The sequence below is a fragment of the Barnesiella sp. B2-R-119 genome (assembly GCF_023656675.1).
Classification (GTDB): Bacteria; Bacteroidota; Bacteroidia; order Bacteroidales; family Barnesiellaceae; genus Barnesiella; species Barnesiella intestinihominis.
In genome coordinates this window covers 288358-403700 of record NZ_JAMOKL010000004.1, presented here as the reverse complement: position 1 = coordinate 403700, position 115343 = coordinate 288358, and the positions used below count along the sequence as shown (strand labels likewise).

The following is a 115343-nucleotide window of genomic DNA, read 5'->3' as shown; positions in this document are numbered from 1 at the left end:
GCTTGCCAATACCCCAAAGCATACACCTCCTGTTCGAAATCGGGAGTGATTTTCAAACGGTAATGAAACGTAGAACTATGTTCGTTCCGGTCAAGTTCCTCTTGACTTTCGTGCAAAGGAAGTGTCCTCAAATAATTAGCTTGCAAAGCAGGGACACGCAGCACCACCTCCTGCGCCGACATATCGTCGTGCGTAATCCCGAAACAATCCCGGAAATAATCGATGGGAGAAAAACTGTCGGGATAGACGAATGTACGGCTGCTCAATTCGAGAGAAGCAACCCGATCCAAAGCATAGGTCTTGATTTTCCGATCCGTAAAATCCTTAGCGATGACATACCAACGCTGACGAAATAACTTCACGAAATAGGGAGCCGCCAATGTATGCGAACTTGTTACACGTCGGAATGAACGATACGACAAAATAAGCACCCGGTTCTCCTTCATCGCCTCGAAGACGATTCTCAAAAATTTCTGCCCCGAAGGTATATTCTCCAAAACGATTCGATTCCGCAACTCCTGACTCTCGTTCAGCATGTTACTCACCGCAAGCGTGTTCAATGCCCACACACGTGCACCGTTTCCCTGCAAAGCATCCGGGTCCTCTATGTAATATTCATACGTAGAAGCATCACACTCGATATTCACGTCAAACATCTCCTGTATGGCCTGACGATAATTCATAAACGTCCGTCGAGCCATCGGCTTGCCGTCCGAATATTCGCTCCGTTGCCACAACCCGTCTATCTCTCTGCGGGTAAGCCTTCCGTAACGCTGCAACGTATCGATCAGCCATACATACCGATTGAAAAGTTCTTTCGCCATAACACAAAACCACTGTTTTACATCTCCAAAAATAATATCTATCCCGCAATTTCACCAATCACCTAATCACTATTCCAAAATTTTCTCCCGATTCCGAGATCTATTTTCACTTACAACAGTACAACAAACAAGCCACGCACATCAAGGTCCCCTCTATTCACCCTTCAAAACGCCATAAAAGAATCATCGGAAAATATCGAATACATAGAAGCTGTTTTAAATTTATTCCGAGACAGATTGAGACCTATGTTGAAGCAGATTGGAGTCCGAGATATACAGTCAATAGCGGGCTATTGACAAAAATCAAGGGATTCAAGATGCGAGACGGGGACTCAATATGGCCGGAACATACCTGCTTGCAATGATAATATTATTTCTCAATAAATTTAAAACAGCTTCTAAAAAAAGTATGCCCAAAAGTATTTAACTTTCGAGCATACCCCGCAATATTCCATTGGATCTCTTTTATTTCGTCGTCTTTTTCCGGGCCGGTTTCTTTTTGGCAGGAGCCTTGTCGGCATCCTCGACAATCTTCATGCAATCGGCGAACGTGAGCGATGCCGGTTCGGAACCTTTGGGTAATTTATAATTCTTCTTTTTATAAGCGATATACGGACCGAAACGACCGTTAAGCAGTTCGAGTTCATCATCTTCATCGAACTTCTTGATAAGGCGTTGACTTTCCTGCTCGCGCTTTTGCTGAATCAATATTATCGCATCCTCTAACGAAACACCCTGTGGGGTGAACTCTTTGGGCAACGATACATATTTGCCGTCGTGACGAATATACGGACCGAAACGGCCGATACCCACGACAACGGTTTTGCCTTCGAAATCGCCTAAGGTTCGGGGCAAATCGAACAGTTTCAAAGCCTCTTCCAGTGTAATCGTGCTCATCGATTGTCCTTTGAGCAACGAGGCAAACAACGGCTTCTCCGTATCTTCGGGAGTACCGATTTGTACCAACGGACCGAAACGGCCTATCTTCACCGATACGGGACGACCGCTTTTCGGGTCCGTACCCAATACCCGTTCGCCCACTTTATGCTCCAACCGCAAAGCGAGAGCGCTCTCTACCACCGGGTGAAAGAGTTTGTAAAAATGATCTATCTCATCGTTCCACACGGTTTTTCCCTCGGCAATATCGTCGAATTGCTGCTCGACATTCGCCGTAAAGTTATAATTGAGAATATCGGGGAAATACTCCGTCAAGAAATCGTTGACGACAACTCCTATATCGGTGGGGAGCAGTTTGCCTTTATCGGCTCCTGTGAGCTCGGTTTTCTCTCCCGATTCGATTTTCCCATCGTGCAGCGTCAACATACGATATTTCCGCTCCGTTCCTTTCCGATCGCCCTTCTCGACATATTCGCGTTGCTGTATGGTCGAAATGGTTGGTGCATAGGTAGAAGGCCGACCGATACCCAGCTCTTCCAATTTACGAACCAGACTGGCCTCGGTATAGCGGGCGGGAGCTTGCGAGAAACGTTCCGTTGCCGTGACCGACGACAATGTCAGCACATCGCCTTTCGCCAATGCAGGTAACATCTTGTCGTTTCCTTCTGCATCGCCTTCGTCATCGGTAGACTCCATATACACTTTCAGGAAACCGTCGAATTTCAAGACCTCGCCCACGGCGACGAAGTGTTCTTTCCTTCCCGAAACAGCGATGGTCGCAGTCGTCTTTTCCAACTCGGCATCGCTCATTTGCGAAGCGATCGTACGTTTCCAAATCAATTCATATAATCGTTTTTCCTGAGAGGAAGCATTGATTTCGTGATGGCTGATGTACGTGGGACGTATTGCCTCGTGCGCTTCCTGTGCTCCTTTGGTATGCGTATGGTAATTTCGAATATGCAGATATCTCTCGCCCAAAGTTTTTACAATCTCGTCTTTGGTCGTATTTATAGCCAGCGATGACAAATTCACCGAGTCGGTACGCATATAGGTGATATGTCCCGCCTCATAAAGCCGTTGAGCCACCATCATGGTTTGAGCCACGGAGAAGCCCAATTTCCGGGCGGCTTCCTGTTGCAATGTGGAAGTGGTGAACGGAGCCGCAGGCGATTTCTTTGCAGGTTTCACCGTCACGTCCCCGATAGAGAACCGTGCGGTCTTGCAGGCTTCGAGCAAAGCCTTCGCCTCGTCTTCGGTTTTCAATCGTTGGCTCAATTCGGCCTTCAACAATTCCCCTCCGGGTAACAAAAATTCCCCGATCACCCGATAGGCTGCTTCGGGCTTGAACGCCGAGATTTCTCGCTCCCGTTCTACAATCAAGCGCACTGCGACCGATTGTACACGACCGGCCGACAAAGCGGGCTTCACCTTTTTCCACAGAACAGGCGAAAGTTCGAATCCCACGATACGGTCGAGTACCCTGCGAGCCTGCTGGGCATCTACCCGATTCAAATCTATATCCCGGGGATTCTCAATGGCATGGAGTATGGCATCTTTGGTAATCTCATGGAATACAATCCGTTTCGTTTTCTCCGGTTTCAATTTCAACACTTCGAACAAGTGCCATGCGATAGCCTCTCCCTCGCGGTCCTCATCGGAAGCCAGCCAAACCATATCCGCTTTGTCTGCCTCCTGTTTCAGCGTTTCCACCAACTTTTTTTTGTCGGCGGGGATTTCATAAATAGGTTTATAGTTATGCTCGATATCCACACTGAAATCCTTTTTTTTGAGATCACGGATATGTCCGTAGCTCGAAAGGACTTCGAAATCCTTTCCTAAAAACTTCTCAATGGTTTTAGCCTTTGCCGGAGACTCTACGATTACCAAATTTTTTGCCATATGCGCAATGTTCGTTCAAATTTTGCGCAAAATTAGAAAAACAGATTGTAATACAGAGCTTTTTTCTACTTTTTTATTAAATAATGTATATCGCACACATTTTGAATCGTTCCTACCATGTAGAGTTTTTGTCGCATATCCTCCCCAACGCCTTTCTCCTATACTATTCCCTCCGAAAAAGCTGACGAGATAAATCCTGTTTTTAAACTACCCACTCGTCCCATGAGTACTCCCGACACGGTGGGAGAGGTTAAATCCTTCTTCTCCCCTGCCGCGTCCCGTAGTATTGCGGGGTGTGGCGTTAGTCATATAGGGGAGGTGGCACACATAGTGATGGAAGGGTTAAAAATGTCGAGAACAGACCTCTTACCCTCAAAATTTCAAATCGACCCCGAACATGAAATTGATGCCTTGTGCCGGCATACCGTAAAGAATATCGTATTTCCGGTTCAGCACATTGTCGGTAAGTCCGTAAAGCGAAAACCAAGAAGTGAAAGCATACGAGGCTTTCAAGTGAACGAGATGTATATCGGAGAGCTTTCCGAGATTTGAATACTCCCGACCCGCAGCAAACTCATATCCGGCTTCGAGCGTGAACGGGCGAACAGGCATATAACGGATATTCACTCCTCCTTCCCACTGCGGACGGTTATACGAAATCGTCTCCCCCCCATCGGCGGTCTTCCATCGGTGATACCCGACCTTCGCCGAAGCCTCCAATTTCGTACCGTAACGATAAGATACATCGAGCTCTGCTTTCAAAGCATTGGCATCGATACCCCAAAAACGCGACACACCTGTAAACTTTCCGTCCAAATCTTCGGGTAAAAGGAACAACGCCTTTTTACAAATTTCATAACCGCCCGAAAGCCCTATGGAAAATCCGGGTAATGCGTTAATGCGTATTCCCAATGAGGCATCCAACGGCACATACGTATTATCTACCTGTGCCGACGGATTGAAGTAGAGCGTATAGGCCGAAACACTTCGCCACGTATTCAGTTTCTTCCCGCCCGTAAAAGCCGTATAAAACTGTACATCGGGAACTATCGTCCAATCGAATCGCACATCGGGAGAGAATCGCAAAATAGTTCCGTTGTTGAAAGAAACATCGGCCTTGACACCGACCGCAAAAGCCACGTGTTCATTCCGCCAGTCATACCGGGGATTCAATGAAATCATACCGTAATTCGCTGCCGACTGTAACCGGCTGTAACCCACATAATCGAAAGAACCGTCCAAAGAAATAGAGCTGCGTCTGTCGATCGGCGCAGACAATGTAAAGTCTGCATTCACTAAATTCTCGGCAGCCCCTTTTTCACTTTGTAAATATCCCCGGTGATACCCGTATCGGTAATATGCCAATGAAACTTTATAAAGTAGGTCCGACTCTCCGGCAGTCGAGGCTATATGGCTTTTCAAGAAGAACCGGTTTATCTCTTGGTTAGGCGAAGATATTCCCGTCAAACCGGGGTATCGCAATCCGTAATAGTTGAAGGAGTCGTAACGATAACCGCCGCTTATTCCCAAATCCAGCTTCCCGAAGGAGTGAAGATAATCGGCGACCACTCGCTCTTCGAGCCGGTGCATCTTCTTCGAGTTGGGATAGTCCTCCGTTAACGATTGATTGTAATCCACCGTTCCGCAAGTAGAGCGATGCTGCAACCACACACCCAACTTGTCTTTGTCATTCTGCAAAATACGATAACCGGCATTCCCGACCATATTCAGGTAATTGCCTATCCCGAAATCCACGTATCCCCTCGATTGATTTTCTTCGGGTTTTTCTCCGAAACCGCCGGGAGCCAACAAGACAGCGCGAGGTTCGAGGGGAGCCGGAACCGTCCAGTCGCTATACCGTATAGATTGTTTGGTTACCGTCGGTGCTTCCACTTCGGGCAATGTATTGATTTTAGACGCATCGCGCACGATAGGTGTAAAATCTTTTTCTATGGTTACTTCCCGCCGCAACGAATCGGAACGTACCTGTGCCGACAGGAAGAATGGGAAAACCGATATGATTAAAAAAGAAAACCGTTTCATAAGCCATACATATTGTATCGTTCAACTACTCTGTTTGTCCCAGTTCGCTCAATTTCTTGTCTATCCGGGAAATAATATCGTCGTCGCTAGCCGGATAGTTATTCCGCAAACTTTGCAAATATTGACGGGCTTGGAAAGTCTCGCCCCGTTTTTCATAAATGTTGGCCATGAGCAAGAATGCCCGAGCCAACCAATAATTGTGGGGAGTACCTTTGTCGATAAAAGTATTCAGCGTCTTTTCAGCCGTATCGATCGCTTTATTGTCGAATTGATATTGGGCCAATAAATAGGCACTTTGCGCCCCGTAAATCGAACGGGTATCTTTCGAAAGCTCCCGCCAGTCATCGGCCGCATTTTCTCCCTTTCCCGTATGGAAATAGGCATCGGCACGAGCAAACAAAATCTCTTGCCGCAAATCGGGAGAAAGTTTGCTTTCGCTCAACAACTTGTCGGCAACTGTTACCACCTCGCCATATTGCCGCTTATTTCGGGCAATACGAAGCATACCCAACCGGGCGGCCTGTTTGTTCTCTCCGACAGTCGCTTTCTTTTCCAACTCCTTGAATCCGGCAAAAGCCTCGTCATAACGAGCTTTCAAATAAAGTATCTCGCACTTGCGGGCCAATGCTTCTTCGGCAAACTCGCCGTCGGGACTGTTCGTCACCACATAGTCGAACGCCGGAAGAGCTTTGTCGTAGTCTTTCGCTGCAAACGATGCTTTCCCGATATAGTAATTAGCCGGAATCAAAAACGCGCCCGACGGATAATTTCGTACATACTTCTTCAACGAAGCGATACCTTTCCCCGTCATATAAGTGCGCTCGGCTGCCATATACGACAAAGAATCCAATTCGCTCACAGGGGCCTGTTCCGACCGTCCCACGCTGTTCAGATAGTTAGCGTAGGCATCGACTGCATCTTTCTCTACATATACCGATTTGAGGTCGGCGACCGCTATGCGAGCCTCCTCGCTGGTCGGATAACGCTCTATCACTTGCTGGTAAGCAGCCACCGATTCGTCTGTCTGCCCGTTATTGAAATAGACCATACCCAACTGCAAACCTCCCTTGCGGGCAATCGCGCTCTGGGGATAATCGGCGATTAACTGTTTGTAACATACGATAGCATCGTTATTCCTATTCAATATCGTATAAGCCTGTCCCTTTTCGAACCATGCGTTCGCCAGATACCCCGAACGGGGATAATCTACAATCAATTTGTCCAACAACTCTATTTTGCGTTCGTGATTCCTCTGCAATCCCGCCATGAAAGCTTTTTGAAAAAGGGCATAATCTCCGTTCGCGACATCGGTCTCTTGGGCCCGGGCATAATACTGCTCGGCATCGGCGAACCGACGGGCGTAATAATAGCAATCGCCTATCCGGGAATAGGCATCGGCAAGCATGCTTCGATTTCCTCCGGTCTGTACAGAGACATACCGGGAAAAACCGTCGAGGGCTTGCGAGAAGTTATGCTGTTTGAACTGACAGTAGGCCCAATCGTACCAAGCCAGCGAATACATTTCGCTCCGCTTGTCCTTGCTGGAAGAAAGATATGCCGAATAATTCCGGGCAGCGATATCGTATTGTTCCCGACGATATTGGCACTCGGCGAGCCAAAACGCAGCCTTACCCCGTATATCGGTATCATAGTTTCCCACAGCGATCGCCCGGCTAAACAAACTTTCGGCATCGGCGATACGGGCATTGGTGAAAGCCTCTGTCCCCAACTGGAAAAGAATGCGCTGCTTGGCGGCGAGTATTTTCCCGTCGGGCTTCCGTATTTTATCGATAGACGCCAGTGCCGACCGATAATTACGAGTCGTCATGTAAACCTCTACCAAATAGTCGTTAATCTTGTCGGCATAGCGAGAACCGGGAAACTCGTTCAAGAAACGTTCGAACACACCCACCGAGTTATCGAAAGGTGAAGCCGTGCGATCATACAGGCAAAGCGCATAGTTGTAAAGCGCCGTTTCCCGAACCTGACGGTCGTAATTTCCTTGTGAAGCCATCTCGAACGCCATGCGGGCATTATTTTTATCTCCGGCTCGCAAATAGGCTTGCCCGATATAAAGATAAGCATTTTGAGAAAGAGCATCGTCCACGCCGGTCACACGCCCCAAATAATCGATCACCTCGCCATCTTCTCCCCGGCGATAGGCCATGACACCCATGACATAAAGAGAAGAGCGTTCGGGTTTGCGACATCGTTGCAAATACCTTTCCAAATATTCCGTCGCCGCTTCATCGTCACCTTCTTGATAAGCGCTTTCGCCGAGCAACCGAAGAAGCTCGGTGTATAAGTCGGCATCGGAAGACGGACGGGACAACAACGCTTTACCCTCGGACAATACCTGTGCGAAACGTTTTTGCCCGAAATAAATCTGCAACATGTGCAGCCGTGCAGCATAGCCGAAACTCCTGTCGTCCGCCACTTTCGAGAATCCACTTAAAGCGGCTCTATCATCGCCCTCGTTCATCTGTATATACGAAAGGTAGAAAGTGGCTCCTGTCCGAAATCTCTCTTTCCCGATTAGAAGCTGAAACAGCGGTTTCGCCGCATCGGGATTACCGGTCTTCAACAAAGAACATGCCGTGCGATATCCCCACCGGTCCTCCTCGTCGCCGGTCAACAGACTCACATTTACCGTCTGATAGGCTTTCAAGGCTTTTGCATAATCTTGACTGTCGTAATAATAATCGGCCAATGCCAACCGAGCCTGCAAAGTATGTTTAGAATCCGGGTAATTTCGCAAAAAATCCGTTAACCGCCGTACAGCCTGCGGCGAATAATTGCGGGCTTCCGAAAGAGCGATATACCAGTCGGCCGTTTCCCGCTGCTCCGGCGACAAATCGCCTTCACAAGCCTCTTTCATCACATCGGCACAACCCGCGTAGTTCTTCTCTTGAAAGAGAAAGATTCCCCTATCTATCAAAGCCCTGTCATCGTTATAAGCCGGGATTCCCGGCTTGGCGGCCAAAAGCTGTCCAGTGCATACGATTCCACAAAGTATAACTATCGCCCGTTTCATGAACATCTTTATTTTGTATTAAGTTCCGAACTATCCACCCATTTAAATAATTTATCCGACGGTCGTATCTTCTCATCGATACGCATCGAGAACCGCTCGCCTTTTACCGTCTTTTGTACCGATTTCAAATCGACTCGTATCTCCTCCACCTTACGGATAAGCGCACCGGTCGTCGGGCCGGTGACGAGTATCTCGTCTCCCACGCTCAACGAACCGCTCTCCATGAGAAATTCGGCCACACCGAGGTTGGAAAAATACTTCACGCCCTTGCCTATATATATCTTTCGTTTCGTGGCTCCCGAGCCATAATTGTGAGTCCATTCGCCCAAGCGCTGACCCAAATAATATCCGTTCCAAAACCCTCGATTAAAGACGGTAGCGAGCCGTTCGTCCCACTGTGCGATCTTCTCGTCGGTAAAGTCGTCGTTCAAATAAGACTCGATGGCCTCGTTATAACACGAAACGACCGTACGCACATATTCCGGGCCCCTCGCGCGACCCTCGATTTTAAATACCCGCACCCCCGAATCGATCAGTTTGTTCAGGAAATGTATCGTTTTCAAGTCCTTCGGCGACATGATGTAAGCGTTGTCCACTTCCAACACGTTACCGGTCTCCTTGTCTTTCACTTCGTATGAACGACGGCAAATCTGCATACAAGCCCCCCGATTCGCCGAAGCATTCATTTCGTGAAGGCTCAAATAGCATTTGCCGGACACAGCCATGCACAATGCCCCGTGACAGAACATCTCGATACGTACCGGTTCTCCGCCCGGCCCCACGATACGATCCCGCAAAATAGCTTCGTGAATACGGGCTACCTGCTCCATATTCAACTCCCGAGCCAGTACCACCACATCGGCAAAACGGGCATAGAATCGCAACGCCTCGGTATTGGAAATATTCAGCTGGGTCGACAAATGCACCTCTACCCCTATCTCGCGGGCATAGGTCATAGCCGCCACATCGCTGGCGATAATGGCCGAGAGCCCGGCCTCCTTCGCCGCATCGATAATACGATGTAACAGAGGTATATCTTCGTCGTAGATAACGGTATTGACCGTCAGATAACTCTTTATGTGATGCTCGTTACAAATACGCACGATCTCGTGTAAATCGTCTATCGTAAAATTATTCGACGAACGGGCTCGCATATTCAGCCCCTCGATACCGAAGTACACCGAATCGGCCCCTCCCTGTATAGCCGCCGTCAAAGAATCGTACGAACCCACCGGCGCCATAATTTCAAAATCGCTTCTCTTCATCATAAACAAACCGTTCTATTTCCCGGTGATTATTTTTCGTATTTCGTTCAGTTTATTCAATGCTTCTACCGGTGTAAGGTTATTGATATCGACCTGTAAAATTTCGTCCCGAACCTGTGAAAGCACAGGGTCGTCCAGCTGGAAAAAACTCAACTGCATACCGCCTCTCGACGAAGCGATTTCGGCGGTAGGCTTGGCGATACCGTTCTGGCGGTTCTCCGACTCCAACTGTTTCAAAATCTGGTTGGCCCGCTTGACGATGCTCTGGGGCATACCGGCCAGCTTCGCCACATGGATACCGAAACTGTGTTCACTCCCGCCGCGTACCAATTTCCGCAAGAATATCACCTTGTTGTCGACCTCTTTTACCGAAACGTTATAATTGACAATGCGTTTATAAGTACGTTCCATTTCGTTCAGCTCGTGATAATGGGTAGCGAACAACGTCTTGGCACGAGCTTTGGGGTGTTCGTGTATGTGCTCGACAATAGCCCACGCGATAGATATACCGTCGTAAGTACTCGTTCCCCGTCCCAACTCGTCGAACAGAACCAAACTCCGCTCCGACAGATTGTTGAGAATATCGGCTGCCTCGGTCATCTCGACCATAAAGGTAGATTCGCCGAGCGAGATATTGTCCGATGCCCCTACACGAGTGAAAATCTTGTCCACAATCCCTATCTTAGCGGCCTCGGCCGGAACGAAACTTCCTATCTGAGCCATCAGAACAATCAAAGCGGTCTGGCGCAACAACGCCGATTTACCGGCCATGTTGGGTCCCGTTATCATCATGATTTGCTGCTTGTCGTTGTCGAGCTCGACACTGTTGCTGATGTAGGGTTCGCCCGGTGGCAACTGTTTCTCGATAACCGGGTGACGTCCTTCCTTGATGTCGATAACCAGCGAATCGTTTACTTCGGGACGAATATACCGGTTTTCCACGGCCGACTTCACGAACGACAACAGGCAGTCGAGCCGCGCAATGAGATTGGAATCGAGTTGTATGGCAGGAATATACTCCGTCAATGCAAGAATCAAATCATTGAACAACTGCGTTTCCAATGAAAGAATCTTCTCTTCCGCCCCCAAAATCTTCTCCTCGTATTCTTTCAACTCTTGGGTAATATAACGCTCTGCGCTCACCAACGTCTGCTTTCTGATCCAATCGGAAGGAACCTTGTCCTTGTGAGTATTGCGCACTTCGATGTAATACCCGAATACGTTGTTATACCCGATTTTCAAGCTGGGAATACCCGTTTTCTCGCTCTCGCGCTGCTGCACGTGCAACAAATAGTCTTTCCCCGAATAGGAAATTTCTCGCAACTCGTCGAGTTCGTCGTTCACCCCCTTGCGGATAATTCCTCCCCGATTCACCAAATTGGGCGCATCGGGATTAATTTCATGCTCGATTCGGTCCCTGATGATCGTACAGCAATTCAGTTGTTCCCCGATACGTTGCAATACAGGTTCATCGCTCTGCTCGCAAACAGCCTTGATAGGCTCTATCGCCGACAATGCCACTTTCAACTGAACCACCTCGCGAGGCGAAATACGCCCCACCGCTACTTTCGAAATGAGGCGTTCCATATCGCCTATCGTATCGAGTTGCGGATCGATAACCTCCCTAACTTCGGGGTGGCGGAAAAAGAACTCCACTCCGTTCAACCGATCCTCGATAGGCTTCACATCTTTCAACGGAAAGACAACCCACCGTTTGAGCATACGCGCCCCCATCGGGGTGACAGTCCGGTCTATCACGTCGAGCAGGCTCTTTCCCCCTTCGTTCATCGGAGAAAGCAATTCGAGACTCCGCACCGTGAATTTATCCAATCGCACATATCGCTCCTCCTCGATACGAGACAGCGATGTAATGTGCGAAATCTGCGTATGCTGCGTAATATCCAAATAATGAAGCAGAGACCCCGCGGCGATAATGGCGTTGGGCATATTGTGAATTCCGAAACCTTTGAGGTTTTTCGTCTCGAAATGACGCAATAAGCGATCCGAAGCGGCATCCTCGGTATAAACCCAATCGTCCAACTCGAAAGTAAAAAAACGGGAACCGAAATGCTCCTCGAACAATTTCCGTTTCGTGCGTTCGAACAGCACCTCTTTCGGAGAGAAATTGCCCAACAGCTTGTCCACATAGTCGAAATCTCCCTCGGCGGTCAAGAATTCACCCGTCGATATATCGAGAAAAGCCACACCCACTTTGTTACCTTTCCCGAAATGAACACCCGCCAAGAAATTATTCTCTCGGTGATCGAGAATATTGTCGTTAATCGACACGCCCGGTGTCACCAATTCCGTAATGCCGCGCTTGACCAATTTTTTTGTCAGCTTCGGGTCTTCCAGCTGTTCGCAAATAGCCACCCGTTTTCCGGCACGCACCAATTTGGGAAGGTAAGTATCGAGAGCATGATGGGGAAAACCGGCCAACTCCACATACTGGGCGGCTCCATTTGCCCGGCGAGTCAATGTAATCCCCAATATTTCCGATGCCACCAAAGCATCGTCCGAAAACGTTTCATAAAAGTCTCCCACCCTGAAAAGCAATATCGCATCGGGATGCTTGGCTTTCATCTCGATATACTGTTTCATCAGCGGAGTTTCGACAATTTCCTTGGCCACGATATATTTCTTTTATATTCGTATGAATAATCCCGTTTAAGAGAAACAAAGATAACATTTTCGACCGGAATTGTGAAATTAAAAAAATGTAAGAAACTGTTTTTATTTTTTTCTACTCCTCACTTCATCGCTGCCACTCCCCCATTCCCCACTCTCCCCTGTGTTTCGAAAAACAAAAAGTCAGCTCTTAAAAACGACGAGTAAGATTTATGCTTCTCTATTGAAACAGCTCTCTCCCTCCTCCCGCCAGACCTTGTAACATTCGAAACATTTCGCTCCTCCCCTTGCCGTGTCCCGTAGCACTACGGGTTGTTTTACAACGCAAAATATAGGAGAGGTGGCACGTAGGGACGGAGGGGTTAAAGAAATACCAGCAGTAAAAGCAACAGAGACAAGACTTCTCCCCCCCGCTCATCGTAGATGAGATGGGACGAGTTCACCACCGACAAACTATACTTTCAGGAAAATATTTTTCCGATACAGAAAATAGAGGAAGAACCAGCAACAAGCGACATATCCTGCACGAAGGACGACCGCACCGGCAGGCTCACCGGCACATTCTCCCACCCATTGGGATATACCTCCGAACAAAAACTTATTCATGTGAGAAAATCCTACCACCTGCTGCGCCAGATAAATCGTTATCGAATTTAGTCCTATCACTCGGAAAAAGAGAGTCCACGATTTCCACCCTTTCACATCGACGATATAATAGAACAAAGCGAACAACAAGAACGAAAGTCCTCCCACGAAACAGGTAAACGAACTGCTCCAAAGCATTTTGTTAATCGGGAATACGGTATTCCAAACCAGCCCTATGGCGACCAACACAACCCCGATTCCCGACAAAAGCAAACTCTTTCTCTCTCCGCTTCCCAAGCGGGTGGAACGGACGATTTCCCCCGCATAAATTCCCAATAATGCCGTGACTATCGCCGGAAGCGTGCTCAGTAAACCCTCCGGGTCGAAATTACCGCATATCAATTTCCCCGGCAAACAATGCCGATCGATATATCCGACCAGATTCCCTTCGATAGAAAGAGGGGAAGCCCCCGCAGCATCGGGAGCCGGCACAAAGGCCAACAGCAACCAATAACCCACCAAGATAAAGACAATCAAACCATATTGTACCGACTTTTTCAAACTCATGTAAATGAAAGCCCCGAGCATCCACGCCAGCCCGATACGCCCCAAAACGCTTGCCAAACGCACATCGGGGAAATTCAACTGTAAGAATCCGTTATACAAGAATCCCAGCAAAACGAGGGTGACACCCCGGCGGAAAACCCTCAGGTAAATATGTTTGTCGCTCGATCCGCTCCCCCTTTGCTTGGCCAATGAAAACGGGAAAGATATACCTGCGACAAACAAGAACAAGGGGAATATCATATCGTGTTGGGTAAACCCGTCCCACGGGACGTGCCGCATGTGCCCCGCTATGACATCGCCCACCGCCGTCGGGTGCAAGGCATTCAAGGCGATTACCAACGGGGCGAAACCCATAATAAAAAGCATATCGAATCCCCGAAGGGTATCCAATGACAACAGACGTGTGTTTTTCTTTGTTTCTTTCTTTGTTTCCATATCCGAATTTTGTTTTTCTGTATAGTATACAAGCAACTCGGCTCGTTTATCCAATGATGCGTTATACTCCCTAATCCGCACCCGCAGCGATCCCGATCGAATGTATGTCTCTGCCTATTTCGACAACAGCTTTTTTATCCGTTCCACATCGTCTTCCCGTTCCGGGGGAATAATTCCCCGTTGATAGAAATCTTCGAAATCCGAGAGAAAGTCCTCTTTTAGCTCTTCCTTGTATCGCAGGTATATCTCTTCCGCCTCGGCATATCGACCTTGAAGAAGAAGGGATGCCGCAAGATTTGTATAAATAGTATGATGAGTAAAATCATATTTTGATCCCTCACGGGCATACCGTTCAGCTTCTTCAAAATTGCCCTGAGCGAGAAATAAGAATGAAAGGTTATTGCACGCTCGTACTAAATACGGCTCGTACACTTGTGGATTCACTGCCGTAAGCCGTTGATAAACCTCCAAGGCAGAGAGATACATCTCCTCGCTATCCTCATAACGTTGGATATTGTAATACAAACAACCTAAGTTATACTGAGTATCTGCCAAATCCGGCTCGTACACCTGTGGATTCGCCACGGCAAGTCGTCGTCGAATTTCCATGGCGGAAAGATACATCTTCTCGCTATCCTCATAACGTTGGGTGTCGCTGTACAAACAGCCTAAGTTATATTGTGTCATTGCCAAATCCGGCTCGTAAACCTGTGGATTTGCCGCTGCAAGCCGTCGTCGAATTTCCATGGCGGAAAGACACAGCTTCTCGCTATCTTCATAACGTCGGGTATCTTTGTACAAAGTACCTAAATTACTTTGAGCCATTGCCAAATCCGGCTCGTACACCTGTGGATTCACTATCGTGAGCCGTTGATAAATTTTCAAGGCAGAGAAATACATCTTCTCGCTTTCCTTGTAACGTTGGGTATTGTTATACAAAACGCCTAAGTTATTTTGAGTACCGGCCAAGCCCGGCTCGTAGGCATATGGACTAATAGCTGCAAGTCGCTGGCAAATGTCTAAATTTTCTCGATAACGAACTTCCGCCAAATCGTATCGTTTGTTTGTCTGTAAAAAATGACCATACTCAAACAAACTTTTTGCCAACTCTTCCTCCGAAAGGTTGGCACGGATCAGCTCGATACCCTGCTCATAGGCATGGCAAGCCAATTCGAAGCGACGAGGCTCTGCATAGTCTGTCATCAAAGCCTTTGCCCGCAAAACATACTCCTCGGCCAACGATCGTGTCTTTTGAAGTCCCGCCTCGATAAGCGACCGACCGGAATCGACCAGTAGTTTCCCTTGCTCTATCTCCTTGCGGGCCTGAGCGGCATCGGCGGCAATATCTTTTTCATTCAAAATCTCCACGACCCCTTTGCTGTTCCCTCGCTCGAACATCTCTATCGCCAACCGTTTGCGCTCGCTCACCGGCGTTCCGCTCCCGATCAGCTTGTTGATGGATAGAGCAAGATCGAACAGCCGGCTCTCCAATCGGTTGAGACTTTCCCGTTTCTTGTATAGTTCCGCCTGTTTCTCGTCAATCATCGGTTGGAGCTCGGCGACACCGGTCGCTCTCAGTCGGGCGATCTCTGTATTCAATCGGGCGATGGACTCTTTCAACGAAAGGTATTCCGGATTCTCGGCGGCAAAAGAGAGATTGTCCAGCTCGGCTATCTTGTGGCCGTAAAGCGAAACGACTCCGTTCTCTATCTTAAAGTGGTTACCCTCGGTTACGGAAGCGTTGCCCGATACCGATGGAATGATCCGCTCCAACTGCATGACAAAATGCAACTTCATGGCATCGTCGGTAGCATAGTTGCACCAATAATGCCCCACCCGATCGAACAAATCTTCCTTGAATCGTTTCAATGCCTCGTCTTCCATTTCACCTTCTATCAAGGCACGAATATAGACAAATGTCTTGGGGTGACTCTGACTCTTCACATATTCGTCTAAGGCTTGATTGAACTCCTCTATGGTGTATTCTCCCGCTTTGCGATGAAACATACAGATACAAATATCGCTGGCACGTACTATGCGGTTGTAGTCGTCCTGAGTACGGCTTCCGGTGCAAAATGCCGAAAAATCTTCCCAACGTCTGCACCTTATGCGATACCCCCGAGGCTCGAAAATTTCGTCCAAAGAAGCCACCAATGAATGGAAGCTGTTACGGTCGTTTTTCAACTCGTCGCTGGATGCCAAAAATACGGTTATGTTCTTCATATCGTTATATCTGAGTTTCACTATACTTTAATATAGGTCTGCAAGACAAACAATTTCTACCTATCTCCCCAATTCTCCCGGTCGAGATTTCGGTAATTCACCGCTTCGTTGATGTGTTGCACCTGTACCCCTTCGCTACCTTCCAAGTCGGCAATGGTACGTGCTACTTTCAAAATACGGTCGTAGGCCCGTGCCGACAGGTGGAAACGGTTCATCGCATCTTTCAGCCGTTTCAATCCCGCCTCATCGGGGACAGCGAATTGGTTCAGCAGCCGGGGAGTCATTTGGGCATTGCAATAGATGCCGGGATAGTCGGCAAAGCGTGCGGCTTGAATTTCTCTTGCGGCAATGACTCGTCGACGAATCGACTCGCTCGACTCCGCCGGACGGGTGTCGGAGATTTTCTCGAACGGGACGGGAACGATCTCCACTTGTATGTCTATGCGGTCGAGCAGAGGGCCCGAAATTTTTCCCAAATAACGTTGTATCGTTCCCGGGCTGCATATACACTCTTTCTCCGGGTGGTTATAATATCCGCAAGGACAAGGATTCATCGAAGCGACCAACATCACCCCGGCGGGATATTCTATCGAGTATTTCGCACGTGCTATCGTTATCTTGCGGTCTTCGAGCGGTTGACGCATCACTTCGAGGACTTGACGTGAAAACTCGGGCAACTCGTCGAGAAAAAGCACCCCGTTGTGTGCCAATGAAATTTCACCCGGCTGGGGAAAAGTCCCGCCGCCCACCAACGCTACCGGCGATATGGTATGATGTGGCGCCCGGAACGGCCGTTGCGACAACAGCGAACTACCCCTCTCCATGCGTCCGGCAACCGAATGTATCTTGGTCGTTTCGAGTGCTTCCTGCAATGTGAGAGGCGGTAGTATAGAAGGCAACCGCTTCGCCATCATCGATTTTCCGGCGCCCGGAGGCCCTATGAGTATGATGTTATGTCCGCCGGCCGCTGCTACTTCAAAAGCCCTCTTGACACTCTCCTGACCTTTGACATCGCTGAAATCCAAATCGAAATGGGTATATTCCCTGAAAAATTCCGCACGAGTATCGATTACCGTCGGTTCCAGCTCGATCTCCCCGTTCAGGAAACGAATCACCTCGGTGATATTCTCTACGCCATACACATCGAGATGATTGACTACCGCAGCCTCGCGAACATTGGCTTTGGGAATAATCAACCCCTTAAAGCCCTCCTCCCTTGCCTTGATAGCTATGGGCAACGCCCCCTTGATAGGAAGAATGGAGCCGTCGAGAGACAACTCCCCCATCAACATATACTCGCTCAATTTACCTGTTTCTATCTTCTCGTCGCTCGCCAAAATCCCCACGGCCAAAGGCAAATCATACGCCGCCCCTTCCTTGCGTATATCAGCAGGCGACATGTTCACGATTACCTGTTTCCTCGGAAATCTGTAACCGTTATGTTCCACGGCCGAGACAATCCGCTCGTGGCTCTCTTTCACGGCTGCATCGGGCAATCCCACCATAAAGAAACGGATACCCTGCGAACAGTTCACCTCGATAGTCACTACAAGAGCATCGATACCCTGCACGGCTGCGCCAAAAACTTTCACCAACATAGTAATAGATTTTGCAGTAATAGGTTATGGTGTTACTAAACGTTCGATATAAACTCTCGAAGAGTCGGGCGAAAGCCCTCTGGCGACAATCCGCCCCAAAGAATCGGCGACCAACAGATAAGGTATGCTTTGGATATGAAGCTCTTTCACCCCCGGATAAAGATAACCGCCTTTCGCCCACCGCCGGGCCCATACGGCCGAATCGGCCTCGATTCGCTCCTTCCACACGGCGCTGTCCCTATCCAGCGAAATTTCCACGACCTGCACCAACGAATCGTATCGTTCTGTTATCTCCCTTAAAAAGCCGCTGTACCTCTGTGTTCCGGGTGTCTCGGCAGCCCAAAAACAAAGCAGGGTCGCTTGGGCTTCTCGGGGATTCAGTAGTTCGGTCGTATCGGCCACCGTAGTCAATGATAAATAAGGTAATACGGTGTCACTCTTCTGTATGGTTTCAAATTGTCGATACATTTCCAATGCTGCGGCCGGCGGAGCCGACAGTACACGGTCGTCCAACAAACCGATCAACGAATCGCAAAACGCATCGCTCGCCCTTCCCAACACATAATCATCTAACAAAATAGCGCTCACGGGCGAATCTTTATGTTCGCCTACATACTTTGCCACAACGCCTTGCAGCTCCTTGCTCAACTGCTCGTATCGCCGGGTTCTCATTCCCGATGCCGAAATGTTCCTTTCTGCCGACCAAGACTGCAACAACTCTTTATTCTCTTGATTGAACTTAAACAAATCCTTATTTAGAGAACTTCCTTTCACTCTCAACCCGAAAGGATCCTGCCCGTCGCCCGACAATTCTATCCGGTCGCCGTTCTGCACATATATCTTGGTCAAGGGCGTTTTATCGAAATAATAAAACTGTATGGGAATAACTGCCGAAGCCGAGTTTTTGAATGTGATAAAACCATTCTGCGGACGAAGCGTATCCACGACAATGCCGTTTTCAAGACCATAAACGGCATAAATAGGGCGTCCTCCTAAATTATTGATAGTTCCCTCCACGACAAACTCGTTATCCTTGCCGCCGCAACCCGACAGCAAAAGGACACAAATACACAGTACCGCACCTATTTTATTCATGCAAAAAACATTTTCATTTCTTGCAAATGTACTGGATTTTACGGGAGGAGCAAAACAATATCCGGGCAAAACAAAGTATAAAACCCGACAACAATGGAAAAACCGGCGAAAAAGAACGACCTTTTTACCTATAAAATAAAGCCGATATAGCATATATTTGCACAATTATCTATATCGGAATGTATCGGATATAGATGCGGTTCGAAATAAAAAAATGAACAAGTTCATTTTTCATTTCTCCCACCATTTGTTATATTTGTATATGAAACGATTGTTTATCTTACTGCTGATAGTTCTGCTCTGCATTCCGGGTTTTACCCAAATCCGAAACGATGTCCCCCGATACAATCCCGACAGCGTGCGTGAAGAGCTGGACAAAAGACCTTATTTTTCACTATACAAAGACAACTACTTCATCGGGGGTACGACCATCGGGAGCAAACCGACCAATAAAAATTCCGATGTAAAATTCCAACTAAGCATCAGCCAGAGACTTACAAAAAGTAAACTTCCATTCGACACCTACCTCTTTATAACCTATACGCAAAAAGCATTTTGGAATGTCTTTCAAGAATCTCTCCCGATGTACGATCTCAACTTCAATCCCGGCATAGGGCTATCGCATCTGGTCATACATCGAAATAGACTTATCGGACAAGTCTCGCTCCTGATCGAACATGAATCGAACGGGAAAGACAGCATTTGGTCTCGCAGTTGGAATAAAATCTCGTTTATGGGTGCGCTCGCCGTCGATCGCAATGTAGAGCTTCAATTCAAAACATGGATACCTATCATCGACAGCGGGAACAACCGGGATATCCTCAAATACTGCGGTATTTTTCAATTAGCAGGTAGTTACATAAGCGACAATCGTCGGTTCGGGGCTACCGTTATTCTCACCAAGCGGAGCGGCTGGAATTTCAATTTCAACACCGTTATCGAACTGAATGCCCGCTTATTCCCCAACGAAAACCAATATTTCTTTATACAATATTACAACGGTTACGGCGAAGGACTGCTCGACTATAACAAATTCCATTCTCGCCTGAGAGTAGGGTTCGTCATCAAACCCCAGAATTTCAGCAATTACTGATTCCTCCTTCACACATAGCTTTTTCAATCCGTGGGGCAGGCATAAATTTTATCGATGAATCACTTGTCGACAAACACACTCCGGACTTTTCGGTAAAAGGTCGGTTCTTGCTTAAATTTCTGTACAAAGCGCACTACTCCTCTGTGTTTTGCACAGCAAAATATAGGGGAGGTATCCGAAGGACGGAGGGGTTGAAAAAACGCAGCAGGGGGAACGGATTGGACTGCAATCTCCCCTCCCCTGCCGTGTCCCGTAGTATTACGGGGTATTTCCGTTAGGGAATATAGGGGGAGTGCCCACAGGGCGAGGGGGTTAAAAAGATTATATAGGGGTAGAAATATAAAAAGACAATCCCCTCTGATTTCCGATTGAACCGATATCCCCACTAATCGACAGATCCTCCTTATAGCCTCCGTGCAATAGGGCAACACATCATTCCTAATCGAAACACAATATATTCAAAGAGCGGGGCTTGTAAATCGTACAAGCCCCGCTCTTTGAATACACCTTTTTTATACTCCTCCGAACAAAAGGACTCGAAATTTTATCCTTGTTGCATCACGACCTCGGTCAAGTCCGTGCTAAAAATCCGGTACTCATTTTCTGTTATAGACCGGGGAGATGTAAGCACGACCAACGAATGAGGCGGATAACCCTCCCGATAGGGAGGATGCGTATGGGCAAAAGGGTTCTCATGGAAGCCGCACTTTCGGTAAAATCTCAAACGAGCTCTCGAAACAGAATCAACGACAGGATCGATTTCCAGCAAAACAATTTTAGAGGTCGAGCGGAGAAACGCATTCAAAATTTCGCTTCCATACCCCCGTCCTCGTAATCCTTGATGCACTGCGAAATGCTCTATATACCTATAACTGCCAAACTCCCAATAGGAGATAAATCCGACAAACATATCCCCTTCGCTATACCCTACCAAATGATAATCGGCACACGAGAACGCTTTTTCCTGCTGCTCTTGCGTCCGCTGCTCGAAGATAGGGAAACTGACAGTATACAATTTCCGCCACGAGTCGTAAAGCTCATGCTGCGAACTATCTATATCTATATAATTCATAGTCATATAATATTTCCCATGAATATCCCATTATCAAGGAATCATATCACCGTGGCAAAACTGGCATACACGATCGCTCGAATTCTCATCATGCCATTCCGAAAGCCTTTTTCACGACTTCGACATAATCGAGTTTCTCCCAAGTGAACAGCTCTACCTCACGAACGATCGGTTCGGGGTTATAATGCGATTTGAATGTCTTCACGACAGTTTGCGGTTTTCTTCCCATGTGACCGTAAGCCGCCGTCTCCTCATAAATAGGATTACGCAACTTCAAACGCTCCTCGATAGCTTTCGGACGCATATCGAAAATCTCGCACACCCGTCGGGCTATCTCGGCATCACTCATCGCCACGTGCGATTTACCGTAAGTATTCACATAAACGCTCACCGGTTCGGCGATTCCTATGGCATACGACACCTGCACCAGAATCTCGTCCGACACCCCTGCCGCTACCAAATTCTTGGCAATATGACGAGCGGCGTATGCGGCCGAACGGTCTACCTTCGAGGGATCCTTTCCCGAAAATGCGCCACCTCCGTGACCTCCTTTGCCTCCATACGTGTCAACGATAATCTTGCGACCCGTCAATCCCGTATCCCCGTGAGGCCCGCCGATAACGAATTTGCCGGTAGGATTCACCAATAAAATCAACTGGTCGTCGAACAAGGTTCGTACCCGTTCGGGCAGTTGTGCGACCACACGAGGCAACAACACCTGTTTCACATCGTTGTAAATCGTCTGCAACATCTCCCGGTCGGCCGCTTCCTGAGCCTCTTTCGAGTCGTCGGCCGGAGTCACGAATTCGTCGTGCTGGGTCGACAATACGATCGTATGCACCCGCACAGGTTCGTTCCGTTCATTATATTCGATGGTTACTTGCGATTTGGAGTCGGGACGCAAATACGAAGTCACCTTTCCTTTGCGCAGATAGGTCATTGCCGAAGCCTCCCGGCGGATAACGGCCAGCTCGGTAAGCAACAAGTGAGACAAATCGAGCGACAACGGCATATAATTATCCGTCTCATTGCAAGCATACCCGAACATCATACCTTGATCTCCCGCCCCCTGACTCATCGCTTCGGCGCGCTCCACGCCCCGATTGATATCGGCCGACTGCTCGTGTATGGCCGAAAAAATACCGCACGAGTCGGCATCGAACTTATACGAACTTTTATTATATCCGATACGGTGAATCACTCTGCGGGCAACCTCCATCAAATCGACATAAGCATTCGATTTAACCTCGCCTGCCAATACGACCTGACCGGTCGTTACAAGGGTTTCGCATGCAACTTTCGAGTTCGGGTCATACGCCAGAAACTCGTCGAGCAAAGCGTCCGATATCTGGTCGGCCACTTTATCGGGGTGTCCTTCCGACACCGATTCCGAGGTAAACAAATAATTCATTGGTTTCTCTCCTGAATAATAGTGATACATTATTGGAGGAAGAAAGACCGCTATTCCCACGAAAACAAAGGTGATTTGATAAAGCCGGACGGGCTTCGAAAAGCCCCGTAACGCAGTTTTAGCATTTTTTTCCGTGGTTGCAAGCAGCCAAATCCTTCCACATTTTCGGCTACAAAGATAGTACAAGTCCAAAGCAAAAGCAAATTTATTTGCAATTTTGCCGAAAAACAATGTACATAAAATAGAGATGTACCGGCAAACGCAAAGTCTCTCTATGTTGTAGGCCTTTCCCCGATCGTATCATATAAATAAAACTCTGGGGCTAAATCACTTTTCGTTCCGTAAACCTTCCAATAGCTCCGTTACCGTCTTCCCCAATACCGGGTGCACCCATTGCGGAGCTATTTCGGCAAGCGGGGTCATCACGAAAGTCCGCTTATGCATATACGGGTGAGGCAACACCAGCGAGTGAGTATCCAACACCAAACCGTCATAGTCGAGTAAATCTATATCGATAAGCCGGTCGACATAGCTGCCATCTCCTTCCCGATGTTTTTTACTACCCAATTCCCGCTCGATTTCCTGTACGGTGAATAATACCTCTTCGGGAGATAAATCGGTCTCTACTGCGATAGCAGCGTTACAGAACGTATGCACCGATTGATAGCCCCACGGAGCCGTCTTATAAAACGACGACACGGCAACGACCGCTCCCACCCGTTCACCAACCTTGTCGATGGCTTTTCTCACGATTCGCTCCTTATTCCCCAAATTCGAGCCCAAGCCTAAATATACTCGTTTCCCCATAGTTTGTACCTCCTTTTTGCGCTACTAAGATAGCAAAAAAGACGTTTTTCGCAAAAAAATTTTCCCCTTCTCTCCCCATTATTATGACTCAGTCTATCAGTCTATATGAATAGAGGGTTACTTTTAAACTTCTCCCTTGCCGTGCCCCGTAGTATTACGGGGTGTAGCGTTAGCAATAGGGGAGGTGTCCGAAGGACGGAGGGGTTGAAAAAACAGCGACAGCAGCAAACCGGGCATCAACCTCTCCCTTGCCGTGCCCCGTAGCATTGCGGGGTGTAGCGAAGCAATAGGGGAGAAACCGAAGAAACAACCGTTTCTGAGGAGAGGGGTTGAAATATACAAGGACAATCCCCACGAACTATCGACCGAGCCATCATCATACAGTTCGCAAAAAGATTTTTTTCGTCTTTCTTCTAAGGAAATGGATTACTCCCCAAGCAGAAACTATCCACACCGAAAATAAAACGAATAATCCCCTTGTCTTTATCCGGCACTATCACCTTCGGATTCCGACAAGAGGATTATCTCAATCGATAAGATTCTTAAAGACCTAATCTTATGGTTAGGTTACATCATCTACAAACCTGTTTATTTCATTTCCCCATTTCATTTACAGGTACATAAAAAGTAGTGGTCGTAGGTGTGTAAATACCCCATGTAAGAATATTCAGAAAACCATCTAAGAAAGTCCAACTGTTTTTAATTACATAATTCTCGGCATCCCCCACATACTCTTTGGCCTCCATTTTCGTGTTACCGACAGGAATCAAACCATACAACAAATGATGGTTCATCACCGAATTTACTTTTACGACAGGATCGTTTTTCTGTACATTTCCCACACAGACTCTCGCATTATAACAAGAGGATAACAACAATGACAATAATGCACACGCAAATAATCTTTTCATGATAATGAACAATTTTTGCCTTCCTGTTCCCCTTCGGAATGGCGTTTTTAAAATAGAAAAGCGTGGGAACCTGTCAATTTATCAACCTTGAGGTACGACCAAGTAACCACGCAGAAATAAACAGCTAACCCACGCATGCTGTATGACAACATTGCCTAAGCAATGAATGCGCACACGCCTGCATGAACGTTTGTGCCGTTTATCCTTCTGCTAAAAATTGGTCGTTTTCAAGGTTAGGATAAAACGAAACGCTTCAATAAAATATGTATGTTGTAGCTACAACAGTTACAAATATAAACACTATTTTAGGAATATCAGTATAGAATCCTCTACATTTTAAATTTTTCCCGGTTCGCTGCTATCACGGAAAAATATCCAAACCTCCTCTTTTGTGTTTTACAACGCAAGGTATGCAGGAGTTTAAAAATCTGTTATCCCCCTCCCTGCCCAACTGTAAGCAGGAATAAGGAGAATGGGGTAAAATCCATTTTTTCTATGAAACAGGGGAAAATGACTAAACTCTTTCTCTGTCATAAGGTATGACAGAGAAAGATATTCCTTTCACTCCTTCCCTATATTTTGCACAGCAAAACACGAGGGAGGTATGTGAAATGTCTGCAATGCTGCAAGGTACGATAAGGAGAAGTGGTTTAGGTAGTACTTTTCATTTCAAAATAAGGCTTCCCTTGACTTGCCAGCAATGGGCAGTGGAAGTCCTTCCCGACTTATGGGAGAAAGAGAGGGAAAAAGAAATCAGAATAGAGCAGAGATGAAGACAACCACGAAATAACCGCAGAGCGATACCTTTAAAATTACCCCCAAGAGAAATCCTACAAAAGCGCCCAGCCCGGCTTTGAGAGCTTCGTGTGTGAGTTTGCCACCCAACAGTTCGCCAATGACGGCTCCCACGAGAGGACCGAAAATAATGCCCCATGGAGGGAAGAGGAATATGCCGATGACGGTTCCCGCTATACAGCCCCGGTTCCCCCATTTGCTACCTCCGCTGTATTTCGTGCCGATGAGAGGTGTGAGGTAATCGAGTACTTGTACAATAATGACCAATATGGCCCAGACGATGAGCTGTGTCGCAGTAAACTGCACCTTGTCGGTGAGATGAAGAAGTATCATGCCCACATAAGAGAGCGGAGGACCCGGAAGTGCCGGAAGAAAGCAACCCGCTAACCCGACGAGCAAACATATCGCTCCTACAATAATCCATATAATATCCATATCGTATCTATATTTTGCACGTTGTGCATGCAGAGTAAAAAACGAGTCGGATAAAACCAACCTCATTTTTTCATACCCGACTCGACTTATTCTCGCATATTGCAAAGATAGTGAAAGGTAAGTGCAGAGACAAACGGAAATTGCATTTTCGATTTGCTTCCTATATTCGTAGTGACAAAGATAATATGAACGAACACAGAAACAAATAAATTTGGTTATCTCCCTGCCTTGCACTATTTTTGTCTCATAAAACAAAAATCAATACAATGAAACTTAAAATTTATTTATCACTATTATTGTTTTCCTTTTTAAGCGGAATGGTGTCGCAGGGTGCAGAACACCCGAAACGAGAATTTCGCGGCGCATGGATTCACACGGTAGGTCAGAGTCGCTACATGGAGATGAATCGGGATGCGATGCAAGACTATTTCGACCAAATGTTGGATAGTTTGCAGTATATCGGTATCAATGCGGTTATTTTTCAAGTGCGCCCGACGGCCGATGCCTTTTATCGTTCGGAGCTTGAACCGTGGAGCAAGTATCTGACCGGGAAGCAAGGCGTGGCTCCCGAACCGTTGTGGGACCCGTTGCAATATATGATCGAGCAATGTCATGCCCGCAACATGGAGTTGCATGCGTGGCTCAACCCTTATCGGGTGGGAACTAATGCCGATGAGCCGCTCGCCGCATCGCACATCTATCATAAACACCCCGAATGGTTCGTTCGGTATGGCCGGCAGCTCTATTTCGATCCGGGGTTACCGGAGTGCCGCCGGTTCATCGGTCGGGTAGTCGACGATATTGTGTCGCGATACGATGTAGATGCCATTCACATGGACGACTATTTTTATCCTTATCCGATAGCAGGCAGCGAGTTCCCCGATGAAAACAGTTATGCCCGGTACGGTAACGGTATGGATCGTGGCGATTGGCGTCGGGAGAATGTCAATGCATTGATTAAGGAACTGCACGAGATTATCAAATCGCGTAAACCGTGGGTGCGATTCGGTATCAGCCCGTTCGGTATTTACCGGAATCAAAAGAGCGACCCGGACGGCAGTGCGACGAACGGGTTGCAAAACTACGACCAGCTCTATGCCGATGTGTTATTGTGGACTCGCAACGGTTGGGTCGATTACATGTTACCGCAACTTTATTGGGAGATAGGTCATCAGGCCGCATGCGTCGAGACACTGATTTATTGGTGGAACAATCATGCCAACGGACGTCATCTCTACATCGGTCAGGACGTGGCACGTACGATGAATGCTACCGACGTGAATCCCATATACACGCAACTGAACCATAAAATGCAGTTGAGTCGTTATCTCGACCATGTAGGCGGGAACTGTTTCTGGCCGGGCTATTCCTTGTTGGAAAATTATAAAGGCATAGCCGATGACTTGAAGGGATATTACCATGCGGTTCCCTCCCTTATCCCGGCCTATACGTTTATCGACAGCAAGGCTCCCGACGAGGTGAAGGGTTTGAAGGCAAAATGGACTCCCGAGGGATACGAATTGCAGTGGAAAAGAAAGAAAACCGACGATGAGATGCAGAAGCAAATTTATTTCTGTGTCTATCGTTTTGCACCCAGCGAAGACATTTGTTTATGTGATGCATCACATCTCGTAGCCGTTACGCGGGACACGAAATTTTTGCTCCCTTATAAACACGGAACCCGCCAATATGTATATGTGGTGACCGCGGTAGACCGTATGCACAACGAAAGTAAGGGTAAGATAAAGAAAGTGAAGTTGTAAACCGGCATCTTCACCGCCCGATAAAAGCGGAAAGAAGTACATGGAAAAGTCGAGCTATATTTAACCTCCTCTGTTTTTACTCCTTCGGTGCTTTGTGTGTATTCTTTCCCTTTTCTCTCCCCTGTACACTCTTAACCTCCTCCCTTGCCGTGTCCCGTAGCATTGCGGGGTGTGGCGTCAGCCATATAGGAAAGGTGTCCGTAGGACGGAGGGGTTAGAAAATACCGGCAACAACAAAAATAACAGGGAGCAGCAACCTCTCCCTCTGTGTCGCGCAGCGATATAGGGGGAGTGCCCGCAGGGCGAGGGGGTTAAATTCCCTGTAAAAAAAAATCTCAAAATCTAAGAAGCTGTTTTAAATTTATTCCAAGACAGATTGAGACCTATGTTGAAGCTGATTGGAGTCCGAGATAGGCAGTCAATAGCGGGCTTATTGACAAAAATCAAGGGGTTCAAGATGCGAGACAGGGGCTCAATATGGCCGGAACATACCTGCTTGCAATGATAATATTATTTCTCTATAAATTTAAAACAGCTTCTTAGATTTAACCCCTCTCCGTAGGATTCACTCCTGCGGCGTCCCCTATCTCCGATTGAAAATCGAAGCAGGGGAGAAGTTGGAAACTACCAACCGACTAACAAAATAGCCCTCAACAAAATAAGTATAAGCATCTCAACCTTTCCCTTGCCATATCCCATAGCACTACGGTCTGTTTTCCACATGGAAAATATAGGGAAGTAAAGGGTTCGTCGAAACAGCCCCGTCGATTTTCCAAAAAAAGTTTTATACACTATTATACCCACCTTATAACACCACGAGACACAGCAGAAGACAATACTTTCATCGTTATTGAAAATCCACCGGACCGTCAAAAAAACAACAGGCCGCTTCGACGAAGCGGCCTGTTGCGTATAGAGTCAAATCGTGTACGATTACAATTTCGGACCGGCAGCAACCAAAGCCTTACCGGCAGCATTGCCTTCGAATTTAGAGAAGTTCTTGATGAAACGAGCGGCCAAATCCTTAGCCTTAACTTCCCAATCGGCAGCATTAGCATAAGTATCGCGAGGATCGAGGATATTTTTATCCACACCCGGCAACTCAGTAGGAACAACGAAGTCGAAATAAGGAATAACCTTTGTCGGAGCTTTGTCGATAGAGCCATCGAGAATAGCATCGATAATACCACGAGTATCGCGGATAGAGATACGTTTGCCCGTACCGTTCCAACCGGTGTTCACCAAATAAGCCTTAGCGCCTGCCATTTCCATTTTCTTAACCAGCTCTTCGGCATATTTGGTCGGATGCAATGACAAGAATGCAGCTCCGAAGCAAGCCGAGAAAGTAGGAGTCGGTTCGGTAATACCGCGTTCTGTTCCGGCCAATTTAGCGGTGAAACCAGACAAGAAATAGTATTTGGTTTGTTCTGCGTTCAAGATAGAAACCGGAGGAAGAACACCGAATGCATCGGCCGACAAGAAGATTACTTGTTTAGCGTGCGGACCTTTCGATACCGGTTTAACGATATTATCGATATGATAGATAGGATAGGAAACACGAGTATTTTCCGTTACGCTCTTATCTGCGAAATCGATCTTTCCGTTGGCATCAACCGTAACGTTTTCGAGAAGAGCGTCACGTGTAATGGCATTGTAAATATCGGGTTCGCTTTCTTTATCCAAGTTGATAACTTTGGCATAGCAACCGCCTTCGTAGTTGAACACACCGTCGTTGTCCCAACCGTGTTCGTCGTCACCGATAAGCAAACGTTTCGGGTCGGTAGACAAAGTAGTTTTTCCCGTTCCGGAAAGACCGAAGAAGATAGCTGTGCTCTTGCCTTCTTTATCGGTATTGGCCGAACAGTGCATCGAAGCCATACCTTTCAAAGGATTCAGATAGTTCATGATCGAGAAGATACCTTTCTTCATCTCACCGCCGTACCAAGTATTCAAGATAACTTGTTCGTTAGTCTTCAAGTTGAAAACGGTAGCGGTTTCAGAGTTCAGACCCAGCTCTTTGTAGTTGTCTACTTTTGCTTTGGCTGCGTTGAACGACACGAAATCGGGTTCGCCGTAGTTAGCCAACTCTTCATCGGTAGGACGGATAAACATGTTCTTCACGAAGTGAGCTTGCCATGCAACCTCCATGATGAAACGAACTTTCAAACGAGTAGCGGGGTTAGCGCCGCAGAAAGTATCCATTACGAACAATCTCTTTCCCGAAAGCTCTTTAACGGCTTTGGCTTTCAAATCGGCCCAAGCTGCTTCCGAGCAAGGTTTGTTGTCGTTTTTATATTCATCGGTAGTCCACCAGATAGTATCTTTGCTGGCTTCATTCATCACAAAGAATTTATCTTTAGGAGAACGACCGGTATAAATACCTGTCATTACATTCACAGCACCGAGTTCAGTCACCTGACCTCTTTCATAACCTTCCAATCCTGCTTTGGTTTCTTCCTCAAACAGAACTTCGTAAGAAGGATTGTGTAAAATCTCTTTTACATCCTTAATACCATACTTGCTTAAATCTAATGTTGCCATTGTTTTTGAAATTTAATGGTTTATAAAATATTTCTCTTTTTTCTTAATCCATGAAAACCGACTGCAAAATTAAAAACAAATTCTACAAGTAACGATTTAATTAAAGAAAATTTTCGCTAATTGTTTGTATTTATTACAAACACACCCTCAATCGCTATGCCAAGATAGCAAAAAGGTCTGTTTCTTCCCTTTTTAAAGAACAAAACAAAAGAAAAAACAATCTATAATTTTCCAAAACAAAATTTATACGTACTTTTGCTCTTCGGCAAAAAACACAAAATATGGAAGTAATCAATTTTGCGGAAAAAAACTCGGTAATAAACCGATTTATGGCCGAATTAAGAGATGTAAATATTCAAACCGACCGAATCAGATTCCGGCGAAACCTCGAAAGAATAGGCGAAATAATGGCTTACGAAATAAGTCACCGGCTCCATTACTCCGAGAAAAAAGTAAAAACACCGCTGGGAACGGCCCATGTCAATCTTCCCGACGATACAGTCGTGCTGGCCACTATTCTTCGGGCAGGTCTGCCTTTTCATCAGGGATTCCTCAGTTGCCTCGACGATGCCGAAAATGCATTTGTCTCGGCTTACCGGAAATATAAAGACAAGCTGAATTTCGACATCTTTATCGAGTATATCGCTTCACCGCGAATCGATGGTAAAGTATTGGTACTCACAGATCCCATGCTGGCGACAGGCGGATCTATGGAGCTATCCTACAAAGCCCTGCTCACCAAAGGCACACCCAAAGACATACACATCGCATCGGTAATCGCAAGCCGGCAAGCGATCGATTACGTGAAAGACCACTTCCCCGAAAACACGACAATATGGGTAGGAGCGATCGACGATAAATTAGACGAACACTCCTACATCGTTCCGGGACTTGGCGATGCCGGAGATTTGGCATACGGAATAAAGGAATAACAACCGAGAACAAATTGCTGAAATTATAAACATCATGTCAATCACTATTCAGGAAATATCAGGAACTCGCGGTTTGAAAAAGTTCGCAAAGTTCCCGATAAATTTATACAAAGGAAACGAATACTATGTACCGTCTCTGGTTCTGGACGAAGTAGGAACCTTGAATTCGAAAAACAATCCGGCGTTCGACTTCTGCGAATCGGTTTACTACATGGCCTATAAAGACGGGAAACCCGTCGGCCGAATTGCCGGAATCATCAACCACAAAGCCAATGAAAAGGCCGGGGAAAAAGCCGGACGCTTCGGGTTTGTCGATTTCATCGACGACAAAGAAGTCAGCAAAGCGCTTTTCAATGCCGTCGAAAAGTGGGCAAAATCAAAAGGCATGACCGAAATACACGGGCCGCTCGGTTTTACCGACATGGATCCCGAAGGAACACTCGTCGAAGGGTTCGACCAACTAAGCACGATGTCTGCCATCTACAACTATCCATACTACCCGCAACACATCGAAAGCATGGGCTACGAAAAAGCGATAGATTGGGTGGAATACAAAATAAAAGTACCCGAATGCGTACCCGAAAAGCATCAACGCATTAGCGACATCGTACAACGAAAGTACAATCTGCGAATCCTGAAATTCAAAAGTGCATCCGACGTATACAAAGGTAATTACGGTCAAAAAATTTTCGATCTTATCAACGATGCCTATGCCGATTTATATGGATATTCGACACTGTCTCAACGACAAATCGACTATTATGTAAAAATGTACATTCCGTTATTACGGCTCGAAAACGTAACAGCCATTGTCGACGAGCAAGACGATTTGATTGCCGTGGGTATCGCCATTCCTTCTTTGTCGAAAGCCTTACAGAAATCGAGAGGCCGGTTGTTCCCTTTCGGTTTTATCCATCTGCTCAAAGCCCTCAAAGGCAAAAACGACGGGGTTGACCTCTTGTTGGTAGCTGTCCGTCCCGACTACCAAAGCAAAGGAGTCAATGCGTTGCTATTCTCCGACCTTATCCCGGTATTCATTCAAAACGGTTACAAATATGCCGAGAGCAATCCCGAACTCGAAATGAACGAGAAAGTACAATCCCAATGGCAATATTTCGAACGACAACAACACAAACGCCGCCGAGCCTATACCAAAAAGATATAACACACCAGTAGCGAATCGCACATACCCACCTCCTTTGTGTTCAATAAATGAACCACAAAGGGGGTATTCCATTTATAACCCGCGACTTGTCCAGTAAACAAGCGACAATTAAACCGCAACAGCCATAAAAACAGAGAAATAGGCGAAAGAAGAATCGAAACCCGGAAAGAAGAAAATACACTTTCGCCATCATCGAGGCTCGGTGAACAACAATAAAAATTCCCGATTCAGTATAAGGGTACACGACGTTTTTGGTGTCATAATATGTGAATCCTTAAAAATATTATCGACATGAGAAACTATTTTAACTCCATGAAAAAAATCAAATTCTCACTATTCTTTTTATTATCGGTATTCGGGCTATGTGCTCAAAGTCCTATTTTGGTTTTAGAAGCCGAAAACGCCGACTCCATTCATTCACCGGCGAGAGTTAAATCGGGCGACGGTTTCTCCAACGGGAAATACGTGGGCGGAAACGACCAGGGTAGTTACCTCTTCTTCCACAATGTGAAGATGGAAAAAGCCGGAACCTATGAATTCAAAACTTATTTCAACTGCAATGGTGTACGTCGATTCACTGTAAAAGTAAATAATTATCCAGAGGTAGAATGTACCGTTAACGGAACGGCGAAATGGGATACTCCCCCTGCCGAAACGGCCAAGGTGCTGATTTACTTGGCTGCCGGGACGAATACCATAAAAATAACGCCCTATCCCACGACATCAGGAGGTCCGAATTTGGATAAATTCGAAATACTGGAAACCTCGGAATCACCCCTGCCCGTACCCCAAGAAGGTTTCCCTATAACATTGGAAGCCGAATACGCCCATTTATACGGAGACCTGAAAGTGAAAAATCTGGAAGGCATGTCCAATGGTCGCTACGTGGGAGACTTCAACAACAAGAATAATTCCTACTTGCAATTCACGTGCGTCGATATACCCGAGGAAGGGCCGTATGAATTGAAAATCTTTACAAACGACCCCACAGGACGTCCTTTGGATATTCAAATCAACAACTATGCAAAAACCTATATCAATGTGAACAAGTCCGAAGGCAAATGGGATCAACTGCCCACGGCAGAGACATCGGTATTGGTTTGGTTGGACAAAGGGCTGAATACGATTTCGTTCACCGAATCATGTCGCTACAACGGGCCCAACATCGATAAGGTAGAAATACATGAAACCGACCAGACTATGGAAAAACCCGACATCGAAAAACCCTATCCCGAATCGTGTAAGGAAATCGACGAATACAAAATATCATTCATGGGTTCCTCTGTCTGCTATGGAACGGGAGCGACAAAAGACTACGGATATGCCTATATGTACACCGACCTGCTGAAACAACGCAAACAAGAAAACATCGGCAAAGACTGGACCACCTCGAACATCTCCATCGGCGGGAATACGACCCAAATGGTACTCGACCGTTGGGAAAGAGACCTATTGCGGGATTGCGGACGTTACGTGTTCTACGGATTGTCGCTCGGCAATGAACGGAACAACGGCACACAAACCGACCAAGCCTCAAAAAATTACGAGAAAGGCATGAAACAATTGATTCGCCAAGCCGACTCCGTAGGTATCGTGCCGGTCATGGCTAGCAACTATGCCAATGCCGGATTCAACAGTTCCGATTATGAGATTTTGAAAAACCTGAACCTGACCATACAGCAATGGGAAGTACCCTCGGTAAACATGCTGGGAGCAGTCGACAACGGAGCAGGACGCTGGGTCAAAGCGATTGAAAACGATGGAGCGCACCCCAATTCGGACGGACACCGGGAAATGTCCTACGCCATAGTACCGTCACTATTCGATGCTCTGGACGCCGGAAAGACCATTCCGCAACGACAAGAAAGCACCGCCTATGCCTTGGGCAAAGCGTCCGCTACGCAACACATCGAATTCGTACCGGAAAATATCGTTCACCCCTTCACCCTTTCATTCGAAGTGAAAGCCTCTTCTGCCGGAACTCTCGCCTCGTTCGAGACCGAAAACGGCACGGGTAATATTAAAATCGACGAAAACGGAAATATCGTTTACGAATCGCCATCGGACGGACAAATCACATCGACCACCTCGGCCAATGACGAATGGTTATGTATATCCTTGACGCACTATTATGCGTGGGGAATGACCCAACTGTATGTGAACGGCGTAAAATGCGGAGAGCTTTCCGAAAAGCTCGTAGCAACGAAATTTGCCTTAGGCGGGAGTAATGCGCCCGATAAGGCAGACTATCGCCAACTGTTCTTCTGGCGTTCGGGTATGAACGATAAAGAAATCGCCGCCGTGGCCGAAGGCAAAATGTTACGGTCGAGCTTGGAAATCTATGCTCCTTTAAGCAACGAAAGTCCGCTGATCAATCTGGCACAAAGCACAAACACACTCGCATTGGTAGAAAACACGACATCGGGAATTGCTTCCCTTAAAGAACGTTGTATGTTGTTCTCGCCCAATCCTGTAAAACAGGGAGAACGTGTAAACGCCGGTTGTTCGGGAATATTCGAAATCTATTCGGTGAACGGTATGTTGCTCGACAGGCAAACCCTCCGAAATGAAAGTGAAACGATTTCTACCGACGCCCTGACAGCCGGCACTTATGTAATCCATTCGAACGATACGGGAAAAATAGGATTGTTGGTTATCTATTAAGCGTACCACCGCACTATTCGATAAAGAGAAAATACCATTACCCAATATCTGGGTGGTATTTTCTCTTTATTATTTTTTTATTTTTTCGGCAAATACTGGCTTTAACCATAAAAAATAGTTAATTTTGCTGCGTTTTTTCAAATCGGTCACCCGACCGATTTGAGAGGTTATTAATTTATCGAACCCCGATGTCGAAATCGGGCTCTTCGAATAATAGGTATAAAATAGGTAAAAAGATGAAAAGTACATTAGATTTTCACCCGAAGTTTCTCGCTTCGCTGGCAAGCTATTCCAAAGAAAAATTTACGAAAGACCTCATGGCCGGTATCATCGTCGGTATCGTCGCTCTGCCTTTGGCTATCGCTTTCGGTATCGCCTCGGGCGTATCTCCCGAAAAAGGTCTCATCACCGCCATTATCGGCGGATTCATCGTCTCTTTCTTAGGTGGGAACAGCGTGCAAATAGGCGGGCCTACCGGAGCATTTATCGTTATCGTGTACGGCATTATACAAGCCTACGGATTGGAAGGACTGGCGATAGCCACTTTCATGGCCGGTTTGATATTGGTCTTGATGGGCTGCTTCCGCTTGGGAACCATCATTAAGTTCATTCCCTACCCCATTGTCGTGGGATTTACCAGCGGTATCGCGCTTACCATTTTCGCCACACAGATAAAAGACCTGCTCGGACTATCGATGGACAGCGTCCCCGCCGATTTCATATCCAAGTGGGTCGCTTACTTCCAGCACATCGAGACCACCAATTTCTGGTCGCTGGGCATAGGAATACTCAGTATTCTCATCATTGCCTACACTCCCCGTATCTCCAACAAAATACCGGGCTCCCTCATGGCGATTATTCTCATGACCGTGCTCGTCTATGTGCTCGAACGTCTTTGGGGAATCGAAGGAATAGAAACCATCGGAGACCGTTTTAACATCAGCAATGAAGTTCCCGAGCCGCAAGCTCTGAATATCAATATGGAGACGATAAACCAATTACTCTCTCCGGCATTTACCATCGCCGTATTGGGAGCCATAGAATCCCTGCTGTCGGCTACCGTCGCCGACGGTGTAACTGGCGACAAGACCAACTCCAATACCGAGCTTATCGCACAAGGAGCCGCCAATATCGTGGTTCCTTTCTTCGGGGGAATCCCTGTCACCGGAGCCATTGCCCGTACCATGACCAATATCAACAACGGCGGGCGCACCCCCATTGCCGGTATGATACACGCTGTCGTCCTTTTGTTGATATTCCTGTTCCTTATGCCGCTTATCAAGCTCGTGCCCATGTCGTGCCTCGCCGGTGTATTGATCGTCGTTTCCTATAACATGAGCGGTTGGCGCACGGTACGTTCCCTGCTGAAAAATCCGAAATCAGACGTGTCGGTACTCATTATCACCTTCCTGCTTACCGTTATATTCAATCTTACGATCGCCATCGAAATCGGGCTGTTGTTGGCCGTTGTCCTCTTCTTGCGCCGCATGACAGAGACCACGCAAATATCGGTACTCCACGACGAGCTCGATATTGCGACCGGAACCGAATCGACTACCCACGAAGTCTTGAAAGTAGCCAAAGGCGTGGAAGTTTACGAGATAGAAGGCCCGTTCTTCTTCGGGGTAGCCACCAAGTTCGACGAACTGATGCGTAGTATGGCCGATCGTCCGCTGGTGCGCATTATCCGTATGCGAAAAGTACCTTTTATCGATTCTACGGCTATCCACAACCTCGAAATCCTGATTACCTCGTCGCAGAAAGAGAAGATACATGTCATTCTGTCGGGGGTCAATCCCACGGTACACGCCACTCTCAAAAAGGCGAATATAGACCGGCTCATCGGCGACGACCATATCTGCGACCACATTACCAAAGCCGTGGCAAAAGCCAACGAGTTCGTCGCAGAAATGAAGAAATAAAAGAGGCTCCAAACATTCATACATACGACAATCCCCGTGTCCTGCTCAGAACACGGGGATTGTCGTATCATTTCATCGAAAGTCTGTTCACTTCAACTTCCACTCTACACCCTCTTTGGTGTCTTTGATTTCAAAACCTATCTCGGACAACCTGTCGCGAATGTAATCCGATGTCGCCCAATCCTTACGAGCCTTAGCCTCCTTGCGCACATCGAGCAATAAATCCACGGCTTTATGATAGGCCTCGTTCCCCTCTTCCGAAACACCGGCCTCTTCGCGAATGCCCATGATATCGAAAAGGAATATACGGAAAGTTTCCTTCAAATGAGCCGAATCCTCGGCCGACAAAGCAGCTCCTCCCGCCAATACCGTGTTGATAATCTTCACGGCCTCGAACAAATGGGAGACAACGATAGGCGTACTCAAATCATCGTTCATCGCCTCGTAACAACGCTCGCGAATGGCTTTCACATCGACCGTGGAAACTTCGGCAGGCTCGATCTTCGAGAGGTTGTCCCACCCTTCGAGCATACGTTGCAGGGCCTTTTCCGATGCCTGCAAAGCCTCGTTGCTGAAATCGACCGTGCTGCGATAATGCGCTTGCAAGATAAAGAAGCGTATCGTCATGGGCGAATAAGGCTGTTGCAACAATTTGTGATTACCGGAGAAGAACTCGTCGAGCGTAATGAAGTTACCCAACGATTTGCCCATCTTCTGCCCGTTGATGGTAATCATGTTGTTATGCATCCAATAGTGCACCGTCTCGTGCCCCTGCGCAGCCACCGATTGGGCTATCTCGCATTCGTGGTGGGGGAAAAGCAAATCCATGCCTCCGCCGTGAATGTCGAATTCCTCGCCCAAGTACTTGGCGCTCATGGTCGAACATTCGAGATGCCAGCCGGGAAAACCGTCGCTCCACGGCGAGGGCCACCGCATGATATGTTCGGGAGAAGCCTTTTTCCAAAGAGCGAAATCGAAACTATTGTGCTTCTCGCTCTGTCCGTCGAGCTCCCGCGTCGTGTTGAGCAAGTCGTCGATATTGCGCCCCGACAGCTTGCCGTAGTGGTGGTCTTTATTATACTTCACTACATCGAAGTAAACCGACCCGTTACTTACATAAGCATATCCGGCCTCTATAATCTTTTTGATATATTCGATCTGTTCGATAATATGCCCCGACGCATGCGGCTCGATACTCGGCGGCAACACGTTAAGAGCTTCCATCGCTTTGTGATAACGGTTCAGATAATATTGTACCACCTCCATCGGTTCGAGCGATTCGAGCCGTGCTTTTTTGGCGACCTTATCCTCCCCTTCGTCGGCATCGTTTTCCAAATGCCCTACATCGGTAATATTGCGCACATAGCGCACTTTATATCCCAAATGCCGTAAATAACGGAACAACACATCGAACGTGATGGCGGGACGGGCATGTCCCAAATGAGCATCCCCGTAAACCGTGGGACCGCATACATACATACCCACGTAGGGAGGGTTCAACGGTTTGAACTCCTCTTTTTTTCGGGTAAGTGTATTATAGATATAAAACGGTTGTGTCATATCGAGTATATTATGGATTCAGTTCCCGTAACGCTTAATCGTTGCTACGACCTCCGAAAATACGAAGCAGATAAAGGAACAAGTTGATAAAGTCGAGATAAAGCGACAGAGCGCCTATCGTCGCCAACTTCCCGGTCTGGGAAGGATCGGTCACATAGGCCGCATTCTTGATCTTTTGGGTGTCCCATGCCGTCAATCCGATAAACAAAGCCACGCCGAACAAACTGATAATCCAGTCGAGAGTACTGTTTGCCACGAATATATTGACAACAGATGCGATGATCAACCCGAACAATCCCATGATACAATAGCTCCCGAACTTGGTCATATCGTTCTTGGTAACCATGCCATACACGCTCATCGCCCCGAACACGCCGGCTGTGATGAAGAATGTATAGGCGATAGAGCCCAAATCGTACACGACGAAAATGGACGAAAATACCACTCCGTTAAGAACAGCATACAAATAGAACAACAGCGTGGCGGTCGTCGTGCTCAGTTTATTCAACATGCCCGAGACAACGAAAACAACGGCAAGCTCGGCGATCATCAAGCCGAAAAAGACAGCCCGGTTTCCCAACACGACCGACAATATGGCCGGAGAAGAAGCCACATACAACGACGTAAGAGCCGTTACGACAAGGGCGAGGAACATACGCCCGTACACCTTACGCATCACCATCGACAAAACCGATGTCCCGGTAGCCGACTTATAAGAAGAATCATACAAATTTTCCATCTCTTTCTATTTTAACAGTTATTTTTTACATACGGTCGGGCACTTCGATACCGAGCAATCCCATACCGGTTTTTATCACTTTGGCGACGTTGGCCGAAAGCATTAGGCGGAATGCCCGCACTTCGGCGTTTTCTTCGCGCAGAATCGAATAATCGTGGTAGAACTGATTGTATTCTTTCACCAAATCATACACATAGTTGGCGATAAGCGAAGGGCTGTATATACGACCGGCTTCGGCGACCACAGCAGGGAAATCGGCCAAATGCTGAATGAGCGAAATCTCTTTTTCAGAGGGATCGACCTTAGCGGTGTCCACTTGGCGATAATCGATACCGGCTTCGGCAGCCTTGCGCATGACCGAGCAGATGCGGGCGTGGGTGTACTGAATGAAAGGCCCCGTGTTCCCGTTGAAGTCGATAGACTCTTTGGGATTGAAAGTCATGTTCTTGCGGGGATCGACTTTCAAAATAAAGTATTTCAATGCGCCTAAACCCACGATACGAGAAATTTCTTCCGCTTCCTCGGCAGTACAGCCGTCGAGTTTGCCCAATTCGGCCGATGTCTCGCGAGCGGTGGCGATCATCTCGTCCATCAAGTCGTCGGCATCCACTACCGTACCTTCGCGCGATTTCATTTTTCCTTCGGGCAGCTCCACCATGCCGTAGGAGAAGTGCACGAGATCTTTGCCCCATTTGAACCCGAGTTTGTCGAGCAATATAGAAAGAACCTGAAAATGGTAATTTTGTTCGTTGCCCACCACATAAATCATCTTATCGATGGGGAAATCTTTGAAACGCAACTTGGCCGTACCGATGTCCTGCGTCATATACACCGATGTCCCGTCGCTGCGCAACAGCAATTTGTGGTCGAGCCCCTCTGCCGTCAAGTCGGCCCATACCGAGCCATCCTCTTTCCGATACATGATACCCTTTTCCAATCCTTCGAGCACTTTCTCTTTCCCTTCGAGATAGGTCTGCGACTCATAATATATCTTATCGAAGTCCACGCCCAAGCGACGATACGTCTCGTCGAATCCAGCATAGACCCAGTTGTTCATCATCTCCCAAACCGAACGAACCTCGGGATCGCCGGCCTCCCATTTGCGCAACATGGCGCGGGCTTCCTGCATGAGCGGCGAGGCGGCCTCGGCCTCTTCGGGGGTCATGCCTTTGGCTTCCAGTTCTTTCAGTTCTTGTTTGTAATGTTTGTCGAACAACACATAGAAATCACCGATAAGGTGGTCGCCTTTTTTTCCGGCCTTTTCGGGAGTAACACCGTCGCCCCACTTTTGCCAAGCCAGCATCGATTTACAGATATGAATACCCCGGTCATTGACGATATTGGTTTTCACCACCCGATTGCCATTGGCTTTCAAAATCTCGGAAAGACTATATCCCAACAAGTTGTTGCGCACATGTCCCAAATGTAACGGTTTGTTGGTATTGGGCGAGGAATATTCGACCATGACCAAAGGAGCGTCGGCGGCAGCTTTATGCGTCCCGAAATCGGCCTCTTCGTCGATGTGATGCAACATCTGGCTCCAAAACGAAGGAGCGATCACCAGATTGAGAAAGCCCTTGATTACATTGAACGAAGCGACTGCCGGCTCATTGGCGAGAAGATACTCGCCTATCTCCTGAGCCGTAGCTTCGGGAGCCTTATGAGAGGCTTTCAAAAAAGGGAATACCACCAACGTGAGATTTCCTTCGAACTCTTTCTTCGTCTTTTGAGGAACTGTCGTCCCGGGAGCTGCCTCGATTCCATACAAAGCTTTCACCGCTTTGACCGCAGCATCGGATATAATCTGTTCTATTTTCATGTACTATACTTGTTTAATGGGTACAAAGATAGTGCAAGATGAGAGCAAAAAGAACAAATCCATTTGTTTTTTTGCCGAATCGCAACCTATATCGGACTTTTGTCAAAGATAGTACAAGTCGAATGCAGAGCAAAAAGAACAAACGGATTCAGTAGAAAACTCATGAGGGTAGACTTGAATGTTAACAATGAATCCTTTGTCGGCAACCACATTCCGATCTCCTCGGTAAGTGGTTAAGAAAAGCAGCCAAATAGATTTTTGATGATATTCAACCCCTCCGTCACTTCGTACCACCCCCTCTATATTTTGCTGGGCAAAACACCCCGTAAGGCTACGGGATACGGCAGGGAGGAGGGAAAATACCCACAAAGCATCGGAGCGGATAAAAGCTGTTCAAGAGGATACTTTCAACACTCTCCCTCTGCTCATCGTAGATGAGATAGGGGGAGTGCCCGCAGGGCGAGGGGGTTAAGCCTTCAATATAACATGCTATTTTTCAACCCCTCTCTTCGTCGCTATCGCTCCTCTGTCTCTCCCCTATATTTTGCGCCGCAAAACACAGGGGAGAAGTATTAATGCCTTCAATAACAGGAATAGGGTAGTGTATCTCCCTCTTACCGTGCTCCGTAGCATTACAGGGCACAGCAGGGGAGGAGGGTGGAAATCTTTCGACAACATCGTTCTGCTGCTGTTTTAATTTTTCTTTGTTTTGTGGGTATTTCTCCTTCTCCCCTGTTGCCGCAAAGCAGTACAATAGTGGAGAGGGGTTAAGAAGAATAGCTTAGAAATTTTTAAAGGGTTTAGGAGGACCTCTTTCCTATCCCATGCACCATGCCGCTGCGGGCTGCGGCGAAATGGGCAGATGCGGGAAATATCCTTTGGGAGAGGGAGGCGGAGGTGTAGGCGGTGCAGGAAGAACTTTGGGCAACCGGAGCGATTTGCCGGTCTTCTTGCGACGGCTGCATTTCGCCAATCGCCCCCGCTTCCATTGTTTGCGTTTTTCCTCCATATCCTTTTTCACCTCATCTTTGGCAGCCCAATAACGACGAGCGACCTCTTCCCAAAAACGACTTGCAAATTCTTCATAAGGATGCTTTTCACCCTCGGGCAAATCATACGCATCGGTCTCGTCGATGGCACTGACAATAGACGAAAAATAGTATGCCGCGCGTTTACACCATCGGTAACGCTGCACATATTCCCCCGGCAAACGTCCCTCGGCTATCATTTTGTCGATGTCGTTGTCGGTTTGTTGCTCTTCCTGTTCCCGACTGTGCCGTTCGAGCGTATCGACACAGCGGGTTACCGCCGTGATCTGTTTCGGTTGAGTCTTGGGATCGAGCTCCAACAGCTCGTTATAGTATTTGAGCAGTACGGCTTGGCGGGTCGATTCTATCGCCGTGCGCAAGTTTACAAAAGGTTCTTCTACCATCGTCTCGTATTTTTCGACAAATGTATGATCGAGATACGTTCTTTTTTATGGCATAACCGAACTTTAAACAGACCGCTCAACAGAATGCATTAATAAGAAACGGCACGCTTACTTCGAGTGCTATGCCATGTAAAATAGCTATCGGTATGAGTTCTTCTCCCTTATACGAACTTCGCACGATCATGGGAAGGCACACGTCCATCGAATTGATACCCGCTACCGAAATAGGAACCAACCTCCCACCCCAACGAGCGAGAACGGGTGTACCGAACAAAGCGATCATCTCGCGTATGACATTGGCGAGCAAAGCGATAGTCGCCAACTCGGCAGCTCCTTGCGGACCGAGGGTAGCACTTTTAATATCGGCTATCAACACCGACGATAACGAGTAATACCCGAAACCGCTGCCGATCGTCAAACAATCGTTCAAATCACGCCCATGCAGCAAAAAAACACCTATGGCCGAAAATAAAAGTGTGCCACCGATAGTAAAAACAGGCAAAAGAGACATGCGGGGATTAAGCGAATGGAATAATCCGCGTAAGTCATTGTTCGAACCTAAACTAATTCCCACTTGTACAATCAACAGCGAAAGAATAATTATAGGCAAATCATGACCGAGCAACCACTCCGGAGCGAAATCGCCCAACCCTACAAATACCCCGGCAAGGAAACAAACCAAAATCATCAAATTCCCTTTCACGATTCACCTCCTTTCTTAAAAAACAAACGTTGAGCTACACGAGCGGCCACAATACTCCCAAGCACACCGAGGCAGGCAATTACAGCCGCTTGCCAACCGAAATTGTAAAAATTATCTACGAGATTACGATCGGACCCTATCGACACCCCGAACACAAATAACAGGACACAAACGGTAATCTGTATACTCCATTTCGTCACGCCGACGAAAGAACGTCCGCGCAACATATATCCTACGCCAACACCCAAAACCAAAAGGATCAAAATACGAAACATAATTTGACTGTCTTTTATGCCACAGACTACAACGACTCCGTCGTCGTATCCGAGCTACGTTTATACGAATGAAAATAACCGGATAGGGCTTCCGCCCGCAAAAGGGGAAAAGAAAGTGAGATTTTACAGATTATCCCCTAAAAATCGATTGGCAGTCAAATAAAGCCGCTGAACCAATGGACATGCACGATCGAAAGCGCACGTACTCCCCTGCGCCTTACATCGAAACAAATATGCTTGCCCTGTTGAATCATACGAATAACTGAATAAAAATTCGAATGCAAAGGTAATACTCTTCTCCGAATTCTCCAAATCGGGCACACCATTTTGTTTTCGCTACCGAGGGGAGAAGAAAGAATACATCTCAACTTTCCCATGTATTTCTTTCCGCCTTTATCGGGCGGTGAAGCCAAAAGGAAAACGGCGGGTAACAGGCAAAGTAATCCGATACTAACTATGAGATGAAACGCTTTCGGTTAGGTGGAGCTTGTCCAGCTTTTTGGGGCAGTTCACCTTTAAACTCCTCCCCTTGCCGTGCCCCGTAGCATTGCGGGGTGTGGCGTTAGCCATATAGGGGAGGTGGCACGTAGTGACGGAGGGGTTGAAAAGCGCCATCTCATCAGTCGGTTTATATCAGATATTCAACCCCCTCGCCCTACGGGCACTCCCCCTATCTCATTCTACGATGAGCAGAGGGAGAGGATTGAAAATGGTATTTCTCGTTTCGGCACAAAGATAGCTTTGTACCCTTCTCCTCTATCGCATAATACTACGGGACACGGCTGGGGAGAAGGGATTAAAAAACTCAGCGGTATTTATACTGCCCGGTAATAATCCTGCAAGAGACAGCGGGCGATGAAGTCCCAGTTTTCGGTTACAAGTGCGGAGTCACCGTCGGCGAAGCGAGCATCGGGAAGCAGTCGGTTTTCGCACAAATAGATGAGTAGGTCTATGGGGCATCGCCCGGGTACGGTAAGAAGCGACAGTGCATCCCTCCGGGCTGCCTGCGGGTCGTAACAAGGATTGGCAGGGTCGCATACGCATTGGGCTATATCCGAAGCGATGAGCATGCCTTTGTAAGGCGTGACATAGAGAATAAAATTCTTTTTCCCGGCGAGGTGCGAGAGATGTCCGCCTTCTGTCTCTCCCCATTGCATCCCTTCGGTAAGAAATTTGTCCAACTCCGAGTAAGAGCCTATGTATTTGACAGGCATGCCTCCGGTTTCTCGGGTGAATTGCCGGTAATAGGGGTGCAGTTCCTTTTTCTCTTCCGCTTCTTCGGGGAAAGTGTGTTGCCAAAGCAAAGAGACCCATTCGTGAGCAAAGAGCGCCAAAGGTCCGGCCGGCAGAGTATATAGCGATTCCCGACGCAGTTCGCCGAGCTTGGCGATTCTTTCTTTGTCTCCATGCGATTTACTCTGTGCCTCGTGTGAAAGCTGCCGGGCGAGCGAACGATTGGAAGGGCCCAACAGAAACGAATCCCAAAAGAGCCATTCGGCGAACCGGTAACGGGATTCGGGGTCGTCGGTATCGTTCAGTTCGGGAAGGCAAAATTCTTGTAACAAGGGTGAGTCGGGAGCTGTTTCGTATTCCGACTCTAACAGATTGTAAATCTTATCGGCCGTTGTGATGAGACGATTGTCGAGCGGGGAAAGAACCTCGTGCAAGGAGTCGTGCGTACAAAGCAGATACCAGAGTAGTACTCGCAGGTCTTCCCGATTTACTTCCCCGTCGTAGTAATTCTCGGCGGGAAAGAATGGCAGGGTACGACCGTAGAGCGAGCGGTGGTAGGAGAGAAACGTTGCCCACAATCCCGTACCGGACAGAATATCGGCAAAATAACCTACGACATCGCAACAAAGATTTTTAGTGGCCTCCTCGGTTAATCTTTCTTTCAACGGAGATATTTTTACGAGGTCATATACTCGGTTGGCCAGTTGCGTATAGTAACGATCGCTGTCGGTCGTTTGTGTATAAGGCTGTCGAGAAAGCCATTGTTGCAAAGTGATGTTCATTGTCTTTCCTTTTTTACGAGATTAGTTATTCCGAGTCACACCCGAAAAGATAACGAGTTAGAGAGAATTCGTCTCCTGTCGGTTGTCAGGCTTCCCCGCCGGGAGCCATGAAAGGAGGCATACCGCCCCGTTGAGGATCGTTCATTTGTATAGGCCCGAATTGAGCTTCGTATTTGCGTATGTTGTCCTGCAAGGCGAATAACAATCGTTTGGCATGCTCGGCCGTGAGAATGATACGCGATTTCACCGGAGCTTTGGGAGCACCCGGAGTCATGCGGATAAAGTCGATAACGAACTCCGACGGAGCATGAGAAATAATAGAGAGATTGGAGTAAATGCCTTCGGCTACTTCGGCAGACAATTCTATCTGGATTTCCTTTTTTTCTTCCATAATCAGTTCAGTTTAAAGTAATAGTATTTATAGTTGAAATTTACTTGATTTACATAAAGTTGCAGCGTCGTATAAGGACGGCTTCGATAAGCCGAGATATTGAACGACGAGTATAGATTGCTCCAATGTCCCTCGGGGTCGTCGTTGCGACTGTGTCGCAACTGTACTTTCAAGGTATCGCCGGAAAGCTCGGCTTCGTCGGCGACAAGCAGGATGCTGTGCGGCCGGCTGTGGTAATCGATACGATACCTCAGATTAAGGAAGTCGCCGGTTTTCCATGCGCTTTGCAAATAAAGAGTATCGTCGGGCAACTGGTCGATTTTGTCATGGGGTACTATTCGGAGCGTGTCGAAATGAATAGCCGAAAGCGCTTGTATTTCTACCTGCTTTTTGTGTTCCGACAACGTTCCTATCGGGCGGTATTGCAGCAATACACGCACTCCCTCGCCCATGTCATCGCTATTTACTTCCGAAACGGGATAAAGCGTATCGACCGGAGCGGAATCGGTTGTCTGGTAGGTGAAATAAGGATTGCCTTTATTCGTATGGCAAGTGACGATGTCGGCATAGAAGATGCCGTAAATATCTTTTTCATCGTCTCCGCAAGCCGTTGCGAAGATAGATAAAAGGATAAAGGAGCAACCGTATAACCAACTCTTTTTCATTTGTATGCCTTGTTTTATTCTTCGACAGAAGCGGGAGAAACGATGGAACCGTCTTTCATGAAGAGGGTACGATCGGTCATTCGAGCCAACGTCTCGTCGTGCGTGACGATGACGAACGTCTGTTTGAACTCGTCACGCAGGTCGAAAAACAGTTTGTGTAATTCGATTTTATTTTTCGAATCGAGACTTCCCGACGGCTCATCGGCAAGTATGACAGAGGGGCGGTTTATCAATGCTCGGGCAACGGCAACCCGCTGTTTTTCACCGCCCGACAGTTGAGCCGGTTTGTGTCCCAGTCGGTCGCTCAGGCTCAGGAAATCGAGTATCCGCTTGGCTTCCTGTTCTGCATCCGATTGGTTTCCCCCCCCGATGAGAGCCGGAATCATCACATTTTCGAGAGCCGTAAATTCGGGCAACAACTGGTGGAACTGGAATACGAATCCGATGTTACCGTTTCTGAAACGCGCCATTTCCCTATCGGGGAGGTTATCCACCCGCCTGCCGTCGTATAAGATTTCCCCGCAATCGGGCTTGTCGAGCGTTCCCACGATCTGCAACAAGGTTGTTTTGCCGGCTCCGCTCGCCCCCACGATGGAGACGATTTCGCCCTGTTCGATCACGGCATCGATACCTTTCAGTACCTCCAAAGAACCATAGCTCTTGTGTATGTTTTTTATCTCTATCATACTTCTGTTAGTTTTCTGATGACATGCCCCGCCAGATAACACCCAAAGATTGCCGGCAGATAAGAAATCGTCCCGACGGTCGATTTTTTATTACGTTCTCCCTCCACGACCACGACGGCGTTACGATCGGCCTGCTCGGTGGAGAATACCGTTTTCAGACCTTTGGAAATACCCTCTTTCCGCAGTCGCAATCTTACCGCTTTTGCCAAAGCGCAATGGTAGGTATCGGCTATGTCGGCTATCCGTATGGCCGACGGGTCTTTGCGTCCGCCTGCACCCATCGATGAAACAATTTTGATTTTATGCCGCAGGCAATAGGCGATCAAAGCTACCTTCGGCGCCAGCGTGTCGATGGCATCGATGACAAAATCTATTTCGCCGCCCTCCAACAAAGCGGGAATATCTTCCTCTTCGATGAAACGATGCTGTGCCGTTAGCTTCAAATCGGGATTTATATCGAGAAACCGTTCTTTCAATATCTCGACTTTGGGTTTTCCCAATGTACTGTGCAAAGCTACCAATTGTCGGTTCAGATTGCTCTCGGACACGGTGTCTCCGTCGATAATCGTCAAAGCTCCTATACCGGCTCGCACGACCATTTCGGCGGCATAAGCCCCTACACCACCCACCCCCACGACAAGGACGTGGGCATTTTGCAATCGTTTTATCGGTTCATCGCCAAACAGCAGCCGGGTACGTGACAACCATTCGTCCATCTTTTCTTATGCGGTTTGTCTGTATATAATTGAATGACGAAGATACTCTTTTTTACCGAAAATCGGAAATAGCCGAGGCAAATTAAAGTCGAACGCATTGGCGATAGTAATATGGATAACGGTTTTTCGTCGATTCAGAAATGCGATTTGTCTTTTACTCACGACGTCCGTGGCACACGGATAGGCGGGACGATAGTAATCGATATGATTTTTATTCTATTTATAGATTTTATTCACAGGATTTTTGGTAAAAATAAGATTCATTGGGTTTTTCGGTAATCTCCTCATTGTATATTTGCGTTGTAAAATAATACGAAATAGACTATGCCGAGATACTAAGGCAACCTTGCTGGCTTTCTATTTTGTAAAGTAGTCACCTATTAAAAATAAAGTAATTATGAAGAAGTTTCTTGTTATGGCGTGTATCGCCGCTGCTTCGATGATAGCCTTGCCGGCTGTGGCTCAAACGACTACCGGTAGTAAGACCCAAACGGAATGCTGCAAAAAAGGCAAAGCCGATTGTAAGAAAGAGTGTAATTGCACCGATTGCAAATGCAAAGATTGTAAAGCGACGGCTCCTTGTTGCGACTCTAAGGCAAAATGCAACGACAAAGCTGATTGCTGCAAACAAGCCAAATGCGATAAGGCTAAGGCTCCTTGCTGCGAAAAGAAGAATGTAAAAAAGTAAATTCTGTTGTTGAAAGATGAATTCGGGGCGACCGCAAAATTGCGGTCGCCTTTTGTTTGATGGCCCGTAGTTTTCTTTGAAATATTATGCCGGAGTCGTGGTTATGTCCGAGTGGCCATGCCCCATGCGGTTCCTGTATTTCGTAGGCGAGACTTCTTTGTATTTCAGAAATGTCCGGCAAAAATGAGATAGATTATTAAATCCTACGCCGTACGCTATCTCGGAGACCGATTTGTCCGTCGTCGACAACAGGCGGCAGGCTATATCCATACGGTAGGTATTGAGATAATTCGTAAACGATACCCCTTTCATTCGTTTGAAAAAGACACAGAACGAAGAACGGTTCATGTGTACGAGGGAGGCGATTTCGTCGATAGGAATATCGTGATTATAATGCAAGGAAACATAAATCTCTATCTGTTGTATCTTCTTGTCCCGTTTCTTTAACGGGCGATTGATTCCTGTCGGATTCATCTCGTCGGAAAGAGCCAGATGTCCGAGTATCCGTATCACTCCCGATAATTGTCCGAGCGAGTCGGTTTTTATTATTTCCTGCATTTCATGCCTCACATTTTTCAATAAATCGCCTCGTAACTGAAAGGCCGTGTGTTGCCGGCTGTCGAGATGTCCGAGCGGCCCTATTTCGGGTAATGTAACCGAGAGTTCTTTAAACAGGTTTTTCCTGAAAAGCAGACAAATATCCTCTACCACATTGCCGGGATTGTTGTCGAATATCCAACCGTGCAACATGTCGGGCGGTATTAAAAAAATTTCATCTTTCGTGAAAGGTTGCGATTGGTCGCCGATAACGAATGTGCCGCAACCTCTGATAATGTAGATAAGTTCCCAGTCCGATTGTGTATGAATGGGAAACTCTTCGGACGGGTTTAGCAAATCGTGTAATACGAGAAAAGAATGCGTACCTCCTGTCAAGTGATAATATTTGGATTCCATCTGGGACTGTTTTATATAAAATGTAAATATAAATCAAAAGTTTCGAACTATATGCAAATATCAATCAAAATAAGAGTCCTACTTTTGTACCCGTAAAAAACAGCATAATATCATGGAGAAAATCACCGATGCGGTTATGTCCGAAAAACCACGTTATGCTATTCTCGACGGATTGCGAGGAGTGGCTGCCGTGATTGTCGTCGCCTTTCACTTGTTTGAAACTTATTCCAAAGGTCCTGCTTATCAAATATTGAACCACGGCTATCTTGCCGTCGATTTCTTCTTTGTACTTTCTGGTTTCGTGATCGGATATGCTTATGACAATCGATGGGGAAAGATGTCCACTCTGGCTTTTTTCAAACGCCGTTTAATCCGGTTGCACCCTATGGTAATCATGGGGTCGGCAATAGGCGCATTGTTGTTCTATTTCGGTAATTGCGAACGTTTCCCTCTTATAGACCAAACTGCATGGTGGCAGGTACTGCTCATGTTTCTGCTTGCCTGTACGATGATACCGGCGCTTACCAGTTGGGATATACGAGGCTGGCAAGAGACCAATCCGCTCAATGGGCCTACTTGGTCGCTCATGTGGGAATATCTGGCGAATATTCTTTATGCTTTGGTCGTCCGTAGGTTCTCCAAAATCGCATTGGTTTGTTTTGTTTCCTTTGCGGCGTTTTTGACGCTCGATTTGACACTTAACCTCGATGTGTTCGGGTTACTTGCCCATCGAGACATTACGGCTTATACCGTTATCGGAGGTTGGAGTATTACCCCCGAACAGGTCTATATCGGTATCGTTCGGGTGCTTTATCCATTCTTCGGAGGATTATTGCTGTTTCGTATAGGGAAACTTATTCGGGTAAAGGCCGGCTTCTGGTGGTGTTCGTTACTTGTCGTCGCAGCTTTGGTAATGCCTCGTATCGGAGGCGAAACCGATGCTTGGCAAAATGGTATCTATGATGCGGCATGTATACTCCTTTTGTTCCCCATTATCGTGGCGATGGGAGCCGGCAGCGAGGTAAAGGGGAAACACAGTGTGGCCGTATGCAATTATCTGGGCGAAATCTCCTATCCGCTCTATATTACCCATTATCCCTTTGCCTATATGCAGATGGCGTGGGTGACACACAATCCTGATGCATCTATGGGAGCGCACGTATTTGTCTCCGTATCGACGTTTATCTTGTCTGTCGGTGTAGCACACGCTTGTTTGAAACTCTATGATTTGCCTGTTCGCAATTGGCTGAAAAACAGGTTTCTTGTAAATAAGTAAGACCAGTCTATTTGGAACGGCAACATGTAAATCGAAATATTCTGCATTTTCATTTCTCATTCGGTTAAATTCATAACGTGAGTTCTGAATGCAGTGAAACTTTTGCGTCGGTAAATCAGCGTATAGTCCGAATTATATTCCGGGAAGTTCTCGACCGACAATCTTAAATGAAGCTTGTCGGTTTCTATTGCCGGTAACTGTTGGCGGAGGGTTATACCACGAATGTTTGTCTGACTTTTCACTTTTCCGGTTTCCCACAGCAACGAAGATAGTTTTTGGTCCACGGCCCATAATTCGGCTGTTACTTTCAGGCTTTCTTTATCTGTCACGCAGTCGTTCAATATCCATAATTCAGCTTCGAAATACTCTCCTTCGAACCATGTGAATTTGGACAGACGAGCACTTGCACATAGGGGACGACAGGAGTCGGCTACTGCCTCGAATGCTTTTTTGGGAATGGCCGGATAAGCAACAATCGAGTTGTTTGCGGCCGTCGGCCACGGTTCATTGAAGCACCAGTTCAAAGCCATCGAACAATAAGGTTTTTGGCGTCGGGCTTCTTCATAAATGGTCTTATAACCTTCGCTTTGCAGTAATTCGCTGCGGGCAATAAGCTCGTCGAGAGAATGGGCTTCTCCCCAATAATCGTTCAACAGGTTCGGACAAAGCCATGTCCCTAAATCAGCCTCCCATGCTCCGAATGCATGATGCCATTCCCAACTCGTTCCCGGCTTCGGGGGAAACAACTCTTCACGAGGTATGAAGGTTTCGAGAACGCTTCGAGGTGACACTCCGGGTATACCGAATTCTGTGTATGCCGTGCAATGAGCTTTTTCTATCAAGGTATAAATTTCCTCACCTTCCCATCGAAACATATAGGGTCCGTGTCCCATTCCCGGCATCGGCGAGGTGGGGATAAACGGAGTTTCGGGATCAAGCCGGAGACATAGGCTGTCCAGCAGTCTCAACGGCAAGGATTGCGATGTCATACCCGACCAGTTGTTGAATAACTCGTTTCCCCCGCACCAGATAGCCAAGCATGCATGTTTCCGCAATCGTCGGATAATCGAAGTGGCTTCTTGTTCCAGAACTTTCAGATAGCGAGATGTGTCGGGATAGCAATTACATGCCAAAGGGAATTCTTGCCATACCAGTATTCCCATACGATCGCATAATTCAAAGAACGCTTCCTTGTTGATGATACCACCACCCCATGAACGCAGCATATTGAAATGGGCTTGAATGGCTAACGATAGTAACTCTTCATATCGTTTTTCGGTTATCGTGCCCGGGAAAATTTCGGGATTGACCCAATTAGAACCTTTTGCAAAAATTTTTCTACCATTCAATTCGATTTGTGCCGGGGCAACACTCGGACCTTTGGGGAACCCCGACGGTTCTCGCCAAGCCCCTTCGTTCATGATTAATCTCACCCGGCGGAAACCTACCGTCTGGATTTTCCTGTCGAGCAATTCCCCCGAATCTTTACAAAATAACGTAATTTCCGAACGATATAGATAGGGTACTCCTTGATCGTGACACCACCATAAGTGGGGATTTTCCAATCGCTCTGAAAAAATTATGTGGTCATACGACTCACCACGGGTATGTAAAACCTCGTCCCCGTTATAGTCGTATAACCTCCATTCGTATATCGTAGCGGCCGGAGAGGAGATCGTCGCCGATACTTGTATATCGACTATTTCATAGTTATCGGAGAGTCGATATTCTATAAGAGTATCGTCCAAGATGGTTTTGGGACTTATTTCCAAATAGGTTTCGTCCCAAATCCCCGATGGAATAAGCCTCGGATGCCAATCCCACCCATAGCTTACGGCCGGTTTTACCGAGTCGGAGGCTTGTATTCGATTGTCTTGCTCGGCTCCTTCCTTTTTAGGAACGGGCCATATTTTTATTTCCAACGTATTTTCGTCTTGGATTTCCCCGGTGATATCTATATCGACAGGCGTGAACATTCCCTCTTGCGACCAGATGACTTTGTCGTTCAGCTTTATTTCAAAACGGTAGTCGATGCCCTTCGATACGAATCGCACCTGTTCTTCCCGACTTATCTCCGGGGAGTGAAACCGAGTTCGATAGATGAAATAGCAATCTTCCATCCATTTGTATAACATGTAATTGTCAGATTGTCGATAGTCTCCGTATTTCATCGCACGGGCAATATCGAGTTGCGTGGCTCCGGGAACGGTCGCCGGGAAAAATTTCAGAGGAGTAGCTTTTTCGTCGGAGGTGTACCCGACGCTCCATTCGGGATATATTTTCTTTTTAGGCTCCATTGTACAGTAAATCGGCTGTTAGGATCGAACAAATATAGCACAAGTTGAGTGCAGAGACAAGAGGAAATCATATTTCAGGCTTGGCTATGCCGAAACGAATCCCATATTATACAAAGAATAGAGGCAAATGAACATATTTTTTAGATTTAGACCATGCCGAACTACATCCTGTACCCTACAAATATAACTGAATTTTTATATAGTTTTTGGGAAGATGATACTTCTTGCAGGAATAATCGTTCAATATAACCTGACTGATGTGATGGCGTTTTCAACCCCTCCGTCACTATGTGCCACCTCCCCTATTGCTTTGCCACACCCCGCAATACTACGGGACACGGCAGAGGGAGGAGTTTGAAAATGTTTTAAACCTCTCACCCTATACTTCGCTATTGCAAAACACCGAGGAGATTGAAAATCATTCTTTCGGATAATGAGGACTGTATAGCATTTTCTTTTTGCGAACGACCAATCGCCCGTCTTTCACGAACTCTTCTCCTCGTTCACTGAGGTGACGTATCATTCGGACACGCAGTTCTTCCAACCGTTCCTTGTACTCTTTATCGTTAACGGCATTGTGGAGTTCCTGCGGATCTGCGACAAGGTCAAACAATTCTTCCTGCCCCGTGTAGAAACGCCATACATACTTTATTTTCCCATCGGTCAACGCACACCAGTAGTTGTCACGACTATAACAAGTGGCATGTTCCAAATCGATATATTCTCGCCACCCGGTATCGGTTCCTTTGGCCAGCGGTAAAAGAGGGCGTCCGTCCATATCGGCAGGGACGGTTGCCCCGGCTATATCCAAGAAGGTAGGTAAAACATCGCGCAATTCCACCGGATTATCTATTTTCTCAGCAACCCCACCGACATTTGCCGGCCACTTCGCGATACAGGGAACATGAACCGAGCCCTCATAGGGATAAGTCTTTCTCCAATGATAGTGGTCGCCCATCATATCGCCGTGATCCGATACGAAAAAGATGAGAGCATTGTCATACATACCTTTGTCTTTCAATGCTTGAACGATACGCCCAATTTGTTCGTCGATAAAAGTAATATTGGCATAATAGTGTCGCTTGGAATTACGGACATATTCATTACCGAAATTTCCGTAAGGGGCATCCGAGGCAGCCTCTTCGGGATTCAACCGCTTTGCGTATCTACCGCACCAATCTCCTATCGCCGGGTCGGGAACATCGACGTTATCATACATATCCAGAAAACGTTGCGGCGGATCATACGGACTGTGAGGACGGGCAAAAGACACTTTGAGGAACAAAGGACGGCTTTCGGGGTCATAATGGCTGATGAGATTGCAAGCCATTTCGCCGGTCCAGTACGTGGGATGTAGTTTTTCATCTAATTTGTAAACCTCAGCACCGTGATCGTTCCACCAAATGCCTGTTGCATCGGGATTCTTCCCGGGAGCTTGCACCTGAAACCACTGTCGATAATCACTGGTAAAATGGGGGTCTTGCCTGCGACCGCTCTCATCTAACAACGTTCCGTCAAATCCGTGTTTCACCCGCTGGGGATACCAATGCATTTTCCCGATACCAAAGGTGTAATAACCGGCATCTTTCAACATTTGAGGCATCTCGTACTCATACTTCGGCGCTACCCGTCCATATCCTAACATTCCGTGATGCCACGGCGACATTCCGGTCAACAATCCGGCACGGGCGGGCGTGCTGCTGGGACAAGACGAATAGGCATTCATGAACAAAGTTCCTTCGTTGGCAAGTTTGTCCAAATGAGGGGTAATGACAAACTCATTTCCCATACACCCCACAGCATCGCCCCGCTGTTGGTCGGTCATAATCAATATAATATGGGGCTGTTTTTGTGCATTCGCAAATGAGGAGCAAAATCCGGCAGAGAGAGCCAATGTGCATTTCAGGTTAGTCAAGGCATTCATAATTATCGTTTATTATCACACAAACGATACAAAAATATGATTTCCACAAGTCAAAAACAATAAAACCTCGGAAAACTCTACCGGTATTCCGACAAATGCAATATCCGTTGATTACTGCTGCCCCGGAAAGAGAGAGCCGGATCAAAGAGCGATTGGACGAACGGACCATCGACAAGGGTGTCGATATAGTCGAGACAGGGACGGCGGGTCTCGTCTTTTAACAGGGACTCGTAGGTATAGCCGGTGTAACACCAGACGTTTTTGTGAGTTTCCTCTTTGAGGCGACGGAGCAGAGCCAACAACGCAAAAGGGTTGTAGAAAGGGTCGCCGCCCGAAATGGTGATTCCATCGAGAATGGGATTGTCGTTTATCTCGGCGACGATACGGGAGAGAATAAGCTCCGTGAGCGGCTCGCCGGCCACCGGACTCCAACTGCCGGGATTGTGGCATCTCCGGCAATGATGGGTACAACCGGCCAGATAGATGGCATAGCGTACCCCGAAACCGTCGGAGATAGTCTCGGGGTAAACATTGATGATATGAAGCGGTTCCATTATTTGTGTTTCACACGGTCACGCTCTTCGGCCTGCTTAGCGGAATTCCACGATTCGAGGCTTCCAGTGAGGTAACCTGTAATTCGTCGCATGCGCGATATATTCTCACTCTTGCAAACCGGACATTGCGTATAGATGACACCTCGGTAACCGCACGAACGACAGGTATCTACCGGGTGGTTGATCGACCCGTAACCGATTCCTTCGTCGTGCATCACTTTCACGATTTTGAGAATGACAGAGACATTCTTTTTCGCTTCGCCGTCGAGCTCGACATAGGTAATGTGCCCACCTTTCGTGATAGCATGAAAAGGGGCTTCTTTCTTGATTTTCTCTACAATACCCACTGGTTCTTTCACATCGATATGGAACGAATTTACGTAGTAGTCCCGATCGGTCACGCCCGGAATAACACCGTAACGTTTGCGGTCCATACGAGTGAAACGTCCCGAAAGCCCTTCGGCCGGAGTAGCCAAAACCGAGTAATTGAGATTGTAGCGGGTCTTGTACTCCTCGACAACATTGTTCATCACTCGTATGGCATCATAGAGTGTGTTCCATGCCTCTTGGTTATGAGCATGGCCTTCGCCGTAAATAGCACACATCGCATTGTGCCCGCCGATGAACCCGATACCCAATGTCCCGCTATCGATGACATCGCCCACCTCGTCGTTGGGTTGTAGCTTGCCACCACCTTTCCAAACGTCGTTGCCCATCATAAACGGGAACTGACGGGCAAGCGCTTTGCGCTGATATTCATAACGCTCGTAGAGCTGCTCGGCAATCATCGATGCCACACTGCGCACTTTCTCCAAAAATAGAATACGGGCTTCCCGACGAATAGCATGCTTGTCGCCATCGGGGTGCAACTCCTCAGCCTCCCGCCGGGCCTCTATTGCCAACCGGGGCATATTCATCGAAGTAAAGGAGAGATTACCCCGCCCCCACGAACTTTTAACACCGTGTAAATTCTCGAAGACCCTCGTACGGCATCCCATCGTCGCCACTTCGTAACGAAAACGGTCGGGATCATCGGCTTTCCAAAGGTCGTTTTTGTTGTATTCGGTATCTAAAAAGAGGAAATTGGGGAAAAGCGAAGTAGAAGTCGTGCGACAGGCTTCGAGCAACAGGTCGAAATTAGGCGCCTTGAATTTGATTTTTCCCGCCATCGCACCCTCGAAATCGGCCATCGCGGCATCGTAATCCTCATCGGTGTAAGAGACACCGTCTTTTACCTTAAATATCTGTATGGGGAATACCGGGACTTCACCGCTACCAAGCCCCTCGACAGTCGCCGAAAGCAACTCCCGCATGACCATACGGCCTTCGGCCGAAGTGTCCGTCCCGTAATTTATCGAACTGAACACCACTTGATTACCTCCACGAGAGTGCATGGTATTGAGATTGTGAACCAACCCCTCCATAGCTTGATGCGTATCTTTACGAGTCATCTCGTAACTTTGTCGCCAAGCGGTATCGAGTTCGGCAGCAGAGACGCTCACCCCTATCTCTTTCAAACGCTCGCCCAAAGCGGCTTTCTGTTCTTCGGTCATATCGATCGAAACGATTTCTTTCCGAAACAAATCTTTCAACGCCGGCATATCTTCCATTCCGTGCAAACGACAAATAAAGCCCACCCCGTTTTCGAGATGCTTGCGGAAACTCTTCAAGACGCCCGGCGCCATAAAATGGTCGAAAGCCGGAATGGATTGCCCGCCGTGTTGCTCATTTTGGTTGGTCTGGAAAACGATGGTGGCCAACGTGGCATAACTCTGTATGGACTGCGGCGTACGCACCGTACCGTTCTTGGTATGGAATCCCCGGTTGAAGATGTCCTCCAAATCATATTGTACGCAAGTGGTCGTCTTGGTGGGATAGTAATCGAGGTCGTGAATGTGTATGTCGCCTTCCCGGTGTGCCCGTCCATAACGAACCCCGACCAAATATTTATAGGCATAATCTTTCGTGACCTCCGAGGCGAATGTCATCATTTGCCCTGCCGGTGTATGAGACGACATATTGGCATTGCTCAGGTTTACGTCGTTCTTCTCGACCGCCACGATACCGTCCATCACCTGCTTCATCGATGTGCGCTTTTCACGTTCCTTGGTACGCCACTCCCGATAAATGATAAATTTCTTCGCTACCGAGGGATTGCGCATCATCAATTTGCGCTCTACCAAATCCTGAATCTCCTCTACCGAGATATTCTCCCTATCAATGGCAGCGGCAACCTCGGCCGTAACTTGTTTAATAGAGGTCTCGTCGTCGTTCATACCGTCGGCACGATAGGCCTTAGCGATAGCCCGCTCGATTTTCTCAATCGAGAAGTTCTCTTTGGATCCATCACGTTTCGTAATGGTAATACATGCATAGTCCATGCTGATTGTTATTAAAGATTCGATACTGCGAACGCCTCCTCGAACGTTCATTTGCTTCTCTCCCACTTCGGCAGGTCTTCTGACTTTTCCCAATCCGAAAACGCCTTCCCGATATTCAGAAACAGATTCTTTATCAGTGGCCTGTGTCAACGGACTTTTGCAGGAATTACAGCAGCGGGACTGTCCGGGATTCTCACCCGATTCCCTTTTTATCGATTGTGCCTCACAGCGACAACCGAACCGAAATGCGAGTGTAAAGGTACATAAATTCTTTCCAAGAAAACAACAAATCTACACACAAAAGTTTCCTGTTTTGGAAAACTTTTAGAATTATTTTATCAAGAAAGTTTCCCAAAACAGGGAATTATTGCCCATCAATATAGCACTTTTATTTTTTCTGAAACTGCCCGAAAAGATAGTGTTTTCATAGAGTCTCTCAACTTTACTTGTCGGTTTTCTTACTATTACAAGCGAGGTCGATAATCAGTGAGAATATCGGCTCAGTAGGAAATCTAAGGGAATTGCCCTTTTGCACAACCATAAAGTGAAAAGCCCGCCCTTCTCCCCCTGCGTTTTGCCATGTAAAATATAGGCAAAGTGGCACGTAGTGACAGAGGGAGTAATACTACAAAAATACTATATGCCATCTTTCCAACCCCTCTCCTTAGAAACTATTGTTTCTTCGGTGTCTCCTCTATATGGCTAACATAGTACCCCGTAATACTACGGGACACGGCAGGGGAGGAGATTGCAGCCCAATCCGTTCCCCTTGCTGCGTTTTTTCAACCCCTCCGTCCTTCGGACACCTCCCCTATATTTTGCTGTGCAAAACACAGAGGAGGAGTACACTTTGTATAGAAATTTAAGCAAGAATCAACCTTTCACCGAAAAGTCCGGAATGTGTTTGTTGACAAGTGGTTCATCGCTAAAATTCATGCCTACCCTACGGATTTTCGGCTGAACCGTAAAAGGCGGTTCAGTAGATACTGTCGGAATCTAAGGACGTTCATCGAAAACAAAAGGAGGAATACGTAGAAAACGCTATTCCTCCCTATTATAAAAGTACCCAATCGATTTTACAAAATGAGCATGGCATCGCCATAAGCCCCGAAACGATAACCTTCTTTCAATGCCGATCCGTATGCCTCCAAAACGATGTCATAACCACCGAACGCAGCTACCATCATAAGCATAGTGGAAAGGGGCATGTGAAAGTTCGTCACCAAATTGGTTGCCACAGTGAAATCGTAAGGAGGGAAAATAAACTTATTGGTCCAACCGTCATACGTTTTCATGTGTCCCCCCGTACTTACAGCACTTTCTATCCCTCGCATCACCGATGTACCCACGGCACACACTTTACGACCCTCGTCCTTAGCATGGTTCACGAGTTCCACCAATTCGGGAGTCACTCTCATCTGCTCGGAATCCATCTTGTGTTTCGTGAGGTCCTCGACATCGATTTCACGAAAATTACCCAAGCCGGAATGAAGGGTGAGGAACCCGTAATCGATTCCTTTAATTTCCATTCGTTTCAACAGCTCACGGCTGAAATGCAGACCGGCGGCCGGAGTGACAACAGCACCTTCGTTACGAGCAAAAATATTCTGATACCGATCGGCATCCATCTCTTCTACCGGACGGGCTATATAGGAGGGCAACGGCATTTCTCCCAACTTGTAAAGAGCTTCCTTAAACTCATCGTGGGAACCGTCGTAAAGGAATCGTAACGTGCGCCCTCGCGAAGTCGTATTGTCGATTACTTCGGCCACCATAGAATCGTCGTCGCCGAAATAGAGTTTATTTCCGATACGAATCTTACGAGCCGGCTCTACCAAAACGTCCCACAACCGATTCTCTTCGTTCAATTCCCGTAACAGAAAAACCTCTATCTTAGCTCCTGTTTTTTCCTTATTGCCGTAAAGACGAGCCGGAAAAACTTTGGTGTCGTTAAACACGAACACGTCTTTCTCGTCGAAGTATTCGATAATTTCCTTAAAAATGCGATGTTCTATTTTCCCCGTCTTCCGGTCGATTACCATCAACCGGGATTCATCACGGTTTTTAGCTGGATATTGAGCGATTTGCTCTTCAGGTAGTTTGAATTTAAATTGGGACAGTTTCATATCTTTAATTATTATTCTTTTTTCTCTTCTTCCAAAACGGGTTCCACGTCTATATGGTCTATCATGTCGGCGACCTGTTCGACCGAAAGGCAATCGGCAAGAGTCACGTCGCCCACTCGTGTACGGATCAATCCCACAAGGTGGGCTCCACTACCGAGCGCCTCTCCGATGTCACGAGCCAAAGCCCGAATATAAGTTCCCTTGCTGCACACGACCCTGATTTTGATTTCGGGCAATTCGCAAGAAAGCAACTCTATTTCGTCGATAACCAATTCTTTGGGCTTCAAGTCGACCGCCTGCCCTTTACGGGCCATATCGTATGCCCGGCGGCCATCGACTTTACAAGCCGAATAAGAGGGCGGTATCTGCATAATCGAACCGACAAATCGAGGTAAAGTTCGCTCTACACTTTCACGGGTGATATGTTCATGGGGATAAACGCCATCTATCTCTGTTTCCAAATCGAACGACGGTGTCGTCGCTCCCAGACGCAAAGTCGCTATATATTCTTTGGTCTGATATTGAAATTCTTCTATCCGTTTCGTCGCTCGTCCCGTGCATATAATCATCACGCCCGTAGCCAACGGATCGAGAGTTCCCGCATGCCCCACCTTCAATTTTTTTTGTTTGATGCGGCGGAGTATACGCACCCGTATGCGCTTGACCACATCGAACGAAGTCCAATGAAGCGGTTTATCGATATATATGATTTCGCCTTCGTTAAAGTCCATATCGGCGATATTAGTGAACAAGCGAATAAATTATAGCACAAGCTCCCATCGCCACACAATAGATAGCAAAATACACTAATTTGCCATTATTGACTAAACGGAGCATCCACTTACACGCCAAACACCCCGACACGAATGCGGCAAGAAATCCGATAATCATCACCGGTACGGACAATCCCGACTCCGCAGGAGAAAACCCTCCTTTCATCAAATCAAGAAGAGCCTCGCCCAAAATAGGAATAATCACCATAAGAAACGAGAATCGGGCCACCTGTTCTTTTTTGTTTCCCAGCATGAGTCCGGTCGCAATAGTCGTACCGGAACGCGAAAGTCCGGGTAAAACGGCTACCGCCTGCGAGAGACCGATGATGAATGCATCTCGATAAGATATATCTTCTTTCACCCGAGGCCGGGCATAATAAGCGAATGTCAACAACGCCGCAGTTACCAGCAACATGATGCCGACCAATAACAAACCGTTGCCAAAAAACGATTCTACATAGTCTTTCAGAAACAGCCCTACGATACCTACCGGTATCATGGACAAAGCTATTTTTGCCAGATATTTCGTTTCGCTATTCCACGTAAAACGGAAAAGTCCACGAAACAAAATCTCCACTTCCTTCCATAGCACAACAATCGTACTACATACTGTCGCCGTATGCACCAACACGGCAAAAGTGAGGTTTTCTTCACCTTGTATACCGAACAATGCATTCGCGATTTCGAGGTGTCCGCTGCTACTTACCGGCAGATATTCGGTGAGCCCTTGCACGAGGCCCAATATAAGAGATTCTAACCAAGTCATAATGTGATCAATGAAAATTAACGATATTATTTCGAATTACGCATGATCGCATAGACCATGAAAACGAAACCTGCAAAAGCTATACCGGGCGCCAACACGATACGACGGAAACTAAATATATCGGGGTTATAGGCCTCCGGTGTAGTACCGGGCCCCAGCATAAGCAGGAAACCGACGACGATCACAACGAACGCCACAGCTATAAGTATAATATTAGTCTTGCCGAGGGCAAACTCCGTTTTCTTTTGCTCTCCCGGAACAACGGACTCAGATTTCATTTTCTTAGATTCCATACATAAAAGTTTTTTCAAATATAATACAGGTCATCTCTATCCATACGAATATAACGATTAACAGCCCAATAAGCCGAAACCGCCGTTAAGATAATCCCTAAAATCAAAACCGACAAAAAGACCAATACCATCATGGGAACAGACAGCAGGGTCGTGAAGTTCTCCATCTCGGACATCAGATAATATATGCAACCCGAAAGCAACAACATAGCTATTACCGATGCAACGATACCGTTGATCACATTGGAAACGATAAAGGGCCGACGAATGAATGCCGGTGTAGCCCCCACCAGTTTCATCGTGTGGATAAGAAAACGCTTGGAGTAAGCTCCTAATCGAATCGTATTGCTTATCAACGCAAACGAAATGAGCATGAGAACTATCGCCAATGCCAATAACACCAGTCCTATACGACTCATATTGTCATTGACCGACTGGATAAGGTCTTTCTGATAAAGAATATCGCTGACGATTACTTGTCCACGGAGATTTTTTTCAATGACGGCCAAACTGTCGGTATTGGCATAATCGGCTTTCAATTTAACCTCAATAGACGATTGAAGCGGATTGACTCCCAACACGTCCTCGGGATTTTCTCCCAACTCGATCATCACCTCTTTCAAGGCATCTTCCTTCGATATATACTGCGCCGCCTTCACATATTTGGAACGTTCGAGCATTCTTTGCAGTTGATGCACCTGACGCTCGCCGGCCGATTCGTTCAAGACAATGGAGAAACCTATGTTTTCTTTGACATGACGGGATAGATTAGTCGCTAAAAATCCCATCAAAACCATAATCCCCAAGATAAAAAGAACCAATGAAACGCTCAATGTCGAAGTCATTCGGGCATTCAGAAAAGAAATCCGTTTGCTGAAAGAAGCCTTATTGTTCATATCTCTCTTTTTTACCAAATCGATGCACCTTTTTATGAGGGAAAGAACCTCTGTTAATAACTATTTCGACATCATTATCCCCTCTCTTTTTTTTCATATCGGAAAGCAAAAGGATAGTTTTAGCCCAAATTTTATGCAAAATAAAGTCTATATCGTTGAATTCGCTTCTTTTATTCACATATTTTAATAAATTCTATCTCAACTTATGATTTTCGAAATGCGCCGCCGTTTTCATTTTAAAGAGTACATACCCTATGGCACACAACACACAAGCCGTCGCATAGACCGTTGCATAATTCGATACTTCGGCTATCTGTCCACCGATGAGAACACCCAGCCCAACCCCTAAATCCCAAGCGGTAAGATAGGTGGAATTGGCTGTTCCCCGTTGATTATTGGGAGCCAGATTGATAAACATGGTCTGATAGGCCGGACAAATACAGCCATAGCCCAACCCCAAAATAACAGCCGCCCCATAGTACCCCCATTCATTACGCACGGCTACAAAAATCAGATAGCCCAGCAAAGAGAGCAACATGCCGACAAGGATATTACGGGTGACATATCCCCGGTTAAGCCAACGGCCCGAAGTGAGCCTCGACAAAATCAACCCTACGGCCAACAAAACAAAGAAAAAACCAGCTCCCGAATCGATACCCAACTCTTCTTTACCATAGACAGCAAGATAGGTGGAAAGCACACCGTAACTGAACGAGAAAAATATAAGCGTCAAAGCCTCGGGCATTCCCTTCAAAAGCAGGAAACGGTCGAGCGAAACCGGCGGCTTTTCAAGTATCGGCTCGCGGCGATAGGGCATTCGAATAGTCGAAACGCATATCAGCCCGATCGTGGCAGAAACCATCGAAAGCAAAAATATATAATCGAAATTGGCAAAAGAATCGTGAATATAAAGCGACAACGTAGGCCCGACGGCCATAGCCAAATTGTTGCTTACTCCGTAATATCCTATGCCTTCGCCCCTACGGGACGACGGCATGACATCGATAGCCACCGTGCTATTGGATACGGTAAGAAGCCCGAACGCTATCCCGTGCCCGGCACGAATAATGGCGAATAACAAGAGCGTACCGGCCAACAGATATCCCCCGAAAAAAAGGAGAAAAGTGAAATAGCAGATAAGCAGCAGTTTTTTACGGGGAAAGGTATCGACCATATACCCGGCGAACGGACGTATCATCAGCGCCGTGATGGTATAGGAAGACAATATGAATCCTGCCGTCGAACGGCTTGCTGCGAACGCTTCGCTCAAATACATGGGCAAAACAGGCAACAACAAATAAAAAGCAAAAAAAAGCAGGAAATTCCCGGCAGCCACCGCACAGAAGCTATGTGTCCACAATTTCTCACGAACAACCTTTTCCATCGACTTTTTTCATTTTATTCAAGCGCCTCGCCCAACAGAGTGGCCGACGATGCATCGTTCACTTTTACCCGGACAAACTCTCCTATGCGATGACTACCTTTATCGAAAACAACAACCTTATTCTGCGATGTGCGACCGAACAACTGTTCGCGCGAACGTTTTGAAAAACCTTCTACCAAAACCTCGAACTCTTTGCCGATATCCTTGCGGTTGCTTTCGAGAGAAAGCTCGTTCTGCAAATCGATCATACGTTGCAAACGAGCAATTTTCATTTCCTCGGGAATATCGTCGGGCAAGTGTTTGGAGGCATACGTTCCGGGGCGTTCGGAGTATTTGAAAAGAAACGAGGAGTCGAATCCCACCTCTCGCATCAAATCGAGAGTCTCTTCAAAATCGGCATCGGTTTCGGAGTGAAATCCGCTGAACATGTCGGTCGTAATGCCGCAATCGGGTAAAATACGGCGAATAGCGGCAATACGGTCGAGATACCATTCCCTCGTATATTTCCGATTCATCAACTTCAAAATGCGATTGCTCCCCGACTGCACCGGAAGGTGTATGTGACGGCACACATTGGGGTAAGCAGCGATAATTCTCAGAGTCTCGTCGCTCATATCCTTAGGGTGGGAGGTCGTGAAACGTACTCTCATACCTTCTGCCGACTGCGCCACCAACGCCAACAGTGCCGGAAAATCGACAACAGTCCCATCGGGACGTTCATATCGATAGGAATTTACGTTTTGTCCCAACAAAGTCACCTCTTTAAAACCCTTGATTTTCAAGTCGGCCAACTCGCCGAGAATACTTTCGGGCTCGCGGCTACGCTCACGACCGCGTGTGTACGGGACTATACAATAGGAGCAAAAATTATTGCACCCTCGCATAATCGAAATGAATCCCGAAATACGGTTATGACCGATACGGGAAGGTATAACCTCCCGATAGGTCTCGGTCGTGGAAAGCTCCACATTCACGGCTTTTTCTCCCCGTTCGGCAGCTCCGACCAAGTTAGGTAAATCGAGATACGAATCGGGACCGACCACGAGATCTACGCCGTTTTCGGTAATCAACTGTTCGCGAACCCTTTCGGCCATACAACCCAAAACCCCTATCACCAAAGATTTCTTATGTTTACGCAACGATTGAAAATAGGACAATCTCGAAAGGACCTTTTGCTCGGCGTTATCCCGAATGGAACAGGTATTGACAAATATGGCATCGGAGTCTTCGATCGTATCGCAAAGCGTATAGCCTGCCATCTGCATAATCGAAGCGACCACTTCGCTGTCGGCCACATTCATCTGACAGCCATAAGTCTCTATAAACAGTTTCTTCTCTTCTCTTTTTTCAAAAGTATCTTTATCCGATATATTTTTCATTCTATCTGTTTTTTCTTTCGTTTAATTTTAATTTATAAAAAATTCGTTCAGAAAAGTAATATTTTTATCATTAAAATTTGTTTTTTAAAAAATATTGTTTTTCTTTGCATACACATTACATGAAATTTTTTCATAGTTAAGGTTTAGGTTAAATCGGCTAAGAGTTGTTGAGAAACAGCTCTTAGTTATTTATAGAGTCCTAAAATTTGGAAGATTCTCAATAAAACTCTATATTTGAGGACAAAATTACAAAAAAGAGATGGATTTTTCAGAGATAATCGTCACCATAATCATCAGTTTGGTCATTATCGCTATTAACGCCCTGGGATCAAAAAAGAAACAAGAGGTTAAAAACCAGCAGGGAGAACGACCTCTACAAGATACCGAATCCCATGAGACGACCGATGAACCGTGGGGCGAAACTCGGACTTTGACCATAGACGATATATTCAAAGAGCTGCGGAAAGCGAAAGAAGAAGCAGAGCAGGAAGACGACTATATCCCAAAAGCCAAGAAAAAGCCACAGACACAAATACTCGAAAGACCGGCAGAAAAAACGCCGGAACCGATAATCCCCTCCACAATGCCGGAGAAAGAAGGTGTAGCGGTTTTTACTCATACCGTGCCGCCTATAACATCGTTACAGCACACCGATTACGATACTGCCGGAGAGAACCCTATCGATGTAAAGGACATAGATTGGCGTAAAGCCGTTATCGCATCGGAAATTCTAAATCGAAAATATTGAACCAGATAAAAACCTTAACCTTGAAATTTCTCAAAAACAACAAAATTTTTCGTAGATATGGCATTTAAATTTATCACCGCAGAAGAAGCGGCTGAATTCATTCATCACAACGACAATGTCGGATTCAGCGGATTTACCGCAGCAGGAACTCCCAAAGTAGTTTCCGTCGCTCTTGCAAAAAAAGCAGAAGCAGAGCATGCCGCAGGTCGCCCTTTCCAAATCGGAGTTTATACAGGAGCATCGACCAGTGATTACATCGACGGTGCTTTAAGTCGGGCAAAAGCAATCAAAAGCCGTACGCCTTATCAATCACACAAGGACTCACGCGAAGCGATCAACAACAACGAAATCGCCTATTTCGATTTACACTTGTCTCACCTTGCGCAAACCCTTCGTTACGGATTTCTCGGTAAAGTAGATGTCGCCGTCATAGAAGCGACCGATGTGACTCCCGACGGCGAAATTTTATTAGGACCCGGTGTAGGCGCCACACCGACTTTCTGCTCTCTGGCCGAAAAAATAATTATCGAGTTGAACCACCATGATCCCAAAGAGCTGCGTGGCATGCACGATATATATCAACCATTGGACCCGCCCTATCGTCGGGAAATTCCCATCTATAAACCGAGCGATCGTATCGGTGTACCTGTTATCAAAGTAGACCCGAAAAAAATCATCGGTATCGTCGAAAGCGACAAACGAGACGGTGTGAAACCATTCGCTCCGGTAGATGAGGTTACCATGAAGATAGGAAACAATGTCTGCAACTTCCTCGCACAACAATTAAAATCGGGCTTGATTCCTCCCCAGTTCCTACCTTTGCAGTCGGGTGTAGGAAACATCGCCAACGCTGTTTTGGCCTGCTTAGGTTCGAATCCCGACATTCCAGCCTTCGAAATGTACACCGAAGTCGTACAGGATGCCGTTATCGATTTGATGAAAGAGGGAAAATGTAAATTCGCCAGCAGCTGCTCCCTCACCGTGAGCGACGACAAGTTAAACGAGGTATTCCAAAATATCGGATTCTTCCACGACAAAATCATACTTCGTCCGGGAGAAATCACCAACAACCCCGAAGTCGTACGCCGTCTGGGACTGATTACAATGAATACAGCTCTCGAAGCGGATATCTTCGGTAACGTAAACTCCACGCACGTCACAGGAACCAAGATGATGAACGGCATAGGCGGCTCGGGCGACTTCACACGCAACGCTTATCTGTCGATATTTACTTGCCCTTCGACAGCCAAAGGCGGAAAGATAAGCGCCATCGTCCCTATGGTATCGCACCTCGACCACAGCGAACACTCGGTACAGGTACTCATTACCGAACAAGGTGTCGCCGATTTGAGAGGGAAATCGCCCATTCAACGGGCTCACGCCATTATCGAAAACTGTGCTCACCCCATGTACAAAGAACTGTTATGGGATTACCTTAAACTGGGTAAAGGGCACACGCCTCACCGCCTGAACGCCGCATTCGCATTCCACAACGAATTTTTGAAATCGGGTGACATGGCTCTTACCAATTGGGCCGATTACGAATAAATCTATTTAGGATCCGTAAGTGGAAGCAAGCATAATGCTTGCTTCCACTTACGTTTTTTCTATTCGACCACCTCTGTACAAATACATGAAAACACGACTCTCGTATTAAACGACCACGATATTATCCTCGTTTTATTACTTTCAATACTCTTAACGGCTTGTCTGCAATGGAAAAAGCAGAAAACCGACATTACCACAGCAAATCAACCGGAAGCCACAGAGTCTGACAACGGCACAATAGTAAGTCAGTGTGAGCAGCCACGATTTTTATCGCTAAAATTCTTGTCGCTAACCACATTCCAGACTTTTGGGAGAGGTTGATTCTTGCTTAATTAAACCTCCTCCATTGCCGTGCCCCACAATACTACGGGACACGGCAGGGGAAGAGATATATATACTACCCTGTTCCTGCTGTTGAAGGTATTCACCCTTCTCCCCTGTGTTTTGCAACGCAAAATATAGGGGAGAGACAGAGGAGCGGTAGCGACGAGGAGAGGGGTTGGAAAGATGGCATATAGTATTTTTGTAGAATTAACCCCTCCGTCACTACGTGACACCTCCCCTATATTTTGTTGGCCAACAAAACACAGGGGGAGGAGTTTTAACTCCCTCTCACCGCATTGTCTTAGCGAATAAGATAGATTGCGTTTACCCTTCGTACCCTATTGCATTAGCCACGTAGTGACGGAGAGGTTGAAAAACACTATTTCGTCAGGCTGTTTGTATCAGATTTTAACCCCCTCGCCCTGTGGCACTCCCCCTATATTCCTTGCAGGAACACCCCACAATACTACGGGACACGGACAGGGGAAGAGGGAGATACACCACGCTCCTATTATCGAAGGTGTCCTGAGTTTTGCCGCAAAACATAAAAGAAGAGGTTTGAAAAACCACACTAATGGTGTCACACTCCCGCCATTCTAAGAGGAGTGTGAAATCCAGCAATGCCGTAAAACACAACAAGGAGAAGATTTAAAGGACAAAACCTACTGATTACCCATATTGTCAGTCGTACCGGATAGAAACTTGGAATTGAACGAAACCAAAACGCCCATCAAAGAAGAAGGAGGAAGCGGACAGCTTCCTCCTTCTTCATATATTAAGATAACCCTTAAACTATCGAATGGGATGATATTCCACAAAAGCCTCTATGGCCTCGTACGAAGCCAACCCTAAGCTGGCATAAAGATCGGCCGTAGCTTTGTTGCGGTCTTCGGCACGTTGCCAGAACAGACGTTCGTCATCTCCCAAGAAAGGAGCACTCTCCATCTGCGACTGGTGTTTGAGGATAGAGTTACGTTTCTGACGCAATTCCTCGGGGCTAAGAGGAACGGCCATTTCGATATGGTCGATTTCCCATTCGGCCCATGCGCCACGGTACATCCAAATGCGGCAATCTTTCATCCAATCTTCGTCCTTGATTTCATCGATAGCGGCAAGGACGGCATCGAGACAAACTTTGTGAGTTCCGTGCGGGTCGGCCAAATCGCCGGCAACGAAAATCTGATGGGGTTTTACCGATTCGATCAAATCTTTTACAATTTGTATATCGGCTTCGGAGAGATCGCCTTTTTTAATGGTTCCGGTCTCATAGAACGGCAGGTTGAGGAAGTGTACGTTCTGCGGTTTAATACCGATATAGTTACATGCCGTACGTGCCTCGCCTTGACGAATCATCGTCTTGATGAAACGAATATCGGGCGTATCGGATTCCCCGTCTTTCTTCTTACCGATGAATTTATGTATCTCGTTGCTTTTCTTCAAAAGCTCGGGAGTATCGAATTTGAATTTCTTGGCAATGTTGTCGATCAACATGATGTAACGCATCATATCTTCGTCACCCACAGCGATATTACCCGAAGTTTCGTATGCCACGTGTACATCGTGTTTCTGGTCGGCCAATCGTTTGAGTGTGCCGCCCATCGAAATCACATCGTCATCGGGGTGCGGACTGAATACGATCACTCGTTTGGGATAAGGTTTGGCACGCTCCGGACGGAATGTATCGTCGGCGTTGGGTTTTCCTCCGGGCCAACCGGTAATCGTGTGTTGTAACGAATTGAAGATGCGGATATTGACATTATAAGCCGAGCCAAAAAGGGCTACCAATTCGCTCAATCCATTGTCGTTGTAATCTTTGTCGGTTAATTTCAAGATGGGTTTTCCTGTCACCTTGCATAGCCAAACGATAGCCCGACGAATGAGCTTCTCGTCCCATTCGCACGACGTTACCAGCCACGGACGACTGATACGCGTCAAAGCCTCGGCAGCCGACAAATCGAGTACGATTTTCGCCCGACGGTGAGTTTGCAGGAACGAAGAGGGTATCAAATCGGTAATGTCACCTTCGATCGTGCGTTTCACGATGTTGGCCTTATTTTCACCCCAAGCGACACAAACGATACGACGAGCCGACATCAAATTGGATATACCCAACGTAACGGCGCTGCGGGGAACATTCTCGCTCGAATTGAACTGCGACGATGCCATGTGGCGAGCATCGCTACCGAGCAGCATCAGACGGCAGGAAGAGTTGAGCTGCGAACCCGGTTCGTTAAATGCCAGATTTCCGACCGCACCGATCTCGCACAAAGCTAAATCGATACCACCGCAAGCCTCTATTTCTTCTTCGTAATTTTTACAATACTGGTACACATCTTCTTTCGATACCAACTTACCGGGCGAATGAATATTCTCGGGATCGATATTCACCTTGTCGAGCAACAGCTCTTTCAACAGGCTCATCGTCCCGGGAGCTCCTTCTGCCAAAGGATAATATTCCCCGATATTGAATACTATGACATTCGAGAAACTGACTTCGCCGGCCTGATACATGCGTACCAATTCGGCATAAACGGCGTGAGTACCGACACCCGAACCCAAAGCGAGCACACAATGACGATGCTCTGCCTTGCATTTCTGTATCAATTCCGCTACGTCATGAGCTACATACACCGACCCTTCCTCAGAGCCTTCGAAGATTTTGGTGTAAACTTTCTCGTCTCGTGTAAGAGCCGCAAGTTCCAACTCACCATCAGGAGCATAATACCTTTTGGGTATCCGATCCAGTTTAATCTGAGAACTTAGATTTGTTTTCATCGCGATAGTTTTTTTAAGTTACAAACTTAATGATTCCTTTACACTTTTTCTACACAAAAAAGGTAAAAAATCACGGAATCACTTTCGATTTTTAGAAAAATACACAAAATTTTCATATACACATCTGTACTTCCCAAAAAATGATTACTTTTGGGGAAAGCTAAAATTATATACAAATCATGAGACTGATTATCGAACCAACCTATGATGCCGTTTCTCGTTGGGCCGCTAATTATGTGGTATCGTGCATCAATAAGTTCAAACCGACAGAGGATAAACCTTTCGTACTGGGTCTTCCCACAGGGTCGTCGCCTCTGGGCATGTATAAACATTTGATAGAATTGAACCGTAAAGGTGTCGTTTCGTTCCGTAATGTCGTGACTTTCAATATGGACGAATATTGCAATCTGCCCGAAGACCACGAACAAAGTTACCATACGTTCATGTGGAGCAATTTCTTCTCCCACATCGATATTCGCCCGGAAAACGTGAATATACTCAACGGCAACGCTGCCGATCCCGAAGAAGAATGCGCCCGCTATGAAGCCAAAATAGCATCTTACGGGGGTATCGAACTGTTCCTCGGCGGTGTAGGTCCCGACGGTCATATCGCTTTTAACGAACCGGGTTCTTCGTTAACGTCACGCACCCGCGTAAAAACACTGACCCAAGACACAATTATCGCCAACTCCCGTTTCTTCGGAGGCGATACCCATCTTGTTCCCAAAACGGCTCTCACCGTAGGTGTCGGTACTATCATGTCGGCCCGGAATGTCCTTATCATCGTTAACGGGCACAACAAAGCCAAAGCCTTGCAACAAGGCGTAGAAGGCGGCATTTCCCAAATGTGGACGATCACGGCTCTGCAAATGCACCCCAAAAGCATCATTGTCTGCGACGACGCCGCAACGGCCGAATTGAAGGTGGGTACTTACAAGTATTTCCTCGACATCGAGAAAAACAACCTCGACCCTGACAGCTTACTATAAGACTTGTCTCAATCACATAATAAGAGAGGCTTCGCCGTGGCGAAGCCTCTCTTAATTTATACATAACATCATTCTATGGGGGACTTTCTGTTTTTCTTCCAAATCTCGAAATTTCGTTTCAGTCCGGCATACTTAGCTCTTTTGACAGCCGAATGGCGAAATATCCGATTGAAATCATCGGGTGTCATCGTTTCGAATCGGGAAGCATCGAGAGCAAGAAATTCTTCGCTGGGTGCAAATTCGTGATGCACAGAAGGTCGAGCCGATTTATTCCACGGGCAACATTGCTGGCAGGTATCGCATCCATATACCCGATCGCCCATTCTATCGGCTACGAAAGGAGCTATATCCCCCTTGTTCTCGATGGTTTGACAAGAGATGCACAGACGGGCATCCACACTCCCCGGAGCGCACAACGCACCGGTGGGACAACTGTCTATACAACGAGAACAATCGCCGCATCGAGCAACGACCGGACTATCGGGGGGAAGGTCCAAAGAAGTTATCAATTCTCCCAAGAAGAAGAAAGAGCCTTTACCGGGAATAATCAACTGGGCATTTTTCCCGATAAAGCCGAGACCTGCACGAACCGCCCAATAACGTTCCCGCACCGGAGCCGTATCGCAACAGACCCTCCCCGTATCCCCAGAATAGGACGAAACAAAAACGGCCAACTGCCTCAGCTTATCCCGCATCACATCGTGATAATCCCAACCATAGGCATAATAAGCGAACCGGGGACTTTCACCAGACTGAAAGCGAACCGGATAGTAGTTGAGTGCCACACAAATCATCGTGCGGGCTCCGGGATATAACAACGCCGGATTATCCCTCAACTCCACATAATTGTCCAAATAACCCATTTGCGCCTGTTTCCCGGAAGCGAGCCACTGCCGGTAGCTATCGCGCATATCGACATCGACCTCTTCCACCCTTGCGAAACCACAGGCATCGAAACCGATACGCAAAGCTTCGTTTCGTATGATCTCACGCCATTCAGAGGGTTTTGAACAAGAAGCCATTCTCTCTAAGCCAATTTATCGTCCTCGGCAACGCATAGTGCAAGTTTCGCTCTGCCTTAATCGAATCGTGAAACACGATGATGGAACCATTGCGGGCATAACGTTTCACATTGCCGAACACCTGCTCACCCGACAATTTATTACTGTAATCGCGCGTCACGACGTCCCACATGATAATGCTGAAATCTTTCTTCAACAATTTGGCTTGTCCGGGTAGCATGTGACCATGAGGAGGGCGAAACAACCGACTTTGAATAAGGTCGTGAGCATTCATGACATTCCGCACGTATTTTTCGGGAGACATCGACATTCCCTTCACGTGATTCATCGTATGATTCCCCACTTGATGCCCTCTGTCCCTGATCACCTGAAACAGATTGGGATTACGCGCGACATTGTCACCGACACAAAAAAACGTAGCTTTCACCTCGTAGTAATCGAGTACATCGAGAACCCACGGAGTAACTTGCGGAATGGGACCGTCATCGAAAGTGAGATATACGGTCTTTTTATCTCCCGGTATACGCCAAATCGTTTCGGGAAACAACATGCGATAAAAAAACGGGGGTTGCTCTATAAACATAACAAGTACGACTAATATCGAGAGAGAATCGGATCTTGAATGGCAAATCGGTCTTCTATCTTTTTCTGCAATTCGGGTAACCCGTAAGATACACTCATTTCGTGTATCGTATGGACGATATACAAATGTTTCTGATAGTCGTTTCCTACGGAACGAAGCTGACCGGAAGTCAAGTCTTTATACCAATTCAGGTATCCGGCCGAATTGTCGAGTATCTCGGTCAACAAAGCCTCGCCTTTCGTTTTCTCTCCCAAATCGAGATAGGACTGCGCCAGCGAAACGGAGGTAAGGTCGTGAGTCACTTGCCAACCCGGAATCTTCTCCATAATCAAATCCAGTGCGGTCAATGCCTTATCGGTTTTCCCTTCGGCAATGAGTTGAACGACCAAATCGCCGAACATCATGCGATGCGTGTTGCACATGCGACGCACATTCTCGTCGAGATATAACGGGTGCTCGGGAGTTGCTTTATCGATTCCTCCCCAACGGAATTTATTGACCATATTGTCATACATCTTATCCGTATCGATGTTGTTGGAAACGCCTTTCAAAGGAACGACCTGATAAGCCAGTCCGGTACGGGAGAAATAATCCTCCAAGCCCAAATAGTAACTGCTACCCACCGTCACGGCAAAATAAACCGGACGTTTCCAACCCTGCATGGCATTGGTGTTGATAATGTCCAACGAAGCTATTTCGCTCATCGTAAAACCCCGCTTATTGGTAAAATCGGGAACAATGCGAGAAACGATACTATCTTTCAACTCAGGCGCTACCGTACCCGAAGCGACAGCCGCATCGGCGTTTACCGGGATATAGAGCTTGTTCGTGGGTAAATGGTTCAACTTTCCGTATCCGGGAACATCTTTCGTCCAATCCTCATCGCTATACAAATAGTCCAATCCATCGCTTACCGTAATAGAATCGGCCAACCGATTGATTACATAATTATAGGAACGCACGTCATAAGCGTATTTCGACTCATCGGCCGAAATGGGCAGCGGCGCCGATTCGTAGGCCGGACGTTTCATCTGGTCGATATACCAGTCGGTCTGTAAATAAGACAAATTGCAAACCCTTACATCGGTGCGATACCCTTCCACCTCCTGCACGTACCACAAGGGGAAAGTATCGTTATCGCCATTGGTAAAGATGATACCGTTTTCATCGACACTCGACAGATAGTTCATACCGAAATCGCGACAAACATATCGTCCCGAACGGTCGTGGTCGTCCCACGTCTGGCTTACCATCTGCAAGGGCACACACAAACATAGCAGCGCAGCCACAGCAGCGGTAATCGCACTCACGGGTTTTTCGTCGGTCGTTTTCAACAGATAATTCAATCCTCTCCACACGGCCGCGACACCCAATCCTATCCAGATAGCGAACGCATAGAACGAACCGGCGTAGGCATAATCCCGTTCACGAGGCTGATAGGGGGTTTGATTCAAATAAATCACAATCGCTATACCGGTCATGAAGAACAGGAAGAACGTCACCCAAAAACTTTCGATACCTTTCTTACCGGAAAATGCCTGATAGAACAACCCGATCAGACCCAACAAAAGGGGCAGCATATAAAAGACGTTACGCCCTGCATTATTCTTCAAATCGTCGGGCAGATTGGTCTGGTCTCCCGCAATATGCTTGTCGATAAAATTGAAGCCACTGATCCAATTTCCGTTTTGCACCTCTCCATGCCCCTGTATATCGTTTTGCCGTCCGGCGAAGTTCCACATGAAATAACGCCAATACATGTAGTTCAACTGATAATCGAGGAAGAAAGCAAGATTCTCGGCAAAAGTGGGTTTCATGACCGTTTTGGTTCCTTCGGAAGTTCTCACCTGTACCGGACGACCTTTAAAATTAGTCCACTCTTTATATGCCGATATATGTTCCGATTTATCGCTATACATACGCGGGAACAGCATGTTCAACTCGGGTTGATACTCGTAATGTTCGTTATATCCGGTGACTATATAACGGTCTGACTCGTTCTCCGATGTTTTCAGTTTTTTCTTCCAAATGGCTTTGCCCTTTGTCGATATGGCAGTCCCGTTGGCATCACGAGCGATTTCGGCCGGGAAAGTCTGTCCATAGAACAAAGGCCTGTCGCCATACTGTTCGCGGTTGAGATAACCGCCCAAACTAAATATATCTTCGGGCGAATTTTGATCCATCGGGGTATTGGCCGTCGAACGAATCACAATCAGCGCATATGAAGAATAACCGATAAAAATAACGAACAACGACAACAATATCGTATTCATGGCGACTACCGCCAGCTTTTTACGAGTAAACAAATAATAGGCCAACACTGCCGTAAGGATAATACCGATAATATACCCGTCGCCGATAAAAGGAATACCCACCAATACGATACTTATCAAAAACGAAATCTTGATGAGCTTATCGCTGCGTTGTGCATACGTCTCATAAATGGCCCAAGCGATAACCCCGACAATGAGGAAGAAATAAAAAACCACTCCGCTGTTGAACGGCAAGTGGAAAACATTGACGAACAACAATTCGACCCAACCGGCAACCTCGACAAAACCCGGGACCAAACCGTAAAGCAGAAGCACGATCAACACGAACGATACCAACAGGGCAATTAAAGAGCCCTTTAAATCGGTATTTTTATACTTACGGTAATAATAAACCAATACGATGGCCGGGATACACAAAAGATTCAACAGGTGAACCGCAATCGAAACTCCTATGATATAGGCTATCAAAATAATGTAACGGTTGGCATGCGGCAGGTCGGCCACGCTTTCCCATTTGAGGATAAGCCAAAACACCAATGCGGTACAGAACGACGAATAGGCATAGACCTCGCCTTCCACCGCCGAGAACCAAAATGTATCGGACCACGCATAGGCCAAAGCTCCTACCAAACCGCAACCGAGAATTGCAATCATCTGCCCGAGCGACATCGTCTCCTCTGTCTCTCCATCACGCAAAACGATCTTCTGCGCCAAACGGGTGATCGTCCAGAACAACAACAGTATGGTGGCTGCGCTTAACAACCCCGACATAAGGTTTACCATATAGGCGACCTCGGAAGGAGAAGACGCAAAATTGGCAAAAAATCGCGCCGTCAACATAAATATGGGATTACCCGGCGGGTGACCCACTTCCAACTTATAACCCGATGCTATAAATTCGCCACAGTCCCAAAAACTGGCCGTGGATTCCAAAGTAAGGATATAGGTAACCGCCGCGATAACGAAGACTGCCCACCCCAAAACATTGTTCAGTAATTTGTACCGTTTCATTTGCTATATATAATTTTTTCCTTTCATCTCGACCGAAAGCCTCGGATCCTTGTAATCTGCGACAAAGACTACACGCCCGACGGCAAAAACAAATCCATTTCGTCAATCATCGAAATCCGGGTCATTTTCACATTCCGGCCACAAAAATATTGCAAAGATAACAAAGATTGTCAATCTCCCCTCTTTATAAACTTTTTATAATAGTTTATCGGCTATATTTCACAAAATAACCATCTCTCTAATCCCTTTTACAAGGTTTCTTATTACTTTTACACGCACAAACAAACAGCGTTTATGAGCATGAAAATTTTGATTACCGGAGCCGGCGGTTTCATCGGCGGATTTATCGTCGAAGAGGCGCTGTCGCGAGGGTACGAAACTTGGGCGGGTGTACGCAAAACGACTTCTCGCGAACATCTTTCCGACCCCGCAATTCGTTTTATCGACTTCAATTACGGTAACAAAAAAATTCTTACCGACCAACTACTATCGCATAAAGGGGAATACGGAGCATGGGACTACATCGTTTATAATCTGGGGGTTACAAAATGCAAAAATCCCAATGACTTCGATCGAATCAACTACGGCTTTGTGAAAAATTTCACCGAGGCCCTCGTCGAAACAGAAATGGTTCCTAAACAATTCATCATGACGAGCAGCCTCGGAGCGTGGGGAGTCGGCGACGAAAAGAACTTCACCCCCATACGCCCCACCGACACTCCTCACCCCAATACCCGATACGGAAAAAGCAAGCTGAAAGCCGAGCGACATTTAGAATCGTTGGAAGGATTCCCCTACGTGGTCATGCGTCCCACCGGAGTATATGGCCCCTATGAGCGAGATTACTACCTGATGATGAAAAGTATCAAATACGGATTCGATTTCATCGTCGGGTTCAAACCCCAACTCATCACCTTCATTTACGTGAAAGATTTGGTACAAGCTATCTTCAAAGCCATAGACCGGGGAGTCGTTCGGCGGGGGTACTTCCTCTCGGAAGGAAAAGCATACACTTCGTCCCAGTTTCGCCGATATGTAGCGACCGCTTTGGGAAAGCGCAGGGTTGTCCCCGTCAAAATTCCGGAGTGGTTGCTTTGGGTCGTATCGGTCATTGCCGAAAAAGGAGCTATCGTGCTGGGAAAAACCAGCACATTAAATCGGGATAAATTCCGTATCATGAAACAACGCAACTGGATTTGCGACATTTCGGATGCTCAAAACGAGCTCGGTTTTTCCCCGCAATACAGCTTGGAACGAGGCGTAAACGAATGCGTGAAATGGTATCGCGAAAACAAATGGTTATAACGTCGCTTATGCCGAAGGGTTCTCTTTCGGGAAAAAGCGTTAACTTTGCAACCGATTCAAATACGTGACAATGAAAAAGATAAAATCGGTTTGCGTTTATTGCGCATCCAGCTCTAAAATAAATCCTCGTTACTTCGAAGCCGCCCGCGAAACAGGCAGGCTTCTCGCACAAAACGGAATGCGATGCGTTTGCGGCGCCGGCAATCAAGGTCTGATGGGTACTCTGGCCGACAGTGTTCTCGAAAACGGAGGCGAAGTATTGGGTGTAATACCCCGGTTTATGATCGACGAAGGTTGGTGTCATAAAGGTTTGACCGAGACCATCGTAACCGCCGACATGCACGAACGGAAAGAACGCATGGCGCAAGAAGCCGATGCCGTCATCGCTTTACCGGGCGGTTGCGGAACGATGGAAGAGCTCTTCGAGATAATCACATGGAAACAACTCGGACTGTTTCTCAACCCCATCGTCATATTGAACATAGACGGATATTATAACCCGTTGATAGAGATGCTTCATAACGCCATCGGCGAAAACTTCATGAGGCAGGAGCACGCCCGCATGTGGCAAGTCGCGCAGACCCCCCAAGAAGCTGTCGACGCTATTCAAAACATGCCCGTATGGGATAAAAACATTCGCAAAATCGCAGCCATATAATCATGCCTGTCCCCGCCGCACATACCGCCATTCCTGCCGATACCGCGCAAGCCCAGTCGCCCGCCGGTACTCCCGAGGTTTTCGTGCCGCGATATATACATGGATTCGAGCGAAGTACTCCCTTGAAAGAGACCGATCCGCTGAAAGACCTGCAAGAAACCATAATCGCCATACCCGAAGGATTCCCGTCTGAAAAAATACCCGAAACACCCATGAACGATCCCGTAATCGTCAGCCTCGTTCTCATTGTTTTCTTGCTGTTCGCTTTCACGTTCAAAAAAGGAATCAAATATTTGGGTGAAGTGCTCCGCAATTCGCTCAACGTAAAGGAGAGACAAAACCTGTTCGACGACACTACCGTGAGAGAAACCCAACTCCGGGCCGTATTGTTGATCATGACTTTCATCTCCGAAGGCTTCTGCCTATTCGAACTTGTAAGTCGGCATATACCTTCCCTATCCGAAATGATCGGAATAGGGATTTGTTGCGGAGGAGTCATCGCATTTTGTTATTATTACCTTCAAAAATGGATTTATACCGGAATCGGGCGGTTATTTACCGATGCCACACATACCCGTAAATGGATAGACAGCTTCGTATCGATCAATTCCTTGATAGGCATACCTCTCGCCTTGTCGATACTCGCGATGACCTTCATTCCTCCTTTGGAAAAAATCATGTTCGTCACAGCGGTACTCATCTATCTAATCTCTCGTATCTTGTTTATTTATAAAGGGTTTAAGATTTTTTACCGCAATATATTAGATTTATTCTATTTTATTGTGTACCTTTGTGTCCTCGAAATCACCCCCCTATTTTGGGTATATAGATCAAGTATATTGATATATAATTTTGTCGAACTAAAAATACAGCAGCTTTGAAAATTAAGAAAATTCTTGTTTCTCAGCCCAAGCCGAGTTCCGAAAAATCTCCCTACTACGATATTGCAGAAAAATATGGTGTAAATATCGTTTTTCGTCCTTTTATCAAAGTAGAAGGTCTGACCTCCAAAGAATTCAGACAGCAGAAAATATCCATACCCGAGTACACTGCCGTTATTTTCACGGCACGCACCGCTATCGACCATTTCTTCCGTCTGTGCGAAGAACTGCGTGTTACCATACCGGAAACGATGAAATACTTCTGTACGACAGAGGCCATCGCCCTTTATTTACAGAAATACATCATCTATCGCAAACGCAAAATATTCTTCGGGAACTCTGGAAAGCTGGACGACTTAGTGCCTTCGTTGCTCAAACACTCCGGCGAAAAATTCCTCTTCCCGGTTTCCGATGTACATAACGAGCAAACTTCTGTATTAGAGAAGCATAAAATCAACTATACGAAGGCCATTATGTACCGTACCGTAAGCAACGACTTCGGGTCCGATGAACCGTTCGATTACGATATGCTTCTGTTTTTCAGCCCGTCGGGTATCAAATCGCTGACCAAGAATTTCCCCGATTTCAAACAAGACGACATAAAAATCGGGACATTCGGCCCCACTACGGCACAAGCCGTACGGGATGCCGGCCTGAGACTCGACATCGAGGCTCCGTCACCCGGAGCTCCGTCGATGACCGCAGCCTTAGACCTCTTCTTAAAAGAACAAAGTAAAAAGAAATAAACCCTTTCTTACTCCAAACCCGAACCTCATAATCGTCTTTTACCGGAAGGAGGCGCTTATGAGGTTTTATTTTCAAAACCGATGAACGACCACAAACTCCCCAAAAACGAAAAGTTGTGCAGCCGAACGGCAATCGACCGATTGTTTGCCGAAGGGAGTTCTTTTATCGTCTATCCGATTCGTGTCGTTTATCGCATAGACGACAGCGAAAGCGCTCCGCCACGTTTCTTTATCAATATCCCCAAACGAAATTTCAAACGCGCCGTCAAACGGGTATATTTGCGTCGCCGGATAAGAGAAGCCTATCGGCTCAACAAGCAGATTCTGACAGAACCGCTGTCGCGGCAAAGCCGAACCGCACATTTAGCCTTTCTTTACCTCGATAAAAACCTGAACGATTTTCATTTTATAGAGAAGAAAGTCATTGAAATTCTGGAACGTCTGGCCCGGAAAATAGAATCGCAACAAACTCCGTCCTGACATCATGAAAAAACTGCTATCGGCCATACTCCTGTTTCCTATCCGTTTTTATAAGGCATGTATTTCCCCCATGCTACCTCCATCGTGCCGATATGTACCCACCTGTTCTCAATATGCTATCGAAGCCATACAGATACACGGCCCGTTAAAAGGTTTGTGGCTGGCCGTCAAACGTATCCTGAGCTGTCACCCGTGGGGCGGTAGCGGTTACGATCCCGTCCCGATTAAAACGCCGACCGATATTCACACGCACCACGACCGCTACGGAGCCATCATCAGCACGACCCCCGAAGAGTTCCACCCCGAACCGGGAAAGTTCTACTCCGTCGGGATGCACCCGTGGAGCCTGACCTCCCGCTCCAAAGAAACATTCCCTCTGCTAGAAACGATCGTACGAAACGAGCAAGTCGTGGCGATCGGCGAGACGGGACTCGACAGACTCAAAAGCGGAGTCGGCTATGAAGAACAATCGGAATACTTCAAACATCACATATATCTCTCTGAAAAGTGGCACAAGCCGCTCGTCATACACGCCGTCAAAGCATACGACGACATAATCCGCATCCATAAAGCAGAAAGACCTAAACAACCGTGGATTATACACGGATTCAGAGGGAAACCCGAAACCGCAGGGCAACTGATTCGAGAAGGGCTATATCTCTCCTTCGGAGAATATTACAACCACGAATCTTTGAAATCCGTACCACTCGACCGCCTGTTTTTAGAAACAGACGAGGGCAACATGCCCATCGATAAACTATATAGGAAAGCGGCACGCATACGTAATCTCTCGACTCACCGATTACGCAAATCGATAAAGGAAAACATCTCACGAATCTTTACGTTTCCCCAGCAATCCCGACAATAAGACTAAACTACTATTCCCTCCTGCTTATCATTCGCTTGTATTACCGACTCGACTCACATCACGATTCAGTAGAAAATCCGTGGGGATAGCGATGAGTTTTAGAGAATGAAATTCTTTTCGATAACCACAGGAGAGACTGATTCTTAATTAATTAACACCTCCTCCCTTGCCGTGTCCCGTAGCATTACGGAGAACTGTGTTAGCCATATAGAGGAGAGGGGTAAAATAGCCCCTCCCTCTGCTCATCACAAATGAATAGAGTGTTACTTTAAACTCCTCCTCTGTGTGGCGAAGCCATATAGGGGAGGTGGCACGCAGAGACGGAGGGGTTAAACAATACAATCGAACAATCTTTCTAACCCCTCTCCTCAGAAACTACCGTTCCTTCGGTCTCTCCCCTATATTTTGCACTGCAAAACACAGGGGAGAAAGAGCAATACCAACAGCAGTAACAAAATTGAGTACTCCCCTCTCTCCCTGCCGTGTCCCGTAGCATTGCAGGGAGTTGCAAAACAACATAGGGAGAAAAGACTACTTTTCAATCCACTCCCCCTGTGTTCCTGTAAGGAATATAGGGGGAGTGCCCGTAGGGCGAGGGGGTTGAAAAGATTATATAATCTTTGATGAAGGGGCTAGCAGTATAAAAAGACAGTCCTCACTAATTATCTACTGAGCCCACATACCCTTGTCGAGAACACGAAAATAGGATGCAATCCGGAACGAAAAACAGGCGAGTTCTCTTTTTCCGATACTCATCTTTCACTATCTTTGTAACTATGAAGATAGGTGCGGTTCGGCATAGTCAAGTCGGAAATAGGATTTCCGTTTGCCTCAGCACTCACCTTTCGCTATCTTTGCATAAAATGAATAACAGATTGTTCCCCGACAGAAATACCTAAATTGCCTCTGTCTTCGCTCACATTATTTTTTAAGAAAAAACTGTGTATCAAAAAATCACGATATTCCTATTAGTCGCATTGAACTGCTTCTCCAGCTTTTCCCAATCTGTCGAAAAAAAGGACACGACAGATACTCGCCATACGCTGAAAGAAGTAGAAATAACAGCTTGGCAACAACGGAAAATCTTGTCGGGCCTTCTTTCCGGGAAAATAAAATTGAATGTCGCCGAACTAAACACCTTGCCTCGTTTTTTGGGTGAAACCGATGCTTTAAGAACCATGAAGCTAATGCCGGGTGTATTGACTACCGGAGAACTAAACTCGGGATTTTATGTGCGAGGAAGCGAATCATCTCACAACCAGATACTTCTGAACGGAGCTCCCATATACAATGCTATGCACATGCTGGGTTTTTTCTCGGTATTCAATAGTGGGCACATGAATACCTTTACACTTTATAAATCTCACCTCGACGCCTCCAAAGGCGGTAGGCTATCCGCAACTCTCGATATGCAAACACGAGACACACTCGTCTCCAAACCGACTGTTTCCGGTAACATCGGAATAATCGCCTCGCAAGCTACGGTAGCTTTACCCCTCGGAAAGAAAGTTTCGGTATATCTGTCGGGGAGAAAAACCTATCTGGGACTTTTGGTAAAACCTCTTACAACCAAAATGACCGACACTCCGGTCGATTATGATTTCGAAGATTATAATGCCACTTTCGTATTCCAACCTTCGGAAAAAGATAAAGTAACCGCTAATTTTTATTACGGAAGCGATTACCTCGATATCGAAACCGGCATATACCAAACAGAAGGACGTATCAAATGGAGCAATATAGCAGCTTCGATACTGTGGAACAGGCCATTAGGGAGAATCGGAGAGATGACTCATACATTCTACATCACTCGGTATAAAAACAGACTGAGCATTTCTCAAAATCAATTTACAGCTTGGCTTCCTTCCGAAATTACCGATTACGGATATAAAAATATCTTCTCCTTTCGGGAAGAAAAATTTCTCGGTACATACGGGCTGGAATATGTATATCATCACATGTATCCTCAAATTGTGGAAACACAAGGCGCTTATACCATACACACCGACCCGGACAGTCGGTTATATCGCATACACGAAGGCGCTCTATTCATAAATGGCAAATACTTTTTCTCCCCCCGTCTATCGGCAGAAGCTGGATTAAGATATAGCGGAACGGCTCAATTCGGAAAGTTCAATTACCATACCTACCGACAAGGAGAAATTATCGACACTCAAACTTATGGAAAAGGAGAACTCATCAAGTTCTACGGAGGTTTCGAACCGAGAATTGCCCTTTATTTCCTACCGGGAAGCAACCAACGGATCTCATTAAGCTATAACCTCACCCGACAATATATCGGGCAAGTATCTTCTTCGAGTATCGGATTTCCTACCGATTTCTGGATGCCGGCATCCCGCAACATTCCGCCCCAACGAGCGCATTCTTTTTCTGCCGGGTACAGCATAGCTCTCGACCAAGACAACTACGAATTTTCATCGGAGCTTTACTACAAACGGCTGCACAACCAAATGGAATCGGCCGGAGCCCTCATCGACATGATCAGTCAACAATATATTATCGAAGACAAAATCTATATCGGCGGGGGATATAACTACGGTATGGAACTCATGCTTCGAAAAAACCGAGGTCGATTGACCGGCTGGATAGGGTATGCTCTCGGCTGGGCATATCGCCACACAGCACAAATAAACGACGGAAAACCTTATCCGGCCAAACAAGACCGGCGACACGACCTATCGATCGTAGCCAATTACAGAATAAACCGCCGTTGGGATTGCTCCGCCGTCTTTGTCTATGCAACGGGAAATGCCCTCACCATGCCCGAAAGCATGTATCTTGTCGGAGAAAATGCCGTTTGCGAATATGGACCGCATAACGGCGGGCGCATGCCGGCTTATCACAGACTCGATCTATCGGCGAATTACTGGATTTCCAAAAAGAAGAACACCGAGCAAGTTATAAATATCTCCTTATATAATGCTTACAACCGAAATAATCCTGCATATTTGGCTGTCGACATCATACAAGACAAAGATAAAAATGGTAAAAAAGACCAACTGATTATCCGTAAGAGGGGAAAATCCATTTACGGAATCATACCCTCTATCAGTTATTCATTTAAATTTTAAACTTTCATGAGCAAGTGTGCCTACATACTCCTGATATCAATAGTCACCCTCGACAGTTGTAAAGTGAAATGGGACTTCGAGGTCGAGGATTTCGAACCGAAAATTGTAGTAGACGGTTGGATAGAATCGGGAAATGTCGCCTACGTGTGCCTTTCCCAAACCCGCCCGCTTAACTCGGTAGTAGATAGTCTGGCTTTCTCAGAAATTCCTATCCGCTGGGCAAAAGTCACCGTGAGCGACGGGCAAACAACAGAGGTACTTACCGGACGTATAGATACCGATTATACCCCGCCGTTTATCTATCGGGGAAGCATGATGACGGGTGAACCCGGAAAAACCTACACGCTCACAGTAGAATATTCGGGGCAAACGGTCACTGCCGTTACTACGATACCTCGTCCCGTTCCTTTATCTGATATAAAAGTAACCCGCAGCGCAGACAATGACACCCTATTTCAAATCAGTGCCTATATAAACGACGACTCCTCGGAAAAGAACTATTACAAATTTTTCACACGGGTAACCAATAAGGAGGGCCGGTTCTATTCTTCTTTTCTCGGTACCATAGACGATGCTATCGTTAAAGACAGTCAAACAGCCATTCCGGTTTATAAAGGAGTACATTTTACCTACACGACTAAATTTATCCCATTTTATAGCATAGACGATACCGTACAAGTAAAATTTACCCAAATACCTCAGCATGGTTTCGACTTTTGGAACAGTTATGAAAATGAAATAACCAATGGCCAAAATCCGTTATTCCCCAGCAATACAAACCTAAAATCCAATGTACAGGGAGGATTGGGGATTTGGTGTGGATATGGTGTAAAAATGTACGATCTGATTGTCCGTCGGGATTGTCAAGAGTAAAAAAAGAGGCGCTTAAAAAAGCGCCTCTTTTTATCTGAAATTATTAATTTCTTATTTGCAATATTTCACGAACGAAACAAATTGATCGCACAATGTCATTACACTTTGAAGTACATTACCGAAATCGGCTTCATTGAAATACTCTTCGAAACTGTATCTCGAATTATCGGATGCAAATACAATGACCGGCTCCACTTCATAATATTCATAGTGAGTGTCTCCATAACTATATTCATATTCCAAATAAGGCTGTGCCTCGACTGAGGCGAACGGAACCCCGTCTCCTGTGTATTGCATGTTCACGTCCATATATTGATTGTATACAGCAGCTTCGGCAATAGCATATTCCTTATCGGTAGAAGCATTGATATTATTCAAGGCATAAATCATCTCTTGAATTTTAGGAGCTGTACCAGCTACCATCAACTGAGAATTCACAACCGATGTAGTCGTAGCCGACAAGATGGAAGCAATAAGATCATCTTCTGTCATTTGAGGATTGACTTTGGAAGCATCTAATTGGAGTCCAGCAACAACACTCACGATATTGGCAGAAGCGATCTCCATCGAAGCAGAAGCCACAGCTTCGGAAGGTGATATATCAACATGGACTGCCCACGTATAATCGGCATTTGTTTTCAACGCTATCTCGCTATCGAATTTCAAGGAATTGATATCCAATGTAGTATTATTTACCGACAATTCGGCCAATTTATCAGCTCCCTTATTGACTGTCATCGTCACATGTTCAGGAACAAAGACGATAGTATTTTCGTCGGTTTGTATTTGTGTTTCTTTTCCGCTTTTTCGTATCGAGATGGACGACTCGACACCTTCGACTTCAAACACAAATTCGAGGACCTCGGCCGACGGAGTCCCCACCCATTCACGGGCAACTTCATCGAATGTGTAAATACCCGTTGGAATAGCTATATAATCCACTTCGGTAGCCAATACACTCAACACAACGGGATTGTAAGTCGTTACAGCTTTACGAATTACACTCATCATTCCCATCGGATTAGGTTCGATACCTTCACCCGGAGTCGGCCCGATTTCATCTTCAAACAAGCCATAATCGGCTTTATAGGCAAACGCATCGATAGTCTCTACCAACGTTTTATGGTCCTGAGGATTAATTTTTCCCAGAACCTCCATCGCACACTGTTCCAATTTAGCTTTGTTCTCTTGAGGAGTCAACTCGTTACCACCTGTTTTGTTGTTGTCTTCCCCGCAACCGAATAATAAAACCGCAGCTAAAACCACTGTAAAAGCTCTTTTCATCAATAGTTTCATATCATTATTTTTTATTAAATAAATGCAAATATATAAATATTTCACACCATTGGTCAAGCATAATATTATTTTATTAATATTTTACTTTTGCAATACCGGTTCGATCAACGACGGATGTACAAATGCCGTTGCCACAGCCATGACCCCTTCTATCGATACGACGACACGGCGATCGCCCTTAATGCGAATGAAAATACCCTCGACCCCCGAAAATACTCCTCCGACGATACGCACCCGATCGCCCTCCCGCAGAGAGACGATCGTCGGGTCTAAATAAACGATCTGTTCGTCATAAGCACCCGCCACCGCTATAAAGCTGTGCATCTGCCTGTCGGGAACAACCAAAGGCCTGCGAGTTTCCCGATCCATGATATAGCGTATGGGGACTTTCAAAGAGATATCCCGCTTTATCTCATCTAACTTTTCCCGAGTGGACCGGACAAAAACAAGATTATGAATAACCGGGACCAACTTTCTCACCTTTCGCTCGCCTTTTATTACCTCCTTATACGACATAGGTATAAAAGATTCCATGCGGCAGCGGTCTAAATATTCCTTCAATGCCATCTCTCGGCTGTATGTCACCCGAATGGCAAACCATTGCTTGGCCTCCAGTTCATTTTTTCCCATAACGAATACTGAAAATAGGTTTGCGCAAAGTTAATCAAATCGTTCAATTATAATTTAAAATAAACCGAATAATCGAAAAAACAAATAATCGGCATTTTTATGGCCTGTTTATTTCAAAAGATTGTTTCTTTCGATAAAGAGTCGTACTTTTGCATCGAAACAATCAACATTAAATTAAGTTTTCATTCGATGAATTTTGTAGAAGAATTAAAATGGCGCGGAATGGTACACACCATGATGCCGGGAACCGAAGAACTTTTTGAAAAAGGAATAGTCACAGCCTATTTAGGTATCGACCCCACAGCCGATTCGCTTCACATCGGCCACTTATGCGGCGTTATGATGTTGCGACATTTCCAACGGTGCGGTCACAAACCCATAGCGTTGTTGGGCGGTGCAACCGGCATGATAGGCGACCCGTCGGGAAAATCGCAAGAACGTAACCTTTTGGACGAAAACACCTTGCGCCACAATCAGGAATGTATCAAAAAACAACTGAGCAAATTTCTCGACTTCGACTCGGATGCTCCCAATCATGCCGAACTGGTGAATAACTACGATTGGATGAAAGACTTTTCATTCCTCGATTTTGCCCGTACCGTAGGTAAACATATCACCGTGAATTACATGATGGCAAAAGATTCGGTTCAAAAACGTCTGAACGGCGAAGCCAGAGACGGGCTCTCCTTCACCGAATTTACTTATCAGCTTCTACAAGGTTATGATTTCCTGCACCTCTACGAGACCAAGAATTGCAAGTTGCAATTAGGGGGATCCGATCAATGGGGTAATATCACTACCGGAGCGGAACTTATACGCCGCACGAACGGCGGGGAAGTATTCGCCCTCACCTGCCCGCTCGTGACCAAAGCCGACGGAACGAAATTCGGGAAAACCGAATCGGGCAACGTATGGTTGGATGCTCGTTACACCTCCCCTTACAAATTTTATCAGTTCTGGCTGAACGTAAGCGACGAGGATGCCAAACGCTACATCAAAATCTTCACATCGATCTCCAAAGAAGAAATAGAGGCTCTGAGTGCCGAGCACGACGAAGCTCCGCACTTGCGCGTGTTGCAAAAACGTCTGGCCAAAGAGGTTACCGTAATGGTACACTCCGAAGCCGATTACGAAGCCGCTGTCGAAGCCTCTAATATACTATTCGGTAACTCGACATCGGAGCAACTCCATAAACTCGACGAAGATACCTTGCTCGCCGTGTTTGAAGGCGTACCCCAATTCGAAATATCTCGCGATACCGTTCTTGCAGGCATTCCGGCCGTAGAGCTGACGACCGAAGTGGCCGCCATATTCCCATCGAAAGGTGAAATGCGGAAGCTGACACAAGGCGGCGGCGTATCCATCAACAAAGAGAAACTCGCCGCTCCCGACACGAAGATCGATGCAACTTACCTATTGAACAATAAATATATCATTGTACAACGCGGGAAAAAGAATTATTATCTGCTCATTGCAAAATAATTCGCTCAAAATTTGGCAAAGAAATAAAAACCGATTATCTTTGCCTCGCTTTTGAGGATAAGCCCTCAAAGCATAGAGTTTGGCTTATGGTGTAATGGCAGCACAACAGGTTTTGGTTCTGTTTGTCTAGGTTCGAATCCTGGTAAGCCAACAGAAAAAGAGCAGTGGAATCCACTGCTCTTTTTCTGTTTAAACAATTCTCGGCATGTCATCTTTCCAATCCCCCTCTTCGTCGCTATCGCTCCTCTGTTTCTCCCCTATATTTTGCGCTACAAAACACAGGGGAGAAGTGCACAATGTATCCTTATACCGAAACTGAAACACCACTTTCAATCCTCTCCCCCTGTGTTTCCGTTAGGGAATATAGGGGGAGTGTCCGCAGGACGAGGGGGTTAAAAAAACACTGTCAAAAAAATTCCTTGTAATATTTCTCAACCCCTCTCCTCAGAAACTAACGTTTCTTCGGTCTCTCCCCTATATTTTACATTGCAAAACACAGGGGAGAAGGGGTAATACCAACATTGGGTATTCCTTTCTCCCTCTACCGTATCCGGTAGCATTACGGGGTACTGCACATAAAATCGAAGCAGAGGCGAAAGGGGAATACACCTCAACCTCTCTCCTGGCCGTGTCCCGTAGTATTGTGGGGCACGGCCAGGGAGGAGGTTTTAATTAAGCAAGAATCAGCCCCTCCCAAAAGTCCGGTATGTGGTTATCGACAAGAATCTCATCGCTAACCCCACGGATTTTCTACCGAATCGGAAATTTCGGCCGATAGCTTTCTCTTATCTATTTATAAATATTATCTTTGTCATAATAGAAATTGGAAAACTTTCGATTCATATATCGATTCTAATCAAAACCGAACACCTCGATGGACAACCTCCATATATTTTTCGCCCTGAACGACAGTTACACATCGCATTATTGCGTAACAATGGTATCTGTCTTGACAAATACCCCGAACCGTCATTGCCATTTTTATTTATTGACAGACTATATTTCGGAAAAGAATAAGAGGCGTTTTAGTCAAGTAGAAGAACAATACGCCAACTGCTCCATTCATTATCAACTCATTACAGAAAAAATATTCGATTCTTTTCACCGTAATATAGATTATTTGGTATCTCCTGTAAGCTACTACCGGTATATCATTCCCGAACTATATCCGCAACTCGACAAAGCGCTGTACCTCGACGGCGATTTAGTGGTAAACGGCTCATTAGAAAAGTTATGGGACACAGACATCACCGACTATCTATGTGCCGGCGTTCACGACCTGTGGATAGAAAATATCAACTATAAACCCCAGATAGGTTTCTCGTCCGACGAACTGTATATCAATGCCGGAGTATTACTCCTGAACATACCCAAAATGCGGGAAAAAAAGATATACGAAAAACTATGTGAAACAACTATCTCGCTGGGAAAACAGATACAATTCCAAGACCAAGATATCATCAATATCGTATGCCGCGGCCGAGTCAAAGAGTTGCCCGAAAGGTATAACTTCACGACCGAGAACGCTATCAAGCATCCCCAAGAAAGAGACAAAGCCGCCATCATTCACTACACGGGAAGAGCGAAACCCTGGTCTGTTTGGAAGTGTCCCAATCCGCAAAGCCGCCTGTATTTCGACTATCTGAAAAAAACTCCCTATAAAAACGATATTTGGGACTACCGCTTCAAAAGGTCGAAGTACAAAATCGTCCGCAGGTTCAAAAAAATATTCGGCATAAAATCTCGCTAAATATGCAACCCAGTGTATCTGTCATCGTACCGGTGTACAATATAGAACAATATATAGGGAAATGCCTCGACTCGATTATCGGTCAAACCCTGAAAGAGATCGAAATCATCGTTGTCGACGACGGCAGTACAGACGACTCGTCCCGAATCATAGACCGATATGCCCGAACCGATTCCCGTATTGTCGCCATTCACAAAACGAACGGAGGGGTCGTATCGGCACGAAATTGCGGAATAGCACGGGCAACGGGGTCGTACATTCTGTTTGTCGACGGTGACGACCACTTAGAATCCGATACCTGCGAACGGCTTCTGAAAAAAGCGCAAGCAACCCGTGCCGATATGGTCATCATGCGGTTCGACATCGAGTATCCTCAGCATAAAGAAGAGCCCCGGTTCTGGTCACAAGACGAATACGACCCGGTTACAGCCATTCACACGATGGCGCACGAGGAGTTCCGATGGAGCCTTTGGTCTCGCCTCATGAGGAAAGAGTTGTTCGATCGTCCGGTGGACTGCCCTCCACAACTTATTTTCGGAGAAGATGCCTATCAAATTACCCAACTGACTTATCGAGCCCAAAAGATAGTGACATTACGGGACAAAATCCTGTACCACTATACCGTGCGGGACAGTTCCGTATCGCAACATGCCATGACGCGGCAAAAAGCCGAGAGCATAGAGTCATACCCGCAATTCATCGAACGGTTCTTACAACAGACTCCCGATAGCGAAATGTTTCGGGAAGACATCGTTTACATTAAATTTCAGGCATATCTTATTCTGTTGTTAAAAAATTGGGAAACCGGTATGAAAGCACGATGCCGATTTATGTCCCGCAGCTTGAAAAAATATCCCCGATTGAAAGAGATATCCGAAGTAAAACGGTTCACTAAACTCATTAGCCTATATAGTTTCTCCTCTTTCTTAGGAAAATTGTACATGAAATACTATATTCGCAAAGGAAAAATACGAATATAAAAAAGCAAGGTCCCATGCAACCCTGTGTATCTGTCATCATACCAGTTTACAATATAGAGAAACATCTCGAAAAATGCCTCGATTCGGTTATCGGTCAAACCTTGAAAAATATCGAAATCATTGTCGTCAACGACGGCAGTACCGACAACTCACCAAGAATTATAGACCGATACGCCCGAACCGATTCCCGTATCGTCGCTATTCACAAAGCGAACGAGGGTCTTGCTTACGCTCGTAAATCGGGTATCGAAGCAGCACATGGAAAATATGTGCAACATCTCGACGGGGACGATTTCCTCGAACCCGATGCTTGCGAACTGCTTTTCAACCGAGCAGAAGAAACCAATGCCGATATAGTCATCATGCGGTTTCTCATAGATTCACCATGCGGACAAGAAGAACCGCCATTTTGGACACAAGACGAATACAATAATATCTCGGCTATCCATACGATGGCACACGAAGACTACCGTTGGAATTTAGTATTCCTTTTCCAACGTCGCGATCTACATGCTGTTCCCATCGACTACTTGCAAAATCTCACTTATGGAGAGGACGCTTACCAAAGCATACAAATCGCTTACCGGGCAAAAAAAATCGTAACTCTCCGGGACAAGCCCCTGTACCACTATGTGGTTCGAAAAAGTTCCGTGACACAAACGGGCATGACCCGACAAAAGGCCGAAAACGTCTTGCTATTCCCCAATCTCATCGAAACCTTTCTCGAAGGTACGCCCGAAAATAGGCAGTTCGCAGAGGACATCGTTTACATACGGTTCAGAGCTTACTTTCTACTGCTACTCAAAAACTGGCGGGAGGGCATGGCGGAACGTTGCCGGCTCATGACCCGTAGTCTGAAAAAATATCCCCGGTTGAAAGAGTTTCCCGAAGTAAATCGATTCGTCAAGCTCATACGTCTATACAGTTTCTCCTCTTTCTTAGGAAAAGCGTATATGGCATACTACATTCGCAAAGGGAAAATCAAAGCCTAATCATCGAAACCATGCCTGCCGTTTCTATCATCATACCAGTTTATAATATCGGGAAATACCTTGAAAAATGTCTCGACTCGGTCATTGCCCAAACATTCCCTGATATAGAAATCATCGTCGTCAATGACGGCAGCACCGACAACTCGCCGGAAATCATCGCCCGATATGCCGACAAAGATCCCCGTATCGTCGTTATCGACAAAGCTAACGAAGGCTTGGCATACGCTCGCAAATCGGGAATAGAAGCCGCAAACGGAGAATATATACAACATCTCGACGGAGACGACTATTTAGAACTCGATGCCATAGAGCTGGTCTACCGCAAAGCCAAAGAAAAGGATGCCGATATGGTCGTTTTTCCATTCTGGTTCGATTATCCCGACTCCGGCAAATCCAAACGTTCCATCGAGATAGCTTGCGCAAGCTACACCGGTTTGGAATATTTCTCGGCAATCTCTTTTTCCAAGGCCCATTGGGCGGTATGGAGCTATTTGCACAAACGCAGTCTATATGCAAACAGCATTACATTCCGGCAAGAATTAAGTTATGGCGAAGACGTTTTTCTCACGACACAATTGTCCTACTACTCTTCCCGTGTCGCTGTGTTGAAAAGCCGACCGCTTCTACATTATATCATACGGGAGAACTCCATCACCAACAGCCGCCTCAGTGAAAAGAAAGCCGGGAATATCCTCCTTTACCCCTCTTTGGTTGACAATTTTCTCAAAAATAAACCCGAATACAGTTCTTTACAAAAAGAACTCAGTGCCATACGCATACAGGCAAACAACGAGTTGTTGAGCAAACGATGGTTCAAAGATGCACACAAACTGAGCAAAGAAAGCCTCGCTATTCTGCGACAATATCCCGACCTCAAACCCCAAGTCAAAAGTTTTTACAAACTATTCACCCTGTACGCCCACAACCGGCTATTAGGAAGATTGTACGCCCAATATTATATCTTCAAAAAGAAAATCAAATAGCCGTCACAACACGTAGGGAGCAGATTTACAAACTTGTGACAGAACGCACAAACTACATATTAAATTCTATGGAATAGAAACTCACCTTACCATTTCCTCATAAATCCTCAGGTAAAGCCTTGCGGTATTCTCCCATGAAAACCGATTGGCATATTCTTTTATTTCTTCCGCTTTTCTGCTTACATCGCCATAATAGTCTTCAAGCCCTCTTTTGAATTCCACCTGCATCAACTCACGATCGAAATCCATATTGAAATAATAGGCATAGTCTCCACCGATTTCAGGAAGGCACGTATGACGAGAAAGGAAAACCGGTTTACCATAAGCCATCGCTTCAAGCACCGGTAGCCCGAAACCCTCTGCTATCGAAGGGAAAACAAATGCTTTACAATTTTTCAAATACCAATGTTTCACTCTCTCTTCGATAGGCCCTACAATTTTCACTCTCTCTTCGACACCATATTTTCGAGCCTCTTCCAGTATGACATTTACATAATCCGACTTATTTCCCGCAATAACCAGTTCAAGATCGGTCCCTTTTAGCAAACAGGGAAGCACATGAAAATTTTTCTTGGGCAATACCGTCGCCACAGAAAATATAAAATCTTTCGCCGGTAAACTATCCGGCTGCCTTATCTCTCCACGATAAACATTACAACCATTGTATATTACATCGATATGCTTCTCCCCCACATCGATATGTCGAATCAAATCATTCTTGGTAAATTCCGATATAGCGACAATGCGGTCGGCCCTATCCACCAGCTTTTGCAACTTCGCAATATATTTTTTTTGCTTATTCCCGGCCTTTTCATATAAAAAATTCAGGTCATGAACCGTAAGCAGCACCTTCCCATTGCACGGCACATAATGAGCCAATTGAAAAGTCGTATGCCATAACTCACACCGCTTAGGGCTTATAACCAGTAGCTTGTCTAAGAGATTCTTTTTCTTGTAATAAAAATTTTCTCCCCATCGCCCCTCATACTTGCCCGGGACGTAGAATCCTAACCTTTTCACCCCATGATTTTCTGCGATAATCGCTTTCACAAGCATATCGCAAAAAAAGAATAATCCGGTATTGGGATATTTCATTTTTTCACAATCGATAATAATCATAACATACGTTGTTTAATGCTTGGTACAAAAATAACATTTATGCCCCTCTTCGACAAATAAATGGGATACCATAGAAAAATTGAAATGGAAATAACCGAACTATTGAACATTTAATCTATTTTTGTATCAAAAAAATGAAGCGCAATATAGCATTTTTTCACGAATATTTCCCCAAAGGCGGAGCCGAACGCGTCACGTTGGACATTTGTGAATATCTTATAGCAAGAGGGTATAACATTTTTTTATTTACAAGGGAATATTATGAAGACAAACTACCTGTAAATTATCTATTTAACGAGAGTTTCAAAGTATTGACACTACCCGATACCGCAAATTCCAACAGTAGCATAAACGCTAAATTCATAGCCAATACATCAATAAAACTGAATATTGAGTATCTAATCATACAAGCTTACGTATTACGATCGATTCAAGAAATAAAAGCCCTCGATAACAAGCTGAAAATCATTTATTGCAACCACAGTATGCCCTTTTGGGAAATAGAAGATAAAATAGCAAGAAAGAAAAGAAATGCAAAACTATCCATATCGAGAGCGATACGATATTATTTAATCGATATTCACAAAATATATACTTTCAAATCGTATCATAAAAGTTTTCTCAAAACTTACAAAAAGCTATATGACGAAGTCGATGCCTATGTAACCTTATGCGATAGTTATTCGAATCAAATCAAGGATAAACTCCGCTTAAAGGATACCCAAAAACTATACTCTATAAACAACTCGGTCAAGCCAGTCGAAGAAATCGTTATCGACAAACAAAATATCGTCTTATTTATGGGAAGACTATCGTATGCCGACAAAAGAGTCGACAGGCTCATCGATATATGGAACATTCTCAAAGGGAAAACTGCCGGTTGGCAATTGATAATAGTGGGAGAAGGTGATGAAAAGAAAAAATTGGAAGCGTATGTCAAAAAATTAAATCTGACCAATGTAGAATTTGCCGGATTCTGCAACAATCCCAAACAGTACTACGACAGGGCTTCTATCCTTTGCTTGACCTCTTCTTTCGAAGGCTGGGGATTGGTTCTGACAGAGGCACAGGCAAACGGTATCGTCCCGATAGCCTTTGAATGTTCAGACGGAGTCAAGTCTATATTATCACCCAATGAGATAAACGGCCTATTGATTCCTCCTTTTGACTTGGAGGCTTATGCAAAAAAACTGTTGTTTGTCATGAACAACACGGAAGCAAGAAAAAGGATTCAAAAAAATGTAATTGAGAAATCAAAATCCTATTCACCGGAGGTTATCGGGGAGAAATGGATAGAACTTTTAAATACAATAGGACACAAGTCTTAATCTCGGGTCGGTAGTAAATCAGAGAGGTTTGTACCTTTATCCAATCTAACCCCTCTCCTCAGAAACTGTCGTTTCTTCGGTTTCTCCCCTATATTTTGCGTTGCAAAACACAGGGGAGAAGGTTCATAGCACTTCTTTTATCGCACTATACTATGGGTACAGAGAACTGTTCTTCCTTAAAAAAGATTTATCACATAAGAAGAGGTAACCTCAATAGGCCGCTAAGAACAAAAAAGCTAATTCCCGCTCGATTTAACGTAAAAATTACCCTCGAACTTGTTTAGAAAAAAGGAAGATAGTGAGAAATTTTTGTCCGTTTGTTCGACGAAGTCTGCACAAACCTATCTTCGGTAAAGGTCTTATCGTCAAAACATTTCAGATATACGGCATTCATCTCGTCGGCCAACGTTTTCGGATCGAAACGAACCACATATTCTTTCCCTTTTTCTATCATCTCCCGACGCAAATGCTCGTCGGCAAGTACTTTTTTCATGGCATTCGCCATACCTTCCACATCGTCGGGATCAACGTAAATCGAGTGTTCGCCGCCGGCTTCTTCCAAACAGGAACCGGTGGAAGCGATAACCGGAACCCCGGCCGAAAGAGCTTCGACAATGGGAATTCCGAACCCCTCGAAACGAGAAGGATATACGAACAACGAGGCCAGATGATACAATATCGGCAAATCGCCGAATTTCAAATTATGGATAATATGCACTCTATTTTCCAATCCATGAGCCTCTACATAATCCTGCACCTTTTTAGCATAATCGGTACTTTTCCCTATGGCTACCAAATGAACGTCGTCCAACTTTTCGACAGCCTTTACCGCCAATAGCAGATTTTTCCTCTCTTCAATCGTTCCCACGCTCAAAATGAAACGTTCGGGCAACCCGTAAGCCGCGCGAACACGATCTTTTTCTTTTTTAGAAACAGGGCGGGCGAAAACAGGGTCGCATCCTTGATAAACGACATCGATCTTTTCGGGAGAAATACCGTAAAACTTAACTATATCCCGCTTGGTACATTCACTCACCGCTACAATACGATCGGCCTTACGACAGGCATAATTGAATTTTCGGTCATAAATGATTCTATCCAAACGGTGATAATATTGAGGATAACGAAGAAATATCAAATCGTGAATCGTCACTACGCTACGAATTCCCGTGCGATGAATCCCCACGGGCAACTCGTTACTCAGTCCATGATAAAGTTGTACACCGTCTTGCAACAGCCCTCGTTTAATAAAAAAGGTTCTCCACAAAGCCCTGAAACGTTTCATAACGGAAGAACGAGGCAATATGGAAGAGACATTTTTATGTTTTAAAAGCGAGTCGTACGAAGCATTTTTACACTGCTTGGGAATGTACATACGGTACTTATGTTCATCACCGTATGTAGCCATCGTATCTACCATGAATCGGCTATAATTCCCCAATCCGGTAAAATTGGCATTCGCCCTCTTTGCATCGAACCCTATAATCATTCCCTAAAATACAACTTTAATGGTTACATTAAAATAGATGTATATGTCGTTTATTTTGCTGCATGCCCCCTGTAATTTTTTCCATCATTTTGTATGAAGACTTCTGAAATAAACAACAACAAACTGATTACTAAATTATTACAAAACTATTATTTTTTCTATTTTTTAAGATGTCACTATACATTACAATTGTCATAAACTCTTTATAACGAGAAATACCGTCCTAAATTTCGTCAAGCAGCCCCAAAGAAAAGACTTGAATACACCTGTAATTTTCATCTTCCCTAACGAAAAATGTAACAGATTCTAACTATTCGAAACAGATTCCGGGTGCAAAGGTACATCTTGTAGCAATTATTTTTATCTTTGTGCACTGGAAAAATGAAGAATGGATTCTGCATTCTCTAAAAATTGGAGAAAAAGATGATACAAAAATTCGACTTTTTAATCATCGGTTCCGGGATAGCCGGAATGAGTTTTGCCCTGAAAGTAGCACACAAAGGAAAAGTGGCGCTCATATGCAAAACAGAATTGGAGGAGGCAAATACCTATTTCGCACAGGGTGGCGTAGCCTCGGTAACCAACACGTTGGTAGACAACTTTGAGAAACATATCGAAGACACGATGATCGCCGGCGACTGGCTCAGCGACCGCGCCGCAGTCGAGAAAGTCGTAAAAGAAGCTCCTTCGCAAATCAAAGAACTCATCAGCTGGGGGGTCGATTTCGATAAAAACGAAAAAGGGGAATTCGACCTTCATCGGGAAGGCGGACATTCCGAATTTCGTATCCTGCACCACAAGGACAACACGGGTGCGGAAATTCAAGACAGCCTGATACGGGCTGTCAAACAACACCCCAACATCACTATTTTCGAAAAGCATTTCGCCATCGAGATTCTTACGCAACACCACCTCGGAGTAACTGTTACGCGGCAGACTCCCGACATCGAATGTTACGGAGCTTATGTGCTCGATTTGAAAACCGGTAAGGTAGATACATTCCTCTCCAAAGTCACCCTCATGGCGACCGGCGGCGTGGGAGCTATTTATCAGACCACGACCAATCCGCTCGTCGCTACTGGCGACGGCATAGCGATGGTATACAGGGCTAAGGGAACCGTAAAAGACATGGAATTTATCCAGTTCCACCCGACCGCTTTATATCACCCCGGCGATCGCCCGTCGTTCCTCATCACCGAGGCCATGCGGGGATACGGAGCCGTATTGCGAACACTCGACGGCGAAGAGTTCATGCAAAAATACGATCCTCGCCTTTCTTTGGCTCCACGCGACATCGTCGCGCGGGCAATCGATAACGAAATGAAAAACAGGGGCGATGACCATGTTTATCTCGATGTCACTCACAAAGACCCGGAAGAGACAAAAAAACACTTCCCCAACATCTATGAAAAATGCCTCGGTTTAGGTATAGACATCACACGCGATTACATTCCCGTAGCACCTGCGGCTCACTATTTGTGCGGAGGTATCAAAGTCGATTTGGATGCCCGCTCGTCCATAAACCGGCTCTATGCCGTAGGCGAATGTGCCTGCACAGGACTTCACGGAGGGAACCGGCTGGCTTCCAATTCATTGATCGAAGCTGTCGTTTATGCCGATGCCGCAGCCAAACATAGTCTTAAAGTAATCGATAACTTCTCCTATCAGGAGAACATTCCCGAATGGAACGACGAGGGGACACAATCGCCCGAAGAAATGGTACTTATCACTCAAAGCGTCAAAGAAGTCGGACAAATCATGAGTACCTATGTAGGTATCGTTCGCTCCGACCTGCGGCTTAAACGGGCATGGGACAGGCTCGATATTCTGTATGAAGAAACCGAAAGCCTCTTCAAACGCAGTAAAGCCTCCAAAGAGATATGCGAATTGAGGAACATGATCAACACCGGATATCTTGTCATGCGACAAGCTATGGACCGAAAAGAAAGCCGGGGACTTCACTACACGATAGATTATCCCCACACCGATAATACCCCGCAAATGAAATAAAGATTGTCTACACGACAATAGAAGAGCCACACGACAAAATGTGGCTCTTTTTTTGAACCTTTTTCACCGCATACTGTTTTTACTGTACAAAAACAACATGCGATTATGAAATCTATTCAAGGAACAAAAACCGAACAAAACCTGCTGAAAGCCTTCGCCGGAGAATCACAGGCCCGCAACCGCTACACGTTATTCGCCCAAAAAGCGAAAGAAGAAGGATATGAACAAATCATGGGCATATTCGCCGAAACAGCAGAACAGGAGTTGGCACATGCCACCCGATTCTTCAAATTCATGCAAGGCGGAATGGTCTCCATTACGGCCGAATATCCGGCCGGACGTATAGGCAATACGGCTGAAAATCTGCTCGAAGCCGCCGAAGGAGAAAAACTCGAATGGTCTGCTCTATATAACGATTTCGAATCGGTCGCCATAGACGAAGGGTTTAAAGACGTAGCGACTGCATTCAAAATGATTTCCGAAGTAGAAGCCTTCCACGAATGGCGTTATCGCAAACTTCTGGAACGACTCGAAAACGGATCGATATTCAAGCGCGAAGCGCCTATCCGCTGGCAATGCCGTAACTGCGGATACATCTACGAAGGCAGCGTAGCTCCGGCACGATGCCCGGCTTGCCTCGAACCCCGCTCGTTTTTCGAACCGGCAAGGGACAACTATTAGACAAAACTATCTATCTTTTCATACGACCATACCCGTGGCGGACGCCTTTGTCTGCTACGGGTATTTCTATATTCGATAAACTATCTTTGTCACCATCACTACCCCAACTTCATCGCCGAACGAGAAAGTAATTTATGACCTATCCGGCAATAAAGGCATTTATGGGTTTGGCAATACTCGTTGTTCAATTGTATGACAGCTTGGCTTTCCATAGCATTCGTCACCCGTATTCCTATATCGGAAAAACGACGCACGATCGAATTCTTTTCGGGACGTAGCGATTCGAGTAACGAGAGAGCCCGGTCGGTCATATCTTCATTGCCGACATACATACCGTAGGCATACAGTAAGGGTGCTACCGCATTGATAAGCACAATATCGATAGCCGACTCACCCAAAACGACCGGGGATTCGGGCGACACGTGTCCGAACAGATAATGCGTGGTCCAATACCCCGAAAGTTCCACCTTGAAAATTCGGCGCAATTCTTCTTCGTTACCCGCCTCGCAAATCCGGGAAAACAGATTAAAACCCCGATGAATATATTGAGCCAGCATCGCCAATCGTCTGTGAGGGAAATTAGCCGGACGCAACCGGAAGAATTTCCAACTGTCCCGGTTAATCGGTGTCAGCCCGAATTTATTTTTCAAAAAAGCATATTCATTGACTAATCTCGCATAATAGTCGTCTCCGGGACACTCGCCCTCGGCCAACAGCCCCGCCTGCCCGAACAGGAAAGCCTCGACTTGCGACAGAGAATCGGCATGTTTTTGCATAAATCGCAACGGAAGACTACGTGCCAACCGCTCGAAAGCATCGCTGTTGATACCGAATCCCATACTGCGGGAGACGACAACATAACAGACCTCCTCCCAATTTCCTTTATACAAATCCAACCAATCGTGCAGCCGCTGCGACTTCGATTGTAACCGCTCGATAGCGAGAGAAGAAATCCAGTCGGACAAGACAATCGGCCCCAACTCCGCAATATGGGGGGCGCAAGATTGCGAGGAAGAATGAGAAACCAAAGTTTCATAATCGGAACGAAACGACGGAGAGCACGACAACACCAACGTGGGAATCTCCTCTCCGTTCGTGCGATAAACCGGCGTATCGGCTACCTCGACCACATGCAGAACCACCGAATCGTAAGCCGGGTCGAGATGGTGATTGTGCCGCCGCCAGTCCGATGCACGTCGATGCATCTCCACATTACCTGCCCATACGCAACCGTCGATAGAAATTTTCGCATTGAAAAAGTCGGGACCCGAATCGGTATTTAATTGTCCGTTATCGATTATCCTCAATTTACGACCGTCCGTCGTGACCAACTTCGTATGGTCGAACAACCGATGTTGCCAGATATATTGCATGAGCTTTTCCATAAAAACGTTTTAAGACGAAAATTTTTTGACTTTCACTATCTTTGTAGAATATAGGATACGGTTCGGCAGAGTCAAGTCGGAAATGTGATTTCCATTTGCCGCTTCTCTCACCTTTCACTATCTTTAAGTGTATAAATGAAAAACAAACAAGTTTGTTTTGTCCTGCTCCCACCTTTCGCTATCTTTGTCACTACGAAGATAAGATACGATTCGGCATAGCCAAGCCGGAAACAAGATTTCCGTTTGCCTCTGCTTTCATCTTTTATTATCTTTGCATTATCTGCAAATTAAACAAACCTTGTTGAATTAATCGGTACAAACCGAGATGTTTTGTAACAGAAGTTCGATATGAAAATAGCACTCATAGGATATGGAAAAATGGGACATGCCATCGAAGAAGCGGCTCTGTCCCGTGGGCATGAGATTGTTTGTCGCATCGACAAAGACAATCAGGAAGATTTCGATTCAGTTTCATTCAAAAGCGCCGATGTCGCTATCGAGTTCACAACTCCGTCGGTCGCCATCGACAATTATCGGCGGGCTTTCGCGGCCGGCGTACCCGTAGTATCGGGCACTACGGGCTGGTTGGAACATTTACCGGAAATACGCGAAGCCTGCGAGAAAGGCCAGACTTTTTTCTATGCCTCGAATTTCAGTTTGGGAGTTAATATCTTCTTTGCCGTTAACAAATATCTGGCAGGTATCATGAACCATTTCCCCCAATATTCGGTAGAAATAGAAGAGATACACCACATTCATAAACTCGATCACCCCAGCGGGACTGCTATTACTTTGGCCGAAGATATTATCGGCCAACTCGATGCGAAACATTCGTGGAGCGAAAATATGCCGGTCACCGATGACAGTATCCATATCACCGCCCGACGCGAAGGGGAAATACCCGGTACACACACCATCGTCTACGACAGTGCCGTAGATACGATACGTATCACCCATGAGGCGAAAAACAGAAAAGGGTTTGCCCTCGGAGCTGTCGTCGCCGCCGAATTTACCGTCGGGAAAAAAGGATTTCTCACTATGCAAGATTTATTCTCATTCCTCAAATAACACATAACCGTTATGAATCAAACGACAACCAACGACAAATACAGTCTGGCAGAACGATTGAAACGTGTGAAAAAAACTCGCTGGATACGTTTCTCCATCGTAGCTTTGTTATATATAGGGTGGACTATTTGGCTAAACAATTACTATGTATTGTTCGGCCTGTTGCTACTTATCGACATCTATCTCACCCAATATATTCCGTGGGGGTGGTGGAAAACCAGTAAAAATCCGGTCGTTCGAACGGTGATGGAATGGGTCGATGCCATCGTCTATGCCTTAGTGTTGGTTTATTTCATCTTTATATTCGTCTTTCAGAACTATCAGATACCCTCTTCTTCTCTCGAAAAATCGCTATTGGTAGGCGATTTCCTATTGGTCAGCAAGATGAGTTACGGCCCTCGTGTCCCCAACACACCGTTACACTTCCCGCTCGCCCAGCATACCATACCCCTTCTCAACACGAAATCTTACATCGAATGGCCCCAATGGGACTACCATCGTCTCAAAGGATTCGGCCCGGTAAAACGCAACGACATCGTTGTCTTCAACTTTCCGGCAGGCGATACGGTAGCCGTGAAACAACCCAACCCGGATTATTACACCCTGTGCTTCCTCGAAGGCCGGGAAGCCGTAAACCGCAACAAAGCTCTGTACGGCGATATTATTTACCGTCCGGTCGATCGTCGGGAAAACTATGTGAAACGATGTGTGGGCTTACCGGGCGACACGTTCAGCATTGTCAATAACGACATCTACATCGACGGAGTGAAACAACCCCGTCCCAAAAACATGCAGCTAAATTATTTGGTTAGAACCAACGGACGCTATCTCGGTAACAATGACTTTGAAAAATGGGGTATCAGTGTCGAAGACCGTGTACCTATCGACGTATCGAGCCTCAACGCCCGTATGAACCTCGAAAGCTGGGGGCTTCTCCCCAACCCCGACGGAAGTATGAATCCCGTTTACGAACTGCCTTTGACACAGGCGATGATCGACATGATGAAAAAAGACCCTTCGATAGAACAGATCGTGGGAGAACCCGGATTCTTCGGCGGCCAAACTTATCCGTTAGTTCGCTCGAACACATGGACCCGCTCCGATTACGGGCCGGTATGGATTCCTAAAAAAGGAGCCACTTTGAAACTGACCCTCGAAAACCTGCCCATTTACGAACGCCCCATAAGGAACTACGAACATAACGACCTGCAAGTCAGAGACGGCAAAATATATATCAATGGAAAAGAAACCGACTCTTATACTTTCAAAATGGATTATTACATGATGTTGGGCGACAATCGGGATAAATCGGCCGATTCCCGTTACTGGGGATTCGTTCCCGAAGACCACATCGTAGGCAAGCCTATGTTCGTATTCTTATCGCTCGACAAAGATAAAGGACTTTTCGACGGGAAAATCCGTTTCAACCGAATGTTCCGGTCGGTAGATAGCCTTGTGAACTAAGAAACCGTTTCAATTTTTACAAATAGATATTTTATGCCCTAAGCATGAAAAAAGAAACCATACGTACGATTTTCTTCACGGTAATCATCATTATCGGGAGTGTATGGTTCATTCGTTTTTTCATCATAGAACCCTATCGCATTACTCCCGGCCAAATGGAAAACAGCTTGTTGCCGGGAGACCGGCTATGGGTCGATAAGTGGTCGTTTCGGTGGGGAAACCGAAACCCGAAATACCGAGATGTCTTGGTGTTCGAATTACCCGAAATCGCTCAAACCCAATCGGGTGTAACCGAAATTGCCATCGCCCGTTGCATAGGTTTGCCCGGCGACACGATCAAAAGTACAGGTAACAAACTGTTCGTTAATCACAAGCCCGTCGCCCAGCCTCCTCTTATCCTCGAAGCCTATCTTTCGCCCGATTCCCTCGAACATCGGGTAAATCGAATGATGAGACAAAACAATTCCTTCTTTATCGAGCAAGGTAAATTGAAAGACAGCCGCCTACTGTTTCTCTCCCGGTATGACTACGAAAAAGTAAGGAGACAACTATCGGCCGACTCTCTACTCTACCCGGTATTTCTGAAAAGAGATTTTTATGAAGTCGCCCTTCCCCGAAAAAATGAACAAATACACATCACTTCCCAAAATGCAGAGTTTCTCTACCGCATACTTACCCGATATGAAAACCGCAAAGTAGAGTACGACAACGGGAAAATCTATGAAAACGGGAAGGAATTAACCTCATGTCGGCTCACTCAAAGCTATTATTGGGTAATAGGAGACAACAGAGCCGGCATGTCCGACTCCCGTTCTTTCGGAGTTCTTCCCCACTCCCTCCTCATCGGTAAAGGCGTATGCATCGGTTATTCGAGAAATCCCGAAAAACCGTTCTGGCAATCGCTACGCACCGATCGTTTCTTCAAAACCGAATTATGAGTACAGTATATCTATCGACCGCCTATTTCGCTCCGGTATCCTACTACGCATCATTCCTCCGATACGATCGGATAGTCATCGAACAGTGGTGCAACTATACGAAACAAACTTATCGGAACCGCTGCCACATAGCCGGAGCGAACGGACTATTGGCATTGTCCGTCCCTATCGTCAAACCCGACACGATTAAATGTCCTACGAAAGATATTCGTATCTCCGACCACGGAGAGTGGAGGCATTTACATTGGAATGCTATCGCTTCGGCTTACGGGTCCTCCCCTTTTTTCGAATACTACCAAGACGATATACGCCCGTTCTTCGAGAAGCGGTACGAATTTCTATTGGATTTCAATGAAGAAATACGCCGCACCGTATGCAACCTCATAGGTATTGAACCGCATATAGAATACAGTTCGTCTTACTCCGAACCTGCTCCCGGGGAAACAGACCTAAGAGATGCCATACACCCCAAGAGAAGAAAAGCCGAAACCATCTTACCCGTACAACCGAAACCCTACTATCAGGTATTCTCCGAAAAATATGGTTTCCAACCCGACCTGAGTATCATCGACCTTCTGATGAATATGGGCCCGGAATCGATTCTTATTCTCCAAAACACCTAAGAAATAATTCCGTAAAAGCACTATTATCGGCTATCTTTGTTATCTTTGCACAAAATGCGAATACCCATCTTTGCACATGAGTAGCTACGAATACGCAGACAGACTGAAAGAGACTGTAAAAAAACTATCCGATTTTCTTTCTCTCGAAGAGTTGCATCACCAGCGATGCAGAGGAGAAGTACTTCCCTCCGAAAAACAACTGCAAGAACTCATATCGCTCTGCCGGTCGCTCATTTTTCCGGGATTCTACGGACTCCCCGACGTAAGCAAAGAAAATTTGCTCTACCACACGGGTATCAATACCGAAAAACTTTTCGAAGTATTGGTCAAACAAATCTCAGCAGGATTATTATTCCAAAAAAATACCGATCATACAGACAGCGATTTAAAACGGTTACAAGAATCGGCCGAACAGAAAGCAATCGACTTTATCACTTTCCTACCCGAAATGCGCCGCATCTTATCCACCGATGTTACAGCCATGTACAACGGGGATCCGGCAGCACAAAACAAAGCCGAAGTTATTCTGTGCTATCCCGCTATCCGGGCGATTTGCAACTATCGCATCGCCCATAAACTATTAGAATTGGACGTCCCCTTGATTCCCCGTATCATTACCGAAATGGCTCACTCCGAAACCGGAATAGATATACACCCGGGAGCCGTTATCGGGGAATATTTCGCCATAGACCACGGAACCGGAGTCGTAATCGGAGCGACCTCCGTTATCGGAAACAGAGTGAAGCTATATCAGGGAGTAACGTTGGGGGCTCGCAGTTTTCCACTGGACGAAAACAACAATCCCATTAAGGGTATCGCCCGGCATCCCATCATAGAAGACGATGTCATCATCTATTCCAATGCCACCATATTGGGAAGAATAACCATCGGAAAAGGTGCTGTAATCGGTGGAAACATCTGGGTTACCGAAAACGTAGCTCCCGGGGAACGCCTTGTACAAGCCAAAGCAAAACCATAAGAAATAAATACAATACACACCATCGTGAATACCGAAAAATTTGAAATCGTAGCGAAAACTTTTCAAGGACTCGAAGATGTTCTGGCAGAAGAATTAAAAAATCTGGGAGCCGAGGATATAGAAATAGGTCGAAGAATGGTATCCTTCCACGGAGACAAGACTCTTCTTTACAAAACCAATTTGGCCTGTCGAACGGCTCTGAGAATACTGAAACCTATTTATAAATTCGAAGCATCGAACCCCGACGAAGTCTATGAAAAAATGAAAGCGTTCGAATGGGATACCCTGCTTTCCCCCGAAACGACATTCTCGATCGACTCCGTCACCTATTCCGACTGTTTCAAACATTCCAAATTCGTGACCTACCGAGCGAAAGATGCCATTGCCGACTATTTCACGGAGAAGACAGGCAAACGACCTTCGGTGCGGTTGAACGGAGCGGAACTCGTATTGAACCTCCATATATCGCACATGAGCTGCACGCTGTCGCTCGACAGTTCGGGAGAGTCTCTGCACAAGCGAGGATACCGCGTGGGACAAACCGAAGCCCCCATCAACGAAGTATTGGCCGCCGGAATGATATTGAAAACGGGGTGGCACGGAGAAACCGACTTTATAGACCCTATGTGCGGGTCGGGAACCATTCTCATCGAAGCCGCTTTGATCGCTACCCATACATATCCCGGTATTTTCAGGAAAAGTTTCGCTTTCGAAAGATGGAAAGATTTCGACGAAGAGCTGTTCGAAACGCTCTACAACGACGATAGTCACGAACAGGAGTTTACCCATCGCATATATGGCTCCGACATTTCCCCGCGAGCGATCGACATCGCGACAAAAAACATAAAAAGCGCCGGAGTAGCTAAATACATCGATCTCAAAATCATGCCTATACAACGATACGAGACCGCTCCGTCCGAACAAGGCATTCTCATCACCAATCCCCCTTACGGAGAACGTATCTCATCGAGCGATTTGTTCGGACTGTACGAATCGATAGGCAACCGTTTAAAGCATGTTTTCAAAGGGTACGATGCATGGATCATCAGTTACCACAAAGAATGCTTCGATAAAATAGGGCTGAAACCCTCGGTAAAAATAGACCTGATGAACGGAGCTTTGGAGTGCGAATACCGGAAATACGAGATTTTCGACGGCCGATACAAAGAATTCAAAGAAGAAGGCAAAAACTTGGATAAACGGGAGGGACAGACTCGTCGAACCAATCTGCGAGGCAAAGCTCCTTTCGATAGAAAAAGGACATACGACAGCGACCGACGAAGCGACAAAACAGAGCGTTTCGACCGATCGGGAAAACCTTCGTTCCGTCGGGATTCCAAACCGGGAAAACCCATAGGGAAAAAAACATTCGATCGTCCGGAGCGGTTCAAACCCGACGGCGAAAAATCGGAACGCTTGCACGGAGAAGCGGCTTTTCGGAAATTCGTAACCTTCAAGCAGCCTTCCATAAAACCGTCGGACGACAATCGTAAAAAAGACTCCGACAAACCAGAATAAACCTAAAAACTCCATACAATGAATATTCTATTATTAGGATCGGGAGGTCGCGAATGCGCCTTAGCTTGGAAGATAAAGCAAAGTCCAAAAACCGACAAACTCTATATCGCACCGGGAAATGCCGGAACCGCAGCCATAGGTACGAACGTGGCGATACCGGCGACCGACTTCGATGCCATCGGAAAATTTGCAGTGGAAAAACATATCGATATGGTCGTTGTGGGCCCCGAAGACCCATTGGTAAAAGGAATATACGACTACTTCGTATCTTGCGAGGAGTTGAAAAACATATCTGTTATAGGCCCGTCGAAGGAAGGCGCCCGCTTGGAAGGCAGCAAGGAGTTTGCCAAAGGATTCATGATGCGTCACAATATACCCACGGCCCGATATGAAAGTTTCACGCAGGAAAATCTGGAAGCGGGATATACCTTTCTCGAAACGTTGAAAGCCCCTTACGTGCTTAAAGCCGACGGATTGGCGGCAGGCAAGGGCGTACTTATCATAAACGACCTGCAAGAGGCGAAAGACGAATTGAAACAAATGTTGAACGGCATGTTCGGGAATGCCAGTAAAACCGTGGTTATCGAGGAATTTCTATCGGGCATCGAATGTTCTGTCTTTGTTCTCACCGACGGCAAAGATTACCGCATACTCCCCGTTGCCAAAGATTACAAACGAATAGGAGAAGGCGATACCGGACTCAATACCGGCGGCATGGGAGCCGTTTCACCCGTACCGTTCGCCGATGCCACGTTCATGAAAAAAGTGGAAGAGCGCATCGTAAAACCCACCATCGAAGGTTTGAAAAAAGAAAATATCACGTACAAGGGTTTCATATTCTTGGGATTGATCAACGTACAAGGAGAACCGATGGTGATCGAATACAACGTTCGTATGGGAGACCCCGAAACCGAAGTCGTCATGTTGCGCATTCAATCCGACTTGGTCGACCTGCTCGAAGGTGTGGCACAAGGAACGCTCCGGGAAAAAGAGTTGACAGAAGACCCACGGGCTGCCGTAACCGTTATGCTGGTATCGGGTGGCTATCCCGGTTCCTATGAAAAAGGCAAGGATATCACAGGACTGGATTTAGTGACGGACAGCATTCCGTTCCATGCCGGAACGACATTCAAAAACGGGAAAATCGTAACCTCCGGCGGACGCGTCATCGCCCTCAGCTCATACGGTGCGACCAAAGAAGAGGCTTTGGCAAACTCTTTCAAAAGTGCCAAAGCCGTCTCTTTCGAAGGTAAATATTTCCGTTCCGACATAGGCGCCGACTTGTAAAACAATGAATCTGAAATCATTCATAAACAATAAATATACACTGGTTGGATCGATTGTTTTCTATCTGACCGGTGTATATCTCACAAGCCGGTTCGCAACATATCTCCCTTGCGAAGGGAGTCCCGGAATCTTGTTTCCGAGTGCCGAAAGATGGCTTTCCTCCCCCCTATCGAACCATTCGGTCAACAGCATTCTCATTCTATCCGGGGGTATTCTGCTGTTGCGTATCAACAACCTTTTCTCTCTTATTCAGAAACACACATTGCTTCCATTCCTATTTTTTCTGTTGTTGGAAGTCTGTTCCCCGTCCCTTTCGCTCTTATGCAACGGAAACATAATGGCTGTGGTTCTAACGACGATTTTGTTTTCTTTTTTCTCGGCTTACCAGCAAGAAAGGGCACAACCGGCATTTCTAATGATGGGAATCATCTCCCTATGTACCCTGTTCTGTCCCGAATTTGCTTATTACATACCCCTGTTTATCATCGGATTCGCGCAAATAAGGTATTTCACGCTGAAATCCCTGTTAGGAGCATTTATCGGATTCGCCACCCCGTTCTGGGTATTGATCGGAATAGGAATCATGCCTTTCTCCGGATTGTCTGCATTGATTCCCGATTTTACGTTTCATATACCCGAAACACTCCCCTTTAACGACCCACAATTCTGGACAATCGTTTTAACCGTGCTTTTAGGACTTTTCTCCGGTACAGCGACACTATATACCACATTCAACGAAAAACGCCAAACAAGAGCTTATAACGGCTTTATAAACCTATTGTCGGTCTACTCCGCCATACTTCTGATTATAGATTATAGAAACTATACCCTCTATCTGCCTGTCCTAAATATGGCAGTTTCCATGCAAGCCGCATTTTTCTTCACGAACAATACGAAAAAATACGGAGTAGTGTTGTTCTATCTCATATTAACCCTTTACACAGGATTGTTCGTATGGAATTTATTGCCGGTTTGAGCGAGTGGGGATACTTCGGTCTTTTCATAGCGGCGTTTCTGGCCGGAAGCATAATTCCGTTCAGTTCCGAAGCCGTGCTGGGACTTCTTTTAATAGCCGGATACGATTCTTGGGGCTGTGTATTCTCTGCCACTTTGGGAAACTGGTTGGGTGGCGTCACTTGTTATTATATAGGCTACTTGGGAAAAACAGAGTGGATACACACCTATCTGAAAATACCGGAAGAAAAACTCTCGAAAATGCAACGCTTTCTGAAAGGGAAAGGCTCTCTTTTCGGATTCTTCGTCTTTATTCCGGTTATCGGCGACATCATGATCGTGGCTCTCGGACTACTCAGAGCCAATCCTCTCGGCACGTTACTCTCCATGATGGTAGGAAAATTCTCCCGATACTACTTGGTGGTAATCGGTATCAACTATCTGAAAGAGTGGTTTCCCAATCTTTTTTAATCCTTAACCCAGTATTTATCGTCTTTCAATAATCTATCGACAGCCTTACGAATAGATTGAAAAGCAAATTTCTCGGGTTCGATTTCTTCCCTCCGCAACCAGAAACATTCGGCAACATCGTCATGCGCTTTCAAATCGCTCATATCTTCATCGCTTCGGCAGAGAAAAAACAAATCCATCGTATGTACGTCGAAACCCGAATAACGATAGACATTCGGGAAAGAACACAAATACTTCATCTGTTTCGGTTTCCAACCTATCTCTTCCGACAATTCCCGAACAACAGCCTCCTCTACCGTTTCTCCACATTCTGTAAACCCACCCGGTAAATCCAGCATGCCTTTGGACGGATCGAACGCCCTGCGACAAACTAAAATTCTCGATTGCCTATCCATAACGAATGCCGCTACCGATGCTTTTGGATTAAGATAATACACAAAGCCACAATCCTCGCAACGTTTGGAAGAAGCATCGTTCTCTTGGAAACGATGAGAACCGCAACGAGGGCAATATTCGAATAAGCGAAGAGGATGCATATACTTTAATTAATTGACAACTAAAATTTTAGTAACTACTCCCGATTGTTTCGACGAACCACTGGAAGACGCGAAAACAAGATACACGCCGGTTTTCACCCGATTACCGCTACGATCCCTGCCGTCCCACGATATTTGTCCGCCATTGGAATAACCTTGAAAAAACAAGTTACCCGCCGTATCGGTAATCTTCACCAAACTATTCTCCATCAATCCTGTCACCGATATCCAACCTTCATAATCGGGTCTCACCGGATTGGGAAAAGCGTAGACATTACTATAATCGTCGGACGATTGTACAGCATCGGACCGATAAGCAGCCAAGCCGCTGGTCGTTCCTATATAAGCCACACCCGTTACCGGATCGACGATTACTTCGGTTACATGATTCGAAGGCAGTTTACTGTTCTCTGCCGTAAAGTGGTTCAAAATCTCCGACCCGTCGGCACTTACCAAATACAATCCCGATTCTCGGGTTCCTATCCACTTACGATTGGCGCCATCTACGAATATGTCGGTAATATTGATATTCTGTAATAAATAATCGGCATTATCCGTCCCGTCGTTACGGGCTATTTTTATTCGAGTACAACGGAAACTGTCGCTAAAAACATGGTCCGGATTCGTAATCACGATAGGCCCGGACGAAGTTCCTATCCATATCTGACCGTTGTTATCCTCTTCTATGCAGGTGTAATAATTCGGAGTAAACGTTTTATTATCCTGATCCATAAACGAAACTATATTTTTCGTTCTGTCATCGGCTATCGTATTATACGTACCCTTATCGTCAAAAGCGAATATAGAACCGGGCCAATCCCCATAAACGACCCATTTTGCCGTAGAATGATTCGGTATAAGCAGTTTGGCATATTTATTATTCTTTATTTCCGAATAACCGAATTGATACCAATCGCTCGCTTTCAATTCATCTGTATCGATAGATTGCTTGGCCTTAGGCAACATACTTACGCCCACATCGCCCGCATGTGCTATCCAAAGATTACCATCTCTATCAAAAACAATATTAGGCACAGCCATAGCCCAACCCTTAGAAAGCGGCGAATTCAACGACGTATAATGTCCTACACATTCTATCCCCGAAATCTTATATATGCCTTCGAACCAAGTTCCTATATAAAAAGTGTTGGAATCATCGGGATCGAATGCGATGTTATAACTCGAATATATTCTATTTCCTGTTTTACCATTTTCCAACGGCACTTCTCCCACATCGATTACAGACCAGTTTCCCTGATCCAATACGCTTATTTTTGTTTGCACGTACTGATCTTCGGTTCCTCTACGGGGACCCGAATTACTTACATAAAGTTTATGATCGTTAATAACGAGATTCCACGGGTCTGCCACATTCGATACATTGGGCAAAAACGGTTCCTTCAACATAACGAATTGATTATTCCCCATACTGAAATGACACAAACCGCTTTCTCCCAAAGCCCATATAGACATATCTTTTTCGTATGAAGAAGTCAACACATTCACCAAATAATCCGATTGATTTTGAAAATTGAAAATACCATCGAACTGTATGGCTCCATTCACTATATCCGGTTTACAGAAAGCGACATAAGCATATCCTCTCAAAACAAACCCGTCATAATATTTATCTACATTCATCACTCCCATATTCAAGGTTCCCAATAGAGACAACCCGTTATTTATATCGAGGAAATGAAGATTGCCGCCCTTAGAATAAAACAAATATTTATCGTTGAAAGGCATAAGCGCATAAATAGTCGTTCCCGGTACATCGTCCAATAAAACCCACTTGGCGATATCGTACTTGATGGCATCGCTATTTATATAATAAAGACCGTCGTCGGCAACAAAAAACCAATACTTGTCGCAAGCCCCTATCAGACTGATTTTTTTTCCGTAATTATAAGATTCGCTCACTTCATTTTTCTTATCGTTCAAAACAACGATACCAAAGTCGGTAGCCAAATAAATTCTATCACCGTAAAACTTTACATCGTTGATACCTTTTGCCGTAGTCAATATGGCATTCTTAATATCCGGTATATTAAACACGTTTCCATTGTCGTGCAAAATATCTACGTTGGAGTTGGCATACACGATAACCAGATACTTTTTATCGTAATTATAATAAATATTAGCTATATCTATATCGTTCAATATATTGTTCTTACTGTAAGATTCCATCTCTTCCGTCTCCTTATCGAAACCAAAAAGACTCCTACCCGACACATAGTAAACCCTCTGAGGCGTATCTATGACCTTTACAGGAGTTCCCGTCGAAGTATAAATCTGCCAATCGCCCACGGCCAATTGAGCATAGGTCGCAACCGTAAACGACAATATAACGAAACCTATTAAACCCGATATTCTTTTCAACATATCAAACGATTATAGTGTATTAAAAAAATCCGATAACTTTTTTACCGCTCGTGCCCTATGGCTTATCTTGTTTTTTTCCTCTTCTCCCATCTCGGCAAATGTTTCTTCATATCCTTCCGGCACAAAAACCGAATCGTAACCGAATCCCGACGAACCTCGGCGTTCACGGATAATCTTCCCGGATATTTTTCCGTAAAAAACATGCTCCTCGCTACCTATTACCAAAGCTATACATGTAACGAAACTCGCTTTTCTGTTTTCCGCATCTCGAAGATTAGCCAATAATTTATCTATATTCTTCTCAGAATCGGAAGGTTCACCCGCATAACGGGCCGAATATACACCCGGTTCCCCGTTCAACGCCTCCACTTGCAGTCCCGTGTCGTCGGCAAAGCAATCGTATCCGTATTTATCCTTAACATACCGGGCTTTCAACAAAGCATTACCTTCGAAAGTATCGGCCGTTTCGGGTATATCGTCATGACAACCGATATCATTCAAACCGAGTATCTCTATCTTGTCACCGATAATCGCCGATATCTCTTCCAATTTATGTCTATTATTCGTGGCAAAAACCAGTTTCATAATATGAAATAATTATTTTTGTAAAAAATCCGAACAAACAAAATGAAATCTTATTCAAAACTTCAAAATTACCTTTCTCTATTCATGTTTATAACGATAAATATCTTGTTTTATTTTAAATACTTATCGAAGATATCTATCGCATGCGGAGCTATTACGAGCGTATTATATATACTTTTCATCATTTTCTTGTTCAAATACAAACCGACTTTCGGTCGCAAACTTGTCAACGTCGGTATAATCACTTTTATAATAGCTACTTCATCACTTCTTTTCTTTATTCCCAAAGAAATATTCACGGCCGACAGATGGATTATTATCGATCTTTTTTGGGACTCCGTTTCAAACGGCCTGTACCCTTATGCCGAAAAAACTTCTATCGGCAACTACCCGGGGGCAATGCCGTTCTATTTTCTTCTCTGCTATCCATTTTATTGCATACGAGAAATAGGATTCATAACCGTTATTTCCATTGCTCTGCTGGCATTCCATTTCAAACGTAAATCTGTTCAAAGTTATAGTTTATCTTTTATACTTTCGATTTCTTCTTTATGTATCTACTGGGAAATTTTTTCAAGAAGCACCATACTCATCAACGCCGTACTGTTCACCCTCTTTCTCTTTTATCTCGAACGATTCCGCACATTTTCCACCCGACAACTGATATGGAGCGCTGTCATAGGAGGATTGCTGTTCTCTATTCGCAACGTGTTCGTGCTGCCGCTCATCGTATGGGGATTGTATCAACTCTTTCAAGAAAAAACACCTCCGAAGAAAATATTCCTGTGGGGCTTTGTTTTCCTATTGTCCTTCGCGATTACTTTCGTTCCTTTCATCTGGCTATATCCCGATGAGTTTTGGGAGGTCAATCCGTTCTCCACACAATCATCTTTGGTATCTTTTCACTTCATAGTACTCTTCGTACTGATAGCGATCGCAGG

The 115343-nt window shown here is 46.1% G+C and carries 89 protein-coding genes, 1 tRNA gene, 1 pseudogene and 1 riboswitch (2 of these 92 only partly in view); of the genes and pseudogenes, 40 read left to right on the top strand and 51 right to left on the bottom strand.

The window, feature by feature from the left end; genetic code table 11:
• The 10 genes from NBH06_RS09980 to NBH06_RS09935 all read right to left on the bottom strand — a co-directional run.
• Positions 1-824 carry the 5' portion of a helix-turn-helix transcriptional regulator gene (locus NBH06_RS09980; protein ID WP_046412497.1) on the bottom strand. The gene continues 109 nt to the left of window position 1, outside the view, so the window shows 824 of its 933 coding nt (coding positions 1-824); the start codon lies at positions 822-824; its stop codon lies off the left edge, out of view.
• A 465-nt stretch (positions 825-1289) separates the two neighbouring features.
• Positions 1290-3620, bottom strand: coding sequence for a type I DNA topoisomerase (gene topA / locus NBH06_RS09975; protein ID WP_195492641.1), 2331 nt, complete (start codon positions 3618-3620; stop codon positions 1290-1292).
• Between the two features lie 372 nt (positions 3621-3992).
• A complete protein-coding gene (locus NBH06_RS09970) occupies positions 3993-5663 on the bottom strand; it encodes a TonB-dependent receptor (RefSeq protein WP_155012814.1) in 1671 nt (556 codons plus the stop codon).
• Between the two features lie 25 nt (positions 5664-5688).
• Positions 5689-8697, bottom strand: a complete 3009-nt coding sequence (locus NBH06_RS09965) for a tetratricopeptide repeat protein (RefSeq protein ID WP_250794153.1) — start codon at positions 8695-8697, stop codon at positions 5689-5691.
• Positions 8698-8705: 8 nt separating this feature from the next.
• On the bottom strand, positions 8706-9962 hold the full coding sequence (locus tag NBH06_RS09960) for a peptidase U32 family protein (protein WP_250794233.1): 1257 nt from the start codon (positions 9960-9962) through the stop codon (positions 8706-8708).
• A 15-nt stretch (positions 9963-9977) separates the two neighbouring features.
• Complete coding sequence (mutS, locus tag NBH06_RS09955; protein ID WP_229033587.1) at positions 9978-12563, bottom strand: DNA mismatch repair protein MutS; 2586 nt, start codon at positions 12561-12563, stop codon at positions 9978-9980.
• A gap of 480 nt (positions 12564-13043) precedes the next feature.
• Positions 13044-14177 carry an acyltransferase family protein gene (locus NBH06_RS09950; RefSeq protein ID WP_195342659.1) on the bottom strand — a complete coding sequence of 378 codons (1134 nt, stop codon included), beginning with the start codon at positions 14175-14177 and terminating at the stop codon, positions 13044-13046.
• Between the two features lie 114 nt (positions 14178-14291).
• Positions 14292-16400: a tetratricopeptide repeat protein gene (locus NBH06_RS09945; protein ID WP_250794152.1), complete on the bottom strand. Its 2109-nt coding sequence runs from the start codon at positions 16398-16400 to the stop codon at positions 14292-14294.
• 56 nt (positions 16401-16456) lie between these two features.
• Positions 16457-17998, bottom strand: a complete 1542-nt coding sequence (locus NBH06_RS09940) for a YifB family Mg chelatase-like AAA ATPase (RefSeq protein ID WP_250794151.1) — start codon at positions 17996-17998, stop codon at positions 16457-16459.
• Positions 17999-18022: 24 nt separating this feature from the next.
• A complete protein-coding gene (locus NBH06_RS09935) occupies positions 18023-19093 on the bottom strand; it encodes a DUF4369 domain-containing protein (RefSeq protein WP_195634178.1) in 1071 nt (356 codons plus the stop codon).
• Between the two features lie 262 nt (positions 19094-19355).
• Here NBH06_RS09935 and NBH06_RS09930 point away from each other — a divergent pair, with 262 nt between their 5' ends.
• Entirely contained in the window at positions 19356-20186 is an 831-nt protein-coding gene (locus tag NBH06_RS09930) for a phospholipase A (RefSeq protein ID WP_046412507.1), read from the top strand.
• A gap of 544 nt (positions 20187-20730) precedes the next feature.
• Here the strand turns inward: NBH06_RS09930 and NBH06_RS09925 are convergent.
• From NBH06_RS09925 to NBH06_RS09910, 4 genes are all read right to left on the bottom strand, one after another.
• On the bottom strand, positions 20731-21258 hold the full coding sequence (locus NBH06_RS09925; protein WP_250794150.1) for a GNAT family N-acetyltransferase: 528 nt from the start codon (positions 21256-21258) through the stop codon (positions 20731-20733).
• A gap of 88 nt (positions 21259-21346) precedes the next feature.
• Positions 21347-22669 carry a methionine adenosyltransferase gene (gene metK, locus NBH06_RS09920; RefSeq protein ID WP_250794148.1) on the bottom strand — a complete coding sequence of 441 codons (1323 nt, stop codon included), beginning with the start codon at positions 22667-22669 and terminating at the stop codon, positions 21347-21349.
• Positions 22670-22996: 327 nt separating this feature from the next.
• The gene (folK, locus tag NBH06_RS09915; protein WP_250794139.1) at positions 22997-23476 is read right to left on the bottom strand and encodes a 2-amino-4-hydroxy-6-hydroxymethyldihydropteridine diphosphokinase; all 480 of its coding nucleotides are present in this window, start codon (positions 23474-23476) and stop codon (positions 22997-22999) included.
• Between the two features lie 593 nt (positions 23477-24069).
• Positions 24070-24387 (bottom strand): Bor family protein, encoded by a 318-nt coding sequence (locus NBH06_RS09910; protein ID WP_021892617.1) that lies wholly within the window; start codon positions 24385-24387, stop codon positions 24070-24072.
• A 539-nt stretch (positions 24388-24926) separates the two neighbouring features.
• Between NBH06_RS09910 and NBH06_RS09905 the strand changes: the two genes are divergently transcribed.
• Positions 24927-25160 carry a hypothetical protein gene (locus tag NBH06_RS09905; RefSeq protein WP_021892616.1) on the top strand — a complete coding sequence of 78 codons (234 nt, stop codon included), beginning with the start codon at positions 24927-24929 and terminating at the stop codon, positions 25158-25160.
• Here the strand turns inward: NBH06_RS09905 and NBH06_RS09900 are convergent.
• Positions 25141-25617 (bottom strand): DUF456 domain-containing protein, encoded by a 477-nt coding sequence (locus tag NBH06_RS09900; protein ID WP_008862934.1) that lies wholly within the window; start codon positions 25615-25617, stop codon positions 25141-25143. The two genes, NBH06_RS09905 and NBH06_RS09900, sit on opposite strands and share 20 nt — an antisense overlap.
• 266 nt (positions 25618-25883) lie before the next feature.
• Here NBH06_RS09900 and NBH06_RS09895 point away from each other — a divergent pair, with 266 nt between their 5' ends.
• Positions 25884-27380, top strand: a complete 1497-nt coding sequence (locus NBH06_RS09895) for a glycoside hydrolase family 10-like protein (protein ID WP_407934802.1) — start codon at positions 25884-25886, stop codon at positions 27378-27380.
• 933 nt (positions 27381-28313) lie between these two features.
• On the opposite strand, the gene pckA is transcribed toward NBH06_RS09895, so the two are convergent.
• Positions 28314-29921, bottom strand: coding sequence for a phosphoenolpyruvate carboxykinase (ATP) (gene pckA / locus NBH06_RS09890; protein WP_250794137.1), 1608 nt, complete (start codon positions 29919-29921; stop codon positions 28314-28316).
• A gap of 281 nt (positions 29922-30202) precedes the next feature.
• On the opposite strand from pckA, the gene upp reads away from it, so the two are divergent.
• The 4 genes from upp (at position 30203) to NBH06_RS09870 (ending at position 36604) form a co-directional block, all read left to right on the top strand.
• Positions 30203-30853, top strand: coding sequence for a uracil phosphoribosyltransferase (upp, locus tag NBH06_RS09885; protein ID WP_008862937.1), 651 nt, complete (start codon positions 30203-30205; stop codon positions 30851-30853).
• A gap of 34 nt (positions 30854-30887) precedes the next feature.
• A complete protein-coding gene (locus NBH06_RS09880; protein WP_250794135.1) occupies positions 30888-32018 on the top strand; it encodes an N-acetyltransferase in 1131 nt (376 codons plus the stop codon).
• A gap of 291 nt (positions 32019-32309) precedes the next feature.
• Positions 32310-34682, top strand: coding sequence for a GDSL-type esterase/lipase family protein (locus NBH06_RS09875; RefSeq protein WP_250794133.1), 2373 nt, complete (start codon positions 32310-32312; stop codon positions 34680-34682).
• A 236-nt stretch (positions 34683-34918) separates the two neighbouring features.
• On the top strand, positions 34919-36604 hold the full coding sequence (locus NBH06_RS09870) for a SulP family inorganic anion transporter (protein ID WP_046415973.1): 1686 nt from the start codon (positions 34919-34921) through the stop codon (positions 36602-36604).
• Positions 36605-36691: 87 nt separating this feature from the next.
• Here NBH06_RS09870 and cysS read toward each other — a convergent pair whose 3' ends face one another.
• From cysS to NBH06_RS09815, 11 genes are all read right to left on the bottom strand, one after another.
• Complete coding sequence (cysS, locus tag NBH06_RS09865; protein ID WP_250794131.1) at positions 36692-38164, bottom strand: cysteine--tRNA ligase; 1473 nt, start codon at positions 38162-38164, stop codon at positions 36692-36694.
• A 34-nt stretch (positions 38165-38198) separates the two neighbouring features.
• On the bottom strand, positions 38199-38903 hold the full coding sequence (locus NBH06_RS09860) for a Bax inhibitor-1/YccA family protein (RefSeq protein ID WP_250794129.1): 705 nt from the start codon (positions 38901-38903) through the stop codon (positions 38199-38201).
• Between the two features lie 25 nt (positions 38904-38928).
• Entirely contained in the window at positions 38929-40722 is a 1794-nt protein-coding gene (gene argS, locus NBH06_RS09855) for an arginine--tRNA ligase (RefSeq protein ID WP_155012828.1), read from the bottom strand.
• 817 nt (positions 40723-41539) lie between these two features.
• Positions 41540-42154, bottom strand: coding sequence for a hypothetical protein (locus NBH06_RS09850; RefSeq protein ID WP_046412099.1), 615 nt, complete (start codon positions 42152-42154; stop codon positions 41540-41542).
• A gap of 76 nt (positions 42155-42230) precedes the next feature.
• Positions 42231-42857 carry a LysO family transporter gene (locus NBH06_RS09845; RefSeq protein ID WP_021891267.1) on the bottom strand — a complete coding sequence of 209 codons (627 nt, stop codon included), beginning with the start codon at positions 42855-42857 and terminating at the stop codon, positions 42231-42233.
• Complete coding sequence (locus NBH06_RS09840) at positions 42854-43132, bottom strand: LysO family transporter (RefSeq protein WP_008862947.1); 279 nt, start codon at positions 43130-43132, stop codon at positions 42854-42856. The genes NBH06_RS09845 and NBH06_RS09840 overlap by 4 nt, the downstream gene beginning before the upstream one ends.
• Before the next feature lie 815 nt (positions 43133-43947).
• Positions 43948-45147: a DUF3843 family protein gene (locus NBH06_RS09835; protein ID WP_250794127.1), complete on the bottom strand. Its 1200-nt coding sequence runs from the start codon at positions 45145-45147 to the stop codon at positions 43948-43950.
• An 85-nt stretch (positions 45148-45232) separates the two neighbouring features.
• Positions 45233-45538, bottom strand: a complete 306-nt coding sequence (locus tag NBH06_RS09830) for a DUF3467 domain-containing protein (protein ID WP_195634206.1) — start codon at positions 45536-45538, stop codon at positions 45233-45235.
• Positions 45539-45540: 2 nt separating this feature from the next.
• Positions 45541-46203 (bottom strand): NigD1/NigD2 family lipoprotein, encoded by a 663-nt coding sequence (locus NBH06_RS09825; protein WP_250794125.1) that lies wholly within the window; start codon positions 46201-46203, stop codon positions 45541-45543.
• A gap of 14 nt (positions 46204-46217) precedes the next feature.
• The gene (locus NBH06_RS09820; RefSeq protein ID WP_250794123.1) at positions 46218-46889 is read right to left on the bottom strand and encodes an ABC transporter ATP-binding protein; all 672 of its coding nucleotides are present in this window, start codon (positions 46887-46889) and stop codon (positions 46218-46220) included.
• Complete coding sequence (locus tag NBH06_RS09815) at positions 46886-47605, bottom strand: tRNA threonylcarbamoyladenosine dehydratase (protein ID WP_250794121.1); 720 nt, start codon at positions 47603-47605, stop codon at positions 46886-46888. The genes NBH06_RS09820 and NBH06_RS09815 overlap by 4 nt, the downstream gene beginning before the upstream one ends.
• Positions 47606-48002: 397 nt before the next feature.
• Between NBH06_RS09815 and NBH06_RS09810 the strand changes: the two genes are divergently transcribed.
• Entirely contained in the window at positions 48003-48293 is a 291-nt protein-coding gene (locus NBH06_RS09810) for a hypothetical protein (protein ID WP_021891262.1), read from the top strand.
• A gap of 84 nt (positions 48294-48377) precedes the next feature.
• Here NBH06_RS09810 and NBH06_RS09805 read toward each other — a convergent pair whose 3' ends face one another.
• Positions 48378-49247: an AraC family transcriptional regulator gene (locus NBH06_RS09805; protein ID WP_250794119.1), complete on the bottom strand. Its 870-nt coding sequence runs from the start codon at positions 49245-49247 to the stop codon at positions 48378-48380.
• A 112-nt stretch (positions 49248-49359) separates the two neighbouring features.
• Here NBH06_RS09805 and NBH06_RS09800 point away from each other — a divergent pair, with 112 nt between their 5' ends.
• Positions 49360-50523: an acyltransferase family protein gene (locus tag NBH06_RS09800; protein ID WP_250794117.1), complete on the top strand. Its 1164-nt coding sequence runs from the start codon at positions 49360-49362 to the stop codon at positions 50521-50523.
• Between the two features lie 56 nt (positions 50524-50579).
• Here the strand turns inward: NBH06_RS09800 and NBH06_RS09795 are convergent, their stop codons facing one another.
• From NBH06_RS09795 to miaB, 11 genes are all read right to left on the bottom strand, one after another.
• The gene (locus NBH06_RS09795; RefSeq protein WP_250794115.1) at positions 50580-52820 is read right to left on the bottom strand and encodes a glycoside hydrolase family 2 protein; all 2241 of its coding nucleotides are present in this window, start codon (positions 52818-52820) and stop codon (positions 50580-50582) included.
• Positions 52821-53238: 418 nt separating this feature from the next.
• Positions 53239-54744 carry an arylsulfatase gene (locus NBH06_RS09790; RefSeq protein ID WP_250794113.1) on the bottom strand — a complete coding sequence of 502 codons (1506 nt, stop codon included), beginning with the start codon at positions 54742-54744 and terminating at the stop codon, positions 53239-53241.
• Between the two features lie 77 nt (positions 54745-54821).
• Positions 54822-55298 (bottom strand): anaerobic ribonucleoside-triphosphate reductase activating protein, encoded by a 477-nt coding sequence (gene nrdG, locus NBH06_RS09785; protein WP_250794111.1) that lies wholly within the window; start codon positions 55296-55298, stop codon positions 54822-54824.
• Positions 55298-57679: an anaerobic ribonucleoside triphosphate reductase gene (locus NBH06_RS09780; protein WP_250794228.1), complete on the bottom strand. Its 2382-nt coding sequence runs from the start codon at positions 57677-57679 to the stop codon at positions 55298-55300. Before NBH06_RS09780 ends, nrdG begins: the two co-directional genes overlap by 1 nt.
• A 52-nt stretch (positions 57680-57731) precedes the next feature.
• A riboswitch (cobalamin riboswitch) is annotated at positions 57732-57939 on the bottom strand.
• Positions 57940-58755: 816 nt separating this feature from the next.
• Positions 58756-59805, bottom strand: coding sequence for a tRNA preQ1(34) S-adenosylmethionine ribosyltransferase-isomerase QueA (queA, locus tag NBH06_RS09775; protein WP_250794101.1), 1050 nt, complete (start codon positions 59803-59805; stop codon positions 58756-58758).
• Between the two features lie 11 nt (positions 59806-59816).
• Positions 59817-60536, bottom strand: a complete 720-nt coding sequence (gene truB / locus NBH06_RS09770) for a tRNA pseudouridine(55) synthase TruB (RefSeq protein ID WP_250794098.1) — start codon at positions 60534-60536, stop codon at positions 59817-59819.
• 10 nt (positions 60537-60546) lie between these two features.
• Positions 60547-61344 (bottom strand): undecaprenyl-diphosphate phosphatase, encoded by a 798-nt coding sequence (locus NBH06_RS09765; protein WP_046412089.1) that lies wholly within the window; start codon positions 61342-61344, stop codon positions 60547-60549.
• Between the two features lie 26 nt (positions 61345-61370).
• Positions 61371-61637, bottom strand: coding sequence for a DUF3098 domain-containing protein (locus NBH06_RS09760; RefSeq protein ID WP_008862963.1), 267 nt, complete (start codon positions 61635-61637; stop codon positions 61371-61373).
• Positions 61638-61651: 14 nt separating this feature from the next.
• Positions 61652-62533, bottom strand: a complete 882-nt coding sequence (locus NBH06_RS09755) for a cell division protein FtsX (RefSeq protein ID WP_021891771.1) — start codon at positions 62531-62533, stop codon at positions 61652-61654.
• Positions 62534-62726: 193 nt separating this feature from the next.
• On the bottom strand, positions 62727-63917 hold the full coding sequence (locus tag NBH06_RS09750; protein WP_021891770.1) for an MFS transporter: 1191 nt from the start codon (positions 63915-63917) through the stop codon (positions 62727-62729).
• Positions 63918-63931: 14 nt separating this feature from the next.
• On the bottom strand, positions 63932-65296 hold the full coding sequence (miaB, locus tag NBH06_RS09745; RefSeq protein WP_155012841.1) for a tRNA (N6-isopentenyl adenosine(37)-C2)-methylthiotransferase MiaB: 1365 nt from the start codon (positions 65294-65296) through the stop codon (positions 63932-63934).
• 259 nt (positions 65297-65555) lie between these two features.
• On the opposite strand from miaB, the gene NBH06_RS09740 reads away from it, so the two are divergent.
• Together NBH06_RS09740 and NBH06_RS09735 are read left to right on the top strand one after the other, a co-directional pair.
• Complete coding sequence (locus NBH06_RS09740) at positions 65556-66044, top strand: pseudouridine synthase (RefSeq protein WP_021891768.1); 489 nt, start codon at positions 65556-65558, stop codon at positions 66042-66044.
• Positions 66045-66101: 57 nt separating this feature from the next.
• Positions 66102-67592 carry a butyryl-CoA:acetate CoA transferase gene (locus NBH06_RS09735; RefSeq protein ID WP_195492628.1) on the top strand — a complete coding sequence of 497 codons (1491 nt, stop codon included), beginning with the start codon at positions 66102-66104 and terminating at the stop codon, positions 67590-67592.
• Between the two features lie 1116 nt (positions 67593-68708).
• Here the strand turns inward: NBH06_RS09735 and NBH06_RS09730 are convergent.
• The gene (locus tag NBH06_RS09730; protein WP_008862969.1) at positions 68709-70691 is read right to left on the bottom strand and encodes a glucosamine-6-phosphate deaminase; all 1983 of its coding nucleotides are present in this window, start codon (positions 70689-70691) and stop codon (positions 68709-68711) included.
• A gap of 179 nt (positions 70692-70870) precedes the next feature.
• On the opposite strand from NBH06_RS09730, the gene nagB reads away from it, so the two are divergent.
• Positions 70871-71680 carry a glucosamine-6-phosphate deaminase gene (gene nagB / locus NBH06_RS09725; protein ID WP_046412085.1) on the top strand — a complete coding sequence of 270 codons (810 nt, stop codon included), beginning with the start codon at positions 70871-70873 and terminating at the stop codon, positions 71678-71680.
• A gap of 68 nt (positions 71681-71748) precedes the next feature.
• Here the strand turns inward: nagB and queG are convergent, their stop codons facing one another.
• Genes queG through NBH06_RS09710 form a run of 3 tightly spaced genes read right to left on the bottom strand, consistent with a single transcriptional unit; the run spans position 71749 to position 76569 of the window.
• Complete coding sequence (gene queG, locus NBH06_RS09720; RefSeq protein ID WP_250794097.1) at positions 71749-72702, bottom strand: tRNA epoxyqueuosine(34) reductase QueG; 954 nt, start codon at positions 72700-72702, stop codon at positions 71749-71751.
• The gene (locus NBH06_RS09715) at positions 72677-73285 is read right to left on the bottom strand and encodes a polysaccharide deacetylase family protein (RefSeq protein ID WP_008862972.1); all 609 of its coding nucleotides are present in this window, start codon (positions 73283-73285) and stop codon (positions 72677-72679) included. The genes queG and NBH06_RS09715 overlap by 26 nt, the downstream gene beginning before the upstream one ends.
• Positions 73286-73296: 11 nt before the next feature.
• On the bottom strand, positions 73297-76569 hold the full coding sequence (locus NBH06_RS09710; protein WP_250794095.1) for a glycosyltransferase family 117 protein: 3273 nt from the start codon (positions 76567-76569) through the stop codon (positions 73297-73299).
• A 294-nt stretch (positions 76570-76863) separates the two neighbouring features.
• On the opposite strand from NBH06_RS09710, the gene NBH06_RS09705 reads away from it, so the two are divergent.
• The 9 genes and pseudogenes from NBH06_RS09705 (at position 76864) to NBH06_RS09665 (ending at position 85472) form a co-directional block, all read left to right on the top strand.
• Positions 76864-77874: an NAD-dependent epimerase/dehydratase family protein gene (locus NBH06_RS09705; RefSeq protein ID WP_250794093.1), complete on the top strand. Its 1011-nt coding sequence runs from the start codon at positions 76864-76866 to the stop codon at positions 77872-77874.
• A 70-nt stretch (positions 77875-77944) separates the two neighbouring features.
• On the top strand, positions 77945-78532 hold the full coding sequence (locus NBH06_RS09700) for an LOG family protein (protein ID WP_008862975.1): 588 nt from the start codon (positions 77945-77947) through the stop codon (positions 78530-78532).
• 2 nt (positions 78533-78534) lie between these two features.
• On the top strand, positions 78535-79413 hold the full coding sequence (locus NBH06_RS09695; RefSeq protein WP_250794091.1) for a DUF4271 domain-containing protein: 879 nt from the start codon (positions 78535-78537) through the stop codon (positions 79411-79413).
• Positions 79410-80159 carry a uroporphyrinogen-III synthase gene (locus tag NBH06_RS09690; protein ID WP_250794089.1) on the top strand — a complete coding sequence of 250 codons (750 nt, stop codon included), beginning with the start codon at positions 79410-79412 and terminating at the stop codon, positions 80157-80159. The genes NBH06_RS09695 and NBH06_RS09690 overlap by 4 nt, the downstream gene beginning before the upstream one ends.
• 81 nt (positions 80160-80240) lie before the next feature.
• Positions 80241-80639 carry a ribonuclease P protein component gene (locus NBH06_RS09685; protein WP_021891761.1) on the top strand — a complete coding sequence of 133 codons (399 nt, stop codon included), beginning with the start codon at positions 80241-80243 and terminating at the stop codon, positions 80637-80639.
• 4 nt (positions 80640-80643) lie between these two features.
• A pseudogene (gene yidD, locus NBH06_RS09680) lies at positions 80644-80862 on the top strand (membrane protein insertion efficiency factor YidD); the annotation flags it as partial.
• Entirely contained in the window at positions 80863-81507 is a 645-nt protein-coding gene (locus NBH06_RS09675; RefSeq protein WP_337761523.1) for a TatD family hydrolase, read from the top strand.
• 941 nt (positions 81508-82448) lie between these two features.
• Positions 82449-84599: a TonB-dependent receptor plug domain-containing protein gene (locus NBH06_RS09670; protein WP_021891759.1), complete on the top strand. Its 2151-nt coding sequence runs from the start codon at positions 82449-82451 to the stop codon at positions 84597-84599.
• A 6-nt stretch (positions 84600-84605) separates the two neighbouring features.
• A complete protein-coding gene (locus tag NBH06_RS09665; protein WP_250794087.1) occupies positions 84606-85472 on the top strand; it encodes a DUF4249 domain-containing protein in 867 nt (288 codons plus the stop codon).
• Positions 85473-85523: 51 nt separating this feature from the next.
• Here the strand turns inward: NBH06_RS09665 and NBH06_RS09660 are convergent, their stop codons facing one another.
• Positions 85524-86768 carry a hypothetical protein gene (locus tag NBH06_RS09660; RefSeq protein ID WP_250794085.1) on the bottom strand — a complete coding sequence of 415 codons (1245 nt, stop codon included), beginning with the start codon at positions 86766-86768 and terminating at the stop codon, positions 85524-85526.
• Between the two features lie 81 nt (positions 86769-86849).
• Positions 86850-87398: a UpxY family transcription antiterminator gene (locus NBH06_RS09655; protein ID WP_250794084.1), complete on the bottom strand. Its 549-nt coding sequence runs from the start codon at positions 87396-87398 to the stop codon at positions 86850-86852.
• 189 nt (positions 87399-87587) lie between these two features.
• Here NBH06_RS09655 and tyrS point away from each other — a divergent pair, with 189 nt between their 5' ends.
• The 6 genes from tyrS to NBH06_RS09625 all read left to right on the top strand — a co-directional run bounded on the left by tyrS (position 87588) and on the right by NBH06_RS09625 (position 93585).
• A complete protein-coding gene (tyrS, locus tag NBH06_RS09650; RefSeq protein ID WP_250794224.1) occupies positions 87588-88880 on the top strand; it encodes a tyrosine--tRNA ligase in 1293 nt (430 codons plus the stop codon).
• Between the two features lie 80 nt (positions 88881-88960).
• Positions 88961-89031 (top strand) — tRNA-Gln (locus NBH06_RS09645).
• Between the two features lie 723 nt (positions 89032-89754).
• Positions 89755-90630, top strand: coding sequence for a glycosyltransferase family 8 protein (locus NBH06_RS09640; protein WP_250794083.1), 876 nt, complete (start codon positions 89755-89757; stop codon positions 90628-90630).
• Positions 90631-90632: 2 nt separating this feature from the next.
• On the top strand, positions 90633-91610 hold the full coding sequence (locus tag NBH06_RS09635; protein WP_250794082.1) for a glycosyltransferase family 2 protein: 978 nt from the start codon (positions 90633-90635) through the stop codon (positions 91608-91610).
• A gap of 14 nt (positions 91611-91624) precedes the next feature.
• Entirely contained in the window at positions 91625-92602 is a 978-nt protein-coding gene (locus NBH06_RS09630) for a glycosyltransferase family 2 protein (protein WP_250794081.1), read from the top strand.
• An 11-nt stretch (positions 92603-92613) separates the two neighbouring features.
• On the top strand, positions 92614-93585 hold the full coding sequence (locus NBH06_RS09625) for a glycosyltransferase family 2 protein (RefSeq protein ID WP_250794080.1): 972 nt from the start codon (positions 92614-92616) through the stop codon (positions 93583-93585).
• An 81-nt stretch (positions 93586-93666) separates the two neighbouring features.
• Here NBH06_RS09625 and NBH06_RS09620 read toward each other — a convergent pair whose 3' ends face one another.
• Entirely contained in the window at positions 93667-94704 is a 1038-nt protein-coding gene (locus NBH06_RS09620; protein WP_250794079.1) for a glycosyltransferase family 4 protein, read from the bottom strand.
• A 134-nt stretch (positions 94705-94838) separates the two neighbouring features.
• On the opposite strand from NBH06_RS09620, the gene NBH06_RS09615 reads away from it, so the two are divergent.
• Positions 94839-96032: a glycosyltransferase gene (locus tag NBH06_RS09615; protein ID WP_250794077.1), complete on the top strand. Its 1194-nt coding sequence runs from the start codon at positions 94839-94841 to the stop codon at positions 96030-96032.
• Positions 96033-96312: 280 nt separating this feature from the next.
• Here the strand turns inward: NBH06_RS09615 and NBH06_RS09610 are convergent, their stop codons facing one another.
• Complete coding sequence (locus NBH06_RS09610) at positions 96313-97521, bottom strand: glycosyltransferase family 4 protein (RefSeq protein ID WP_250794074.1); 1209 nt, start codon at positions 97519-97521, stop codon at positions 96313-96315.
• Positions 97522-97944: 423 nt separating this feature from the next.
• Here NBH06_RS09610 and nadB point away from each other — a divergent pair, with 423 nt between their 5' ends.
• Both nadB and rbr read left to right on the top strand, forming a co-directional pair.
• Positions 97945-99531 carry an L-aspartate oxidase gene (gene nadB / locus NBH06_RS09605; RefSeq protein ID WP_008862993.1) on the top strand — a complete coding sequence of 529 codons (1587 nt, stop codon included), beginning with the start codon at positions 97945-97947 and terminating at the stop codon, positions 99529-99531.
• A 102-nt stretch (positions 99532-99633) separates the two neighbouring features.
• The gene (rbr, locus tag NBH06_RS09600; protein WP_118687007.1) at positions 99634-100212 is read left to right on the top strand and encodes a rubrerythrin; all 579 of its coding nucleotides are present in this window, start codon (positions 99634-99636) and stop codon (positions 100210-100212) included.
• A 98-nt stretch (positions 100213-100310) separates the two neighbouring features.
• On the opposite strand, the gene NBH06_RS09595 is transcribed toward rbr, so the two are convergent.
• Positions 100311-101597 (bottom strand): DUF2851 family protein, encoded by a 1287-nt coding sequence (locus NBH06_RS09595; protein ID WP_046410668.1) that lies wholly within the window; start codon positions 101595-101597, stop codon positions 100311-100313.
• A 348-nt stretch (positions 101598-101945) separates the two neighbouring features.
• Here NBH06_RS09595 and dapB point away from each other — a divergent pair, with 348 nt between their 5' ends.
• The 9 genes from dapB (at position 101946) to NBH06_RS09550 (ending at position 110899) form a co-directional block, all read left to right on the top strand.
• Positions 101946-102665, top strand: coding sequence for a 4-hydroxy-tetrahydrodipicolinate reductase (gene dapB / locus NBH06_RS09590; RefSeq protein ID WP_250794072.1), 720 nt, complete (start codon positions 101946-101948; stop codon positions 102663-102665).
• 57 nt (positions 102666-102722) lie between these two features.
• Positions 102723-104129, top strand: a complete 1407-nt coding sequence (locus NBH06_RS09585) for a S26 family signal peptidase (RefSeq protein WP_040296316.1) — start codon at positions 102723-102725, stop codon at positions 104127-104129.
• A gap of 44 nt (positions 104130-104173) precedes the next feature.
• Positions 104174-105067 carry a signal peptidase I gene (gene lepB / locus NBH06_RS09580; protein WP_250794070.1) on the top strand — a complete coding sequence of 298 codons (894 nt, stop codon included), beginning with the start codon at positions 104174-104176 and terminating at the stop codon, positions 105065-105067.
• Positions 105064-105690: a WbqC family protein gene (locus tag NBH06_RS09575; RefSeq protein ID WP_195634242.1), complete on the top strand. Its 627-nt coding sequence runs from the start codon at positions 105064-105066 to the stop codon at positions 105688-105690. The genes lepB and NBH06_RS09575 overlap by 4 nt, the downstream gene beginning before the upstream one ends.
• Positions 105691-105766: 76 nt before the next feature.
• The gene (epsC, locus tag NBH06_RS09570; protein ID WP_008863000.1) at positions 105767-106669 is read left to right on the top strand and encodes a serine O-acetyltransferase EpsC; all 903 of its coding nucleotides are present in this window, start codon (positions 105767-105769) and stop codon (positions 106667-106669) included.
• Positions 106670-106693: 24 nt separating this feature from the next.
• Positions 106694-108187: a THUMP domain-containing class I SAM-dependent RNA methyltransferase gene (locus NBH06_RS09565; RefSeq protein ID WP_250794068.1), complete on the top strand. Its 1494-nt coding sequence runs from the start codon at positions 106694-106696 to the stop codon at positions 108185-108187.
• Positions 108188-108205: 18 nt separating this feature from the next.
• Positions 108206-109474 carry a phosphoribosylamine--glycine ligase gene (gene purD / locus NBH06_RS09560; RefSeq protein WP_250794066.1) on the top strand — a complete coding sequence of 423 codons (1269 nt, stop codon included), beginning with the start codon at positions 108206-108208 and terminating at the stop codon, positions 109472-109474.
• 4 nt (positions 109475-109478) lie between these two features.
• Positions 109479-110450, top strand: coding sequence for a hypothetical protein (locus tag NBH06_RS09555; RefSeq protein ID WP_250794064.1), 972 nt, complete (start codon positions 109479-109481; stop codon positions 110448-110450).
• Positions 110429-110899: a YqaA family protein gene (locus NBH06_RS09550; RefSeq protein ID WP_008863004.1), complete on the top strand. Its 471-nt coding sequence runs from the start codon at positions 110429-110431 to the stop codon at positions 110897-110899. The genes NBH06_RS09555 and NBH06_RS09550 overlap by 22 nt, the downstream gene beginning before the upstream one ends.
• Here the strand turns inward: NBH06_RS09550 and NBH06_RS09545 are convergent.
• Genes NBH06_RS09545 through NBH06_RS09535 form a run of 3 tightly spaced genes read right to left on the bottom strand, consistent with a single transcriptional unit; the run spans position 110896 to position 114402 of the window.
• Positions 110896-111435 (bottom strand): NUDIX hydrolase, encoded by a 540-nt coding sequence (locus NBH06_RS09545; RefSeq protein ID WP_021891741.1) that lies wholly within the window; start codon positions 111433-111435, stop codon positions 110896-110898. The two genes, NBH06_RS09550 and NBH06_RS09545, sit on opposite strands and share 4 nt — an antisense overlap.
• 9 nt (positions 111436-111444) lie before the next feature.
• On the bottom strand, positions 111445-113817 hold the full coding sequence (porZ, locus tag NBH06_RS09540) for a type IX secretion system anionic LPS delivery protein PorZ (protein WP_250794062.1): 2373 nt from the start codon (positions 113815-113817) through the stop codon (positions 111445-111447).
• A 9-nt stretch (positions 113818-113826) separates the two neighbouring features.
• A complete protein-coding gene (locus NBH06_RS09535) occupies positions 113827-114402 on the bottom strand; it encodes a non-canonical purine NTP diphosphatase (RefSeq protein WP_250794060.1) in 576 nt (191 codons plus the stop codon).
• A gap of 42 nt (positions 114403-114444) precedes the next feature.
• On the opposite strand from NBH06_RS09535, the gene NBH06_RS09530 reads away from it, so the two are divergent.
• On the top strand, positions 114445-115343 hold the 5' portion of the coding sequence (locus NBH06_RS09530) for a hypothetical protein (protein ID WP_250794058.1). Its footprint extends 223 nt past the window's final position; only the first 899 of its 1122 coding nucleotides appear in the window; it begins with the start codon at positions 114445-114447; the stop codon falls past the right edge of the window.

Bases quoted from the DNA above. Each gene is read 5' to 3' on its own strand.
- topA (WP_195492641.1), bottom strand. From the start codon at position 3,620: ATGGCAAAAAATTTGGTAATCGTAGAGTCTCCGGCAAAGGCTAAAACC.
- NBH06_RS09970 (WP_155012814.1), bottom strand. From the start codon at position 5,663: ATGAAACGGTTTTCTTTTTTAATCATATCGGTTTTCCCATTCTTCCTG.
- NBH06_RS09965 (WP_250794153.1), bottom strand. From the start codon at position 8,697: ATGAAACGGGCGATAGTTATACTTTGTGGAATCGTATGCACTGGACAG.
- NBH06_RS09960 (WP_250794233.1), bottom strand. From the start codon at position 9,962: ATGAAGAGAAGCGATTTTGAAATTATGGCGCCGGTGGGTTCGTACGAT.
- mutS (WP_229033587.1), bottom strand. From the start codon at position 12,563: ATGAAACAGTATATCGAGATGAAAGCCAAGCATCCCGATGCGATATTG.
- NBH06_RS09950 (WP_195342659.1), bottom strand. From the start codon at position 14,177: ATGGAAACAAAGAAAGAAACAAAGAAAAACACACGTCTGTTGTCATTG.
- NBH06_RS09945 (WP_250794152.1), bottom strand. From the start codon at position 16,400: ATGAAGAACATAACCGTATTTTTGGCATCCAGCGACGAGTTGAAAAAC.
- NBH06_RS09940 (WP_250794151.1), bottom strand. From the start codon at position 17,998: ATGTTGGTGAAAGTTTTTGGCGCAGCCGTGCAGGGTATCGATGCTCTT.
- NBH06_RS09935 (WP_195634178.1), bottom strand. From the start codon at position 19,093: ATGAATAAAATAGGTGCGGTACTGTGTATTTGTGTCCTTTTGCTGTCG.
- NBH06_RS09930 (WP_046412507.1), top strand. From the start codon at position 19,356: ATGAAACGATTGTTTATCTTACTGCTGATAGTTCTGCTCTGCATTCCG.
- NBH06_RS09925 (WP_250794150.1), bottom strand. From the start codon at position 21,258: ATGAATTATATAGATATAGATAGTTCGCAGCATGAGCTTTACGACTCG.
- metK (WP_250794148.1), bottom strand. From the start codon at position 22,669: ATGAATTATTTGTTTACCTCGGAATCGGTGTCGGAAGGACACCCCGAT.
- folK (WP_250794139.1), bottom strand. From the start codon at position 23,476: ATGGGGAAACGAGTATATTTAGGCTTGGGCTCGAATTTGGGGAATAAG.
- NBH06_RS09910 (WP_021892617.1), bottom strand. From the start codon at position 24,387: ATGAAAAGATTATTTGCGTGTGCATTATTGTCATTGTTGTTATCCTCT.
- NBH06_RS09905 (WP_021892616.1), top strand. From the start codon at position 24,927: ATGACAGAGAAAGATATTCCTTTCACTCCTTCCCTATATTTTGCACAG.
- NBH06_RS09900 (WP_008862934.1), bottom strand. From the start codon at position 25,617: ATGGATATTATATGGATTATTGTAGGAGCGATATGTTTGCTCGTCGGG.
- NBH06_RS09895 (WP_407934802.1), top strand. From the start codon at position 25,884: ATGAAACTTAAAATTTATTTATCACTATTATTGTTTTCCTTTTTAAGC.
- pckA (WP_250794137.1), bottom strand. From the start codon at position 29,921: ATGGCAACATTAGATTTAAGCAAGTATGGTATTAAGGATGTAAAAGAG.
- upp (WP_008862937.1), top strand. From the start codon at position 30,203: ATGGAAGTAATCAATTTTGCGGAAAAAAACTCGGTAATAAACCGATTT.
- NBH06_RS09880 (WP_250794135.1), top strand. From the start codon at position 30,888: ATGTCAATCACTATTCAGGAAATATCAGGAACTCGCGGTTTGAAAAAG.
- NBH06_RS09875 (WP_250794133.1), top strand. From the start codon at position 32,310: ATGAGAAACTATTTTAACTCCATGAAAAAAATCAAATTCTCACTATTC.
- NBH06_RS09870 (WP_046415973.1), top strand. From the start codon at position 34,919: ATGAAAAGTACATTAGATTTTCACCCGAAGTTTCTCGCTTCGCTGGCA.
- cysS (WP_250794131.1), bottom strand. From the start codon at position 38,164: ATGACACAACCGTTTTATATCTATAATACACTTACCCGAAAAAAAGAG.
- NBH06_RS09860 (WP_250794129.1), bottom strand. From the start codon at position 38,903: ATGGAAAATTTGTATGATTCTTCTTATAAGTCGGCTACCGGGACATCG.
- argS (WP_155012828.1), bottom strand. From the start codon at position 40,722: ATGAAAATAGAACAGATTATATCCGATGCTGCGGTCAAAGCGGTGAAA.
- NBH06_RS09850 (WP_046412099.1), bottom strand. From the start codon at position 42,154: ATGGTAGAAGAACCTTTTGTAAACTTGCGCACGGCGATAGAATCGACC.
- NBH06_RS09840 (WP_008862947.1), bottom strand. From the start codon at position 43,132: ATGTTTCGTATTTTGATCCTTTTGGTTTTGGGTGTTGGCGTAGGATAT.
- NBH06_RS09835 (WP_250794127.1), bottom strand. From the start codon at position 45,147: ATGAACATCACTTTGCAACAATGGCTTTCTCGACAGCCTTATACACAA.
- NBH06_RS09830 (WP_195634206.1), bottom strand. From the start codon at position 45,538: ATGGAAGAAAAAAAGGAAATCCAGATAGAATTGTCTGCCGAAGTAGCC.
- NBH06_RS09825 (WP_250794125.1), bottom strand. From the start codon at position 46,203: ATGAAAAAGAGTTGGTTATACGGTTGCTCCTTTATCCTTTTATCTATC.
- NBH06_RS09820 (WP_250794123.1), bottom strand. From the start codon at position 46,889: ATGATAGAGATAAAAAACATACACAAGAGCTATGGTTCTTTGGAGGTA.
- NBH06_RS09815 (WP_250794121.1), bottom strand. From the start codon at position 47,605: ATGGACGAATGGTTGTCACGTACCCGGCTGCTGTTTGGCGATGAACCG.
- NBH06_RS09810 (WP_021891262.1), top strand. From the start codon at position 48,003: ATGAAGAAGTTTCTTGTTATGGCGTGTATCGCCGCTGCTTCGATGATA.
- NBH06_RS09805 (WP_250794119.1), bottom strand. From the start codon at position 49,247: ATGGAATCCAAATATTATCACTTGACAGGAGGTACGCATTCTTTTCTC.
- NBH06_RS09800 (WP_250794117.1), top strand. From the start codon at position 49,360: ATGGAGAAAATCACCGATGCGGTTATGTCCGAAAAACCACGTTATGCT.
- NBH06_RS09795 (WP_250794115.1), bottom strand. From the start codon at position 52,820: ATGGAGCCTAAAAAGAAAATATATCCCGAATGGAGCGTCGGGTACACC.
- NBH06_RS09790 (WP_250794113.1), bottom strand. From the start codon at position 54,744: ATGAATGCCTTGACTAACCTGAAATGCACATTGGCTCTCTCTGCCGGA.
- nrdG (WP_250794111.1), bottom strand. From the start codon at position 55,298: ATGGAACCGCTTCATATCATCAATGTTTACCCCGAGACTATCTCCGAC.
- NBH06_RS09780 (WP_250794228.1), bottom strand. From the start codon at position 57,679: ATGGACTATGCATGTATTACCATTACGAAACGTGATGGATCCAAAGAG.
- queA (WP_250794101.1), bottom strand. From the start codon at position 59,805: ATGAAACTGTCCCAATTTAAATTCAAACTACCTGAAGAGCAAATCGCT.
- truB (WP_250794098.1), bottom strand. From the start codon at position 60,536: ATGGACTTTAACGAAGGCGAAATCATATATATCGATAAACCGCTTCAT.
- NBH06_RS09765 (WP_046412089.1), bottom strand. From the start codon at position 61,344: ATGACTTGGTTAGAATCTCTTATATTGGGCCTCGTGCAAGGGCTCACC.
- NBH06_RS09760 (WP_008862963.1), bottom strand. From the start codon at position 61,637: ATGGAATCTAAGAAAATGAAATCTGAGTCCGTTGTTCCGGGAGAGCAA.
- NBH06_RS09755 (WP_021891771.1), bottom strand. From the start codon at position 62,533: ATGAACAATAAGGCTTCTTTCAGCAAACGGATTTCTTTTCTGAATGCC.
- NBH06_RS09750 (WP_021891770.1), bottom strand. From the start codon at position 63,917: ATGGAAAAGGTTGTTCGTGAGAAATTGTGGACACATAGCTTCTGTGCG.
- miaB (WP_155012841.1), bottom strand. From the start codon at position 65,296: ATGAAAAATATATCGGATAAAGATACTTTTGAAAAAAGAGAAGAGAAG.
- NBH06_RS09740 (WP_021891768.1), top strand. From the start codon at position 65,556: ATGGATTTTTCAGAGATAATCGTCACCATAATCATCAGTTTGGTCATT.
- NBH06_RS09735 (WP_195492628.1), top strand. From the start codon at position 66,102: ATGGCATTTAAATTTATCACCGCAGAAGAAGCGGCTGAATTCATTCAT.
- NBH06_RS09730 (WP_008862969.1), bottom strand. From the start codon at position 70,691: ATGAAAACAAATCTAAGTTCTCAGATTAAACTGGATCGGATACCCAAA.
- nagB (WP_046412085.1), top strand. From the start codon at position 70,871: ATGAGACTGATTATCGAACCAACCTATGATGCCGTTTCTCGTTGGGCC.
- queG (WP_250794097.1), bottom strand. From the start codon at position 72,702: ATGGCTTCTTGTTCAAAACCCTCTGAATGGCGTGAGATCATACGAAAC.
- NBH06_RS09715 (WP_008862972.1), bottom strand. From the start codon at position 73,285: ATGTTTATAGAGCAACCCCCGTTTTTTTATCGCATGTTGTTTCCCGAA.
- NBH06_RS09710 (WP_250794095.1), bottom strand. From the start codon at position 76,569: ATGAAACGGTACAAATTACTGAACAATGTTTTGGGGTGGGCAGTCTTC.
- NBH06_RS09705 (WP_250794093.1), top strand. From the start codon at position 76,864: ATGAGCATGAAAATTTTGATTACCGGAGCCGGCGGTTTCATCGGCGGA.
- NBH06_RS09700 (WP_008862975.1), top strand. From the start codon at position 77,945: ATGAAAAAGATAAAATCGGTTTGCGTTTATTGCGCATCCAGCTCTAAA.
- NBH06_RS09695 (WP_250794091.1), top strand. From the start codon at position 78,535: ATGCCTGTCCCCGCCGCACATACCGCCATTCCTGCCGATACCGCGCAA.
- NBH06_RS09685 (WP_021891761.1), top strand. From the start codon at position 80,241: ATGAACGACCACAAACTCCCCAAAAACGAAAAGTTGTGCAGCCGAACG.
- NBH06_RS09665 (WP_250794087.1), top strand. From the start codon at position 84,606: ATGAGCAAGTGTGCCTACATACTCCTGATATCAATAGTCACCCTCGAC.
- NBH06_RS09660 (WP_250794085.1), bottom strand. From the start codon at position 86,768: ATGAAACTATTGATGAAAAGAGCTTTTACAGTGGTTTTAGCTGCGGTT.
- NBH06_RS09655 (WP_250794084.1), bottom strand. From the start codon at position 87,398: ATGGGAAAAAATGAACTGGAGGCCAAGCAATGGTTTGCCATTCGGGTG.
- tyrS (WP_250794224.1), top strand. From the start codon at position 87,588: ATGAATTTTGTAGAAGAATTAAAATGGCGCGGAATGGTACACACCATG.
- NBH06_RS09640 (WP_250794083.1), top strand. From the start codon at position 89,755: ATGGACAACCTCCATATATTTTTCGCCCTGAACGACAGTTACACATCG.
- NBH06_RS09635 (WP_250794082.1), top strand. From the start codon at position 90,633: ATGCAACCCAGTGTATCTGTCATCGTACCGGTGTACAATATAGAACAA.
- NBH06_RS09630 (WP_250794081.1), top strand. From the start codon at position 91,625: ATGCAACCCTGTGTATCTGTCATCATACCAGTTTACAATATAGAGAAA.
- NBH06_RS09625 (WP_250794080.1), top strand. From the start codon at position 92,614: ATGCCTGCCGTTTCTATCATCATACCAGTTTATAATATCGGGAAATAC.
- NBH06_RS09620 (WP_250794079.1), bottom strand. From the start codon at position 94,704: ATGATTATTATCGATTGTGAAAAAATGAAATATCCCAATACCGGATTA.
- NBH06_RS09615 (WP_250794077.1), top strand. From the start codon at position 94,839: ATGAAGCGCAATATAGCATTTTTTCACGAATATTTCCCCAAAGGCGGA.
- NBH06_RS09610 (WP_250794074.1), bottom strand. From the start codon at position 97,521: ATGATTATAGGGTTCGATGCAAAGAGGGCGAATGCCAATTTTACCGGA.
- nadB (WP_008862993.1), top strand. From the start codon at position 97,945: ATGATACAAAAATTCGACTTTTTAATCATCGGTTCCGGGATAGCCGGA.
- NBH06_RS09595 (WP_046410668.1), bottom strand. From the start codon at position 101,597: ATGGAAAAGCTCATGCAATATATCTGGCAACATCGGTTGTTCGACCAT.
- dapB (WP_250794072.1), top strand. From the start codon at position 101,946: ATGAAAATAGCACTCATAGGATATGGAAAAATGGGACATGCCATCGAA.
- lepB (WP_250794070.1), top strand. From the start codon at position 104,174: ATGAAAAAAGAAACCATACGTACGATTTTCTTCACGGTAATCATCATT.
- NBH06_RS09575 (WP_195634242.1), top strand. From the start codon at position 105,064: ATGAGTACAGTATATCTATCGACCGCCTATTTCGCTCCGGTATCCTAC.
- epsC (WP_008863000.1), top strand. From the start codon at position 105,767: ATGAGTAGCTACGAATACGCAGACAGACTGAAAGAGACTGTAAAAAAA.
- purD (WP_250794066.1), top strand. From the start codon at position 108,206: ATGAATATTCTATTATTAGGATCGGGAGGTCGCGAATGCGCCTTAGCT.
- NBH06_RS09555 (WP_250794064.1), top strand. From the start codon at position 109,479: ATGAATCTGAAATCATTCATAAACAATAAATATACACTGGTTGGATCG.
- NBH06_RS09550 (WP_008863004.1), top strand. From the start codon at position 110,429: ATGGAATTTATTGCCGGTTTGAGCGAGTGGGGATACTTCGGTCTTTTC.
- NBH06_RS09545 (WP_021891741.1), bottom strand. From the start codon at position 111,435: ATGCATCCTCTTCGCTTATTCGAATATTGCCCTCGTTGCGGTTCTCAT.
- porZ (WP_250794062.1), bottom strand. From the start codon at position 113,817: ATGTTGAAAAGAATATCGGGTTTAATAGGTTTCGTTATATTGTCGTTT.
- NBH06_RS09535 (WP_250794060.1), bottom strand. From the start codon at position 114,402: ATGAAACTGGTTTTTGCCACGAATAATAGACATAAATTGGAAGAGATA.